The sequence below is a fragment of the Stenotrophomonas maltophilia group sp. msm1 genome (assembly GCF_032025805.1).
GTDB lineage: Bacteria > Pseudomonadota > Gammaproteobacteria > Xanthomonadales > Xanthomonadaceae > Stenotrophomonas > Stenotrophomonas hibiscicola.
Window position 1 is genome coordinate 1570723 of the sequence record NZ_JAVSKH010000001.1, and the last position, 113908, is coordinate 1684630.

Below are 113908 nucleotides of genomic sequence, written 5' to 3' on the forward strand. Positions count from 1 at the left end.
ACCATGGGTCATAAAGTTCATCCGATTGGTATCCGCCTCGGCATTTCCAAGGACTGGAACTCCAAGTGGTACGCCAACAAGGCCGAGTTCGCCGGTTACCTGGCAGCCGACCTGAAAGTGCGCGACATGCTGCGCAAGAAGCTGGCCCAGGCCGGCATCAGCAAGATCCTGATCGAGCGTCCGGCCAAGACCGCTCGCGTGACGATCCACACCGCCCGTCCGGGCGTGGTGATCGGCAAGCGCGGTGAGGACATCGAGAAGCTGCGCAAGGAAGTGAGCGAGATGATGGGCGTCCCGGCGCACATCAACGTCACCGAAGTGCGCAAGCCGGAACTGGACGCGCAGCTCGTTGCCGAGTCGATCGCCCAGCAGCTGGAGCGTCGCATCATGTTCCGCCGTGCAATGAAGCGCTCGGTCGGCAACGCGATGCGCCTGGGTGCCCTGGGCATCAAGGTCAACGTCGGTGGCCGCCTCAACGGTGCAGAAATCGCCCGTTCGGAGTGGTACCGCGAAGGCCGCGTGCCGCTGCACACCCTGCGTGCCGACATCGACTATGGCTTCGCTGAAGCCAAGACGACCTACGGCATCATCGGCATCAAGGTCTGGATCTACAAGGGCGAGGTCTTCGATTTCTCCCAGGTTGGCCAGGAAAAGCAGGACGACACTCCGTCGCGCAACGATCGTCACGATCGCGGCGACCGTGGTGACCGTCAGCGCCCGGCCCGTGAAGCGAGGTAACGACAATGTTGCAACCCAAGCGAACCAAGTACCGCAAGGTACACAAGGGCCGTAACGATGGCCTGAGCTGGAGCGCCAACGCTGTCAGCTTCGGCGAATACGGCCTGAAGGCAACCGCACACGGTCAGCTGACCGCGCGCCAGATCGAAGCGGCCCGCCGCTCGATCAGCCGCTACGTCAAGCGCGGCGGCAAGATGTGGATCCGCGTGTTCCCCGACAAGCCCATCACCAAGAAGCCCATCGAAGTCCGAATGGGTTCGGGTAAGGGTAACGTGGAATACTGGGTGGCCCAGATCCAGCCCGGCCGCATGATCTATGAAATCGAGGGTGTTTCCGAGGAAGTGGCTCGCGAGGCGTTCCGCCTGGCCGCCGCCAAGCTCTCGGTCACCACCACTTTCGTGACCCGTACGGTGCGCTGATGGATATCAAAACTCTCCGTGAAAAGTCGGCTGACGAACTCAAGGCCCACCTGATCGACCTGCGTAAGGAACAGTTCTCTGTCCGTATGCAGCAGGTCACCGGCCAGCTGCCGAAGACCCACGACATTCGCCGGGTCCGTCGCGAGATTGCTCGCGTCAAGACCCTGCTCGGCAGCACGAAGTAAGGATGGCCGCTATGAGCGACAATACTGAAAAGAAGACGCTGCGCACGGTCGAAGGCCGTGTCGTCAGCAACAAGATGGACAAGACGGTTACCGTCCTGGTTGAGCGTCAGGTCAAGCACGCGCTGTACGGCAAGTACATCAAGCGCTCGACCAAGCTGCACGCCCACGATGCCGACAACGCCTGCAAGGAAGGCGATGTCGTCCGCGTGACCGAGATTGCTCCGATGTCCAAGACCAAGAACTGGCGCGTGGTGGAAGTCATCACGCGTGCGGCTGAATAAGGAGTCTGAATCATGATCCAGATGCAGAGCTACCTTGACGTCGCGGACAATTCGGGTGCCAAGCAGGTGATGTGCTTCAAGGTGCTGGGTGGTTCCAAGCGCCGTTACGCCGGCATCGGCGACATCATCAAGGTCACCGTGAAGGATGCGATTCCGCGCGGCAAGGTCAAGAAGGGTGAAGTGTATGACGCCGTCGTGGTGCGTACCCGCAAGGGTGTGCGTCGCGCCGACGGTTCGCTGATCCGCTTCGACGGCAACGCGGCCGTCCTGCTGAACAACAAGCAGGAGCCGATCGGTACCCGTATCTTCGGGCCGGTGACCCGTGAACTTCGTTCGGAGAAGTTCATGAAGATCGTCTCGCTCGCTCCCGAAGTGCTGTGAGCGACAGGAGATAATCATGGCTAACCGTATCAAGAAGGGCGACCAGGTTGTCGTCAACGCTGGCAAGGACAAGGGCAAGCAGGGCGAAGTCGTCCGCGTCGACGGCGACCGTGTGGTCGTCGCCAACGTGAACATCGTCAAGCGCCACACCAAGCCGAACCCGCAGGCAGGTGTTGCCGGCGGCGTGGTCGAGCGCGAAGCTTCGATCCATATCTCCAACGTGAACGTGCTGAACCCGGCTTCGGGCAAGGGCGAACGCGTTGGCTTCAAGGTGCTGGAGGATGGACGCAAACTGCGTGTGTTCCGCTCCAGCGGTGAGGCGCTCGACGCCTGAGGAATGTGAAGATGACTTCCCGTCTCGAAAAGATCTACAAGGAAGAAGTGGTGCCGGCGCTGATGAAGCAGTTCGGCTACACCAATCCGATGGAAGTACCGAAGCTCGTCAAGGTCACCCTGAACATGGGTGTCGGCGAGGCTGCCACCAACAAGAAGATCCTGGAAAACGCCGTCGCGGACATGACCAAGATTTCCGGCCAGAAGCCGGTTGTCACCAAGTCGCGTATCTCGGTCGCGTCGTTCAAGATCCGTGATGGTTGGCCGATCGGCTGCAAGACCACGCTGCGTCGCCACAAGATGTACGAGTTCCTGGACCGCCTGATCAACATCTCGCTGCCGCGCGTGCGCGACTTCCGTGGTGTTTCCGGCCGTTCCTTCGACGGCCGCGGCAACTTCAACATGGGTGTGAAGGAACAGATCATCTTCCCGGAAATCGACTTCGACGCCGTCGACGCGATCCGCGGCATGGATATCGCCATCACCACCACTGCGAAGACCGATGCGGAAGCGAAGGCGCTGCTGGCAGCGTTCAAGTTCCCGTTCCGTAACTGATCTGTCGAGGAAACCGAAATGGCAAAGACCTCCATGGTCAACCGCGACATCAAGCGGGAAAAGCTGGCCAAGAAGTACGCTGAAAAGCGTGCGGCTCTGAAGAAGATCGTGTCCTCCGTGGACGCGACCTACGAAGAGAAGATCGAGGCCGCAACCAAGCTGGCCAAGCTGCCGCGCGATTCGTCGCCGAGCCGCCAGCGTAATCGTTGCGAGCTGTCGGGTCGTCCGCGTGGCGTCTACAGCAAGTTCGGCCTGGGCCGTAACAAGCTGCGTGAAGCCACCATGCGTGGCGACGTGCCGGGTCTGCGCAAGGCCAGCTGGTAACCCCAGCCGGCCCTGCGATCAGGAGCCCCTTCGGGGGTTCCTGAACCGGGCAGGGGAGGCATTCAGCTTTCCCGACGCAAAAAAACCGAGGAGCCCGGCGCAAGCCGGGCTCTTTTGGCGTATACTCCCGCGTCTTGCCCTGCGCAAACGGGGTCGTAGGAGTGGGCTTCCGGCCCGCTGAATCAAGGGACCTGGCCCGTTTCCAGGAGACAACAGATTTTCGCGAAAGCGGATATCGGTGCACTCAAAGGTACTCATATGAGCATGACTGATCCCATCGCCGACCTGCTGGTCCGCATCAAGAATGCGGCCGCGGTGGGCAAGCAGACGGTGAAAGCCCCGTCGTCCAAGATCAAGGTTGCGATCGCCCAGGTCCTGAAGGACGAGGGTTACATCGCCGACCTGCGCGTGACCCAGCTGGAAAACAACAAGTCCGAGCTGGAAATCGTGCTGAAGTATTTCGAAGGCAAGCCGGTCATCGCGACCCTGAAGCGCTTCTCGCGTTCGGGCCTGCGCCAGTACCGCGGCAAGAGCGAGCTGCCGAAGGTCATGAACGGCCTGGGTATCTCCATCATTTCCACCTCCAAGGGCATCATGACTGATGCGCAGGCGCGCCAGCTGGGCGTCGGCGGCGAAGTCCTGTGCTTCGTGGCCTAAGGCGAAAGGAGTAGAACTATGTCCCGCGTAGCCAAGAAGCCGATTACCCTGGGTAAGGTTGAACTGAACGTCCAGTCGGACAGCGTCACCGCCAAGGGCCCGAAGGGCACCCTGTCGCTGGCCAAGCCGGCCGGTATTGCCATCAACGTCGACAACGGCGTTGCCACCCTGAGCACCGAAAGCGCCGACCTGGTCGCACTGACCGGTACCGTGCGTGCGATCCTGTCCAACATGGTCAAGGGCGTGTCCGAAGGCTTCGAGCGCAAGCTGGAGCTGGTGGGCGTGGGTTACCGCGCTGCCATGCAGGGCAAGGACCTGAACCTGTCGCTGGGCTTCTCGCACCCGGTCGTGTTCGTGGCGCCGGAAGGCATCACGCTGTCGACCCCGACCCAGACCGAGATCCTGGTCCAGGGCGCTGACAAGCAGGTCGTCGGTGAAGTTGCCGCCAAGATCCGTGCGTTCCGCAAGCCGGAACCGTACAAGGGCAAGGGCGTGAAGTACTCCGACGAAGTCATCATCCGTAAGGAAGCCAAGAAGGCATAAGCGCGAGTCCCTCGCAAGAGCCCGCACATCCCTGTGCGGACTTCTCAGGGAAAAGCTCTTCCTTCAGCTTTCAAGGAATAATCAAAATGAACAAGAACATCGCCCGCCTGCGTCGCGCCAAGTCGACCCGTGCCCACATCCGTGAGCTCGGCGTCGCCCGCCTGTCGGTGCTGCGCACCGGCCAGCACCTGTACGCCCAGGTCTTCACCGCCGACGGCTCCAAGGTGCTGGCTGCTGCCAACACCACCCAGGCCGACGTCATCGAAGGCCTGAAGAACGGCAAGAACGCCGATGCTGCTGCCAAGGTTGGCCGCATCGTTGCCGAGCGCGCCAAGGCCGCCGGCATCGAGAAGGTTGCCTTCGATCGTTCGGGCTACCGCTACCACGGCCGCATCAAGGCCCTGGCAGAAGCCGCCCGCGAAGCCGGCCTGCAGTTCTAAGGGACAAGGGCAGGGGGCCATTGGCCTCCTGCCCACCTGCTCGCCAGCCTGAGTGAGGCTGGACGGCGCCGCTCTTCTGCAGCGGCCCACCGGAACAACGCGTCACGCCACAACCATAAGCGGCTTCGAGCCGTACATACCCAAACAACCAAGGAATCAACATGGCAGAAGAGCGTCAGCAGCGGGGTCGCGATCGCGACCGTAACCGCGAAGAGAAGATCGACGACGGCATGATCGAAAAGCTGGTCGCGGTCAACCGCGTCAGCAAGACCGTCAAGGGTGGCCGCCAGTTCACCTTCACCGCCCTGACCGTCGTCGGCGACGGCGAAGGCAAGGTCGGTTTCGGCTATGGCAAGGCCCGCGAAGTGCCGGTTGCCATCCAGAAGTCGATGGAACAGGCCCGCAAGAACCTGGTCAGCGTTGACCTGAACAACGGCACCCTGTGGCACACCATCAAGGATGGTCACGGCGCAGCCCGCGTGTTCATGCAGCCGGCTTCGGAAGGTACCGGCGTGATCGCCGGCGGTGCCATGCGCGCCGTGCTGGAAGCCGTTGGCGTGAAGAACGTGCTGGCCAAGGCCACCGGTTCGCGCAACCCGATCAACCTGGTGCGTGCCACCGTGAAGGGCCTGGCTGCTGCACAGTCGCCGGCTCGCATCGCGGCCAAGCGCGGCAAGAAGGTGGAGGAACTCAACCATGGCTAATGAGTCCAACAAGACTGTCAAGGTCCGCCTGGTGCGTGGCCTGCGTGGCACCCAGTCGCGTCACCGCCTGTCGGTGCGTGCGCTGGGCCTGAACAAGCTCAACGATGTGCGTGAACTGAAGGACAGCCCGCAGGTGCGCGGCCTGATCAACAAGGTTCAGTACCTCGTCCAGGTTGAGGAGTAATCGACCATGACTCTGCGTCTCAATGAACTGAGCCCGGCACCGGGCGCCCGCACCGAGCGTACCCGCGTCGGTCGCGGTATCGGCTCGGGCCTGGGCAAGACTGCCGGCCGCGGCCACAAGGGTTCGTTCGCCCGCAAGGGTGGCGGCAAGATCAAGGCTGGCTTCGAAGGCGGCCAGACCCCCATGCAGCGTCGTCTGCCGAAGATCGGCTTCCGTTCGCCGATCGCCAAGGACACCGCTGAAGTGCTGCTGTACGCACTGGACAAGCTGCCGGCCGGTGAGATCGACTTCGCCGCCCTGCGTGCTGCCAAGCTGGTTCCGAGCACTGCCAAGAAGGCCAAGGTCGTCGTCAAGGGCGAAGTGACCAAGGCGTTCACCCTGAAGGGTATTGCTGCCACGGCGGGTGCCAAGGCCGCGATCGAAGCTGCCGGCGGCAGCGTAACGGAGTAAGAAAATCATGGCGCAAGCTGGCATCGGTAACCTCGCGGGCGGAATGGGCAAGTTCACTGAACTTCGCCAACGTTTGCTGTTCGTCGTCGGGGCTTTGATCGTCTATCGCATCGGCTGCTACGTGCCGGTGCCGGGCGTCAATCCCGATGCCATGCTTGCCATGATGCAACAGCAGGGCGGCGGCATCGTGGACATGTTCAACATGTTCTCGGGCGGCGCCCTGCACCGTTTCAGCATCTTCGCGCTGAACGTGATGCCGTACATCTCGGCATCGATCGTGATGCAGCTGGCCGTGCACATCTTCCCCGCCCTGAAGGCGATGCAGAAGGAAGGTGAGTCCGGCCGCCGCAAGATCACCCAGTATTCGCGCATCGGCGCCGTGCTGCTGGCAGTGGTGCAGGGCGGTTCGATCGCACTGGCCCTGCAGGGCCAGGTCTCGCCGTCGGGCGCTCCGGTCGTGTATGCGCCGGGCATGGGCTTCGTGCTCACCGCCGTGGTCGCGCTGACCGCCGGCACCATGTTCCTGATGTGGGTCGGTGAGCAGGTCACCGAGCGCGGCATCGGCAACGGCGTGTCGCTGATCATCTTTGCCGGTATCGTCGCTGGCCTGCCGGGTGCGATCATCCACACCTTCGACGCCTACCGCGACGGCAACATCCAGTTCATCCAGCTGCTGCTGATCGCCATTGTCGTGCTCGCGTTCACCTTCTTCGTGGTGTTCGTCGAGCGTGGCCAGCGCCGGATCACGGTCAACTACGCACGCCGCCAGGGCGGTCGCAACGCGTACATGAACCAGACCTCGTTCCTGCCGCTGAAGCTCAACATGGCCGGCGTCATTCCGGCAATCTTCGCCTCGAGCCTGCTGGCCTTCCCGGCCACCCTGGCCATGTGGTCCGGCCAGGCGGCCAACCAGAGCAGCTTCGGCCAGGTCCTGCAGAAGGTCGCCAATGCCCTGGGCCCGGGCGAGCCGCTGCACATGATCGTGTTCGCTGCGCTGATCACCGGTTTCGCGTTCTTCTATACCGCGCTGGTGTTCAACTCCCAGGAAACCGCTGACAACCTGAAGAAGTCGGGCGCGCTGATTCCGGGCATCCGTCCGGGCAAGGCCACCGCCGATTACATCGACGGTGTACTGACCCGCCTGACCGCGGCCGGCTCGGCCTATCTGGTGATCGTCTGCCTGCTGCCGGAACTGATGCGCACGCAGCTGAACGCCTCGTTCTACTTCGGCGGTACTTCGCTGCTGATCGTGGTGGTCGTGGTGATGGACTTCATTGCCCAGGTGCAGGCGCACCTGATGTCCCACCAGTACGAGAGCCTGCTGAAGAAGGCCAACCTTAAGGGCGGCAACCGCGGCGGTTTTGCCCGCGGCTGATTGGCCTGTTATACTTTCGTCTTCCTGACGTGATGGTCCCTCCGCTTCGCGGACTCCGGCCACACAAACGAAGGGCGGCCCCCGCAGCGGTTCCGGGTGGGGGTGTGATGAGGTGGTCCCGCGCTGGAGTAGCGCGGGCGGCCCCGGGGGATACCCCGGGTCCAACCCCATCCGGCGCCGGAGCCTGGGCACACTCCCCAGGCCGGGTTCATGAAACCAGTGGTTTCACGGGCTTCCATGTAAACCGGAACCTTGTTAGTATCGCTAGTTCACTTTTTTGATCCATCCTGCCGGATTGGCGTGCCCGAGGCGCGCTGTCGGCCATCACTCAGCTGGAGAACCGCGTCATGGCGCGTATTGCAGGCGTCAACCTGCCAGCCCAGAAGCACGTCTGGGTCGGGTTGCAAAGCATTTACGGCATCGGCCGTACCCGTTCGAAGAAGGTCTGCGAAGTCGCAGGCGTTGCTTCGACCACCAAGATCCGCGATCTGTCGGAGCCGGAAATCGAGCGCCTGCGCGCCGAAGTCGGCAAGTACATCGTGGAAGGCGATCTGCGCCGTGAGATCGGCATCGCGATCAAGCGCCTGATGGACCTGGGCTGCTACCGCGGCCTGCGTCACCGTCGTGGCCTCCCGCTGCGTGGCCAGCGCACCCGTACCAACGCCCGCACCCGCAAGGGTCCGCGCAAGGCGATCAAGAAGTAAGGGACTGAGAAATGGCTAAGCCCGCTGCTAAGACCAAGAAGAAGATCAAGCGCGTCGTCACCGACGGCGTTGCCCACGTCCACGCTTCGTTCAACAACACCATCGTCACCATCACCGACCGTCAGGGCAATGCTCTGTCGTGGGCGACCTCCGGTGGCGCTGGCTTCCGCGGTTCGCGCAAGTCGACCCCGTTCGCTGCCCAGGTGGCTGCTGAAAAGGCCGGTCGTGCTGCGCTGGACTACGGCGTGAAGTCGCTGGAAGTCCGCATCAAGGGCCCGGGTCCGGGCCGTGAGTCGGCCGTGCGTTCGCTGAACAACGTCGGCTACAAGATCACCAACATCATCGACGTGACGCCCATCCCGCACAACGGGTGCCGTCCGCCGAAGAAGCGTCGCGTCTAAAGGGAGCGATAAGAAATGGCTCGTTATATCGGTCCTACCTGTAAGCTCGCCCGGCGCGAAGGCGCCGACCTGTCCCTGAAGAGCCCGGCGCGTGCGTTGGACTCCAAGTGCAAGCTGGAGCAGAAGCCCGGCCAGCACGGCGCCACTGCCCGCAAGGGCAAGCTGTCCGACTACGCCACCCAGCTGCGTGAAAAGCAGAAGGTCAAGCGTATCTACGGCCTGCTGGAGCGTCAGTTCCGCAACTACTACAAGAAGGCCTCGACCAAGAAGGGCAACACCGGCGAGAACCTGCTGCAGCTGCTGGAAACCCGCCTGGACAACGTCGTCTACCGCATGGGCTTCGCCGTGACCCGTCCGGCTGCTCGTCAGCTGGTGTCGCACCGCGGCGTCACCGTGAATGGCAAGTCGGTCAACCTGGCTTCGTACCAGGTCAAGGCTGGCGACGCCATCGCCCTGTCTGAAAAGGCTGCCAAGCAGCTGCGCGTCCAGGAAGCCCTGACCGTCGCCGCCCAGCATGACCTGAGCCCGTCGTGGGTTGAAGTGGATTCCGGCAAGTTCACCGGCATCTTCAAGGCCGTTCCGGATCGTTCGGATCTGCCTGCGGACATCAACGAAGCGCTGATCGTCGAGCTGTATTCGAAGTAATTCACATTGGAGAGCCCCCGGCGACGGCCGGGGGTTCACTAGGAGAACCCGCAACATGACGGTTACCGCCAACCAGGTTCTGCGTCCTCGCGGTCCGCAGATCGAACGCCTTACCGACACCCGTGCAAAGGTCGTTATCGAACCTTTGGAGCGGGGTTACGGGCATACGCTGGGCAACGCCCTGCGTCGCGTGCTGCTGTCGTCCATCCCGGGCTTCGCCATCACGGAAGTCGAAATCGACGGCGTGTTGCATGAGTACACCACGGTCGAAGGTCTGCAGGAGGACGTGCTCGAAGTCCTGCTGAACCTGAAGGACGTGGCCATCCGTATGCACTCCGGCGACAGCGCCACCCTGTCCCTGTCCAAGCAGGGCCCGGGCGTTGTCACCGCTGCCGACATCAAGGTCGACCACAATGTGGAGATCCTGAACGGCGACCATGTGATCTGCCACCTGACCAAGGACACGGCGATCAACATGCGTCTGAAGATCGAACGTGGTTTCGGCTACCAGCCGGCTGCCGCGCGTCGTCGTCCGGACGAAGAAACCCGTGCCATCGGCCGCCTGGTCCTGGATGCCTCGTTCTCGCCGGTCCGCCGCGTCGCCTATGCCGTGGAAGCGGCCCGCGTCGAACAGCGTACCGACCTGGACAAGCTGGTCATCGATATCGAGACCAACGGCACCATCGATGCCGAGGAAGCCGTGCGCACCGCCGCCGACATCCTCAGCGACCAGCTGTCGGTGTTCGGTGACTTCACCCACCGCGACCGCGGTGCGGCCAAGCCGGCCAACAACGGCGTGGATCCGGTGCTGCTGCGCCCGATCGACGATCTGGAGCTGACCGTGCGTTCGGCCAACTGCCTGAAGGCTGAAAGCATCTACTACATCGGCGATCTGATCCAGAAGACCGAAGTGGAGCTGCTGAAGACCCCGAACCTGGGCAAGAAGTCGCTCACCGAGATCAAGGAAGTGCTGGCTCAGCGCGGCCTGTCGCTCGGCATGAAGCTGGAGAACTGGCCGCCGGCCGGCGTCGCCAGCCACGGCATGCTGGGCTGATATCGGTAATGCCTGAAGGCTCCACCGTTCGCGGTGGAGCCTTCAACGCAACACAACACGCCACGACGAACCGCAGGTTCGCGGGCAGGCCGTCCAGGACGGAGGGCCAGGACCAACCGCAGTCCGCGCAGCAACGCCAGGATGGCGACAACGATCCGCACAGCCTCATCATTAACCAAGGAATATCACCATGCGTCACCAGAAGTCTGGCCGTAAGTTCAGCCGCACCAGCGCCCACCGCGAAGCGATGTTCAAGAACATGGCCGCCTCGCTGTTCAAGCACGAGCTGATCAAGACCACCCTGCCGAAGGCCAAGGAACTGCGCCGCGTTGCCGAGCCGCTGATCACCCTGGCCAAGGTCGACTCCGTCGCCAACCGCCGTCTGGCCTTCGCCCGCCTGCGCGACAACGAAGCGGTGGGCAACCTGTTCACCATCCTGGGCCCGCGCTACGCGAACCGTCCGGGCGGCTACCTGCGCCTGCTGAAGTGCGGTTTCCGCGCCGGCGACAACGCGCCGATGGCCTACGTCGAGCTGGTCGACCGTCCGGTCGTGGCCGAGGAAGTGGCCGAGTAATCGGACCGCTCCAACGCGACACAGCGAAAGCCCGGCCTCTGCCGGGCTTTTGCGTTCTGGTAGCGCCGGGCCATGCCCGGCGTTTCCGTATCCGCTACGCTCGCCGGGCATGGCCCGGCGCTACCTGCGGCACAATGCGACCCGCACCGTTCCGACAGGCGTCACCTGTGGCGGTTCGAATGGCGCGCGCTCTCGGTTACGCTTGGCGCCCTGATCCATTCGAGCGTTGACGATGAATCCACTGCGCTGGCCCTTCCGCGCCCAGTTCTTCCTGGGCTTCCTGATCTGCGCGGGCCTGCTCGGCTACGCGATCTTCCTGCAGCTCAAGATGGGCCTGGAGCCGTGTCCGCTGTGCATCTTCCAGCGGCTGGCCTTCGCCGCGCTGGGCCTGCTGTTCCTGATCGGTGCGCTGCACGGGCCGTCCAACCGCCCGGGACGCGCGACCTACGGGATTCTCGCCTTCATTGCCGCCGCGGTAGGCGTCGGCATTGCCGCGCGCCACGTCTACGTGCAGATGCTGCCGCCGGAGATGGGCGCGACCTGCGGCCCGCCGCTGAGCTTCCTGCGCGAGACCATGGGGCCGCTGGAAGTGTTCCGCACGGTGCTCACCGGTACCGGCAACTGCGGCAACATCGACTGGACCTTCCTGGGCCTGACCATGCCGATGTGGTCGGGCGTGTGGTTCGTGCTGCTGGCGCTGTGGGCGCTGGTGGTGTCGCTGCGCAGGGTCAAGCGCTGAACGCAGGGTAGTGCCGGCCGCTGGCCCACACCGTGGGAATACCGGCCAGCGGCCGGCGCTACCTCAGAAATCCTGCTGCAGGCTCAGGTAAGCACCTCGGCGCGGTCCCCACTGCGGGGCGAAGACGCCGACACCGCCACCGTCGCGCAGCTGGTAGCTGCGATCCAGTGCGTTGATCACGGCCAGTTGGACGTGCAACGGATGGCCGCTGTCGGCATTGAAGTCGTGCCCGGCGCTGAGGTTCACCTGCAGGTACGACGGCAGCTCGCCGCCGTTGGGTACGCCCTCGATGTCCGAACGCAGGCCGCTGCCGAACACGTAGTTGGCACCGATCCGGTTGTGTCCTGCAAAGGCGTAGCTGAAGCCACCCGATGAGGTCAGTTTCTGGTCGTGGTCGAGGTGGATCCAGTGGTCGGCCACATAGGCCAGCGCGTCCGGATCGAGGTTGTACTGGCTGGTGATCACCTGGGTGCCGATGGCCTTGTTGTACGCCGCGTTGAAGTAGGCGCTGAACGGGCCGTTGCTGTAGTCGGCACTGAACTCCAGCCCACGGATGTGGCCACGGCGATAGTTGAACGTCGAGTAGATGTAGGCGGCGCCGAACTGGCCTTCGTCCTGCAGGCGCGCAACGCGGCGATCGTAGGCGTCCAAGCCCAGGGTGAGGTGGTCGCCCACCTGCTGCGACACGCCGATGTCGTAGTAGTCGCTGCGTTCGGCCAGTGGCGTGTTGTTGCCGCCGCTGGGCTGCTGGTTGGTGGTGCCGTCGTATAGGGCGATATCGCTGCTGGCGATCAGCTCACTGGCCGGTGGCGTGAAGTAACGCGAATAGCCGGCATGCACGGTGGTGCTGTCGCTGGCAGTCCAGACCACTCCCACGCGGGGGCTGAGCTGGCCCTCGGTGTGGCCAAAGGCCTTGTAGCGATCTCCGCGCAGGCCGTAGTTGACGGTCCAGTCGTCGCCGATCTTCCATTCATCCTGCACGTACAGCGCCAGCGTGCTGGCATGGAAGGCACTGCGGTCAGGTATCAGCAGCGGTGTGGTGCTGGACTGCTGGCCGGCGTCATCGACCGGAAACACCCAGCTGCTGTTGCTGGCCCGCGCATTCTCGTAGTTGCCGTACAGGCCATAGCGCAGCGTGTGGTCGTTGCCCAGTGGGGTGGAGAAATCGGCCTGCAGCGTGTTGGCGCGGTTGCTGCGTTGCACCTGCGAGGCGACGCCACTGAACACCAGGTCGCCGACGACATCCGGATGGAATGCCACATCGCTGTAGCGCTGCCCGGCCGAGAGCTGATATGCGGTGCTGCCCAACGTGCCCTGCAGCACCAGCATGCCGAAGCGGGTGGCCTCGCGCTGGGTTTCATCCAGCTGGCTGGAGTCGAAGGTGGTGGTATCGAGGTAACCGAACTGCGGCGTCTGCCCGGGGTTGACCGGGATCTGGAAGCGATTGTTGGCAAAGCCGGCGAACACGCTCAGGCGGGTGTTCTCGTTGACGAGGTAGGTAAGGTCAGCGAACGCTTTGCCCTGGTGGGTGTCGTCGTGCAGCGGCTTGCGCGAGCGGGTCGGGTTCTCCAGGCCAACCTCGTTCTGGTCGTAGTTGCCAGTCAGGAACCAGCTCCAGCGCCCCTGGTTGCCCCACCACGAGGCGTTGGGATTGATCTTGCCGAACGAGCCTGCGGTCAGCCCGGCGCTGCCGCCGTTGCCGAGCTCGGCGCCGCTGCGGGTGGTGATGTCGACCACTGCAGCGGTGCGCTCGCCGAACTGCGCCGGCAGCGCGCCATCCATCAGGCGGATGCTCTTGATGGTGCGTGCATCCAGCGTCTGGCCGAAGCCCGAGATCGATTCGGGCAGCAGCACGCCGTTGATGCGGTACTGCAGATTGGCGTGGTCGCCACGCACGTGCACGCCGCCGTAGGAATCCTGGACCACGCCGGGCGCCTGCAGCAGCACCTGGCTGAGCGGCGCGGAGGCGCCCAGCGGCTGCTTCTGGATGTCCTCGGCGGTGATCTGGTACTGGCTGCTGCCGATGTCCGGCGACAGCGTGTTGCGGGCCTGGTCGAGCTGGGCGTGGACGGTGACCGCGTCGAGGTCCTTCACGGGAGCGGCGGCATCGGCGGCCACGGCGAGGGAAGGCAGGCTGGCCAGGGTCAGGTGGCCAATGGCGATGCCCTTTCCCCGGCGTTCAGTCATGTGCAGACGCCGTTCGGCCCTTTGCGACAGCGGTCGGCTCTGCGACCATGAACGTCCCCCACCTCCGGAAGCCTGCAATGAGCCTGTCCGCCGTTTCGCCTGTCCCCGATCCCGCCGCAGCCGCCACCGGCGCTGCCTGGTCGCCGGAGAGCTGGCGTGGCAAGACCGCGCTGCAGATGCCGACCTACCCGGACCCGGTGGCGCTGGACGCTGCCCTGCACGAGCTGAAGCGGCTGCCGCCGCTGGTCACCTCGTGGGAGATCCTGGCCCTGAAGCAGCAGTTGGCGGAGGCCCAGGAGGGCAAGCGCTTCCTGCTGCAGGGCGGCGACTGCGCCGAGAACTTCAGCGACTGCGAATCGGGCACCATCTCCAACCGCCTGAAGGTGCTGCTGCAGATGAGCCTGGTGCTGGTGCATGGGCTGCGCCAGCCGGTGATCCGCGTGGGTCGTTTCGCCGGCCAGTACGCCAAGCCGCGTTCGGCCGATACCGAGACGCGCGACGGTGTGACCCTGCCGAGCTACCGCGGCGATGTCATCAATGCGCCGGCCTTCACTGAAGCAGCGCGCCTGCCGGACCCGAAGCGGATGCTGCAGGCGCACGCGCATTCGGCGATGACGATGAACTTCGTACGGGCGCTGATCGATGGTGGTTTCGCCGACCTGCACCACCCCGAGTACTGGAACCTGGAATGGGTGAGCCATTCGCCGCTGGCCGCCGAGTACCAGAAGATGGTGGCCTCGATCGGCGATGCCGTGCATTTCATGGAGACGTTGGCCGGGGCCCGCGTGCACAACCTCAACCGCATCGACTTCTACACCTCGCATGAAGCGCTGCTGTTGCCGTACGAGCAGGCACTGACCCGCCAGGTGCCCCGCCAGCAGGGCTGGTTGAACCTGAGCACGCATTACCCGTGGATCGGCATGCGCACGGCTGCGCTGGATGGCGCGCACGTGGAATACCTGCGTGGCGTGCGCAATCCGATTGCGATCAAGGTGGGCCCGTCGGTGACGCCGGACCAGCTGCTGCGCCTGATCGATGTGCTCAACCCGCATGACGAGCCGGGCCGCCTGAGCTTCATCCACCGCATGGGTGCCGCGCAGATCGCCGAGAAACTGCCGCCGCTGCTGGACGCGGTCAAGCGTGATGGTCGCCGCGTGCTGTGGGTGTGCGATGCGATGCATGGCAATACCGAAAGCACCGCCAACGGTTTCAAGACACGTCGCTTCGACAACGTGCGTGGCGAGGTGGAGATGTCGTTCGACCTGCATGCGGCCGCCGGTACGCGCCTGGGCGGTGTGCATCTGGAACTGACCGGCGAGGACGTGACCGAGTGCATCGGCGGCGCGCGCGAACTGACCGAGCGCGACCTGGAGCGCGCGTATCGTTCAACGGTGGACCCGCGGTTGAACTACGAGCAGTCGCTGGAGATCGCGATGGCGATCGTACGCAAGCAGGAGCAAGTGCGGTAAGGGTTTTTCGGCAGGGCTTGCAGCCCTGCACCTGCTACGAGCCAGAGCAACGTCAACGTCAAAAGCGGGCTATCCGTGGGTTGGCGGGACGGTGTCGGAGTGCGGGGACGCCACAAGTACGTCCTTGTAGGCTTGGCAGCCGCATCCATGCGGCTGACACCCCGCACTCCGACACCGCCCCACCTTCGACAGGTTCAGGTCGCTATTGGTGGGTGCCGACCGTTGGTCGGCACATCTGTCAGATGTCGAATGAATCATCCACGCATGGCGTGGATCTACTGGTAACTGCGGCGATCGGCATGCGCGGCTGTTGGTAGGTGTCGACCGTTGGTCGACACGATTTTTCTTTCAGATAGCAGTATTCAAAATGGGCTCCGACCCCGTGCCGACCAACGGTCGGCACCCACCATCAGCAGCAGGTTCCGACAGATCGCAGAAAACTGTCGAAGGCGGGGTGGGTCCGGTTGCGGGGGCGTGAGCCGCATGGGCCCGAGGCATGCCTCGGGCGGGTTGGGCAGGACGCCCAACCCCGGTCTTGCCTTGTGCGCAGGACTGCGCACACGAGCAAGCGGCGACCGAGCTTACATGGGTGAGGGCGCTTTGCTTGCGAAGCACTGCTTCGCAAGCGCCCGAACGCACAGCCGCCAGCGGCTGGGCCGGGCCCCGGAGGGGGACTTGCAGCGCCCCCCGCGACCGGACCCATCCCGCCATCCCACAGGAAACCCGCTTCTGCTTCGGCTGTTGCTGTTGCTTCGGCTCGCAGCAGGTGCAGGGCTGCGAGCCCTGCCGATCAACACCCTCCTTACGAACGACTGACGTGACGCTCATGCGCCATGCGCGAGGCTGTCCGTTCACGCTTTCACGTGGAGGTGGCAAGAGTGCCTTGGGAGCACATGCAGGCCTATGCATGGCCATTGGGTTTGGCCGCATTGGTGGGTGGCATCGGCGCGTGGCTGATCCTGTGGATCTATCATCGGCTGAAAGGGCGTGATCGGCGGCGCGCGCGCATCGGGCGTGTGCTCGGGCTGCCAATGGCCACCGCATGGCCGCTGCTGCTGTTGATTCCCGCCCTGCAGGCCACGCCGCTGCAGGATCCGTTGCTGGGCCATCTGCAGCATGTGCTGCACATCGCGTTGACTGCCTGCTTCATCTGGTTGCTGGTACGTGCGGTGGCGGCGGGCGAGCGCGCAATCCTGCGCAGCCATCCCATTGATGTCTCCGACAATCTGGAAGCGCGCCGCATCCAGACCCAGACGCGCGTGCTCAGCCGGGTGCTGATGGGCGGCATCATCGTGCTGGGCGCATCGCTGGTGCTGCTGACGTTTCCGATGGTGCAGAAGATCGGTACCGCGCTGCTGGCCTCGGCTGGCCTGATCGGCCTGGTGGCCGGTATCGCGGCCAAGCCGGTGTTCGGCAACCTGATCGCCGGCCTGCAGATCGCGTTGACGCAGCCGATCCGCCTGGATGACGTGGTGATCGTGGAAGGCGAGTGGGGACGCATCGAGGAGATCGGAAGCAGTTACGTCGTGGTGCGTATCTGGGATGAGCGGCGGATGGTGGTGCCGTTGACCTGGTTCATCGAGAACCCGTTCCAGAACTGGACGCGGCGTAGTGCCGACCTGCTCGGCACAGCCTTCCTGTGGCTGGATTATCGTGCCCCGATTGCGGCGATCCGTGCTGAACTGGAGCGCATCTGCCGGGGCGAAGCGTTGTGGGATGGCCGAGTCTGCGTGACCCAGGTGACTGAAACCAGTGAGCGTGCAATCCAGGTCCGCCTGCTGGTCAGTGCGCGCAGCTCCGGCGACGCGTTCGACCTGCGTTGCCTGGTACGCGAGCGCATGCTCGATTTCCTCGCGCGTGAGCATCCGCAGTCGCTGCCGCAGGTGCGTGCGCGACTGCAGCATGCAGACGAGCTGGACATGCCGCGTGGTCCTCGTGCACGCACTGCAGATGTGCGTTCGCCGGGAGCTGAAGACGGTGAGGCGGCGATCGTGCCAGCGGAGCCCGACCAGCCGCTGTAGAGCCGAGCCATGCTCGGCTGCTTTCGATTTTCCGTTGAAGCCGAGCGTGGGCTCGGCTCTACAGAAACACGATCACGGCTCGCCGGCGTCGATCAGCGCGTCGGTATCGAAGTGCGGCGGGCGCCGTGCGCGCGTGCGCTGCTCGTAGGCGTAGGCCATCTCGATCAGCTTCGGCTCGCTCCAGGCGGTGCCCATGAACAGCAGGCCGACGGGAAGGCCGTTGATCTGGCCCATCGGCACAGTCAGGCTGGGATAGCCAGCCACGGCGGCAGCGCTGTAGCTCTCGCCGGGGAAATCGTCGCCTTCGCTGCGGATCGGCCACGCCACGCCGGTGGTGGGGGCCACCAGCGCATCAAGCTGGTGGGCGGCGAGGGCAGCGTCAATGCCTTCCGGGCCCGCCAACCGGCGTGCATCGCTGCGCGCGCGGATATAGGCCGGGTCGGCCAGGCCGGCGGTGGCGTCGGCCGCCACCAGCAGTTCCTGGCCGAACAGGCCCAGCTCCTGCTTGCTGTGCGCCTGGTTGAAGGCGATCAGTTCGGCCAGGCTGCGCAGCGGGGCGCGATGGGCGCTGAAGTAGCGCTCCAGCCCGGCCTTGAATTCGTACAGCAGCAGCGTGCGCTCGGCCTCGGCCCAAGCGCCCTGGTTGGGCAGCTCCACCGGCACCACCACGGCGCCGGCGCGACGCAGCTCGGTCGCCGCCTGTTCGATCAGTGGCGGCATGCCCCGGTACTTCAGCAGGGGTGTCTGCAGCAGTCCGATGCGCTTGCCGCGCAGGCCCTGGGGGTCCAGTCGCGCGGTGTAGTCGTAGACCGCGCGGCCGGGCATGGTCGCGGTGGCCGGGTCGGCATCATCGCGGCCGGCGATCGCGGTCAGCACGGCGGCAGCGTCGGCGACACTGCGCGCCATCGGACCGGCGGTGTCCTGGCTGAAGGAAATCGGGATGATGCCGTCGCGGCTGACCAGGCCTACCGTCGGCTTGAGGCCGACGATGCCATTGACCGCCGCCGGGCAGACGATGCTGCCGTCGGTTTCGGTACCGATTGCTGCGCTGGCGAGGTTGGCGGCCACGGCTACCGCGCTGCCGCTGCTGGAGCCACAGGGCGAATGGCTCAGCCGATAGGGATTGCGGGTCTGGCCGCCGCGCGCGCTCCAGCCGGAGATCGAATCATTGCCGCGGAAATTGGCCCATTCGCTGAGGTTGGTCTTGCCCAGCACGATGGCGCCGGCATCGCGCAGCCGACGCACCAGGTAGGCATCGTCCGGACGGAAGCTCTGCAGGGCCAGAGAGCCGGCACTGGTGGCCATCGGCGCGGCGTTGATGTTGTCCTTCAACAGCAGCGGGATGCCGTGCAGCGGGCCGCGCAGGTGGCCGCTACGGCGCTCGCGGTCGCGCGCGGCGGCTTCCTTCAGGGCATCGGAGTTGAGCTCGATCACCGCGCGCAGGCGCGGCCCGGCGCGGTCCAGGGCGGCGATGCGCTGCAGGTAGGCCTGGGTCAGGGTGGTGCTGTCCAGTTCACCGGCGGTCATCCGCGCCTGCAGGTCGGCAATATCGGTTTCGGCGTACGGGAACGGCACGTTGCGGCTCGCAGGTTCGGCCGCATGCGCGCTGGGCGTGGCCGGGCTGCAGCCAGCCGAAAGCAGCGCCGGCAGCGCGGCGAGCAGGCAGGTCAGCAGAGGCGGCAAGGACGGGCGCATGGGGCGGCTTGGTCGGCTCCAATCCCCAGTGTAGCGAGTGCTCAGCGGTGGCGCTTGCGCAGGTCGCGGGCGAGTACGTAGACCACGATCAGGTTGATGGCCAGGATCGTCCACGACGGCCAGCCGGGATGGCGGATGATCGCGAAGATGTCGAAGGGCAGGTACAGGGCAGCGGTCAGGCAACCCAGCCAGGAGGCCCAGGCCTTGGCCCGCCACAGGCCCCAGGCTTCGACCAGGTGCAGCAGTCCGTAACCGATCATCCCCGCCGCGGCCAGGTGGACCGCGTCGGGGCTGATCATGTGCAGCAGCGAGGGCAGGGTGCCGTGGTCCGGATCCAGGCTGAAACGCCGGATCAGGGCCATGATGCCGTGCCGCAGCGGCTGCGGTCCGAGCACTTCCAGCCCGGTGGCAGCCAACAGTGCCAGCATCGCCTTGCTCGCTTCGAGCAGGGCGATGACGTGCAGGCCCGGATGCCGGTGTGGATCCGGGTTGTAGCCGCTCTGGCTCACGGGGTGCTGGCTCAGCCGCCGCGCGAAGCCTTCTTGCGGTCGCTCTCGGTCAGGAACTTCTTGCGCAGGCGGATCTCCTTCGGGGTGATCTCGACCAGCTCGTCGTCTTCGATGAAGTCCAGGGCCTGTTCCAGCGAGTACTTGATCGCCGGGGTCAGCTGGATCGCATCATCCTTGCCCGAAGCGCGCATGTTGGTCAGCGGCTTGGTCTTGATCGCGTTGACGGTCAGGTCGTTGTCCTTGGAGTGGATGCCGACCAGCTGGCCTTCATACACGTTGTCACCTTCGGCGGCGAAGAGCTTGCCGCGTTCCTGCAGTGGGCCCAGCGAGTAGGCCGGGGTGACGCCCGGCGCATTGGCGATCATCACGCCGTTGATGCGCTTGGCAATCGCGCCCTGTTCCTTCGGGCCGTAGTGGTCGAACACATGGAACAGCAGGCCCGAACCCTGGGTCAGGGTCTTGAACTCGTTCTGGAAACCAATCAGGCCACGGGCCGGGATCTGGTATTCCAGGCGCACGCGGCCCTTGCCGTCCGATTCCATGTTCTTCAACTGGCCCTTGCGGGTGCCCAGCTTTTCCATCACGCCGCCCTGGTGGACTTCTTCGATGTCCACCACCAGCTGCTCGATCGGCTCCATCAGCTGGCCGTCGATTTCCTTGATGATCACTTCCGGGCGCGACACGGCCAGCTCGTAGCCTTCGCGGCGCATGTTCTCGATCAGCACCGACAGGTGCAGTTCGCCACGGCCGGAGACCAGGAACTTGTCGGCGTCTTCCAGCTGCTCGACCTTCAGGGCCACGTTGTGGACCTTTTCACGGTCCAGGCGGTCCTTGATCTGGCGGCTGGTCAGGAACTTGCCACCGGACAGGTCCTTGTTGCCTGCGAACGGCGAGTTGTTCACCTGGAAGGTCATCGAGATGGTCGGCTCGTCGACGGTCAGCGCCGGCAGGGCTTCCGGGAAGTCCGGTGCGCAGATGGTGTCGGAGATGGTCAGCTCCTGGATGCCGGAGATGGCCACGATGTCGCCGGCCTCGGCCGAATCCTGCTCGATGCGCTCCAGGCCCATGAAGCCCAGCACCTGCAGCACCTTGCCGTTGCGCTTCTTGCCTTCACGGTCGATGACCGCGACCTGCATGTTCTTCTTCAGGGTGCCGCGCTGGATGCGGCCGATGCCGATCACGCCCACGAAGTTGTTGTAGTCCAGCTGGCTGATGCGCATCTGGAACGGGCCTTCCGGGTCCACTTCCGGCTTCGGCGCGTGCTTCATGATCGCTTCGTACAGCGGGGTCATGTCGCCGTCGCGCACGGTGTCTTCCAGGCCGGCGTAGCCGTTCAGGCCCGAGGCGTAGACGATCGGGAAGTCCAGCTGCTCGTTGGTGGCACCGAGCTTGTCGAACAGGTCGAAGACCTGGTCGATCACCCACTCCGGACGGGCGCCCGGACGGTCGACCTTGTTGACCACGACGATCGGCTTGAAGCCCATCGCGAAGGCCTTCTGAGTAACGAAGCGGGTCTGCGGCATGGGACCGTCCATCGCATCGACCAGGATCAGCACGGTGTCGACCATCGACAGCACGCGCTCGACCTCACCGCCGAAGTCGGCGTGGCCGGGGGTGTCGACGATGTTGATCCGGTTCTTGATGCCGGTCTTCTTGTCTTCCCAGGTGATGGCGGTGTTCTTGGCCAGGATGGTGATGCCGCGTTCCTTTTCCTGGTCGTTGCTGTCCATCACGCGCTCGGCGAGGACGGTACGCTCGGACAGGGTGCCGGACTGCTTCAGCAGCTGGTCGACCAGGGTGGTCTTGCCATGGTCGACGTGGGCGACGATGGCGATGTTGCGAAGATTTTCGATGGACATACGAAAGGGGGCCAGTCGGCGCCGGATTTGGAAAAAGAAGTCCAACATTATACGTCGAACTTGACGATTCGCGAAAAGGTGGATTTCACGCCCGTCACGGGGCCCATTCAGCTGGGCCGCCACACGGCCGAGGCCGCCAGACCGTCGCGCGGGCCGCCGCCGGCGGCTGAAGCCCGGGTCTGCGCCCATGGTCGAAGCCGCCGCCGCCGCAAGGCAGGTGTAAACTAGGTGGCTAGACGCGTTCCCCTCTGCATCAAGGATCTTCATGTCCCTCATCGCCACTTTCGACACCACCCAGGGCCCGATCAAGGTCGAGCTGTTCGCCGACAAGGCGCCGCTGACCGTGGCCAACTTCGTGAACCTGGTCAAGCACGGCTTCTATGACGGCCTGATCTTCCATCGCGTGATCGCCGACTTCATGATCCAGGGCGGCTGCCCGCAGGGCCGTGGCACCGGCGGCCCGGGCTACAAGTTCGAAGACGAAAAGAATGGCGTGAAGCACGAGGTCGGCTCGCTGTCGATGGCCAACGCCGGCCCGAACACCAACGGCAGCCAGTTCTTCATCACCCACATCAAGACCGATTGGCTGGACGGCCGCCACACCGTCTTCGGCAAGGTCCTGGAAGGCCAGGCCATCGTCGATTCGGTCAAGCAGGGCGACGTGATCCATTCGATCACCCTGGAAGGCGACGTCGACGCCGTGCTGGCCGCCCAGGCCGACCGCGTCGCCGAGTGGAACAAGCACCTCGCCGCCTGATCCCCCTTCGAAACGGCCACCCACGGGTGGCCGTTTCCCTGTTCCCCGCCGCCCGCCAGGCCTGCGTGGCTCCGCCCGCGGCGTCCCATCAAACGCTTGCAAGCAAGAGGAAACCCCCATGAAAGCACCCGTTCGTGTTGCCGTGACCGGCGCCGCCGGCCAGATCGGTTATGCCCTGCTGTTCCGCATCGCCTCCGGCGAAATGCTGGGCAAGGACCAGCCGGTCATCCTGCAGCTGCTGGAACTGCCGGTCGACAAGGCCCAGGCCGCCCTGAAGGGCGTGATGATGGAGCTGGAAGACTGCGCCTTCCCGCTGCTGGCCGGCATGGTCGGCACCGATGACGCCGAAGTCGCGTTCAAGGACGCCGACATCGCCCTGCTGGTCGGCGCGCGTCCGCGCGGCCCGGGCATGGAGCGCAAGGACCTGCTGCTGGAAAACGCCAAGATCTTCACCGCCCAGGGCGCGGCGCTGAACAAGGTCGCCAGCCGTGACGTGAAGGTGCTGGTGGTCGGCAACCCGGCCAACACCAACGCCTACATCGCCATGAAGTCGGCCCCGGACCTGAAGCCGGAAAACTTCACCGCCATGCTGCGCCTGGACCACAACCGCGCGCTGAGCCAGCTGTCGGCCAAGCTCGGCAAGCCGGTCGGTGGCATGGAGAAGCTGGTGGTGTGGGGCAACCACAGCCCGACCATGTACCCGGACTACCGTTTCGCCACCGCCGATGGTGCGTCGATCGCCGATGCGATCAACGACCAGGAGTGGAACGCCAACACCTTCATCCCGACCGTCGGCAAGCGCGGCGCGGCGATCATCGAAGCCCGCGGCTCGTCCTCGGCTGCTTCGGCCGCCAACGCCGCCATCGACCACGTGCGTGACTGGGTGCTGGGCAGCAACGGCAAGTGGGTCACCATGGGCGTGCCGTCCGACGGTTCCTACGGCATTCCGGAAGGCGTGATCTTCGGTTTTGCCGTGACCACCGAGAACGGCAAGTACACCCTGGTCAAGGATCTGCCGATCGACGACTTCAGCCAGAAGTACATCGACAAGACCCTGGCCGAGCTGGAAGAAGAGCGCGCCGGCGTCGCCCACCTGCTGGGCTGATGCAGGCGGTACCGGCTCCGGACGGTACGTCTTCCATCAAGGTAGGTACCGACCGCTGGTTGGTACGCAGAAAGCGGGGAGGCTTCGGCTTCCCCGTTTTCATTTGGAATTCCTGGAACCGCATGATCCACCTGCACTACATCGATGACGCACTGCTGGTGGCCGAGAAGCCGGCTGGCCTGTTGTCCGTACCCGGCCGCAGCGCCGAGAACCAGGACTGCGTGGTCGCGTGCCTGCAGGCGCTGTATCCGGATGCGTTGACCGTGCACCGCCTGGACCAGGTGACTTCCGGCCTGCTGCTGCATGCGCGCGGCAAGGACATGCAGGCGGCGTTGTCGATGCAGTTCGAGCAGCGCCAGGTTGGCAAGCGGTATGAAGCGGTGGTGCAGGGGCTGCTCGAACGCGACACCGGCGAAGTGGACCTGCCGCTGATCGTGGACTGGCCGAACCGGCCGAAGCAGATGGTCGACCATGAGCGCGGCAAGCCGGCGCTGACACGCTGGCGCGTAATGGCGCGTGATGTTGAAGCGCGGCGCACGCGCGTGGCGTTGGAACCGATCACCGGCCGCAGCCATCAGCTGCGGTTGCACATGGCCAGTATTGGCCATCCGATTGTTGGCGACGTGCTGTATGACGCGGCACCGGCGCAGCGCGTGCATCTGCATGCGTGCAGCCTGCAGTTCACCCACCCGGTGACGGGCGAGGTGCTCGCGTTCGAGTCTGCGGCTCCGTTCTAGGGGTTCGGCAGGGCTTGCAGCCCTGCACCTGCTACGAACCGGAGCAACGCGAAAGGCCAAGGCGGCTCTGGTTTTCTACTTGTTGGGCGGGGCGGTGTGGGTTGGCAGGACACGCCGTAAACCCCCCTCCGGGGGCCGGCCCAGCCGCTGGCGGCTGTGCGTTCGGGCGCTTGCAAAGCAGTGCTTCGCAAGCAAAGCGCCCTCACCCATGGGGGCTCGATGGCGCCATCCATGGCGCCAACGGTCCTGCCAACCCACACCGCCCCGCCTTCGACAGATCTCCGGTGACGGATGGTCTATCCACGCTTTGCGTGGATCAAATCCATCGGAATCGAATATTTCGACAATTGATCGAAAAGGATCCACGCATGGCGTGGATCTACCGTGTCGACCAAGGTCGACACCCACCAGAGCAATACGCCGTTCCGACAGATGGCAGGAAACTGTCGAAGGCGGGGTGGGTCCGGTTGCGGGGGCGTGAGCGCCATGGATGGCGCGACCGAGCCTCCATGGACGGATTCACGGCGTCCCCCGCAACCGGACCCACCCAGCCAACCCTCAGGAAACCCGCTTCTGCTGTTGCTTCGGTTCTGCGGGTGCAGGGCTGCAAAGCCCTGCAGAACAAACCCACCCCCCTACCAAGGTAGGGCGGCCCGCGCGCCAGCGCCGGACTATCCTCGAACCCATGACTTCGTCTGGGAGGGCTGCGTCATGAACTACGAGGAAACCTACCGTCGCTCGATCGACGAGCCGGAGGCCTTCTGGGGCGAGGAAGCCAAGCGCATCCATTGGCAGAAACCGCCGCAGCAGGTGCTCGACTACAGCAATCCGCCGTTCCGGCGCTGGTTCGTCGGCGGCGAAACCAATCTCTGCTACAACGCCGTCGACCGCCACCTGGCCGAGCGCGCCGACCAGCTCGCACTGGTCGCCATCTCCACCGAAACCAACAGCACCCGCGAAATCACCTATCGCCAGCTGTATCGCGAAGTGAACGACTTCGCCGCCGTGCTCAGGCACCTCGGCGTCGGCCATGGTGACCGCGTGGTGATCTACATGCCGAACATGGCCGAAGCCGTGTTCGCGATGCTGGCCTGCGCGCGCATCGGTGCGGTGCATTCGGTGGTGTTCGGTGGCTTCGCCGCGCACAACCTGGCGCTGCGCATCGACGATGCCAAGCCGAAGCTGCTGATCGCCGCCGATGCCGGCATGCGCGGTGGCAAGCTGATTCCGTACAAGCCGATGGTTGACGCGGCCTGCGCCGAAGCGGCTTCGCCGCCACCGCATGTGCTGATCGTGTCGCGCGGACTGGATGCCGCCGAACCACGCGTGCCGGGCCGCGATGTGGAGTACGCCGCGCTGCGTGCGCAGATCGGTGAGGTCGACGTGCCGGTGCAGTGGCTGGAATCGAGCGAGCCGAGCTACCTGTTGTATACCTCGGGCACCACCGGCAAGCCGAAGGGCGTGCAGCGCGATGTCGGCGGCTACGCGGTGGCGATGGCACAGTCGATGGAAACCGTGTTCGACTGCAGGCCGGGGCAGGTGATGTTCTCCACTTCCGATGTCGGCTGGGCGGTAGGCCATTCCTACAATGTGTACGGCCCGCTGATCGGCGGCTGCACCTCGCTGCTGTACGAAGGGCTGCCGACCAACCCGGACCCGGGCATCTGGTGGGCGCTGTGCGAGCAGTACAACGTGCGCACGATGTTCTCGTCCCCCACTGCCATCCGCGTGCTGAAGAAGCACGATGCGGACTTCATCCATCGCCACGACCTGCGCGCGCTGAAATACCTGTTCCTGGCCGGCGAGCCGCTGGACGAACCGACCGCGCACTGGATCAGCGAAGCGCTCGGCAAGCCGATCATCGACAACTACTGGCAGACCGAGACCGGCTGGCCGGCGCTGACCCTGCTGCCGGGCCTGGAGATGAAGCCGGTGCGCTTCGGTTCGCCGGGCTTCCCCAACCTCGGCTACCGGATGAAGGTGATCGACGAGAACACCGGCGAGGAAGTCGCACCGGGGCAGAAGGGGGTGCTGGTGGTGTCGCCACCGTTGCCGCCGGGCTGCATGAGCACGGTGTGGAACGACGACAACCGTTTCCTGCAGAGCTACTTCAGCCACTTCAAGGAACTGCTGTACAGCTCGCTGGACTGGGCAATCCGCGACGACGATGGCTACACCTTCATCCTCGGCCGTACCGATGATGTGATCAACGTGGCCGGGCACCGGCTGGGCACGCGCGAGATCGAAGAGGCCATTTCGAGCCACCCGCGCGTGGCCGAGGCTGCCGTGATCGGGGTCAAGGACGAACTGAAGGGGCAGGTGCCGCTGGTGTTCGTCACCCTCAAGCAGGGCCTGGATGGCGAGGATCCGGCGCAAGTGGTGGCCGAGATGATGGCCACGGTGACCACCTCGCTCGGCGCAGTGGCCCGCCCGGCGCACGTGCACGTGGTCAACGCGCTGCCCAAGACCCGTTCGGGCAAGCTGCTGCGGCGCTCGTTGCAGGCGCTGGCCGAGCAGCGCGACCCGGGTGACCTGTCGACGCTGGACGACCCCGGCGCGCTGGAGGAGATCCGCCGGGCGCTGGGCCGCTGACCTGCTTCTGCAGGGCCGAGCCGATGCTCGGCTCCGCATGCCTTGCCAAAGCAGCCGAGCATGGGCTCGGCTCTACAGGGGAGGCCGTTGCTGCACCGCAGCTTCCTCCCTGCAATCGGTGCGCTAAGCTCGGTTGCAGGGGGGCGTGTCCGCGAGGGCCCGCCGGAGTGGCGCATCGAGGGAGGGGGAGGCAATGGCATTGCTGCACGCCAAGACGGCTGCTGGCCGTCAGGAAATCGAAGACCGTAGCCGGCGCCTGCCGGCGGCACTGCGTTCGATCCTGCTGATGGTCGATGGCCATCGCAACGACACCGAACTGCGTGGCCTGTTCGAAGGCCTGCGGGCACCACCGGACGCGCTGGAGCAATTGTCAGCACAGGGCCTGATCGAAGTGATCGGCGGAAGCGCAGAGGTGGCGCCGGCGCGCGGCATCAGCACCGGGCGCGAACAGGACCCGGCGCTGTACCAGCAGTTGTACGACGCGATGAGCGAGGCGGTGCGCCGCCACCTGGGCCTGAAGGGCTACTTCATGCAGTTGAAGATCGAACGCTGCACCGATGCGCTGGCGCTGGAGCGCTTGTGCCCGGAGTTGCTGGCGGCGGTGGGCAAGGCGCGCAGCCCGGCATTGGCGCAGCGCTGGTGGCAGGAAACCCAGGCGGCGGTGCTGAACGCTGGCAGTGAGGTCGTGCAGGCCTGAGCCACCGCGTAAAGTGATCGGTTCACTTCCCTACAAGGAGTCCCGCGTGCAGGACGACCACGACGACACCGACACCCCCGGCTGGGACGCGATCAATGCGGCGCTGGCGCCGCTGTATGCCGGGCAGGAGCCACGTCACTTCGGCACCGCGCTTCCGTACACGCTCGGTGGCCAGGATCCGCTCGATGGCATCAGCGTGTACTGGGCGGATGCGCCGGTACCCCACTGGCACTACGTGACCTACGGCTTCTCCGAGCTGTATGCCAAGGAGAGCAGTGATGCCGCCACCAGCGGCTATGGTTTCGAGCTGACGTTCCGTCTCGCCGCCGAAGCCGCTGAGAACGCCGACAGCACGCCGCCGGTGTGGCCGATGAACCTGCTGCAGAATCTGGCGCGTTATGTGTTCGCCAGCGGCAACGTGTTCGAGGATGGCCACCATCTGAATGCCAACGGCCCGATCGCGCTGGAGACCGACACGCGGCTGTGCCATCTGGCGTTCATTGCCGACCCGCAGTTGCCGGCACGCGACACCGCCAATGGCCACCTGCAGTTCCTGCAGCTGGTCGGGCTGACCGATGAGGAGATGGAAGCGGTCAAGCGCTGGTCCACGCGCGGCGTGCTGCAGGTACTGCAGCCGGCAATGCCACTGTGGATCAGCGACCTGCACCGCGGCAACCTGCTGGAGGACCAGGCGCTTGCCGCGCAGGTGCGGGAAGGCAGCGAGCGCGAGGGCTCCAGCACCGGCATGCTGTTCATCGAGACGTTGGACTGGCGGCAGGAGGCGGGCGTCACCACGCTGGTGCTCGGCGCCGGCCAGGTGGCCCGCGTGTGCGAGCTGCTGCCCTTGCGCCTGCGCCACGGCAGATCGCTGGAACTGGCCAGCCGCGACCGGCAGTGGGAATTCATCGCGAACCGGGGCGGTGAAGCGGCGGACGTATCCGCCGACAGCGCGCGCTGGTCACTGGACGAGGCGGGCCTGCAGGCCCTGGCAGGGGTGCGCGCCGAGCGCGGGGTTTACCCGGTGGCGGGGGCGCTGCGCATCGAAGTGGTGCCGACCTACCTGCGCGATGCCAAGGGGGAAGTGATCCGCCAGATCGGCTGATCGCGCGAATGATATCGAGGGGTCGGAGCCGCCGCTGCGCAGGCGGATCCGACCCGTCTGGTGGCCGGTGGGGTCAGATCCGTCCGCCACGCGAACGGCTCTGACCCCTGACCAAGGTCAGGTCAGGCCTTCGGCCTTCAGCGCGGCCTGCACGCCGGCATCGGCATCCATGCGTGCCTTGTAGGCGGCCAGATTGTCCAGGCCCGACAGGTCGACCTTGGTACCGGCGGCCCAGCGCAGGGTGATGTAGAAGTACGGGTCGGCGAAGCTGCGGAAGCCGGCCAGCCACGGCTTGTCGGCCAGCTGCCTGTCAGCGGTCTCGAACAGGCCACGCAGGCGCTTGTGCGCGGCGGCGCGGATCGCATCGAACTGGCTCTCGTCGGAGATGAACTTGCCCGGCGCGAACAGCGGCGAGAAGGCCGGGTGCACGTCGGAATTGACGAACGCCAGCCAGCGGGTGGCTTCGGCGCGCTGGCGCGGGCTGCCGTCACCGCCGAGGCCGGCCTGCGGGAAGCTGTCGGCGATATAGCCCATGATCGCGGCGTTCTGCAGCAGCACGAAGTCGCCGTCGACCAGCGCGGGCACCGCACCGGCCGGATTGATCTTGAGGAATTCCGGACCCTTCAGGGTGTCCTTGTTCAGCAGTTCAACCTCGAACGGCTGGCCGGTCCACTGCAGGGCGATGTGGTCGGCGGTGGAACAGGCACCGGGCTTGCTGTACAGCTTCATGGGAACTCCAGGTGATGCGGGCGGGAAACGCCCACTATCCCAGAGCCTGCCGGCAGGCGGCAACGCTGCCGCCGGCACGGATCGTTACGACTGCCGCGGCTTGAGGTTCTGCACCTTATAGAAGGTGTGATCGCCGATGGTGGCCACCTGGTAGGCATTGCGCCAGTTCGGGCTGGCGATGGACAGCGCGGCGAAGTGGCTGGCACCGGGCACGATCTCGCGGCGCTCGCCGGCCGGCAGCGCCCAGTTGCGCTCGGCGTCGAAAGCGACGTTCATCGCCTCGCTCCACGCCGCGTCATTGCCCAGCTGGGTGCCGGGGGAGACGATGGTCGGTGCGAACTGCTTGCGCGCGGTGACGACCTGGCACATCGAGTCGCCCCACAGGCCGCTGTCAAGGCGACGCAGGGCGACCTCGGCGACGGCCTGCTGGCCGCGCAGGGTCTGGTCGCGGGCTTCCAAGTAAACGGTGGTGCTCAGACACAGTGAATCAGCGGCCGGCTGCGGCAACAACTGCGACAGCCAGAGAATCCAGGCCAGTTTCATATAACTCCTTGCTCCGTATGGGCCGCACCTTCCGGTTCCGGCCGCGGGGGCGACAGGAGGCGGGGTACGACTTGGCGTCATGGGGAGGCGGCCATCGGGGCCGCCCCGTGGGCAGCCCCAAAAAGAATCGATCAGTACTGATCGGTGGGGCCACGCCGGCTCACCGGAAACTGGCTGGTGAGCGGAAAGATGGCGCAAGGTAGGGGGGCATAGCCGAACGCATCGTGAACCGCTCGGCTTGACATTCAGGTTCAACCGGGGTGACGGAAATCACATTCCGTCCCCCATTCAGGCGCTCATCAGAGCGCAGCGGCGACCCGGCTGCCCTGGTCGATGGCGCGTTTCGCATCGAGTTCGGCGGCCACGTCGGCACCGCCGATCAGCTGCGCGTTGATGCCGGCCGCCTGCAGTTCGGCCTGCAATGCGCGGTTCGGTTCCTGCCCGGCGCAGATCACCACATGGTCTACCGGCAGCAACTGTTCGCTGCCTTCCACGCGGATGCGCAGGCCTTGATCGTCCACGCCCAGGTACTCGACGCCACCGAGCATGCGCACGCCCTTGGCCTTCAGTGTGGCGCGGTGGATCCAACCGGTGGTCTTGCCCAGTCGCGCGCCGGGCTTGCCGGCGCTGCGCTGCAGCAGCCACAGGCGCCGCGGTGACGGCTCGACCTCGGGCCGGCCCAGCGAGCCGCGTGCCTCGAAGCTGGCGTCCACGCCCCATTCGGCCATCCAGCGCTGCGGGTCCAGCGACGGCGACTCGCCAGCGTGGCTGAGGAATTCGCCGACGTCGAAGCCGATGCCGCCGGCGCCGATGATCGCGGCAGTGGCGCCCACTTCGACGCGGCCCAGCAGTACGTCCAGATAACTGACCACCTTGGCGTGGTCGGCGCCGGGGAAGCTGACCTTGCGCGGGGTGATGCCGGTGGCCAGCACCACCTCGTCGAAGCCGGCCAGGCTGGACGCGTCGGCGCGGGTGTTCAGGCGCAGCTGCACGCCGGTTTCGGCCAGCTTGTGGCGGAAATAGCGCAGGGTTTCGTGGAACTCTTCCTTGCCGGGGATGCGCTTGGCCACGTTGAACTGGCCGCCGATCTCATCGTGGGCATCGAACAGGGTGACCTGGTGGCCACGCTGGGCCGCGACAGTGGCACAGGCCAGGCCGGCCGGGCCGGCACCGACCACGGCAACCTTCTTCGGCGCGGGGGTGGGGCGATAGACCAGTTCGGTCTCGTGCGCGGCGCGCGGATTGACCAGGCAGCTGGCCAGCTTGTTCTCGAACACGTGGTCCAGGCAGGCCTGGTTGCAGGCGATGCAGGTATTGATCGCTTCCGCGCGGCCTGCACGGGCCTTGTTGGGCCATTGCGGGTCGGCCAGCAGCGGACGTGCCAGCGACACCATGTCGGCGCCGCCGCCGGCGAGGATGCGTTCGGCGACGTCGGGCATGTTGATGCGGTTGGTCGCCACCAGCGGCAGCGTCACATGCGGTTTCAGTTTGGCGGTGACACCGGCGAAGGCCGCACGCGGCACCGAGGTGGCGATGGTCGGAATGCGCGCCTCGTGCCAACCGATGCCGGAATTGATGATCGTCGCGCCAGCCGCCTCGATGGCCTGCGCCTGCTGCACGATCTCGTCCCAGTTGCTGCCGTCGTCCACCAGGTCGACCAGCGACAGGCGGTAGATGATGATGAAGTCCGGGCCGCAGGCCTCGCGGATGCGGCGCACGATCTCCACTGCAAAGCGCATGCGTTGGTTGGCGTCGCCACCCCAGCGGTCGGAGCGCTTGTTGGTGCGCGGGGCAATGAACTCGTTGATGAGGTAGCCCTCCGAGCCCATCACCTCCACCCCGTCGTAGCCGGCCTCGCGGGCCAGCTTCGCGCTGCGCGCGTAGTCGGCGATATGCCGCTCGACGCCACTGGCCGACAGCGCGCGCGGGGTGAACGGGTTGATCGGCGCCTTCAGCTTCGACGGTGCCACCGACAGCGGGTGATAGGCATAGCGGCCGGCGTGCAGCAGCTGCAGGCAGATCTTCGCGCCGTGCTGGTGCGCGGCGGCGGTGAGCTGCCGGTGCGGGCGTACCTCCCAGGGCCAGGACAACTTGCCGCCAAAGGGCTTCAGCCAGCCCACCACGTTCGGTGCAAAGCCGCCGGTGACGATCAGGCCAACGCCGCCCTCGGCGCGTTCGGCGAAGTAGGCCGCCAACCTTGGGAAGTCGCGGGCGCGATCTTCCAGTCCGGTGTGCATCGAGCCCATCAGGACGCGGTTGCGCAGCTGGGTGAAGCCCAGATCCAGCGGGGCGAACAGATGGGGATAGGCGCTTTCGTTGGCTGGCGACATGGTCGATACGCTTGCGTACGGAAGCGCGAAGCGTGCCGCGAAATGGCGGCCGGGGCAAGGGCCGCTGGATCGCGCCTGCAGCGCTGCCCCCGAACTCGGGGGGCGGTAGTGCCGGCCGCTGGCCGGCATTCGGGTCAACTCAGGGCGATTGTGGTTGTCGGCCTGCGGTCGGCACGACCGGGCGGCGGCCGATCCCGAACCAGCCCAGGGTCACGCCGCACAGCGGGCCGATCAGCAGGGCGAAGGCGAGGGTGCCGAGGCCGACGTTGCCGCCCAGCCACCAGCCCAGCAGCAGCACGCTGCCTTCGATGAGGCTGCGCACCTTCCAGATCGCCCAGCCGGTGCGGGCATGCAGGCCGGTCATGAGGCCATCGCGTGGACCCGGGCCGAGGCGGGCGCCGATGTACAGGCCGGTGGCCAATGCCACCAGCAGCATGCCCGCGCAGAACATCGTCAGTTGCCAGCCAAGGCCGACGGCCGGCGGCAGCAGCCACAGCCCGAACTGCGCGGAGGGACCGATCAGCATCACGTTGAGCACGGTGCCGACGCCCGGCTTCTGCCGCAGCGGCCACCACAGCAGCAGCACCAGTGCGCCAATCAAATTGGTGGCCAGGCCAAACGAGAGCGGGGTCTGCGCGGCGATGCCCTGTGACAGCACATCCCACGGCGCCACGCCGATGGCGGCACGGATCATCAGCGAAGCACCAAAGCCGTACAGGAACAGGCCGGTGATCAGTTGCAGCAGGCGCAGGGGCAGGGCGGTGGGCACGGTGGGCTCGGGGGAGAGGAATCTGTTTCCACCGTAATCCCGATTCAGTCACTTAAATAGATACAGATGCCGACCAATCCGCCGCTACAGGCGGAATCTGTAGAGCCGAGCCCATGCTCGGCTGCTTTGCCTGGCACCACCAGCCGAGCATGGGCTCGGCTCTACATGACGCTTCAGTCGTCCCAGCCCACCAGTGCCAGCTTGCCCACCGTGCGTCCGCTGGCCAGGCGCTGATGCGCAATGTCCAGATTTGCCGCATTGATCGTGCCCAGTGACTCACTGAGCGTGCCGCGCAGCTGGCCAGCATCGATCATGCTGGCGGCGCGGCTGAGGATGCGGTGCTGTTCGATGCGGTCGGCGGTGGCAAAGCGCGAGCGCGCGAACATGAATTCCCAGTGGATGCCGATGCACTTGGCCTTGTAGGGATCGCCGATGCGCAGCGGGCCACGTGGCTCGACGATCAGCCCGACATGTCCCTGCGGCGCCAGCAGCTGGCCCAGCTCATCCCAGTACTGGTCGGTGTCGGCCAGGTTGAGTGCGACCTGCACCGCGTCGATGCCGAGCGCATTCAACTGGGCCTGGAGCGGCTGCCGGTGATCAATCACGTGCCGGGCACCCATCTGCCGGCACCAGTCGGCCGAGGCTTCGCGCGACGCAGTGGCGATCACCTCGAAACCCGCATGGCGGGCCAGCTGGATCGCCATCGAGCCGACGCCGCCCGCACCGCCGATCACCAGCAGGTTCTGGCCGGCGTGGCGGCAATCATCCAGCCGCAGGGGCATGCGCTCGAACAGCAGTTCCCAGGCAGTGAGCGTGGTCAGCGGCAGTGCCGCGGCCTCGGCGAAATCCAGCGTGGTGGGTTTGCGCGCGACCAGACGTTCGTCCACCCATTGGTACTGCGCGTTGCACCCCGGGCGGGTGACATCACCGGCGTAATAGACCTCATCACCGGACGCGAACAGGCTGGCCTCGTCGCCGATCGCCTCCACTACGCCGGCCGCGTCCCAGCCAAGGATGCGAGGTGCCTGGAGCGTGGCTGGATCCGTGCTGGCACGCTGCTTGCCGTCGACCGGGTTGACCGAAATCGCCTCGACCCGCACCAGCAGGTCGCGCCCCCGTGGAGGCAGCGGCGGAGGAAGGCGGATATCGCACAACGCGGGGGCGGACTCACGACTCAGGGCGACGGCTTTCATCACGGCTCCGGCTGGGTTCGTGGTTCCATCATAAGGTTCCTCACCTTTTCGCAGAGACGCTGAACTGCTCATCGCAGCGCGCTGCGCAATGTGTCGTTTCCAACGCCTAAACCCCGTCAAACCCTTGCAGCGTGAGGGTCTTGCGGATTTTCATCATCCTGTATAGGGTTTCAACGTCGGACCGATGGACGGTCGGGCGCAACACTTCACATGTTACGGGACTGTTAACATGGCCTTCACCCGCCTGAGCATAATGTTCGCGGCGGTGGCGTGCTGAATCGGCTGTCGTACATCGACGCACTTGTGCTGGCCCATGCCTCTACCGGTTTCATACCCCCGAAATAGGAGCTGTACTCAATGAACAAGAAGATCCTTACTGCCGCGCTGCTGGGCGGCCTGGCTTTCGCCCAGGCAGCTTCGGCGCAGGAGTTCGATGACCGCTGGTACCTGACCGGTTCGGCCGGCTTCAACTTCCAGGACAGCGACCGTCTGACCAATGATGCTCCGTTCGTGACCCTGGGCCTGGGCAAGTTCATCAGCCCGAACTGGTCGCTGGACGGTGAGCTGAACTATCAGAACCCGAACTTCGATTCGAACAAGGACCTGAACTGGTCGCAGTACGGCGTCTCGCTGGACCTGCGTCGCCACTTCATCAAGGAAGGCCGCGGCTGGAACCCGTACATCGTCGGTGGCCTGGGCTACCAGAAGTCGGAAGAAGAGTACCCGGCGCTGAATGCCAACGGTCCGCGCCAGCGTAAGGACGGCAACGTTGCCGCCAAGCTGGGCGTCGGCCTGCAGACCACCTTCGAAAAGCGCGTTGCTGTCCGCGCCGAAGTGGCTTACCGCGCTGACTTCGACGACCAGAGCGTTGCCGCTCCGAACGAAGACTGGTTCGGTGACGTGCTGGCTTCGGTCGGCGTCGTGATCCCGCTGGGCCCGGCTCCGGTCGCGGCTGCTCCGGCTCCGGCTCCGGTTGCCCCGAGCTGCGCCGATCTGGACGACGACGGTGACGGCGTCAACAACTGCGACGACAAGTGCCCGAACTCGCAGCCGGGTCAGACCATCGGTCCGGACGGTTGCCCGGTGCCGGTCTCCATCGACCTGAAGGGCGTCAACTTCGACTTCGACAAGTCGAACCTGCGTCCGGACGCCGTGGCGATCCTGAGCGAAGCCACCGAGATCCTGAAGCGTTACCCGGATCTGCGCGTTGAAGTTGCCGGTCACACCGACTCGAAGGGTACCGACGCTTACAACCAGAAGCTGTCGGAGCGTCGCGCCACCGCCGTGTACAACTACCTGACCAAGAACGGCGTTGACGCCGGTCGCCTGGTCGGCCCGATCGGCTACGGCGAGAGCCGTCCGATTGCTCCGAACACCAACCCGGATGGTTCGGACAACCCGGAAGGTCGCGCCAAGAACCGTCGTACCGAGCTGAACGTCCAGAACTAAGTTCTGACGCTCTGCCAGTAGGACACAGCAGGACCCGGCTTCGGCCGGGTCTTGTTGTTTCTGCGGCACTCAATCCAGGCATCTGGTGGTCTGCAAGTAACCGTTCGTCGGGTTTTTATCCTTAAAACCAATGAGTTGCCGTATTCATTGAAAGTGGCGCTTGAAAGCTGTCGCGGCATTGCTAAACTCGCCGCGTCCCTTCCTTTCCTGGATGCCCCTCATGCTGCGCTCTGCATCGGCCGCCTTCCTGGCGCTGGCCCTGGTTCCCGCCGCCCACGCTGCGGTCGATTGCTCGGTCAACACCAGCGCCTCGCCGCTGCCGTTGCCGGCCACGACCATCGCGCCGGTTGCCGACGAGCTGTACATCCGTGGCAACCAGCTGGGCATGCCGGCCGGTGTGCTGAGCAGCAACTACGATCCGTCGCAGTCGCTGGACCAGGTGCTGCAGCGCCTGCGCATCGACGGCTGCCAGAACATCGCCAAGGCCATCCCTAGCGCACCGGCGGTGAAGCCGAACGATCCGGCGGCCTACAAGCCGCAGACCGAATTCGACAACACGCCCTGGCGCTTCGACATGAGCCAGAACGGCAAGCGCATGACCGCCGAAGAGTTCGACGCCTGGATGAAGGCGCGCGGTGTGCGCGTGGTCAAGGCGCGTCCGGCCCCGGCCGCCACGCCGGCGGCGGCTGAAGCACCGGCTGAGACCAAGCCGGTCGACAAGAAATAAGCACCGCGGGGAGCAGAGGCTTGCGCACGCGCCGCCCACCTGCTGCCCCCGCTGCCCGCTCCCACGCACCGCGTGGGCGTGCGACTTCCGCTGCCGCTTCCGCCGGTGTCCGCCATGGCCTGGCGCGCGTACTGTCCAAGGCCGGCGTGTGCTCGCGCAGCGAGGCCGCGCGCTGGATTGCCGAAGGCCGCGTACGCGTGTCCGGCCGGATCGTGCGCGACCCGGAATTTCCGATTGGCCAGCCGGTGCCGCCGATCGAGGTCGATGGCCAGCCCATGGGCGCGCCACAGCGCCTGTACCTGATGCTCAACAAACCGCGCGGGGTAGTGACCACCGCGCAGGACGAGCGCGGCCGCGACACCGTCTACCGCTGTTTCGATGGCGCGGGGCTGCCGTGGATCGCGCCGGTCGGGCGCCTGGACAAGGCCAGTGAAGGGCTGTTGCTGTTCAGCAACGATCCGCAGTGGGCGGCGCGCCTGACCGACCCGCAGACCGGGCCGGACAAGACCTACCACGTGCAGGTTGATGGCCTGCCCGATGACGCCACGCTGGCGGCACTGCGGGCCGGCGTGGAGGACGAGGGCGAGTTCCTCGCCGCCCGTGCCGTGCGCGTACTGCGCAGTGGCGACAAGACCGCATGGCTGGAGGTGGTCCTCGACGAGGGCCGCAATCGCCATATCCGCCGCCTGTTGGCGGCCTTCGACCTGCAGGTGCTGCGCCTGGTCCGGGTCGCGATCGGCGGGCTGCAGCTCGGCGATCTCGGCAAGGGCCAGTGGCGGGTCCTGCAGGTCAGCGACCAGCAGCGGCTGGGGGCCGCTGCACCGGGCTGATCATCGCCCGTGGCCGGCGTTTGCCGGCCGCCGTTCCAGGCGTAGGGGGCGCCTGGCTGTCGAATATCCCGAACGGAGCCTGCCATGTACCACCTGACCCTCAATCAAACCCTGCGCTGCGCAGGCCTGCTTCTGCCGATGGTGCTGCTGAGCGCCTGTGGTGGCCACAAGAAGGTGGCCAAGGCGGAAACGCCGGCCGAGACCCCGGTGGTGGAAGTGAAGACCCCGGAGCTGGATGGTCGCGGCAGTTACCGCTTCCTGATGAGCAACGGCGACAAGAAGATGACCGCCGATGAGTTCGATGCCTGGATGAAGGCCAACGGTATCCGCGTAGCCAAGGGCAATGGCCAGGATGCCGCCGCCAAGCCGGTGGTGGTGGCCAGCAAGGACGAGCCGAAGGGCAAGAAGAAAAAGAAGTGACGCGCGTCGCGCGTCATTTCGGTAGCGCCGGGCCGTGCCCGGCGAGCGCATGGCGCGGCTTTCGGGAAATCGCCGGGCATGGCCCGGCGCTACCCCTGGGGATCCGACCCCGGTGCGGTCAGCCCTTGACCACGCCCAGTTCGACGCCGATGCGCGTGAATGCATCGATCGCGCGGTCCAGATGCTCGCGGCTGTGCGCGGCGCTGATCTGGGTGCGGATGCGCGCCTGGCCCTTGGGTACCACCGGGAAGAAGAAACCGATCGCGTAGATGCCTTCTTCGAGCAGGCGCTCGGCGAACTTCTGTGCCAGCGGCGCGTCGTACAGCATCACCGGGCTGATCGGATGTACGCCCGGCTTCACGTCGAAACCGGCCGCGGTCATTTTTTCGCGGAAGTAGGCGGTGTTCTCGGCCAGCGTGCTGCGCAGGTCGTCGGCGGCGGCCAGCATTTCGAATGCCTTGATGCCTGCGGCCACCACGTGCGGCGGCAGCGAGTTGGAGAACAGGTACGGGCGCGAGCGCTGGCGCAGCAGTTCGATCACCTCGGCGCTGGCGCAGGTGAAGCCGCCCAGTGCGCCACCCATGGCCTTGCCCAGAGTGCCGGTGATGATGTCGATCTTCTCCAGCACGCCCTTGACCTCGGCCGAGCCGCGGCCGGTGGCACCGAGGAAGCCGGTGGCGTGGCATTCATCGATGTGCACCAGGGCGTTGTACTTCTTTGCCAGCGCGGTGATCTCGTCCAGCGGCGCGATGAAGCCGTCCATCGAGAACACGCCGTCGGTGGTGATCAGCTTGGTCTTGCAGCCGGCGGCATCGGCGGCCTGCAGCTGGGCTTCCAGATCGGCCATGTCACAGTTGGCGTAGCGGAAGCGCTTGGCCTTGCACAGACGCACGCCGTCGATGATCGACGCATGGTTCAGTGCATCGGAAATGATCGCGTCGTTCTCGCCAAGCAGCGGCTCGAACAGGCCGCCGTTGGCATCGAAGCAGGCCGCGTACAGGATGGTGTCCTGCTTGCCGAAGAAGTCGGCGATCTGCTTTTCCAGCTGCTTGTGCAGGTCTTGCGTGCCGCAGATGAAGCGCACCGAGGCCATGCCGAAGCCGTGGGTATCGAGTGCGTCCTTGGCGGCCTGGATCAGGTCCGGATGGTCGGCCAGGCCCAGATAGTTGTTGGCACAGAAATTCAGCACCTTGCGGCCGTCGTCGAGGGTGATCTCGGCCGACTGCGGGCTGGTGATGATCCGCTCGGACTTGAACAGGCCCTGGGCGCGGATGGCGTCCAGTTCCTCGGCGTAGTGGCGGGTCAGGGCGGAGGAGGCGTCGGTCATGGCGTGGGCACGGCTCTGAACGGGAAACCGCCGATTCTACCGGGCATCGCCGCTTGCCAACCGGCCCGGGCGGGGCATCGCCACGGCCGGCACATGTTGCATCGCAATAGCAAACGGGTTAAAAATTCGTGAACCGGCGCTGTCCCGCTCCGGCCGCTCCCGCCTTCCGCGCCACGCCACCGCCCCCACCGGAGACGCTCATGAAGCACGCCCGTGCCTGCCTCGCCATTGCCGCTGCCTTGACCCTGGCTGCCCCGTTCGCGGCCAGTGCCCAGGAAAACGAATCGCCGTACAGCTGGAACGTCACCGCCGTTTCCGATTACCTGTTCCGTGGTGTGTCGCAGACCGACGAAAAGCCGACCCTGCAGGCCGGTTTCACCTACACCTCGCCGGTCGGCCTGTATGCCGGTGTCTGGGGTTCGGGCGTCGACTTCGGTCCGGGCGACCCGAGCACCGAGGTCGACTACCAGATCGGCTACGGCGTTGACGTCACGCCCCGCGTCAATTTCGACGCGCTGCTGAATCGCTACACCTACCTCGGTGCCAGCGAGCTGAACTACAACGAGCTGATCACCACCACCACGCTGGATGAGACCTACAAGCTGACGGTGGCCTACACCAACGATGTCTGGAACAGCAGCACCGATGGCTGGTACTTCGGCCTGGGCGGCAGCTGGGGCCTGCCGAAGGACTTCACCCTGAATGCCAACGTCGGCCGCAGCACCTTCGAGGACGGCATCGCCAAGGACTATACCGACTGGAACGTCGGCGTCGAACGCCAGTTCGGCCTGTTCAACGTCGGCCTCGGCTACTACGGCACCGACGGCAACGGCCGCGACAACTCCGGCAAGCTGGCCCACAGCCGGGTGATGCTGAGCGTGGCCGTCGGAAAGTAACGCCGCAGGCGTTACGGCAGGTGCCAGGCTTGCCTGGCACGCATTGCGAAAAAGGCGCCCATCGGGCGCCTTTTTAATTCCGGTGACGCCGGGCATGGCCCGGCGCTACCGTGGGGCGGATCAGTTCCAGCTCAATACCACTTTGCCGGCCTTGCCTTCTTCCATCAGGTCGAAGCCCTTCTGGAAATCGTCAATCGGCAGCTGGTGGGTCATCACCTTGCCGAGCGGGAAGCCGGACAGCACCAGCTGGGTCATCTTGTACCAGGTCTCGTACATCTTGCGGCCGTAGATGCCCTGCACGGTCAGGCCCTTGAAGATGATCTTGTCCCAGTCGCAGCCGGCGCCCTTGGGCATGATGCCCAGCATGGCGATCTTGCCGCCGTGGTACATGCAGTCGAGCATGTCATTGAAAGCGCGCGGGTTGCCGCTCATTTCCAGGCCCACGTCGAAGCCTTCCATGTGCAGTTCCTTCATCACGTCCTTCAGCGACTGGTTGGCCACGTTGACCACGCGGGTAGCGCCCATGTCGGCGGCCAGCTTCAGGCGGAAGTCGTTGACGTCGGTCACCACTACGTTACGCGCGCCGATGTGCTTGCAGATGCCGGCGGCGATGATGCCGATCGGGCCGGCACCGGTGATCAGCACGTCCTCCCCGATCACATCGAATTCCAGCGCACAGTGCGCGGCGTTGCCGTAAGGATCGAAGAACGCGGCCAGCTCCGACGGAATCTGGTCCGGGATCGGCCACAGGTTGCTGGCCGGCATCACCATGTATTCGGCGAACGCGCCGTTGACGTTGACGCCGATGCCGACGGTGTTCGGACACAGGTGCGGGCGGCCGCCCCGGCAGTTGCGGCAATGACCGCAGACGATGTGGCCTTCGGCCGAGACGCGCTGGCCGATCTCGTAGCCGGTCACGCCCGGGCCGATTTCGGCAATGCGGCCGACGAATTCATGGCCGATGGTCAGGCCCGGCTTGATCGTGCGCTGGCTCCACTCGTCCCACAGGTAGATGTGCAGGTCGGTACCGCAGATCGCGGTCTTCTCGAGCTTGATCAACACCTGGTTGGGGCCCGGAGTCGGCACCGGAACCTCTTCCATCCAGATGCCCTTGGCTGCTTCGCGCTTGACCAGGGCCTTCATCGTTTGCTGCGCCATCGGGGTGGAACTCATCAGGGGGAGAGCGCGGATTATAGGGTGCCGCGCGGATTTCCCATGTTGCGCTGCGGGTGCAGTGGTGGAACGAAAGGCGTGCGCCGGCGGGCGTTTCGAACGTACTGCGAACAGCGGCGCCTCCCTGATCCGGGAAAGGGGGCGTGGTCACCCTGGCCGGGACACGCAAAAGCCCATCCATGGTGCTCGATGGCGCCTTGCTCGTGCGCGCTATCCTGCGCACACGGCAAGACCGGGGTTGGGCGTCCTGCCCAACCCGCCAGTCGCATGCGCCCGGCCCATGGCGCCAACGGTCCCGTCCAGGGTGACCACGCCCCCTCTGGACGATTTCCGTGTGCGCGGCCGACGTGCGCGTGGCAGAGCAAGAAGCAGGCCCATGACTTCCGGGGTTCGGGCCGGGGCAGGGCGGCGGGCTACAATCGAGGGTTCCACTACCAAGGGCTGCTCCATGCGCTCGAACCTGCTTGCATTTTCCATCGTCGCCAGCCTCGGCCTGGCCCAGATCGCCCATGCCGCTGAAGGCATGTGGGTGCCGCAGCAACTGCCGGAAATCGCCGGCCCGCTGCAGAAGGCCGGCCTGAAGCTGTCCCCGCAGCAGCTGTCCAACCTGACCGGCGACCCGATGGGCGCGGTCGTCGCCCTCGGCGGCTGCACCGCCAGCTTGGTCTCGCCGCAGGGTCTGGTGGTCACCAACCACCATTGCGCGTATGGCGCCATCCAGCTGAATTCGACCGCGCAGAAGAACCTGATCAAGGACGGCTTCAACGCGCCGACCCTGAAGGACGAACTGAGCGCCGGCCCGAACGCCCGCGTGTTCGTGCTCGACCAGATCACCGACGTCACCGCCCAGGCCAAGGCCGCCATCGCCGCCGCCGGCAACGACCCGTTGGCCCGCAGCCGCGCGCTGGACGCCTTCGACAAGGCCCAGGTTGCCGCCTGTGAGGCCGATGCCGGTTTCCGCTGCCGCCTGTACAGCTTCTCCGGCGGCAACACCTACCGCCTGTTCCGCAACATGGAAATCAAGGATGTGCGCCTGGTCTACGCGCCCCCGGGCAGCGTCGGCAAGTTCGGCGGCGACGTCGACAACTGGATGTGGCCACGCCACACCGGCGATTTCTCGTTCTACCGCGCCTACGTCGGCAAGGACGGCAAGCCGGCCGCCTTCGCCGCCGACAACGTGCCGTACCAGCCCAAGCACTTCCTGAAGTTCGCCGACCAGCCGCTGGGCGCCGACGACTTCGTGATGGTGGCCGGCTACCCGGGCCGCACCAACCGCTACGCGCTGGCCGGTGAGTTCAACGAAACCGCCAGCTTCACCTACCCGACCATCGCCAAGCACTACAACGCGGTGCTGAAGCTGATCGCCGACGCCGGCAAGGCCGACGCCGACGTCAAGGTGAAGTACGCCGCCACCGCCGCCAGCATGAACAACGTGGCCAAGAACTACCTGGGCCAGCTGGAAGGCTTCAAGCGCATCGACGCCGCTGGCCAGAAGCAGGCTGAAGAAGCCGCCGTGCTGGCGTGGCTGAAGAAGCAGGGCGCTGCCGGCAAGCCGGCCCTGGCCGCACACGCGCAGCTGCTCAAGCATCTGGATACCAGCAAGGCCACCCGCGAACGCGACCTGTTCGTCGGCCAGTTCAACAACACCTCGGCCGTTGGCGCGGCGATCACCCTGTACCGCCTGTCGATCGAGCGCAGCAAGCCGGATGCCGAACGCGAAGCCGGTTACCAGGAACGCGACCTGACCACCATCGAAGGTGGCCTGAAGCAGATGGATCGTCGCTACGTGGCGACGATGGACCAGCAGCTGCAGGCCTACTGGCTGGAGCAGTACGTGGCCCTGCCGGCCGCGCAGCGCGACAATGACGTGCTGAACAAGTGGCTGGCCGGCAGCGATGCCGCTGCGGTAAAGTCGGTGGTGGCCAAGCTGTCGGGCACCGAGCTGGGCAGCCTGGATGCACGCCTGAAGTGGTTCAAGGCCGACCGTGCCGCGTTTGAAGCCAGCAGCGATCCGGCCATCCAGTACGCCGTGGCTGTCATGCCGGCACTGCTGAAGCAGGAAGAGCAGAAGAAGATCCGCGAAGGCGAATCGCTGACCGCGCGCCCGCTGTACCTGCAGGCCGTGGCCGACTACAAGAAGAGCCAGGGTGAGTTTGTCTACCCGGACGCCAACCTGTCGCTGCGCATCACCTTCGGCAACGTCATGGGCTATGGCAAGGACGGCGTGACGTACACCCCGTTCACCACCCTGGAAGGCGTGGCGGCGAAGGAGACCGGTGAAGATCCGTTCGATTCGCCGAAGGCGCTGCTCGATGCGGTCAAGGCCAAGCGTTACGGCGGCCTGGAAGACAAGCGCATCGGTTCGGTGCCGGTGAACTTCCTGTCCAACCTGGACATCACCGGCGGCAACTCGGGTTCGCCGGTGCTGGACGCCAACGGCAAGCTGGTCGGCCTGGCCTTCGATGGCAACTGGGAATCGGTCAGCTCCAACTGGGTGTTCGACCCGGTGATGACCCGCATGATCGCCGTCGACAGCCGCTACATGCAGTGGATCATGCAGGAAGTGGCGCCGGCGCCGCAGCTGCTGAAGGAACTGAACCTGGCGAAATAAACCGGTTGCCGTAGTGCCGGCCGCTGGCCGGCAAACACGACCCGATGGCCGGGAATTCCGAAACCCCGCGACCCACGTCGCGGGGTTTTTTCATGCCCGGCCCGGCCCGGTGCGCCGAACAGGTATCATCCCTGTTCCGCGTGCTTCACAGGATGTGAACGAAACGCGGAAACCTCCTCCCCCCAGGACCCCTTGCACGCATGCGCATCCTGCTTGCCCGCCACGGCGAAACGCCGTGGAACGCCGAAGGCCGCTACCAGGGCCAGATCGACATCCCGCTTTCGCCGATCGGCGAAGCCCAGGCCCAGGCCCTGGGTGCCCGCCTGGCCTCGGTGGACATCACCCGTGCCGTCGCCTCGCCGCTGTCGCGCGCGCAGCGGACCGCGCAGCTGGCGCTTGGCGCCGCCCGCGCCGACATGCTGCTGACCGAGCCGGAGCTGCAGGAAATCGCCCACGGTGAATGGGAAGGGTTGCTGGCCAGCGAGATCCACGAGAAGGATCCGTCGCGCCTGCAGGCCTGGCGCGAGGAGCCGGATACGGTGTTGATGCCCGGCGGCGAATCGCTGCGCCTGGTGCTGGAGCGCAGCTGGCGTGGCCTGGCCCGCGCCACCGAAGGCCTCGGCGAGCACGACACCCTGCTGGTGGTTGCGCACGATGCGGTCAACCGCGTGATCCTGTGCAAGGTGCTGGGCCTGCCGCTTTCCCGGCTGTGGACCTTCCGCCAGGCACCGACCACGCTCAACCTGCTCGAAGGCGCCGACCTGGACAGCCTGGAAGTGGTGCGCCTGAACGACTGCGCCCACCACACGCCGTTCTTCGGCGAAGCCAAGCACCGCGCCCTCTGATTCCCGAACCACCTGCTTCTGCTGGAACCCCTGCCGTGACGAACACCCCGACCACCCTGGCCGACTGGCTGGACTACATTGAACGCCAGCACCCGGCGACCATCGACATGGGCCTGGAGCGCGTGCGCGCCGTGGCCACCGCGATGGGCCTGGGGGTGCCGGGCAAGCGCACCATCGTGGTTGGTGGCACCAACGGCAAGGGCTCGACCGTCGCCTTCATCGAAGCCATTGCACGTGCCGCCGGCTGGAAGGTTGGCGCGTACACCTCGCCGCATCTGCTGCGCTACAACGAGCGCGTGCGCATCGACGGCCAGGACGTGGACGATGCGGCGCTGGTTGCTGCGTTCAACGCCGTCGAGGCCGCACGCGGCGAGACCACGCTGACCTATTTCGAGTACGGCACGCTGGCCGCGCTGCAGCTGTTCGCCGACGCCGGGCTGGACCTGGCGGTTCTGGAAGTGGGTCTGGGCGGTCGCCTGGATGCGGTCAACATCGTCGACGCCGATGTGGCCGTGATCACCACTGTGGACATCGACCATGCCGAATGGCTGGGCGAAGACCGCGAAGCAATCGGCACCGAGAAGGCCGGCATCATCCGTGGCTGGAAGCCGGTGATCCTGGGTGAGACCGACCCGCCGTCGAGCGTGCTCGCACGGGCCTACCTGGTGGGTGCCAACGCGATCCGCGGCGGCAGCGACTATTTCTACGAGCCGATCGATGCCCAGCGCTGGCGCTGGCGGGACGTTGGCCTGCGCATGGAACTGCCAACCCCGGCGCTGGCCGGGCCGATCCAGCTGGCCAATGCGGGTGCCGCCATTGCTGCGCTGCGCGCGCTGGACAAGCCGGTGCCGCGCGCGGCGTGGGCCGCTGGTATCGCGGCGGCGCGTATCCCGGGTCGGCTGCAGGCGTTCGAGCGAGATGGCGTGCAGATCCGCGTCGACGTCGGGCACAACCCGCAGGCGGCGGGCCAGCTGGCCCGTGCGCTGAAGGCCGAAGCGTCGGCCGGGCGCACCTTGGCGGTGTATGCCGCATTGCAGGACAAGGACGCGGTGGGTGTGGTGCAGGCATTGCAGGGCGTGGTTGGCGAGTGGACCCTTGCCGGCCTGGACGGCCCGCGCGGCCAGAGTGCCGCCCAGTTGCAGGCGCGCCTGGCCGAGACCGATGCTGGCAGCGCGCAGCTGGCCGCTTCGGTCGAGCAGGCGCTGGCGCAGGTACTGGACCGGGCCGAGCGCGGTGACCGCGTACTGGTGTTTGGCTCCTTCCATACCGCCGCCGCCGCGTTGCAGTGGCTGCAGCGCAACGCCTGAGCCACGTTCAGCCAATCCCGACGCCGTCCGGTCCGGCACCCGTATAATCGACCGCAACCTCCGGACAGTTGCCGCCTCACGTGGATACGCCTCTGAAACAGCGTCTGATTGGTGCCATCGTGCTGGTCGCACTGGCCGTGATTTTCCTGCCGATGCTGGTCAAGGGACCTGCACCGGACAGCGGTGTGGCCTCGGTGCCGATCGCCGCGCCGGACGCGCCGGCCGATGGCCAGTTCGAAACCCGTGAACTACCGCTGGTGGCTCCGGCCGGTGGTGCCACCGGCCTGCAGACCGGGCAGGCCAAGCCGCTGCAGGACGCCGCCACGCCGGCCACTCCGCCGACCGTGGACACCTCCCCGGCGGTTGCTGCCGGCAACTACGCCGTCACCTTCGGCGCCTACGGCAGCAAGGCCGACGCCGATGCCGTGATTGCCTACCTGCAGCGCTCGCAGCTGCCGGGCTTCGCAGAAGCGACCACCATCAACGGCCGTCAGGCATGGCGTGTGCGCGTGGGGCCGTACGCCGACCGTGCACAGGCCGAGGCCGCCCGCCTGCAGGCGGTGAAGATCCGTGCCGATGTGAAGGCCGAAGTGATCACCCTGGATGCCGCAGCGGACAGCAGCGCCCCGGTGGCAGCCACCCCGGCACCGGCTACGCCGAGCGCCAGTACCCCATCCGCCGCCACCGCGCCGTCGGCCAGCAGCAACCCGGTGCGCAGTGAAAGCCTGCCGCCGAGTACGCCGACTGCAACGACCACTCCGGCGGCCAAGCCCGAGCCGCCGAAGCCGGCGCCGAAGCCCGAAACCCCGAAGCCCGAGCCGAAGCCGGAGGCCACCGCGAGCAAGCCGGCAACGGCCCCGGCCACGCCGGCAGCACCGGCCGCCAGCGGCGTCGGCTTTGCCGTGCAGCTGGGCGCGTTCGGCCAGGCCAACGATGCCAACGCCCTGCGCGACAAGGTCCGCGCCGCCGGCTTCAGTGCTTTTGTCGAGCAGGTGCGCACCGAAAAGGGCACCCTGCATCGCGTCCGCGTCGGGCCGGTGGCCAACCGTGGCGATGCCGAGCAGCTGAAGGCGCAGGTCGCCGCCAAGGTCGGCGTCGCCGGCATGGTCCGGCCGCACCCATGACCCACGCGCAGCCGCGTTGCCAGCGCCGCCGAAGGAGCGGGGCGCCATGATCGACGTGGTGCTGCTGATCGTGATCGCCGCCTCCACCCTGCTGGGGATGCTGCGCGGCTTCGTCGGCATCGTCATTGGCACCCTGTCGTGGCTGCTGGCCGCGTGGGCGGCCTTCGCCTTCGGCAATGATGCCGCCCATTGGTGGGCTGCCCCGGCGGCCCCCGGTGGCGAACACTTCGTCGGCGGCTACCTGGGCGTCGGCATCGGCGTGATGATCGTGGTTGCGGTGATCGGCATGGTCATCAAGGCTCTGGTCCACCGCAGCATGCTGACCAGCCTGGACCGCCTGCTGGGCGGGGTGCTGGGGGCCGTGCGGGGCGGCCTGATCGCCGCGATCCTGCTGCTGCTGGGCAGTTTCACCCCGTTGACTGCCGAGCCCTCCTGGCAGCGCTCGGCGGTGCGGCCACTGCTGAATCCCACCGTTGCCTGGATGAACAGCAAGCTGCCGCACTGGGAGGTTCCCGGGGCCGATCTGCTGCCCAAGGCCTTGCCGACCGACGCGCTGTCCCCATCTGCATTGATGGAGTTGGGCAAGAACGCAGGCGCCGGGTTGGGAAAGCCGGGCGCGGCAGGCGATAATGGCATCCTCAACCAGGTAGTGGCAGGCAGCGGATGGCTGCGGCCTGCGAAAGCGGAACAGGGCGATTCCTACGATCCGGCGGAAGTGCGCCCGGATGCTCCTGCACTGCCGGACAGTATCGAGCCGGGCGATCCGGCCAACGTCGACCGCGTGCGCGGCGACCACCGCGGCCAGGTACGGCCACCTTCCTTGTAACTGGGCACAGCCCAGCGGAGACCTCGCATCATGTGTGGCATCGTCGGAATCGTCGGCAACCAGAACGTCGCCGGGCAGTTGTATGACGGCTTGACCGTCCTCCAGCACCGTGGCCAGGATGCGGCGGGCATCGCCACCGCCAGCGGCAGCCGCCTGCGCGTGCAGAAGGCCACCGGCCTGGTCCGCGATGTGTTCGATGCCCGCACCATGTCCACCCTGGAAGGCAGCGTGGGCATTGCCCACGTGCGCTACCCGACCGCCGGTTCGGAAGGCATGGACGAGGCGCAGCCGTTCTACGTCAATTCGCCGTACGGCATCGCGCTGGCCCACAACGGCAACCTGATCAACACCGAGGTGCTGCGCCAGCAGGTGTTCGAACAGGACCGCCGCAACGTCAACACCGATTCGGACAGCGAAGTGCTGCTGAACGTGTTCGCCTACGAACTGGAACAGCAGCGCCAGCTCAGCCCGGAAGCGGCCATCCGCGCGGTGGCCGGCGTGCACCGCCGTTGCAAGGGCGGCTATGCGGTGGTCAGCGTGGTGCTGGGCCTGGGCCTGGTCGCCTTCCGCGACCCGCATGGCATCCGTCCGCTGGTGCTGGGCAAGCGCAGCCATGCCGAGGGCGACGAGTACATCGTGGCGTCCGAGTCGGCCGCGCTGGACGTGCTGGGCTTCCAGCGCGTGCGCGACGTGCAGCCGGGCGAAGCGCTGGTGATCACCGCGCGTGGCGAGCTGTTCTCGGAGATCTGCGCCGAGCCGGCCGAGCACACCCCGTGCATCTTCGAATACGTGTACTTCGCGCGCCCGGACTCGATGATCGACAACGTCTCGGTGCACAAGGCGCGCATGCGCATGGGCATCAAGCTGGGCGAGAAGATCCTGCGCCTGCGCCCGGACCATGACATCGACACCATCATCCCGATCCCGGACACCTCGCGCGACGCGGCGCTGGAAATCTCCAACGTACTTGGGGTGAAGTACCGAGAAGGCTTCATCAAGAACCGCTACATCGGCCGTACCTTCATCATGCCGGGGCAGGGCGAACGCGTGAAGTCGGTGCGTCGCAAGCTCAACCCGATCCACCTTGAGTTCCGCAACCGCGTGGTGCTGCTGGTGGACGATTCGATCGTGCGTGGCACCACCAGCCAGCAGATCGTGCAGATGGCCCGTGACGCGGGCGCGCGCAAGGTCTATCTGGCCAGCGCCGCGCCGCCGGTGCGCTACCCGAACATCTACGGCATCGACATGCCGGCGGCCGAGGAACTGGTCGCGCACAACCGCACCGTGGAAGAGATCGAAGCCCACCTGGGCTGCGACTGGCTGATCTACCAGGACCTGGAAGACATGGAAGCGGCAGTGAGCGAAGGCAACCCGGCGCTGCGCAGCTTCGATTCGTCCTGCTTCAACGGCCACTACCCGACCGGCATTGAACCGGGCTACTTCGAGCGCATCCAGCAGCTGCGGTCGGACGACGCCAAGCACAAGCGCCGCGCCTGAGGACCAGGCGTGGTCGATGTACCCGACGTTGGTGGCGACCTGCTGCGCGCAGCGCAGCAGTGCCTGGCCGAAGCCGACCCGCTGCGCAAGGTTGCGCTGACCCAGGCGTATGCGGCCGCGTTCCGTGCCGGTCGCCTGAAGGTGGCGGCCGATGCGCCACCGCCGGAACCGATCCGCATGCCGGGCCGGCCAGCGCAGCTGATGCTGGTGCATCCGCGCGAAGTTCCGCGGCGCGGACTGGGTGGCGTGGAAGGTCGGGCTGCCTTCATCCACGCCATCGCCCATATCGAACTCAACGCGATCGACCTGGCCTGGGACGCGGTGTACCGCTTCCGTGGCCTGCCGTCGGCGTTTCATGCCGACTGGGTCAGCTGTGCCGACGACGAATCGCGGCATTTCATGCTGCTGCGCGAGCGCCTGCAGGTGCATGGCCACGACTACGCCGACTTCCCCGCGCACAACGGCCTGTGGGAAATGTGCGAAAAGACCGCGCACGATGGCCTGGCACGCATGGCGCTGGTGCCGCGCGTGCTGGAAGCGCGCGGCCTGGACGTGACGCCCGGCATGATCGAGAAACTGCGCAATGTCGGTGATGGCGAAACCGCCGATGTGCTGGAGGTGATCCTGCGTGAGGAAGTGGCGCATGTTGCCGCCGGTTCGCGCTGGTACCGCTGGTACTGCGACCGCGCCGGTGTCGAGCCGCGCGCACGTTTCAAGGAACTGCTTGTGGAGTATGCCGGCGGCTACCTGCACGGGCCGTTCAACATGGAAGCGCGCCTGCTGGCCGGGTTCGATGCGGATGAGCTGGCCAACCTTGTCGAGCAGGCCGGCTGAGAACAGGGGAGGTCCCCTTTTCTTATGCGTTCGGCAACACCACGCGCTTGCCATCCACGGTTGGCCGGTTGATATAGAACAAGCCAGGGCCTGGTCGATACGGCAGTTCGCTGACGCCGGCATCGGCGGCGTAGGTCAGTGCGGTGTCGCCCAGCGCATCGAAGTTCCAGTGCGCCGACTGCATCAGGTAGCGCCGACGCAGCAGCGCCTCCTGTGTCGCCGTCAGTGGCTGTCCGGCCACCAGGCGCCGTGCGATAGGCCGCAGGACGGACGGCAGTTCCCAACCGGGAACCTCGGCGGCATTTGCAGTCCATTGCACGCCGGCATCGATGGCCTGCTGCTGCATCACCTGCAGTGCGATCAGCTGGTAACGCCAGTCGATGGGCCGGCGCAGTACCACAGCGGCGGTCACATACAGCACCGGTGACAACAGCACGCTGCGGCTGCCGGCGCGTCGCTGCTGCTGCCACTGGTGCCAGACATCCACCCAGATTTCCTTCTCGTCCACGCCCAGCTGCTGTCGCCAGCGTTCGGCATCGGCCTGTGTTTCAGCATAGGCCGTGGTGGCCTGCAGCATCGCCAGTGGAGGAATCTGGTAGTCGGCAACCGCGGGGCGGCGCAGCAACTGCCGGCGCGGGCGACTGAGCAGCTTGGGCCCTTCGTCGAGCTGGTTGTAGCCGCCACCGATGTTGGCGTGCATGCCGGGCAGGGCAATCTCGGTGAACGGCGGCGCCACGCTGGTCAGTGCATAGTGCTGGCGATGTTCATCACGCGCGGTGAGCTGCACGACGTGGCGTGCGATGCCACTGCGCAGCGCCAGTTGCGGCTGTTCCTCGGCGCGGCCGCCATTGACCGCGACCACGGTGTCGAACAGCCCGATGAAGCGCAGCACCGGCGTGGCCGGGGCGAAGTTCGCAGTGCAGGACAGGCCGGCGGCCTGTAGCAGCTGGCGCCAGCGCACGCCGTTCCAGCCCTGCAGCTGGTTGGCGATGTCACGTGCGGCAGCAGCGCCGCGTGAATAACCGAACAGGTCCAGCTGCACGCCATGCAGCGGTCGCTGCCAGCGTGCGGATAGTCCCGACAGTGCGGCCGGAAGCAGCACCTGCAGCGCGCGCTGCACTTTCGCGCGCACACCACTGGCGCCGATGCCGAACGCCAGTCCGATCAGGTCGTCGTCGGCATCGTCGCGGGTGCCCACGCCTTCCACGTAGATCGACAGCGAAGGTGTGGCCATCGCATCGCGGCGGCTGTCCGGATACAGCTGCTGCAGGCGTGCGATGTTGGTCAGGCCGTTGTCGTAGCTGCTGGTCAGCCGGCTCTGGTAGGTCGAATCGTCATCCGCACGCAGCTGCGCCGGACGTGGCTGCGGAACCCGGGGGCGACCGCGTGCCAGGTTGTGTGCGTTGTTGCGGGTGCCATCAAAGAACAGGCCTATCCGCAGCAAGCCGACATCTTCGTCCGTGTCCTGCGATGGAGCCATGTGCATGTCCCGTCGTGGCTACGTCACGGTAGCGCGAAAGCGGTGTATTGGCGAAGTGTAGTGACGCTTTTGACCTTAATTAACGTAGATGCGGTGGATCACATTTCCTGATTTTCATCTCCGTCTTCTATTGAATTCACACGGCCCACGCAGGCCATATGGCCAAACCCGGCAAACCCGGGCGTGCTGCATCAACGCTGTTCACATCATTCAAGGAGCGACGCAATGTTGTCCAGATCGATTGGCAAAGCGGCAGGTGGCCTGGTATTGGGTTTGTCGGTGGCAGCGGCCGCGCAGGCGGCACCGTTGTTCGAGCCAGTGACGGTCATCAGCCGTGCATCGGCAAACAGTGAGCCCGCGCTGGGCAAGCTGCTGGCCACCCCGTCCACCGCGACGGTACAGGAAGTGCGTGTCGATGCAGCTGCCACCGCGCAGCCGCAGCTCGAGTTCGAACTGCTCGGCCGGCGCGTGCAGGCGGTGCGCAGCAAGGTGGAGGCGCTGCCCGATGGCGGCAGCATCTGGTACGGCCAGTTCCGCTCCCCTTCGGACAAGCTGACCGCTGCCACGTCCAATGGCCAGGACGATCCGGGCAATTCGCTGATCCTGGTGCGCTCGGGCGACACCATCACTGGGTCGATCCGCAAGGACGGCAAGCTCTATCGCCTGCGCCCGCTGGGCAACCGCCACGTGCTGGTGGAAGTGGACGAATCGCGGATGCCGGCCGACCATCCGGCCGACTACAACCAGCTGCCGAAAATCCCGATGGGCGCCAACGATCGCATCGGTACCGCACAGGCGTCGTCCGGCACCCCGGCCACCATCCGCGTGCTGGTGGTGGCGACCAATGCGGCCGTGGCGGCCTATGGCGGCAACATGCAGTCGCTGGTGCAGCTGGCCGTGGCCGAGTCCAACCAGGGGTATGTCAACAGCAACGTGGGCATCACCATGCAGCTGGCCCGCTACGAGACCACCAACTACACCGAATCGGGCAGCTTCGATACTGATCTGGCCCGCTTCCGTGGCACCAGCGACGGCTACATGGACAGCATCCACACCAGCCGGAACACCTACACGGCGGACGTGGGCGTGCTGCTGATCAACAACAGTGCGTACTGTGGCCTGGCCTCGGGCATAGGCTCGACGGCTTCCACCGCCTTCGCGGCGGTGTACTGGGATTGCGCGACAGGCTATTACTCGTTCGCGCACGAGATCGGCCACCTGCAGAGTGCACGGCATGATATCGCCACCGACCCGAGCACCTCGCCGTACGCCTATGGCCATGGTTATCGCTATGAGCCGTCCAGCGGCACCGGCTGGCGCACGATCATGGCCTACAACTGCACCCGCAGCTGCCCGCGCCTGAACTACTGGTCCAACCCGAACATCAGCTACAACGGCATCCCGATGGGCAACGCCAGTACCGCCGACAACCAGCGCGTGCTGGTCAATACCAAGGCCACCATCGCGGGCTTCCGCTGAGGCCAGGCTCCGGCCAGGGGCGGTGTCTGCCCGGGTGCGTGCACCTGCCCGGGTAGATGCCAACCCTGGTTGGCACCCTGCGATCCATCATTCGCGCGCGAGCGTATCCAGCGACCAGCCGCCGGCATCCACGCGCAGCACCGATCCCTGTTCGTACCAGTCGCCCAGTACGATGCGGGTGCAGGTGCGTCCACCGGCCTGCAGCGTGTGCACCGCCGGGCGATGGGTGTGGCCATGGATCATCGTATCCACGCCGTGGCGCACGAAGGTGGCATCGACTTCGGCCGGGGCCACGTCGGTGACGGTCTCGAACTGTGCGCGGTCACCCTGCTTCATTTCCGCCTGGCGTGCCTGGCTGGCATCACGCGCCTTCTGCGCGAAGGCGATGCGCGCGGCCAGCGGCTGCGACAGGAACTGCGCCTGGAATGCCGGGTCGCGCGTCTGCGCGCGGAACTGCTGGTAGGGAATGTCGTCGGTGCACAGCAGGTCGCCGTGCTGCAGCAGCACCGGGCGGCCGTACAGTTCGATCACGCAGGGGTCGGGCAGGATGCGCAGGCCGGCGCGGCGGGCATAGTCCTCGCCAAGCAGGAAATCGCGGTTGCCGCGGATGAAGTACACCGGCACGCCGCTGTCGAAGAGTGCCTTCAGTGCGTCGGCCACCGCATCGGCGGCGGGTGAGGGCGTGTCGTCGCCGATCCAGGCCTCGAACAGGTCGCCCAGGATGTACAGCGCATCGGCGCCGGGCGCCTGGTCGCGCAGGAAGCGCAGGAACAGGTCGGTGATCTCCGGACGGCTGGGGTCCAGATGCAGGTCGGAAATGAACAGCGTGGTCATGCCTGCATTCTAGGCCATCAACGATGACGGTAGCGCCGGGCCACGCGCGGCCGGTGCAGCGGCCATCACACCGGCAGCGGCAGCCAGGCCAGGCTGGCCGATGCCAGCAGGATGGCGATGCCGGTGGCGGCCAGTACATCGGACGGGTAGTGCAGGCCCAGTACCACCCGCGACAGCGCGACGCCGAAGGTGAAGGGAACCAGCAGCGGTGCCAGCCACGGGTAGTAGGCCAGCGCGACGATGGTGAACGACACCGCGTGCAGGGTGTGCCCGGAAGGGAAGCTGAACTCGTCCAGCGGCGCCACCCAGGCGCGGATGCGCAGATCGGCCGCATACGGGCGAGGGCGTCGGGTCCAGCGCTTGAGGCCCTTGTAGAGCAGCAGTGCGGCCAGCCCGGTGGCGGCCATGTGCACCGATGCACGCAGTCCGTCGAAGCCGTCCAGCAGCACCAGTGCGCCCATCAGCACGTACCAGAACACGCCATCGCCGAGCCGGCTGATGACCGAGAACAGCCGGCGCACACGGCGACGCCGGCAGTAGTGGTTGGCCCGGCGGCACAGCCGTGCTTCGCGGCCGGCCAGCAGCTCAAGCGGCGTAGTGCGCATGGCCGCTCCTCCGCGACTGGGCCAGCTCGGCCAGCAGCGCATCGAATTCGGCAACCACCTGCTGTGGATGCAGGCGCTTCATCGCACGCGCGGCGCTGCTGCCCAACTCGCGGCGCCGTGCATCATCGGCGGCCAGCTGCACGGCTGCCTCGATGAACTGCTCATCGTTTTCCACGGCCGCGCCGTTCTCGCCGTCACGCAGGTATTCGCGAGCCGCGCCATAGTCGAAAGCGACGGTGGCCAGGCCGCTGGCCATGCTTTCCAGGGTCACGTTGCCAAAGGTCTCGCTGCGGCTGGGGAACAGGAACAGATCGCCGCTGGCGAAATGCCGGGCCAGCGCATCGCCGCGCTGGATGCCGCAGAAGATGAAGTCGGGATTCTCATGGGCCAGCTTCTCGCGGGCCGGGCCATCACCCACCCATACGAAGCGGGCTTTGGGCCGGATCTGCTGCAGGCGCCGGAAGGCTCTCACCGCCAGGCCAAGGTTCTTTTCCGCGGCGATGCGGCCGACGTAGATCGCGACCAGGCCATTGCCGTCCACGCCCCATTCCTCGCGCAGCGCCGGGTCGCGCCGGCCGGGATCGAACTGCTGGCTGTCGACCGCGCGCGCCAGCTGGCGCACGCGGTCGAAGCCCTGTTCAACAAGGAACTGCTGCAGTTCGCGGGTGGGCACCAGGGTTGCATCGGCCTGATTGTGGAACCGGCGCATCCAGCGCATCGCCGCGGCCTGCAGCCAGGCCACGCCGTAGTCGGGCAGGTACTCGTCGAAGCGGGTGTGGAAGCCACTGGCGACCGGAATGCCAAGGCGGCGTGCGGTGCGCAGCGCCGACCAGCCCAGCGGGCCCTCGGTGGCAATGTAGACCGCATCGGGACGCTGCTGCTGCCAGTGGCGGTTGAGCCGGATCGGCGCAGGCAGGCCGAAGCGCAGGCCGGGGTAGCGCGGCAGTGCGGCGCCCGGAACCAGCAGCGTGCCTGGCGCCGAGTCCAGCGCTTCGCTGGTCTGGCGTGGCCGGATCAGGTCGATGTCATGGCCGGAAGTGCGCAGTCCCTGCTCCAGGCCCTGCACGGTGAGGGCAACGCCGTTCACTTCCGGCGGGTAGGTCTCGGTGACGATGGCATAGCGCATGGCGGGCCTCCGGGTTTCCGGCATGCTCGGGCCTGGCGATGTAGCGGATATGACCGCTTTGCGACCACGGGATGACGGCCGTCCGGTTGCCGTGGAGCCACGGCCCCGAAGGGCCGTGGCGGTGCCGCAGCAAGCGCGGCGGATCAGAAGCGCTGCTGGTATTTCATGTAGATGAAACGACCAATGTCGAAGCCACCGTAGTAGGAGAAATTGGCGCTCGGCTGGCTGTACATGACCGGACCCTGGCGGCCGAACACATTGTTGGCACCGATCGAGACGGTCGCATCCCATGGCAGGTTGTAGCGTGCCTGCACGTCGTGGAAGGTGACCGATCCGCGACGGTTGTAGTCACGGCTGCCGCTGAACCATGGTGCGCGCTGGTCGGGGTGCGAACACTCGTTCGGATACTCATCAACGCCCAGGCAGCGCTCCTTGACCGCAGAGAAGTAGCGCAGGCCCCAGGTCAGGCCGAGGTTGCCGCGTTCCCAGCCAAGCGATGCGTTGGAGCGCACGCGGAAGCCGATGCCACCGTCGGTGGCGATGCCATTGCTGGGAATCGGCGGTACATCCGCCTCGTTGGTGGTCCGTTGCTCCGCAGCGACCACATAGGTGGTCTTCCAGTCGGCGCTCAACGTGCCCCAGGAGGTTTCGATCTTGTGGCCGATCTCCAGGTCATAGCCTTCGGCCTGGCGGAAACCGCTGTTGCGGCTGCCATAGCTGAGCGTGTTGACGATGCCCAGCTCCGGGTCGCGGGTAAAGCTGCCGCAGCGCTCGGCGATGCCCAGTTCGTAGCAGTCGCGGAGGATGTCGTTGGGGTGGTCGGCGACAATGGTGTTGTCGATGCGGATCTTCCACCAGTCCAGCGCGATGTTCAGCCCTTCGGCAAACGTCGGGCTCCACACCAGGCCCAGGGTGCGGCTGGTAGAGGTTTCCGGCTTCAGGTCGGGATTGGAACCGTTGGTGAAGGGCAGCGGTGTCTGCCCGCTGCTGCCGGTGATCGGCTCATTGCCCTGGCCGAGCTGGCGGTAGCTGTCTGCATTGGCGATGTCGGCGGCGCAGCGTGCACGCACCTCCGGGCTGCTGGCGGCCGCGCCATACACCGTATCGCAGGGGTCACGGAAGCCGGTGGTGAAGGTCTGCGAACCCCCACCGTACAGATTCGCGATGGTCGGTGCACGGAAGCCCTGCGCCCAGGTGCCACGGACCAGCAGCTGGTCGATCGGCTTCCACGACACGCCGAACTTGCTGTTGAGGGTTCCGCCGAAGGTGGTGTAGTCCGAGTAGCGCGTTGCCGCGTCGAGGGTCAGCTGGCGTGCACCGGGGAGGTCGTGCAGCAACGGCACGCTCAGCTCCAGGTAGGCCTCGTCGACGCGGTAACCCCCTCCAGTGGGGCCCGCCGCCAGGTTGGTGGTGGCCCCGGTCTGGGCCAGCGCGTCGGGAATGAAGCGCCCCTCCTCGCGGCGGCTCTCCACGCCCAGGGCGAAGCCCAGTTCCCCCGCAGGCAGCGTGGCAAGGCCTCCACTGAGGCTGGCGAACAGGTTGCGGGTGGTGTTTCTGCCACGGGTGATTTCCTCGGGGAACAGCCAGTCCTGCAGTTCGCTGTTGCCGGTCAGGCCGTAAGGGTCATCCTGGCCATACGGCACCAGCGGATTCCAGGGCTTGCAGCCGGCAATCGGTGCCTCCGGTGTACCGCATTCCACCTTGCCGGTGGCCGGGTTGTAGAACGAAGGGCCGGTGGAATCGGCGACGCGCTGCTTGTGCAGGTTGCCGGTGGCACGCTGCTCCAGTTCGCTGCGGTTGTACTGGTAGCCGGCTTCCCAATCGAACTCGCGACCGACGAACTGGAAGCTGCCTTCAAACGCGGCCACACCCTGCCAGGTGGTCAGTTCGCTGATGCTGACCCGCGGAATCTCCCAGGTGCGGCGGTTCCAGTGCACGTCGCTTGGGTGTTCATAGCCGTGGTGGCTGCCGAACGGGTTGAACCAGCTGTCGGCGGACATCGGCGTGATGCCGGCCGCAGCGGACTGGAACGGATAGCCGGCGACCTGGCGCGTGGTGGTACGCCGGTTGTAGGCCAGCTGCGTACTGAAGCGGACCTGGTCGTTCATATCCATGCGTGCGTCGACAAAGAGCGAATCGCGCTTGATCGGTGTCTGCACGTGCATCTGCTCGTTGCTGTTGCTGACATCACCGGTGAACGGTGTGTTGTCACTGAGGTGGAAACTGTCCGGCCCGCCCGGCTGGCTGCCGCGGTCGAGGGAATAGCTGCAGCCACGGCTGCTGCTGCAGCCCGGGCCCTTGAAGCCGACGATGCGCCCCCACTGCCCGACCGTGGTCCAGCCATCGTCCGGATGACGATCGGTGTAGCTGTAGGCGCTGAAGCCGCGGTCCTTGGCCCATACGCCCTTCTCTTCGACATGCTCGGCGGCGACGCTGATCGAGGCGCGGTCGTTCGACCAGCCGGCAACCACGTCGTACTGGGTGCGCGCACCGTCACCTTCGCTGAACTGCCCGTGGTAGACGTTGGCCGCCACGCCCTGGACGTTGCGCCGGGTGATGATGTTGACCACGCCGGCCATCGCGTCGGAACCGTAGATGGCCGAAGCGCCGTCCTTCAGCACTTCCATGCGCTCCACGGCAGCGGCGGGAATGCTGGAAATGTCCTGGTAACCCGAAGTGGTCATGCCCAGGCGCTTGCCGTTGACCAGCACCAGCGTGCGCTGCGCCCCCAGCCCGCGCATGTCCACGTAGCTGCCGCCGGAGGCTTCGCCACTGCTGAGCGGGCTGGCGCGGCTGAGCGCGGGGCTGCCGGTCGCGGTCAGGTTCTGCAGGATGTCCGCGACGGAATTGAAGCCCTGCCGCTCGATGTCGGCGCGGCTGATGGTCAGCACCGGCTGTGCGGTTTCCAGGTCGACCTGGCGGATGCGCGAACCGGTGATCTCGATACGGTCCAGCGTGGTGGCTTCCGGTGCATGCTGGGCGAATGCGGGGGCGGCCAGTGCGGTGGTGGCCGTCATCGTCAGTGCACGACGGATCGCCAACCCCAGTTCGGGAATACGGATGGTCATGGGTCTCTCTCTCGGTCTTCGAAGTCTTCGGAACACAGCCAAGCGGGGCTGCGTAAATGCCACCGCAGTGGTGGACGTTCGAACCTAGTGAAGACGGGCGTGGAGACGTATGGGCAAACGACGAAAGCACCGTAGACAGTCGTGACGCTTCTGCACAAAGCAGAAGTAAATCAATCGATTGCTGCAAACAATGGCCGTGCGGCGGAAGCAGATCAGAGGACCGTGCCCCTGATTGAACGCATCAAGGTCAATGTGGAAAGCGACAGTCTGCGCGGAGGCAGAAAAAAACCACGGCCCCGAAGGGCCGTGGTCGTCGAGCTTCAACAGCGTGGATGGATCAGAAGCGCTGCTGGTACTTCATGTACATGAAACGACCGATGTCGTAGCCACCGTAGTAGGAGAACGACGAGTTCGGCTTGCTGTACATCACCGGCGCTTCCTTGCCGAACACATTGTTGGCACCCACCGACACGGTTGCATCCCACGGCAGGTTGTAGCGGAACTGCACGTCGTGGAAGGTCACCGCGCCCCGCTCGTTGTAGGCGGTCGGCGACTTCAGCCACGGGGCCAGGAAGGTCGGATCGGAGCATTCGTCGGCATACCGCGAGGCGTTGAGGCAGCGCTCCTTCACGCCGGAGTAGTAGCGTGCGGTCCAGCTGACGCCGAAGTCACCCACATCCCAGCCCAGCACCAGGTTCGAGCGCACGCGGAACGCAAGGCTGGTAGCGGTGCCGATGGTGTTGGCAACGCCGTTGATCGGCGTGATCGCATCGCGGACATCATTGGTGGAGCGGTAGACGTTCTTGCTCACATAGGTACTGGTCCAACCTGCGCTCAGCTTGCCGTAGCCGGTGTCGACGCGATAGCTGACATCCAGGTCGTAGCCCTCGGTCTCGGCGAAACCGGCATTGCGGTTGCCGAACTTCAGGCCGGTGACGATGCCGTTGGACGGATCGCGGGTGAAGCGGCTGCAGCGCGATTCGATGCCCTGCTCATAGCAATCCTTCAGGATCTGGTTGGGGCTGTCACCGACGATGGTGTTGTCGATGCGGATCTTCCACCAGTCCAGCGCCACGTTGAAGTTGCTGAGGAAGGTCGGGCTCCACACCAGGCCCAGCGTTTTGCTGGTCGAGGTCTCCGGAACCAGCAGCGGGTTGGAGCCGGACACGAACGGCGTCGGGGTGGCATCCTGCGCCGTGGTTACCGGCGTGTTGCCCTGCTTCAGCTGGCGGAAGTTGGCTGCATCGGCGATGTCACGTGCGCACCGTGCGCGGACTTCGGCACTGCCTTTGGCCGAGCCGAACACGGTGTCGCACGGGTCGCTGAACTGCGCGAAGGTTTCCGAACCACCACCGTACAGATCGTTGATGGTCGGTGCGCGGAAGCCCTCGGCCCAGGTACCACGGACCAGCAGCTGGTCGATCGGCTTCCACTTGAAGCCGAACTTGCTGTTGAGCGTGTTGCCGAAGGTGTTGTACTTGGAATAGCGGGTAGCGGCATTGAAGCTCAGCTCGCGTGCGCCGGGCAGGTCGGCCAGCACCGGCACATTGAGTTCCAGGTAGGCTTCCTTCACGTTGTAGCTGCCACCGGTCGGGCCAGCGGCCAGGTTGGTGGTGGCACCGGTCTGGGCGAGAGCGTCGGGGGTGTAGCGGCCATCTTCCTTTCGGCTTTCCACACCGAAGGCGAAGCCCAGGTCGCCGGCCGGCAGGGTCAGGATGCTGCCGGACAGATTGGCGAACGCGTTCTTGGTGGTGGTCCGGCCGGTGGTGTGCTCCGCCGGGAACAGCCAGGCCATCAGCTCTTCATTGCCGGTCAGTCCGTTCGGATCGTTTCTGCCGTAGGGCACCAGCGGGTTCCACGGCGTGCAGCCGCTGATCACCGCGCCCGGACGGCCACACATCACCTTGCCGGTGGCCGGATCCAGGAACGACGGGCCCACGGCGTCACGCACGCGCTTCTTGTGCAGGTTGCCGGTGGCGGTGGCGGTCAGCTCGTTGCGGTTGTACTGGTAGCCCACGTCCCAGTCGAAGTAGCGCTGGCCGATCTCGAAGCTGCCATCCAGCGACACTACCGCACGGTAGGTCTTCAGTTCGCTGGTGCTCACGCGCGGGATTTCCCAGGTGCGGCGGTTCCAGGCCACGTCGGTTGGCCTGGCATAGCCGTGCTGGGTGCCGAACGGGTTGAAGTAGCTGTCCTTGGACATCAGGCCGGTGGCGGTCGGGTCACCGGAGATGGACACCGAGCTGGACTGCAGCGGGTAGCCTGCAATCTGGCGCTCGGCCGAACGCTTGTTGTAGCCGAATTCGGTGCGCAGGTTGACCTGATCGGTGATCTTGAAGCGACCGTCCAAGTACACCGAATCACGCTTGAGCGGATACATGACGTGCATCTGTTCGTTGGCGTTGCTGACGTCGCCGGTGAACGGGGTTGCGTCGGTCAGGTGGTAGTTGGCCGGGTTGGTCGGGTCAGCGCCGCGGTTGAGCGAGTAGCCACACCCCTGGGTGGCGTTGGTGCAGCCCGGGCCGCCCTTCAGGCCGGTAACCTGGCCCCACTGGCTCAGCGTGGTCCAGTTGGAGGCGTCGTTCGGGTGGCGGTCGCTCACGCCGTACTTGCTGAACCAGCGGTCCTTTGCCCAGACGCTCTTTTCTTCGGAGTGCTCCAGTGCCAAGGTCAGCGACACGCGATCGTTGCTCCAGCCGCCGACCACATCGAAGCGGTCACGGGCACCGTCGCCTTCGCTGTACTGGCCGTGGTAGACATTGGCGGTCACGCCGTTGACGTTGGAGCGGGTAATGATGTTGATCACGCCCGCCATCGCGTCGGAACCGTAGATGGCCGAGGCGCCGTCCTTCAGCACTTCAATGCGCTCCACCGCAGACACCGGCAGCGAGGACACGTCCTGGTAGCCGGAGGTGCTGATGCCCAGACGCTTGCCATTGACCAGCACCAGGGTGCGCTGCGCGCCCAGGTTGCGCATGTCGATATAGGTGCCGCCGGTGTTCTCGCCAGCGCTCAGCGCGTTGGCACGGCTGATCGCCGGGCTGCCCATCGCGGTGACGTTCTGCAGGATGTCGGCCACCGAGCTGAAGCCCTGGCGCTCGATGTCCAGCCGGCTCAGTGCCAGGACCGGCTGAGCGGTCTCCACGTCCACCTGGCGGATGCGCGAGCCAGTGATCTCGATGCGATCCAGGATGGTCGGCGCGGCGGTGCCGCCACTCTGGGCGAACGCAGGCAGGGCGGCCAGCGCCGCCGTGGTTGCCAGGGCGTAGCGGATGGCCTGCCCCAGGGGGGTAGTACGTGAAGTCATGACGAGCTCTCTCTCTCTAAGGTCGTGCAGGGACGCCAAAAAAGGGCGTCGAAGAAATCGGCCGCCGACAAGCGGACCGATGACCCGATAGTAGTCTCGTTGGTTAAGTCTCTGTAAAGAGGATATGTCGGTTTGTACCAGCTTTCTTCATCAGATTTCACGAAAGCTCAACAAAAGCAGTCGCTTAGCGGTCACGCTGAATGCGCTTGCTCGACATGATCTGCTGCATCGCAGCAGATCTACGCGGGGCACGTGCGCGAACTGTAACGGTGTGTGACCTTCTCCCCTCGTGGGGGCGCGGCGCTCAGGCCACGAACGGCCGGAACTGGATGCCCAGCCCGGCGATGCCATCGGTCTCGCCGATCAGGTCCGCGCGCAGCAGCGGCCGGGCATCGATGAAGGCCTGCGGCACGATCAGCGACAGGCGGTTGTCGTCGGCGGTCAGTTCCAGTGCCGGCAGCGGATCGTCCTCATGGGCACGGTTGAGCAGCACCGCCAGGCGCAGCAGGGCGGCCAGCCGACGTGCGGTCAGCAGCAGGCGCTCGGGCAGGGCGTCGAAGGCGGTCTTGGTCACGCTGCGGCGGTGGCTGCGCACCAGCGCGGCCAGCATCTGCTGCTCCTGGCGCGAGAAGCCGGCGATATCCGAGTGCTCCAGCACATAGCTGCCGTGCACGTGGTAGCCGCTGTGCGCGATCATCAGGCCCAGCTCGTGCAGGCGCGCGGCCCAGCCGAGCATGCGCGCATCGTCGGCATCGAGCCTCCAGCGATCCTGCACCTGTTCCAGCAGCGATAGCGCGGTCTCCTGCACCCGCTCGGCCTGCACGGTATCGATGCCGTAGCGCTGGCTGAGTGCGGCCACCGATTCATCACGCAGGTCGTTCTCGCCGGCGCGGCCGACGATGTCATACAGGATGCCTTCGCGCATCGCGGCCTTGCTCACCAGCAGCTTCTGCAGGCCCAGCGCCTGGAACGCGGCTTCCAGTACCAGGATCCCGCCGGCGATGATCGGGCGGCGGTCGCTGGACAGCCCGGGCAGCTGGATGTCGTCGATCTTCTTCGCCTTCAGCAGTTCATCGCGCAGCTGCGGCAGGGCCTCGGCGGTGATCGCGCCCTTGCTCAGCTTCATCGTCGCGCAGATCTCGCTGATCGCCTTGTGCGTGCCTGAAGAACCCAGTGCTTCCTGCCAGCCCAGCGCGCGGTACTTGCTGGCGAAGGGCTGGAACTCACGGCCGATCTCGGCCAGCGCATCCTTCCAGCGCTTCTTGCTCAGCTTGCCGCCAGGGAAGAAACGCCGTGTGCTGGCGATGCAGCCGGCCTGCAGGCTTTCGCGCTCCAGGGTCTGCATGCCCATGCCGATGATGAATTCCGTGGAGCCGCCGCCGATATCGATCACCAGCCGGCGCTGGCCGGGCTTGGGTGGTTGCGCATGGGCCACGCCCAGGTAGATCAGGCGCGCCTCTTCGCGGCCGCTGACCACTTCGATGGCATGCCCGAGCGCGGTTTCGGCGGGAACCAGGAACGACTGCGGCGAGCGCAGCTGGCGCACGGTGTTGGTGGCCAGCGCACGCACCCGGTGCGGCGGCACATTGCGGATGCGCTGGCCGAAGCGGGCCAGGCATTCCAGGGCACGTTGGCGTGCAGCGGAAGAGAGACCACCCTTGCCATCCAGGCCATCGGCCATGCGCACCGTCTCGCGCAGGCGGTCGATCACCCGCAGCTGACCGAGCGTGTAGCGCGCGATGACCATGTGGAAACTGTTGGAGCCAAGGTCGATGGCGGCCAGCAGGTCGCCATCCTGCAATGCGGGCGGAGTCGTGGTGGTATGCGGCATGGACGAATGTTAGCCGAAGGGGCGGTGTGCTCGTCACCGCGCGGCCTTCACATTTTGGAAGGAGGCGTGCAGCACGATGGCAAGGGGTCAGATCCCGCTGTGGGAGGGTGCCGACCGTTGGTCGGCACTGATCGAATCCCGACCAGCGGTCGGGATCCACCGGGGCAGGACTACAGCCCCTGCATCAATGCCATCTGCGCGGAATGCGGCGCTTCGTCGTGCGCCGGCGCGCGCTTGTGGTAGATGCCGTCGGCATCCAGTTCCCAGGCGTTGAGATTGTCGTCCAGGTAGTTCTGCAGCACTTCGCGATAGACCCGCTTGGCCAGCTCCGGGTCGAGGATCGGGAAGCAGGTCTCGACCCGGCGCAGCAGGTTGCGCTCCAGCCAGTCGGCGCTGGCGCAGTACATTTCCGGAGCGCCGTCGTTGCCGAACCAGTAGACGCGGCTGTGTTCCAGGAAGCGGCCGACGATCGAGCGCACGCGGATGTTGTCCGAGATGCCCGGCACACCCGGGCGCAGGGTGCAGGCGCCGCGGATGATCAGGTCGATCTGCACGCCGGCCTGCGAGGCCGCGTACAGGGCGCGCACCACCTGCGGTTCGTTCAACGCGTTCATCTTGGCGATGATCCGCGCCGGGCGGCCGGCGGCGGCGATGCGCGTCTCGCGCTCGATGCGGCCGAGGATGCCGGTATGCAGAGTGAAGGGCGACTGCAGCAGGCGCTTGAGCTTCATCTTCGAGGCGAGGCCGGACAGCTGCTGGAACAGCAGGTGCACGTCGTTGCCGATGTCCGGGTCAGCCGTGATCAGGCTGATGTCGGTGTACGCGCGGGCGGTACCGCTGTGGTAGTTGCCGGTGCCCAGGTGTACATAGCGGCGCAGTTTGCGGCCTTCGCGGCGCACGATCAGCAGCATCTTGGCGTGGGTCTTGTAGCCGACCACGCCGTACACCACCTGCACGCCGGCCTCCTGCAGGCGATCGGCCAGGCCCAGGTTGGCTTCCTCGTCGAAGCGCGCGCGCAGTTCAACCACCACGGTCACGTCCTTGCCGTTGCGCGCGGCCTGGATCAGTGCATCGACGATCAGCGAATCCTTGCCGGTGCGGTACAGGGTCTGCTTGATCGCCAGCACGTTCGGATCGATCGCCGCCTGCCGGATCAGGTCCAGCACCGCGGTGAAGGCATCGAACGGATGGTGCAGCAGCAGGTCCTGGCGTGTCACTGTCTCGAAGATGCCGTCGCTGTCGCGCAGGGTGCGCGGGGTCATCGGCGGGTACTTCAGGTCCGGCTGCGCGATCAGGTCGTACAGCTGGATGATGCGGTTGAGGTTGACCGGGCCATCAATGCGGTAGACCGCGTTCTCGGTCAGGCCGAAATTCTGCAGCAGGGTGCGCACGATCTCACGCGGCATGTCGTGGGCGATCTCCAGGCGCACCGCCGGCCGGTAGCCGCGGTCCACCAGCTCGTCGCGCAGCGCCAGCGCCAGGTTTTCCACTTCCTCCTCATCCACCACCAGCTCGGAGTTGCGGGTAACGCGGAACTGGTAGGCGCCCTGGACTTCCATGCCCGGGAACAGCTCATCGACGAAGGTGGACAGCACCGACGACAGGAACACGAAATTCTGTGATCCGCCCAGCTTTTCCGGCAGCTGGATGATGCGCGGCAGTGAGCGCGGCGCACGCACGATGGCCAGGTGGCCGGCGCGGCCGAACGCGTCGGTGCCTTTGAGCACCACCACGATATTCAGCGACTTGTTGAGGATCTTCGGGAACGGATGCACCGGGTCCAGGCCCAGCGGCGACAGCACCGGCATGATCTCGTTGCGGAAATAGGCGCGCAGCCAGCGCCTCTGTCGATCGGTCCAGGAATGGCGGCCGAGCACGCCGATGCCGGCGTCCATCAGCGCCGGGCGCAGCGTCTCGTTCCAGCAGCGGTACTGCTGGTCCACCAGTTCGGCGGCGCGGTCATGAATGGCGCTGAGGATGGCCTGCGGGCTCATCCCGTCCGGTGCCGGCGGCAGGCCGAATTCCTGCGCGTGGCGCACGGCGGCGGCGCGGATCTCGAAGAACTCGTCGAGGTTGGTGCAGGAGATGCACATGAAGCGCAGGCGCTCCAGCAGCGGCACCTGCGGGTCCATCGCCTGGGCCAGCACGCGGAAGTTGAAATCCAGCTGCGACAGCTCACGGTTGATGTACAGCGCCGGGTCGCGCAACGGATCGTTGTCCGGGCTCACGGGGAGGGGGAGGGATCCGAGGCTGCTCATGGCGTCATTCTTCGATGGAGGTCAGGGGGGCGGACTCGCGCGGGCGCACGTGGTCGGCATCGAAATGGCAGGAGAACACCGAGCCCTTGCCGACTTCGCTTTCGATCTCCAGCCGTGCGTGGTGCAGGCCGAGGATGTGCTTGACGATCGACAGGCCCAGTCCGGTACCGCCACTCTCGCGTGAGCGGCTGCTGGAAACCCGGTAGAAGCGTTCGGTCAGGCGCGGCAGGTGCGTGGCGGGAATGCCGTAGCCGGAATCGCGCACGGCCAGCACGGCGCCGTCGCCCTCGCGGCGGAACTCCACCGCGATGCGGCCACCGGCCGGGGTGTAGCGCACCGCGTTGGTGACCAGGTTGGAGAAGGCGCTGTGCAGCTCCTTGGTCGAGCCCTGCAGGTCGACGCCGGCCAGATCGTCGATGCTGATCTGGTGGCGGCCCTGGCTGTGCGCTTCGGCCTCGCGGCGCAGGGTTGCCAGCATCGGCTGCATGGCCACGGTCTCTTCCTCGCTGTGTTCCTGCGATTCCAGGCGCGACAGCGTCAGCAGGTCTTCCACCAGCTGGGCCATGCGCTGGCTCTGCTTGCGCATTTCCTCCAGCATCGGTCCGGTTCCCGGGAAATCCTCCGGGTCCATCATGTCCAGGTAGCCGTGGACCACGGTGAGCGGCGTGCGCAGTTCGTGTGAAACATTGGCCACGAAGTCGCGGCGCACCTGTTCCAGGCGAAGCAGCTTGCTGACGTCACGCGCGATCAGCAGCCAGTAATCCGACGAATAGGGAATCAGGCGCAGGTTCAGGCGGATCGCCGGGTCGACCGGCGAGGGCACGTCCAGGATCGGCTCGGCGTTGCGGCCACCGGCCAGCCAGTGCGCCAGCGGCATTGGCTGCAGGCGTTCGACCAGGGCCTCGCCAAGGTCGCCGGGATGGTGCAGGCCGAGCAGGGCGGTAGCCGCTTCGTTGAACCACTGCACGCGCTGGCTGTTGCGGTCCAGCACCACCACCGCATCGGGAAGCGCGGCGGCAGCGGCGCGGTAGCTGCGCAGCATGTCCAGCAGGCGGCGCTTGCGTACGCGCATTTCCACCTGGTTGCGGTACAGCAGGCGGTCCAGCTCGTTCCAGACGCCGCTGCCTTCCTCGGCGGTGTCCCAGCGCTGGCGCGCGGTCAGCCGCCGCAGCACGCTGCGCAGCCGCCAGTAGTGCCAGGCCAGGGTGGCCAGCGCGCCCAGTGCGATGCACAGCCACAGATGCCCCGAGAGCCACCCCACCAGTCCGGCGAACAGCAGCACCGCGGCAACGGTGGCCAGGGTCTTCAACCAGGCAGAGCGGATGTGGCGGGGCATTGCGATCTCGTCGTTGAGGTGCGGCGGTTCACTGGGGTGAACCGAGGGTTATAGCAGAGTTGCCGGCGCCGGCACCCGCAGGTGCTTGGCGCCGGCACGACGAGACTCAGGTGGCAGTGGAGAAACGGTAGCCGGCGCCGCGCACGGTCTGCACCATGTTCTCGGCGTTGAACGGTTCCAGCGTCTTGCGCAGGCGGCGGATGTGCACGTCGATGGTGCGCTCCTCCACGTACACGCTGCCGCCCCACACATGGTCCAGCAGCTGGGCGCGGGTATAGACGCGCTCCGGGTGGGTCATGAAGAAGTGCAGCAGGCGGTATTCGGTCGGGCCGATCGGCACCGGCTGGTCATTGGCGAATACGCGATGCGCCGCGCCATCGATGCGGATCGGGCCGACCGCCACGCTGCCGTCCTCGTCGTCCTCGCGGGCGCGGCGCATCACCGCGCGGATGCGGGCCAGCAGTTCGCGCGCCGAGAACGGCTTGACCACATAGTCGTCGACGCCGGCTTCAAGGCCGCCAACGCGGTCGTTCTCTTCACCGCGCGCGGTCAGCATGATGATCGGCACTTCGCGGGTCAGCGTTTCCTTGCGCCAGCGACGGGCCAGGTCCAGGCCACTCGTACCGGGCAGCATCCAGTCCAGCAGGATCAGGTCGGGGACGCGGTCGGCGATCGCAGTCTGGGCCTCCCGGGCATCGCCGGCGTGGACCGGTTCGTAATCGCCCTTGCGAAGGGCGAAGGCGACCATTTCACGGATCGCGGGCTCGTCATCGACGATCAGGATGCGTTTCTGCACGAGGACACCGTAGGGCTCGGTTACTGGAGTGGTGCCAGTAGACTACGGTTTGATGACATGTTTGTGACTACCCGGCTTGGAACCGGCTGGGACTGCCATCGGCCGGTCATGCAGCGCTCAGCGCCGGTCCAGGTCCGGATCCTGCACACCCTGGCGGCGCAGCTCCAGCACGGTCGGGGTGATCGATTCGATGCGCGCGTCAACCCGCGCACGGCCGATGTAATCCAGTGCCGGGTTGCGCTTGAGCGCCTGCAACTGCAGCAGCGCCTGCTCCGGCCGTCCGCTGAGGAAGGCCGCCTCGGCATAGGCCTCGCTGGCACGCACGCTGTCGCCGGCCAGCTCGCTGGCGCGGGCATATCGCTGCTGGAAGACCGGATCGTTACCGCTTTGCGACAGCAGGGGCCGCAGCATGGCCTGCGCGCGCTGGCCGGCCTCACGGGTACCCTGTTCGTTCAGGATCTCGGCATAGGTCAGTGCCACCGGGCGGCTGTTCGGGTGCTGGCGCAGCAACTGCTCGAAGCGGCTGTTGGCCTGGGCGGCCTGGCCGGCCCGTGACTCCGCTTCGCCCAGCGCCAGTGCCAGCCACAGGTTGTCCGGCCGGGCCTGCAGCAGGCCGGCCAGGGTCTGCCGGGCCTGGATGGCGCCGGCGCGACCGCCGCGCATCACCGCCAGCGCCTGGCCATAGCGCTGGGCATCGTTGAGGCCGTCCTTCTGGCGCTTGGCCAGATCGGCGTACTCGCGTTCCAGCTCGGGCGTGGAGTCCGCGCTGAGCACGCGCAGGCGCTCGCGCGCCCAGTCGAAGTCGCCACTGGCGCCGCGGCTGAGCTGGCCCATCGGGATGCGCAGCACGTTGCTGGGCAGCAGCGGGTTGTTTCCGCGCAGCAGGGGCTCGGCCAGGCTGGGGTCGGCCGGGTCCACGCGCTCCCTGCGCTCGCCGCTGGGGGTGGTGGTGGTCAGCAGCACCGTGTCCTTCTTCATCTGCTCGGCGCGGGCCTTGGCCTCGCTGATGCGGGTGATGTTGACCGGGTGGGTGCGCAGGAACTCGGGCACGCTGTAGCCGCCTTCGTTGCCGCGCATCGCCGATGCCATCCGTTCGAAGAAGCCGGCCATGGCATCCACGTCGTAGCCGCTGCGCGACAGCGTGCGGATGCCGAGGCGGTCGGCCTCGGACTCGTTGGAACGGGTGTAGTTGATCTGCCGCTGCTGCATCAGGCCCATGCCGGAACTGATCGCGGCCATGGTCGCGTTGCCGGATGACGTGCTGTTGCTGGCCTGCGCGGCCACCACCGCCGCCAGCATGCCCAGCAGGATCGGGATCTGGTCGCGCTGGGCGCGCTCTACCCCGCGCAGCACGTGCTGCTGGGTAACGTGGGCGATTTCGTGGGACAGCACCGCGGCCACCTCGTCCTCGCGCTCGGCGGTCAGCACCAGGCCGGCATTGACCCCGATGTAGCCGCCGAGGGTGGCGAAGGCGTTGATCTGCCGGTCCTTCATCACGAAGAAGGTATAGGGCTGCCGTGGCTGGTCACTGTTGGAGCCGAGCCGGGTACCCATGGTCTGCAGCCAGTCGTTCACCAGCGGGTCGTCCAGCAGGTAGCCATAGTTGCGCAGCTCGCGCAGCATCATCGCGCCGTACTCGGCCTGGCGGGCCGGGGTCAGCAGCTCACCGGCCGAGGAGCCGATGTCGGGCAGCTTCTCCTGGGCCTGGGCCAGCGGCACGGCCAGGGCCAGGGTGACGGCGGTAGTCAGCAGCAGGGCTCGCAAGCAGGGGGTCCTCGGGCGGGGCGCGCCAAGCGTGGCAGGGCAGGGGGCAACCATTCGTTAATCCACAGTGTTGCGGCCGTGGCGTGGAAATTCCAGCGCACCGGTACCATATGTAGACCGTCGATCCATCGTGGAGTTTCCCGTGACAGCCCAGACCGCCGGCGGTGCCCCCGCCATCACCATCTATTCCACCGCCGTCTGCCCGTACTGCGTGGCCGCCAAGAACTTCCTGAAGAGCAAGGGCCAGCAGTGGACCGAGGTCCGCATCGACCTGGACCCGGCCGAGCGGGAGAAGATGGTGGCCAAGACCCGCCGTACCAGCGTGCCGCAGATCTTCGTCGGCGACGTCCATGTCGGCGGCTACGACGACATGATGGCCCTGCACCGTGAAGGCAAGCTCGAGCCGCTGCTGGCCGGGCAGGGCCAGGCATGAGCGCGGCCGACGACGGCAGCAAGGACCGCATCGCCGAGTTCACCGACTTCCGCAAGCGCATGAACGAACGCATCCTGGGCGAACCGAACCAGGTGGTGCGGCGCTTCTTCGCGCTGGACACGCAGACCTACCAGGCCGGCGCGCTGGACGTGAAGACCAAGGAACTGCTGGGCCTGGTGGCTTCGATGGTGCTGCGCTGCGACGACTGCATCAGCTACCACGTGGCCCAGTGCAAGGACGCCGGGGTGACCCGCGAAGAGTTCTTCGAGACCTTCTCGGTCGGCCTGGTGGTCGGCGGTTCCATCGTGATCCCGCACCTGCGCCGCGCGGTCGACTTCCTCGACCAGCTCGAAGGCGGCGCCGCCGCGCCAGCCGCGCACGAGCACTGAGGGGCGTGCTGGCCGCGGGCCGGCATCGCCTGAATCCGGCATGGCCGGGGTTGCCGGCCAGCGGCCGGCACTACCGGACCTGCAAGGGGGCCTTCCCCGCAATCCAACAGTCCAGGAGCCCCCTTGTTGTTCAAGGGGGCGCGCCGACAGGCGCAGGGTTAAGGCGGGATGCGCGGGCAATTCTGCCTGAGCCGGGGACTGGGACCATGGTCTATTTGGGACCTCGGCCCCGGCTCAGGCATAATTGCCGGTGAAACTTCCTTTGCGCCGGCGTTTCCGGGCACGTCCGGACGGCGTTTTTCCCCCTGTTCGGAACATCGATCAATGACGCAGAAAATTACGGTCATCCGCGGCGACGGCATTGGCCCGGAAATCATGGACGCCACCCTGTTCGTGCTCGACCAGCTCAAGACTGGCCTGGAGTACGAAGACGCTGACGCCGGCCTGGTGGCCCTGGAAAAGCACGGCGACCTGATGCCGGCGGTGACCCTGGAATCGATCGCGCGCAACAAGGTCGCGCTGAAGAGCCCGCTGACCACCCCGGTCGGTGGTGGCTTCACCTCGATCAACGTCAGCCTGCGCCGCCATTTCGATCTGTACGCCAACGTGCGTCCGGCCCACACCTTCCCGAACACCAAGTCGCGTTTCGACAACGTCGACCTGATCACCGTTCGTGAGAACACCGAAGGTGCCTACCTGGCCGAAGGCCAGGAAGTGTCTGCCGACGGCGAGACCGCGTTCTCCGGCACCCGCATCACCCGCAAGGGCTCCGAGCGCATCGTGCGCTACGCCTTCGAGCTGGCCAAGAGCACCGGCCGCAAGAAGGTCACCGCCGTGCACAAGGCCAACATCATCAAGTCGACCTCGGGCCTGTTCCTGAACGTCGCCCGTGAAGTGGCCGCGCAGTACCCGGACATCGAATTCCAGGAAATGATCGTCGACAACTGCTGCATGCAGCTGGTGATGCGTCCGGAACAGTTCGACGTGATCGTCACCACCAACCTGTTCGGCGACATCATCTCCGACCTGTGCGCCGGCCTGGTCGGCGGCCTGGGCCTGGCCCCGGGTGCCAACATCGGCAAGGACGCGGCGATCTTCGAAGCCGTGCACGGCACCGCGCCGGACATCGCCGGCCAGGGCAAGGCCAATCCGTGCGCGCTGCTGCTGGCAGCCGCGCAGATGCTGGACCACATTGGCCAGCCGGAAAACGCCGAACGCCTGCGCAAGGCCATCGTGGCGACCATGGAAGCCAAGGATTCGCTGACCGGCGACCTGGGCGGTACCGGTACCACCATGAGCTTTGCCCGGGCCATCGCCAGCCGCCTGTAAGCGGCTGGCATTCCGGCTGGAGATCGCCCTCGGGCGACGTCCAGTCGGGGCCGCGGAGCGTTGAAGACGGGCCGTCCTTGTACGGCCCGTCTACGTTTTCAATCGCGGGATTTGACCAACAGGATGTTTCCAGATGCCTGAGGCGGCCGTGTGGGTCGTGGCGGCCGTTGCCGTCTATGCCATCGGCGTGGCGATCTACGCCACCTTCTACTGGCCGTGGTCCCGTGCCCAGCGTGCGCTGCGCCGCTTGAGCAGGCATGGGGTGCCCCTCCGCAGCCTGCGGGAGAGCGAGGCGCGCATCCTGCGGTTGGTCGAATTTCCGGCAGGATTGCCTGTGTATCTGCTCGAAGGCAACTGTGCGGCATTCGTGATCAGGAGCAGGATCTCTCCGGCCCAGCATGTGCAGACGCTGGCCGGCGTCCCAGTGAAGTATCCGGCAGGCCTTGCACATGCCGTGCGTATGGGCAGCAATACCGCCGAAGTGGTGCTGGATCGTGACCACGCGATGATCGTGCGACTCAATGGGGTCAAGCTGGCCTGGTAGAGCTCGACACTACATGAGCCGTCTGTGCAAAAATCGCACAGATCATGTACCGATACGTGGCTGGTTGGTGCGCCATTCGCTCCGCATCCTGTGCCCACTTTCCACTGCACAGGAGTCGCTCCATGAATCTCACCGCCTTCGGCCTGGCCAGCCTGATCGGCATGGCCGCCACCACTCCGGTCGTCGCCGCCGAGCCGGCCCATCCCACCATCCGCCATATGGCGGGCGCGCCGGTCGCGGCCTCGCTGGATGCGGCGAAGACTGCGGTGTTGGTGATCGACTTCCAGAACGAGTACTTCGACGCCAGCGCCGCGCCGGGCTTCGCCGGTGGCCGCATGGTCATTCCCGATGGCGTGGCCGCACTGCGCCAGGCCAAGCGGGTGGTCGCGTTCGCCGATGCCCACGGCATCCGCGTGATCCACGTGCAGCATGTGTTGCCGGCCGGCGCACCGCTGTTCGCGCTGGGCAGCGTCAATGCCGACTTCCATCGCGACCTGCAGCCGCGCAAGGGCGAGACCGTGGTGCAGAAGGACAACGTCAGCGTGTTCGCTGGCAGCTCGGCCGCGGTGCTCGACACGGTGCTGAAGCATGCCGGTATCGACACCCTGATCGTCACCGGCCTGCAGACCCATGCCTGCGTCGCCGGTGCTGCGCGCGACGCGGCGGCGGCGCCGCGCGGCTACCGGGTGATCGTATCGTCCGATGCCAGCGCCAGCCGGGACCTGGACCTGGCCGGTGGCCAGCGCATCGATCATCGCGCGCTGCATGACGCCTCGCTGGCGCAGATCGAAGACGCGTTCGGGGATGTCATGAGTACCGACGCGATCCTGGCGTTGCCGGTGCGCAAGGCTGGCGACGGCGCTTGATAAGCTGGCGGGGCCCGCATGCCGTGGGCACCGCAACGTGGAGCCACTAGCCGATGGATCACTTCGCCGCCCTGCGTGCGCTGCGCGCCATCGTTGACGCGGGCAGTTTCACCGCGGCCGCTGAACGCCTGGGAACCACCCACTCGGCGATGTCACGGCAGCTGCGCCAGCTGGAAGAACATCTGCAGGTTCGCTTGCTCGATCGCAACAGCCGCCGGCTGTCATTGACCGAGGCCGGGCGCGACTACTATCGCGAGGCGGCAACGCTGCTGGACCGCCTGCAGGAGGCGGACGATCGTGCCCGCGCCGGGCAGGCGCAACCCCGTGGCAGGGTGCGGATCAGCGTGCCGCAGGTGGTGGCCAGCCAGGAGCTGCCGCATTGGTTGCCGTCCTTCCTGCAGCGCTACGCGCAGGTCGCGCTGGATCTGTCGGCCGATGATCAGCTCGTCGATGTCGTCGGTGGTGGCTTCGACCTGGCGCTGCGTATTGCAGCCTCGCTACCGGACAGCCAGCTGGTCGCGCGCGAACTGGCCAGCTGCTCGCGCATCCTGGTCGCTGCACCGTCCTACCTGGCGCGTCATGGCCTGCCGCGTCAGCCGTCGGACCTTGCGCAGCACGCGCTGCTGGGGTTCAGTCCTGCAGCGGCGATGTCGCCCTGGCAGCTGCAGGGGCCGCGCGGTGCCAGCGCGAGCATCGAGGCCGGGCAACGCCTGCGGGTGGATGCAACGCCGGCGCTGTATGCCGCCGCGCTGGCGGGCATGGGCATCAGCCTGTTCACCGCACTGACCGTGCAGGAAGACCTGCGCGCCGGTCGTTTGATCCGTGTGCTGCCCGCCTGGCACGCCGGGCAGCGGCGCTACTTCGCGCTGTATCCGCATGCGCGGGCGCTGGCGCCGAAAGTGCGCGCGCTGGTCGAGCACCTTGCGGCGCACTACGCTGCACAGGTGGGCGCGACTGGCTAGCCGGGAAATGCAGCGATGCGTAACAAAGAGAAAAGGGCGCCCAGAAGGCGCCCTTTGTCGTTTATGGCTCTATCCGGTTCAGCGCTGCTGGATCTTCGACAGCAGGCGCAGGAACTCCACATATAGCCAGACCAGGGTCACCATCAGGCCGAATGCGCCATACCACTCCATGTACTTCGGCGCGCGCTGGGCGACACCGGTCTCGATGAAGTCGAAGTCCAGCACCAGATTCAGCGCGGCCACGACCACCACGAACAGGCTGAAGGCGATGCCCAGCCAGCCGGAGTCATGGATCACCGGCACGTTGATGTTGAAGAAGCCCAGCACGAACGAGGCCAGGTAGAGCAGGGCGATGCCGCCAGTGGCCGCGATCACGCCCAGCTTGAAGTTCTCGGTGGCCTTGATCAGGCCGCTGCGGTACGCGAACAGCAGCGCGAACAGGGTGCCGAAGGTCAGCAGCACGGCCTGGAACACGATGCCGGGGAACTTGGCGTTGAACACGGCCGAGATGGCGCCGAGGAACAGGCCTTCCACCAGCGCGTACATCGGCGCGGTGACCGGCGACCATTCCTTCTTGAAGACGGTGATCAGCGCCAGCACGAGGCCGCCGATGGCGCCGCCCATGGCATACAGCTTGGCTCCGGCCATGACCTGGCCGTAGTCATCGATGGTCTGGTTCCAGGCGAAAGCGGCCGTCAGCACGGTCAACAGCAACAGGAAGCCGGTCTTGTTGACGGTGCCGTTGAGGGTCATTGCCTGGTCGGGGCTGGTCACCACCGAGCCGCTGGCGAGGTCGAGGAAGGTCGACTCGGAAAGAGCCGGATTGCCGCTGCGCATGCGTGTTCTCCGTGCGAATGAAAGGTCGGGACGGCCGTCCGGCCGATGTCTGCGAGCATAGCCGATGACCACGCATAGCGCCGTGGCGGTTTCATGGCTGGTCTCGCCTGCGTTGACAGCTCACGATGTGCTTGGCCACAATGAACGACTCCCCGGGCCTGGCCCGAGGGGATTGCAAGACCGGGGTATAGCGCAGTCTGGTAGCGCGCCTGCTTTGGGAGCAGGATGTCGGGGGTTCGAATCCCTCTACCCCGACCAATCCCACGTCACGTCGGATTGGACACCGTTCCGGTTCGGGCGCCCGTAGCTCAACTGGATAGAGCACCGGCCTTCTAAGCCGGCGGTTACAGGTTCGATTCCTGTCGGGCGCGCCATCGGCGAGTAACGGGATCGCATCGGCCGATGTGAAGAAGTGCTTGCAAAAGCGTAAAGACTCCACCAGAATATCGGACTCGCTTCGGCGGACCGGAACTTCGGTGACAGTCTCCAGGCAAAGGTTTCAAGTTCCGTCGCCAGCCGCATCGGCAGGAACAAGCGTTTCAGTGGTGGCTGTAGCTCAGTTGGTTAGAGTACCGGATTGTGATTCCGGTGGTCGGGGGTTCGAATCCCCTCAGCCACCCCACTGTTTCAACCGTGCCGGCGCAGCCGAAACGGTATTGCAATAAGAAGAATGCACGCTACAATGTGCGTCTGAGTTTCACGGGCCGTTAGCTCAGTTGGTAGAGCAGTTGACTCTTAATCAATAGGTCCAAGGTTCGAATCCTTGACGGCCCACCAAGACAGAAGCCACCTGGTGCGCCAGGTGGCTTTTTTCTTATAAGTGTGACTCCTTCATTTGGATGGATCACGCGTTGCAGGCCCCGCTCGGCGCGGATCTGCAACGGCAGCGGGATCGCAGTGCTGGTTTCAACGGCGTTGAAAAAAGTGCTTGCACCCACCGAGCGGATCGGGTCATAATTCGCGCCCCGATTTCGGGCTGTTAGCTCAGTTGGTAGAGCAGTTGACTCTTAATCAATAGGTCCAAGGTTCGAATCCTTGACAGCCCACCAGACGAAAGCCACTTGGTTCGCCAAGTGGCTTTTTTCTTGTCTGCGCGCCGGGTTGAGCGTGCGGATGCCTGCACGCCCGGTCGCACGTCATCCATGAATGGCGTGGATCTACTGAAGCGATGCTGAAATCAGGGGCATACGCGTCATCAGTGTTTTCAATGCTGTGCGCTGCTTCTCACCGCGTCGCGTCCTGTATCGCACCCAATGGATCTTCCGCGCCAGTGGCGCATGCAGAAGGAAGATGTTGATGGCTGATATCAATCGATTGCACCGCACGCTGTGGGTTCCCTTCGCGTTGCTGGCACTGGCGGCCTGCACGCCGGCCAACGATCCCGCGCAGACCGTCGAACGCGATGCTGGCACCGAGAGCGCTCCGGCGCGCCCGGTGGGTGAGGCCATGCAGATGCAGCCGGCTCAGCCCGCGGAAGGGGAGGCCCTGCCCGACGCGGTGGACGTGCAGCGCAATGCGGATGGTTCGGTGGACGTGCGCAAGGCCACGCCGGAGTCGGCGGCACTGCGGCGCACCGAAGACGGGGGCGTGGAGATCCGCAAGGTGGATCCTGCGGCCGAGTCGGGGTCCGATACGGCGCCGGCCAAGGCCAGGCCGCAGCAGTGAACCCTGCCACCCCGGATCAGCTTGCGCTCCCCGGGGTGGTCCAACGCGCGCGCCGCGCGATCGCCATGTTCAGTTTTGTGCAGGCCTTCCGATTCCTGCCATCGCCTGCGACAATGAACGCCTGAGCCGGCCACGCGAAAGTGGCGGAATTGGTAGACGCCCTGGATTTAGGTTCCAGTGCCGCAAGGCGTGGGGGTTCGAGTCCCCCCTTTCGCACCAGTGCCGGCCTGTCCCCGCCCTGATCGGGCCATCTGCGCCCCTTGACCGGCACGCGCTGGCAGTGCAGGCCGAATTGGGCGAAACTAAAGGGCTGCGGCAAGCAGGCGCGTCCCAGACGTCGCGTCCTTACAACCGTTTCATCCCAATCATCGAGCCGGGGGCGTGGGCCACCGGTGGCAGGAGTCAACATGCAAGCTTCGATCGAATCCACCGGCAACCTGGAACGCCGCCTGAGCTTCTCGCTGCCGGAAGAGCGTCTGCAGAGCCACATCGCCGGCCGCTTGGGCGAAATCGCCCGTACCACCCGCATCAAGGGGTTCCGTCCGGGCAAGGTGCCGGCCAAGGTGATCGAGCAGCGCTTCGGCGCGCAGGTCCGTGGCGAGGCGCTGGACGGCCTGCTGCGCGAAACCTTCGACGCGGCCGTGCGCGAGCACGACCTGCGCGTCGTCGGCAGCCCGCGCATCGACAAGGGCGACGAGGGTGAATTCTCCTTCGTGGCCACCGTGGAAGTGGTGCCGGACTTCGGCGACATCGACGTCAGCAAGCTGACCGTCGTGCGTCACACCGCCGAGATCACCGAAGCCGACATCGACCAGATGATCGAGAACCTGCAGAACCAGCGTCGTACCTGGGCCCCGGTCAGCCGTGGTGCACAGGAAGGCGACCTGGTCGCGGTGGAAACCTGGTCGCAGGCCGGCGAAGAGCGCCTGCCGGCCGAGGGTACCGAGAAGGGCTCGATCGTTCTCGGCCAGGGCATGATGTTCGACACCATCGAAAAGGGCCTGGTCGGCCTGGCCAAGGGCGAAGAGAAGACCCTGGACGTCGAGTTCCCGGCTGATTGGCGCGTGCCGGTGCTGGCCGGCAAGACCGTGCAGGTCACCGTCAAGGTTGCCGAAGTGTCCGAGCCGGTCGTGCCGGCGGTCGACGAAGCCTTCATCAAGAGCTTCGGCGTGAAGGGTGGCGACGTCGCGCAGTTCCGCAGCGACATCCGCGCCAACCTGGAGCGTGAGCTGAAGGGCGCGCTGATGAACCGCCTGCGCCGTGAAGTCGGCGAGCAGCTGATCGCGGCCTACTCGTCGGTCGAAATGCCGCCGCGCCTGGTCGAGAACGAAGCCCGCGCCATGCTGGCCCAGCAGGTCGAGCAGCTGCGCCGCAACGGCCAGAACGTCGGCGAGATCCCGGCCGATGCCCACGAAGGCTTCAAGGACGCTGCCGCCAAGCGCGTGCTGGTCGGCCTGCTGGTCGGTGAAGTGGCCCGCATCAACGACCTGCGCCTGGAAGCCAAGCGCCTGAACGAAACGATGCGTCTGATCGCTTCGACCTACGAAGAGCCGGAGCAGGTCATTGAGATGTACCGCAACGACCCCCAGCTGATGTCTGGCCTGCAGAACCGTGTGATGGAAGAGCAGGTGATCGACTGGATCGCCGAGCGTGCCCAGCACACCGAAGAGAAGCTCTCGTTCCAGGACGCGATCCGCCAGTAAGCCGGCGGATCACCGGATGCCCCGCGCCTTTGCCGGCGCGGGGTTGTTGCCCCCCAAGATAGGTACCTCACGTAATGGACAACCGAACCAAAGCCCTGAACCTGGTTCCGATGGTGGTCGAGCAGACCAGCCGCGGCGAGCGTGCCTACGACATCTATTCGCGCCTGTTGAAGGAGCGCCTGATCTTCCTCGTGGGCCCGATCGACGATCACATGGCCAACGTGGTGGTGGCGCAGTTGCTGTTCCTGGAATCGGAAAACCCGGAAAAGGACATCAACATCTACATCAACTCGCCGGGTGGCGTGGTCACCGCCGGCATGGCGATCTACGACACCATGCAGTACATCAAGCCGAATGTGAGCACCACCTGCATCGGCCAGGCCGCCTCCATGGGCGCCCTGCTGCTGGCCGCGGGCGAAGCCGGCAAGCGCTACGCGCTGCCGAACTCGCGCGTGATGATCCACCAGCCGCTGGGTGGCTACCAGGGGCAGGCCACCGACATCGACATCCATGCGCGAGAGATCCTGACCCTGCGTTCGCGCCTGAACGAGATCCTGGCCAAGCACACCGGCCAGTCGCTGGAGACGATCGCCCGCGACACCGAGCGCGACAACTTCAAGAGCGCCTTCGAGGCGCAGGCCTACGGTCTGGTCGACCAGGTCCTGGAGCGTCGTCCGGATGAGTCGATCCAGGCCGGTTGACCGGCCTTCACGGGGCCATGGAGGCCCCGTTCCTGCAGGGTCGGGCGGGACTGGTGTCCCCTCGGCCCTGTGCTATTCTCGAATCGAACCCCCGTTCAGCGGGTGGGGTAACTGGGTAAGCGAAGCATGAGCGAAGACCGCCAAGGTCGTTCCACGGACACCGGCAAGATCCTCTACTGCTCTTTCTGCGGCAAGAGCCAGCATGAAGTGCGCAAGCTGATTGCGGGTCCGAGCGTATTCATCTGCGATGAGTGCGTGGAGCTGTGCAACGACATCATCCGTGAGGAGCTTGAGGAGAAGGCGCAGTCGGCACGCAGTTCGCTGCCCAAGCCGCGCGAGATCCTCGAGGTCCTCGACCAGTACGTGATCGGCCAGAACCGCGCCAAGCGCACCCTGGCCGTGGCCGTCTACAACCACTACAAGCGCATCGAGAGCCGGCAGAAGAACGACGACGTCGAACTGGCGAAGTCGAACATCCTGCTGGTCGGCCCGACCGGTTCGGGCAAGACGCTGCTGGCCGAAACCCTGGCCCGCCTGCTCAACGTGCCGTTCACCATGGCCGACGCCACCACGCTGACCGAAGCCGGTTACGTGGGCGAGGATGTGGAGAACATCATCCAGAAGCTGCTGCAGAAGTGCGACTACGATGTCGAGAAGGCGCAGCAGGGCATCGTCTACATCGATGAAATCGACAAGATCTCGCGCAAGAGCGAGAACCCGTCGATCACCCGCGATGTATCCGGCGAAGGCGTGCAGCAGGCCCTGCTGAAGCTGATCGAAGGCACCGTGGCCAGCGTCCCGCCGCAGGGCGGCCGCAAGCATCCGCAGCAGGAATTCCTGCAGGTGGACACCAAGAACATCCTGTTCATCTGCGGCGGCGCGTTCGCCGGGCTGGACAAGGTCATCCAGGCCCGTTCCACCGACATCGGCAGCATCGGCTTCGGTGCCAAGGTGAAGAGCAGCGAGCGCAAGCAGGAAGTGGGCAAGGTGCTGGCTGAGGTCGAGCCGGAAGACCTGATCAAGTTCGGCCTGATTCCCGAGTTCGTCGGCCGCCTGCCGGTGGTCGCGACCCTGGAGGAGCTGGACGAGCCGGCCCTGATCAAGATCCTGACCGAGCCGAAGAACGCCATCACCAAGCAGTTCAAGAAGCTGTTCGAGATGGAGAATGTCGAGCTGGAGTTCCGTCCGGACGCGTTGTCGGCCATCGCCAGGAAGGCGCTCAAGCGCAAGACCGGCGCCCGTGGCCTGCGCACCATCGTCGAATCGGTCCTGCTGGACACCATGTATGACCTGCCGTCGCAGGAGAACGTCAGCAAGGTGGTGGTGGACGAATCGGTGATCGAGCACAAGTCCGAGCCGTACCTGATCTACCAGACCCCGGCGGCCCCTGAACAGAAGGCCGCAGGCGCCGAGTGATCCTTCCAGGTTGTTGATTGGAAAGGATTTTAAAGGAATGCCTTGCATCTGAAAGCCGATGGCCCCATAACGGGGCCATCGGCTTTTTTTGTCTCCGGAAGATGCCCTCCCGGAGGCGGTTTTCCCCCTTCCCTGGAGCCCCCATGGCCCGTTCCCCAAGTGAAACCCTCGACCTGCCGGTCCTGCCGCTGCGCGACGTAGTGGTGTTCCCGCACATGGTCATCCCGCTGTTCGTCGGCCGTGACAAGTCCATGCACGCGCTCGAACAGGCAATGGAGGCGGACAAGCGCATCCTGCTGCTGGCGCAGAAGTCGGCCGAAACCGACGACCCGCATGCGGCCGACCTCTACCAGGTCGGCACGCTGGCGCAGGTGCTGCAACTGCTGAAGCTGCCCGACGGCACCATCAAGGTGCTGGTCGAAGGCCTGTCGCGCGTGCAGGTCACCCACGTCGACGAGCGCAACGGCTCGCTGCACGGCCAGGCGGTGGAGATCGAGGCCACCGACGAGCGCGAAGCGCGCGAGGTCGAGGCCATCGCCCGCTCGCTGATGTCGCTGTTCGAGCAGTACGTGAAGACCAACCGCAAGCTGCCGCCGGAGCTGCTGCAGACGCTGTCGGGCATCGATGAGCCGGCGCGCCTGGCCGACACCATCGCTGCGCACATCAGCGTGCGCCTGGCCGACAAGCAGCGCCTGCTGGAAACGCTGGCCGTCGGTGACCGCCTGGAGATGCTGGTCGGCCTGGTCGACGGCGAGATCGACGTGCAGCAGATGGAGAAGCGCATCCGCGGCCGCGTGAAGTCGCAGATGGAGAAGAGCCAGCGCGAGTACTACCTTAACGAACAGATGAAGGCCATCCAGAAGGAACTGGGTGACCTGGACGACGCGCCGGGCGAGCTGGAAGAACTGGCCCGCAAGATTGCCGAGGCCGGCATGCCGAAGGCGGTTGAAGCGAAGGCGCGCAATGAACTGAACAAGCTCAAGCAGATGTCGCCGATGTCGGCTGAAGCCGCCGTCGTGCGCAACTACCTGGAGTGGCTGCTGGGCGTGCCGTGGAAGAAGCGCAGCAAGGTGCGCAAGGACCTGAAGGTGGCGCAGGACACCCTCGATGCCGATCACTACGGCCTGGAGAAGGTCAAGGAGCGCATCCTTGAATACCTGGCGGTGCAGTCGCGCGTGAAGCAGATGAAGGGCCCCATCCTGTGCCTGGTCGGGCCGCCGGGCGTGGGCAAGACCTCGCTGGGCCAGTCCATCGCCAAGGCCACCAACCGCAAGTTCGTGCGCATGTCGCTGGGCGGCGTGCGTGACGAGGCCGAGATCCGTGGCCACCGCCGTACCTACGTCGGTTCGATGCCCGGCCGCATCGTGCAGAACCTCAACAAGGTTGGCAGCAAGAACCCGCTGTTCGTGCTGGACGAGATCGACAAGATGTCGATGGACTTCCGTGGCGATCCGTCGTCGGCGCTGCTGGAGGTGCTCGACCCGGAGCAGAACAACGCGTTCAACGACCACTACCTGGAAGTGGACCTGGACCTGTCCGAAGTGATGTTCGTGGCCACCTCGAACTCGCTCAACATTCCCGGCCCGCTGCTGGACCGCATGGAAGTGATCCGCATCCCCGGCTACACCGAGGACGAGAAGCTCAACATCGCCACCCGTTACCTGGTGCCCAAGCAGGTCAAGGCCAACGGCCTGCAGCCGGAAGAACTGGAGATCGGCAGTGACGCCATCCAGGACATCGTGCGCTACTACACGCGCGAATCGGGCGTGCGCAACCTGGAACGCGAGATCGCCAAGATCTGCCGCAAGGTGGTGAAGGAGATCGCGCTGGCCGGCCCGCAGCCGGTGAAGGCGAAGAAGGGCGCGAAGAAGCCCAAGGCGCTGGTCAATGTGTCCAGCAAGAACCTGGACAAGTACCTGGGCGTGCGTCGCTTCGACTTCGGCCGTGCCGAGGAAGAGAACGAGATCGGCCTGGTCACCGGCCTGGCCTGGACCGAGGTCGGTGGCGATCTGCTGCAGATCGAATCGACACTGGTGCCGGGCAAGGGCCAGCTGATCCTGACCGGCCAGCTCGGCAACGTAATGAAGGAATCGGCGTCGGCCGCGCTGTCGGTGGTGCGTTCGCGCGCCGTGGGCTTCGGCATCGACAGCGACTTCCTGCAGAAGCACGACGTGCACCTGCACGTGCCCGATGGCGCTACGCCGAAGGACGGCCCGAGTGCCGGCGCGGCGATGGTCACCTCGCTGGTATCGATGCTGACCAAGGTGCCGGTGCGTGCCGACGTGGCGATGACCGGTGAGATCACCCTGCGTGGCCGTGTCACCGCCATCGGCGGCTTGAAGGAAAAGCTGCTGGCCGCATTGCGGGGCGGCATCCGCACGGTCATCATTCCGGAAGAGAACCGCAAGGACCTTGCAGACATTCCGGCAAACGTTACCCGCGATCTGCAGATCGTGCCGGTGAAGTACATAGAGGAAGTGCTGGACCTGGCGTTGGAGCGCCCGTTGGCACCGAAGAAGGCACGCAAGAGTGCGCAGCGTGTCACGGTGCGCAGCAAGGCCAAACCGAGTGGAAGTGCGCGCGTCAAGCATTGACGCGCACCGTCCAATGGCCCGAAACCCGCGTCGTTGCTGGCTTTCCAGCTTGCGTGGGGGTAGGGCCACTGGTATAAAAGCAGCACTCGCGAATGAGTGATCGCTGTCAGCGATGACTGAATCGGCGAACCGTTTCCACATGGCGGCCGCATGCAGAAGGCGTGCGGTTGCTTCCCTGTCGAATAAGCGGAACCCACCGCCAAAGGAGTTGTAGAGAATGAACAAGACCGAATTGATCGATGCCGTTGCTGAAGCTGCGGACCTGACCAAGGCCGAGTCCAGCCGCGCTGTCGATGCCGTCGTTGCTGCCATCACCAAGGCGCTGAAGGACGGCGATGCGGTCACCCTGGTTGGCTTCGGTACCTTCCAGGTCCGCGACCGTGCTGCCCGCACCGGCCGCAACCCGAAGACCGGCGACACCATCAAGATCGCTGCTTCGAAGAATCCGTCGTTCAAGGCTGGCAAGGCTCTGAAGGATGCTGTAAACTAAGCGGCTCGCTGGGGTGCTTAGCTCAGCGGTAGAGCGTCTCCTTTACACGGAGAGGGTCGGGGGTTCGAAACCCTCAGCACCCACCACAGCACCGCGGTAACGTTTGAGTGTGGAGCGGTAGTTCAGCTGGTTAGAATGCTGGCCTGTCACGCCGGAGGTCGCGGGTTCGAGTCCCGTCCGCTCCGCCATTCAACGAGGCCTCCGGCCAAAAGCTGGAGGCTTTGTTTTCTCCCAGGTCCAGGCCGATGGGAAAACAAAAAAGCAACAATGCGGAGCGGTAGTTCAGCTGGTTAGAATGCTGGCCTGTCACGCCGGAGGTCGCGGGTTCGAGTCCCGTCCGCTCCGCCACTACATCAAGGCCCCCGGCCTAAAGCTGGGGGCCTTGTCTTCTCCCCGGAAGGTTCGGGAAGAAGGCGAATAGGTTCTTGCAAGAACGGAGCGGTAGTTCAGCTGGTTAGAATGCTGGCCTGTCACGCCGGAGGTCGCGGGTTCGAGTCCCGTCCGCTCCGCCATTGCAGAGTCTTAAATCCCTGTGAAAAAACTTTGAAAAAAGTGTTCATCGGGCTGGGTTTCCAGGGAGTCTTTGGATATACTGGGCGCCTGCAAAGTTTCAGCGCGGAGCGGTAGTTCAGCTGGTTAGAATGCTGGCCTGTCACGCCGGAGGTCGCGGGTTCGAGTCCCGTCCGCTCCGCCAACTCTAAAAGCCCTCGGCGCAAGCCGGGGGTTTTTTCTTTAGCCCGTCGCAAAGTGATGCGCAGGCCGCGCCGCCGCTGCTTTTGGTCCCTGCGGCGAAGCGGGTTACACTGCCGGGCTCGCCAATCAGGCCTTGTGATTCCTCACCATGCTGCAGAAACTCCGCGACAAGACCTCAGGCTGGATCGTCACCGTGATCCTGGGGCTGCTGATGATTCCGTTCCTGTTCGTGATCGACAACAGTTACCTCGGTGGCGTTGGCGCTCAGAACGTGGCCAAGGTTTCCGCCCCGCCGACCTGGTGGCGTTCGGCACCGTCGTGGTGGCCGGTGCGCATGCTGTGGCAGCACCATGAGATCAGCGCGCAGGATTTCCGCACCCGTTTCGAGCAGGAGCGCATGCGTGAGCGCCAGCAGCAGGGCGAGAACTTCGACCCGCGCGCTTTCGAGAGCACCGAAAACAAGCTGGCCGTGCTCGACCAGCTGATCGATGAGCAGGTCGTGCGCCTGGTCGGTGAACAAGCCGGCGTTGTCATTGGCGATGGTGCGGTGCGCGAGTACATCGCCACCATCCCGGCCTTCCTCGATTCGAACGGCAAGTTCAACGAAAACAACTATCGCCTGGCCCTGGCCGGTGGCAATCCGCCGCGTACCCCGACCCAGTTCCAGGAACTGGTGCGCGAGAGCCTGCAGCAGTCGGTGATCCCGTCGGGCCTGCAGAATTCGGGCTTTGTCACCCAGGCCGAAACCGAGCGCCTGCTGAAGCTGCTGGGTGAAACCCGCGACGTCGAACTGGCCGCGCTGCCGGAAGTACCGGCTGACACCGCGCCGGTGACTGACGCGCAGATCAAGCAGTGGTACGACAGCCACGGCAAGGATTTCCGCCAGGCCGAGAGCGTCTCGCTGGAATACGTCGAGATCAACGGTGCGAACCTGCCGGCACCGACTCCGGCCGATGAAGCGACCCTGCGCAAGCGCTATGAAGAAGAAAAGGCGAAGTTCACCTCGCCGGAGCAGCGCCAGGCCTCGCACATCCTGATCACCGGTGACGGCGCCGAAGCCAAGGCGAACAAGATCGCTGCCGAAGCCAAGGCGGCCGGTGCCGACTTCGCTGCGCTGGCCAAGGCCAATTCGGAAGATCCGGGCTCCAAGGACCAGGGCGGTGACCTGGGCTGGGTCGAGCGCGGTGCGATGGTCAAGCCGTTCGAAGACGCACTGTTCGCTGCCAAGGCCGGTGACGTGATCGGCCCGGTCAAGACCGACTTCGGCTACCACATCATCAAGGTCGCCGCGGTGCGTGGCGGCGAAGGCAAGTCGTTCGAGGAAGTACGTGACACGCTGGCCGCCGAGCAGCTGAAGGCCGACGGCGAACGCGGCTTCAACGAGCTGGCCGGTCGTCTGGTGGATGCCATCAACAAGAGCCCGAGCGATCTGGCCGCTGCGGCCAAGGAAGTCAACCTGCCGCTGCAGACCCTGGGGCCGATCACCCGCGCAACCGCCAGTGGCATCGCCGCTGACCCGGCCGTGCTGCGTGCCGCCTTCTCTGAAGTGCTGGTGCAGGACGGCACTGCCAGCGACCCGATTGCGCTTGGCGGCGCGACCAACCACAGTGTGGTCATCCGAGTGGCCGCCCATACCCCGGAACAGGCCCTGCCGCTGGACAAGGCCCGCGAGCAGGTGATCGCCGCGATCCGCGCTGACCGCCAGCGCCAGGCCAGCGACAAGGCCGCCGACGCTGTGCTGGCCAAGCTGAAGGCGGGCGCCACCCTGCAGTCGCTGGCCGCAAGCGAGAAGCTGCAGCTGAGCCCGATGCCGGGCCTGCCGCGCAGCCAGCCGGTGCCGACCCCGGAAATCAACCGCGCCATCTTCAGCGCGCCTGTGCCGGCCGAAGGCAAGCCGAGCTACGGCAAAGTCGACGTCAACGGTCACGCGCTGCTGTTTGCAGTGAACAAGGTCAACCCGGGCGACATCAAGGAAGTGACCGCCGAGCAGCAGAAGCAGCTCAAGGAGCAGCTGAGCCAGATCGATGGCATGGCCGCAGCCAAGGCCTACGTGGATGCGATGCGCAAGAAGTTCATGATCCAGACCACCGAAGCGAACCTGTAAGCCTCGCGGCGAGCAGATCGAAGAAGGCCCGGCATTGCCGGGCCTTTTTTGTCTTCGCGTCGTTTGTGTCGCGCTTGCGCTTTGGCAGTGGTCGAGCTTGCTCGACTCCTTTTGTAGAGTCGAGCCGTGCTCGACTGCATCTGCTGCGCGCAGGCATGAAAAAGCCGAGCATGGGCTCGGCTCTACAGGAGGGCCTGGCTGGCGCGTCAGTCCTCGACGCGCAGCACCGCGCCCGGCTTCAGCACGCTGCTGCCACTCAGGCCGTTCAGTGACAGCAGCGCCTTCACCGGCATGCCATAGCGACGGGCGATGGTCCATGCCGACTCGCCATCGCGCACGGTGTGGCGGCGGCTGCGCGGGCGATCGGCAATCGCGGCGACGGTCTTGGCCGCCTGCGGCGTCGGTGTGGTCGTGGCAGCCGGTGCGGTGCTGGCCACCAGCGTGGTCGCGGTTTCCGTCACCGTCGCATTGGCGGCCGAGACCGGGGCCAGCACCCGGGTGGTTCCCGAGGCACGGTTGCCGGCGGCCAGGGCCGGGTTGAGGCGGGCGATCCTGGCAGGGTCCAGGGCGCGTTGTGCGGCCCACTGCTGGATGCTGGTGCCGGCCGGCAGGGTGTGGTCCTTCAGCACCGGCACGGTGCGGTCCAGCGAGGCCATCACGCCGGGCTGGTCTTCCACGTCCTCCAGCACGCAGGCCAGGGCATGCAGCTTCTCGACATAGGCATGGGTGACCGGTGACAGGCCGGGCAGCGCCGATGGCTTGGCGTTCTGCGCGTTCATGCCGGCCTTGCGCATGGACTGCAGGACCCGGTACTCGCCGGCGTTGTAGGCCATGGTGGCCAGGCGCCAGTCGCCGCCGAACATGCCGTGCAGGGTCTTCAGGTAACGTACCGCGGCCTGGGTGGAATCGACCGCCGACAGGCGGCCGTCGTAGCCGTTGGACATGGGCACCCGATGGTTGCGCGCGGTGGTGGCGATGAACTGCCACAGGCCCGTCGGACCGCTGCCATTGCGGGCATTGGGCCGATAGCCACTTTCCACGAACGGAATCAGTGCGAATTCGGTGGGCAGGTTGGCCTTGCGCAGCTCTTCGACCACGTAGCCGAACAGCACCAGCGCATCGTCATCCTGGTTGGCCAGGCGTGAGGGAGCATGGGCGAACTGCTTCTGCCAGCGCGGGCTGGTGGCCTCGGCATCGCAGCTGGGCTCGGCCAGGCCGTCGCGGAAGCTTGTGAAGATCTCCTGGCCGTTGCGTACCGAAGCGGCCGGCAGCGCCGATGGATCCAGCGGCAGCGCAGCGGCAGCGGTCAGGTTCTGGCTGATGCCTGCGCCCAGCGACTGCGCGCCCGCGGTTCCTGCCAGCCCCAGCGCAAGGCCCAGGGCCAGCGGCAGACTTCGGCGCATCATGCGCGGAAGCCGTCTTTCCAGTGCCGGAGACCGGCCATCACGTCGACGTCGTCCACGACGTCACGGCCCAGGTGCGCCGCCACCGACGCACGGATCGGCGCCGCGTGCACACGCAGGAAGGGATTGCAGTCGAATTCGCTGGCCAGGGTTACCGGCAGGGTGGAACGGTCATCGCGGCGCATGGCCAAAGCCTCCTCTTGGCGCTGCCACAGGGCAGCGTTGGCGGGGTCGACATGCCGCGCGAAGACGGCATTTGACACGGTGTACTCATGAGCGCAACAAAGCAGCAGTTGCGCGGGCAGGGCACCCAGCTTGCGCATCGACGCCAGCAGCTGGGACGGCGTACCTTCGAACAGGCGTCCACAGCCCAGGCTGAACAACGAATCTCCGCTGAAAAGATGTTCAGCAGTGTGAAACGCGATGTGGCTGCGGGTATGTCCGGGCACGGATAGTACGTGGAACGTCCGGCCCAGTGCCTGAACGCGTTCACCTTCACCGACGCGGTGGGTCGCAGTGGGAATGCGCTCCTCGACCGGCGCGATCACCCGGACGCCGGGAAAACGCGCCTGCAGCGCGGGCACGCCACCGATGTGGTCATCGTGATGATGGGTGAGCAGGATCGTGTCCACGCGCAGGCCCTGATCGGCCACCGCAAGCACCGGCGCGGCATCGCCGGGATCGATGACCACGGCGGCGCCATCGTCGTCGATCAACGTCCAGATGTAGTTGTCCGCAAATGCGGGCAGGGCAGTCAGTCGCATAGAATTGGACCATGCCCGCGCTGCAGAGCACCCGTCAAGCGAGCCAGACCCCGTGGTTCGACAGTGAACCGGCGGAATCCCTGCGCGTGCTGGAGCGGCAATTACTGCTGCCGCAGCTGTCAGTGCTGCCGGCACAACCCTGGTTGTGGATCGCGCCAAGCGCGTGCTGGCTTGATGATGCGCAGCTCGGCGGGCGTGGCCTGCGCCTGTTCCGGCAGGGGCAGGGCTATGCCGGTGATACCCGCTGCGCACTGCCGCTGCCGCTGGCCAACGAGAGTGTCAACGCGATCGTGCTGCAGCATGTGACCACCGGCGATGCCGACCAGCTGCTGGATGAGTGCGAGCGCGTGCTGATGCCGGGCGGCCACCTGTGGCTGAGCAGCCTCAACCCGTTCAGCCCCTACCGTACACATTGGCGCCAGCACGGACTGGTGGTGCGCACGCCGCAGCGGATTCGCCTGCTGCTCGGCCGCCACGGGCTGGAGTGCGACGATATGCGTTACATCGGCCCCCTCTGGCGCGGTGCCGGCAGCCGTCGCCCGGGCGGGTGGGCGCCACTGCGCGCGGCCTGCCTGTTCCATGCTGAAAAGCGCACGCTGGCCCTGCCCGGGCCGACACCGCTGCCGGTGCGCTGGCACGGCACCGTAGCCACCTGATTCTGGAGTTGTATTGAAAACCATCGAAATCCACACCGACGGTTCCTGCCTTGGCAATCCCGGCCCCGGCGGCTGGGCTGCACTGCTGCGCTACAAGGGCCATGAGCGTGAACTGAGCGGCGGCGAAGCGCACACCACCAACAACCGGATGGAGCTGATGGCCGCCATTTCCGGGTTGGAGACGCTGACCGAGCCGTGCAACATCGTGCTCTACACCGATTCGCAGTACGTGCGGCAGGGGCTGACCCAGTGGATGCCGGGCTGGATCCGCAAGAACTGGAAGACCGCCGGCGGTGAGCCGGTGAAGAACCGCGAGCTGTGGGAGCGCCTGCATGCGGCCACGCTGCGGCACCAGATCGACTGGCGCTGGGTGAAGGGCCACTCCGGCGATCCGGACAATGAGCGGGTGGATACCCTGGCCCGCAACGCGGCCATCCAGATCCGCGACGCCAGCCCGGTAAACTGAGCCCATGCGTCAGATCATCCTCGATACCGAAACCACCGGCCTGGAGTGGAAGAAGGGCAACCGCATCGTCGAAATCGGCTGCGTGGAGCTGTTCAAGCGCCGCCCGACCGGCAACAACTACCACCAGTACATCAAGCCGGACTGCGAGTTCGAACAGGGCGCGCAGGAAGTCACCGGCCTGACCCTGGAGTTTCTGGCTGACAAGCCGGACTTCGCGCAGATCGCCGATGAATTCCTTGCCTTCATCGATGGCGCCGAGCTGATCATCCACAACGCGGCGTTCGACCTGGGCTTCCTCGACAACGAACTGTCGTTGCTGGGCCCGCAGTACGGGAAGATCACCGATCGCTGCACGGTGATCGATACCCTGGTGATGGCGCGCGAGCGCTTCCCGGGCCAGCGCAATTCGCTGGATGCGCTGTGCAAGCGGCTGGGCGTGGACAATTCGCACCGTGCGCTGCATGGCGGCCTGCTCGATGCGCAGATCCTGGGTGACGTCTACATCGCGCTGACGTCGGGGCAGGAAGAGATCGGATTCGGCCTGGGGGATGACGATGGCGGTGGCGCCGGTGCGGCGCTGCAGGCCTTCGATACCAGCAAGCTGCTGCCGCGCCCGCGCGTAGTGGCCACGCCGTCGGAGCTGGAAGCGCATGCCGCGCGGCTGGAGCGGTTGCGCAAGAAGGCCGGCCACGCGCTGTGGGATGGCCCGAAGGTGGAAGAACCCGTCAGCGCGTAATACATCGAGGTAGTGCCGGCCGCTGGCCGGCATCTACGTGATACGGGGTTTCCCGGTGAGCCGGCCAGCGGCCGGCATTACCGCATCCACGCGTGGCGTGGATCTACCGGTCAATGGCAGCGCACCAGGATCACGCTGATGTTGTCGCGGCCACCGCCGTCGAGTGCGGCTGCGACCAGCGTGTCCACGCATTCCTGCGCGCTGGCATCTTCGTAGGCGAGGGTGCGGGCGATACTGCGGTCGTCCACCTCCTCGGTCAGGCCGTCACTGCACAGCAGCAGCTGCATTCCCGGGCGCAGTTCACCGCTGGTGGTGGCCACGTTCAGGTGTGCCGGATCGGTTACGCCCAGCGCCTGGGTAACCACGTTGCGATGCGGATGCGCACGCGCCTGTTCGGCGGTCAGGTTTCCCTGCGCGACCAGTTCCTGCACCACGCTGTGGTCCTGGCTGAGCTGTGCCAGCTGTCCATCGCGCCACAGGTAGGCGCGGCTGTCGCCGACCCAGGCCACTTCATAGCGGTTGCCCTGCACGCGCGCGGCGACCACGGTGGTGCCCATCGGCAGGCTGTCATTGCGACGGCGTGAGGTGCGGATGATCTCTTCGTCGGCGGTGCGGATGGCCTGGGCCAATGGCGCGCCACGGCGTATCTCGCGCACGATGGTTTCGCGTGCCAGCGCGCTGGCCACTTCACCGCAGGCGTGCCCGCCCATGCCATCGGCCACCAGCCACAGGGCCAGCTCGCTGTCACCGTAGTAGGTGTCCTCGTTGAGCTCGCGGCGCATGCCGGGGTGGGTGAGGTGTCCGAATTCGATCATGGGGGCTGGGGCAGGGTGTTGCTGGGGAGACAGGCATCATCGGGTGGCCGCACGCATCCGGCAAGGCATGCGCCCAGGAAATTTCCACTTCATGGGCCGGAATGACTTGTCGTCGGCCTCACTTCCTCGTATGATGCGCGTCCCCGGTCCGCCGGGGACCACCCGGAGAGGTGGCAGAGTGGTTGAATGTACCTGACTCGAAATCAGGCAGGCGTTTATAGCGCCTCGGGGGTTCGAATCCCCCCCTCTCCGCCAGATAAAGAAAAAGGGCTGCCGAAAGGCAGCCCTTTTTCTTTATCTGGCGCGGGACGCGACGCGCTCTGCGCGTCGCCCCAAACGTTGCTGCGCAACGTATGGGCCCCTCCCTTTGCCGGCCTCTCCCCGCCCCTGTCGGGGCAGCCCCTCAACAGAGGGGCTTGGTCCTCCAGATGCATCACGGGAGATCCGCGCGGTGCGTGGATGCGCGGCGGGCATCCCGCCGTAGTGACCCTGTACTGATCTGGCGCGGGACGCGACGCGCTCTGCGCGTCGCCCCACACGTCGCTGCGCAACGCGTGCGCCCCTCCCTTTGCCGGCCTCTCCCCGCCCCTGTCGGGGCAGCCCCTCAACAGAGGGGCTGGTTCCTCCAGATGGATCACGGGAGATCCGCGCGGTGCGTGGATGCTGTTCCTGCTGGCAGGCTCATCCACGCATGGCGTGGATCTACCCGGGATATCCGTGCGGACGCTGCGGGTTAACATGTACGCATCACCTGCTGGAGCTTTTCCCGATGACCGCTGAAATCCTCGTCCCCGTTTCCTTCGGCGAGCTGCTGGACAAGATCTCGATCCTGCAGATCAAGTCCGAACGCATCAGCGACGAGGGCAAGCTGGCCAATGTGCGCAAGGAGCTGTCGGCGCTGGAGCAGACCTGGATGGCACACCCGGCCGCGGTGAAGGACATCGCCAAGCTGCGTGCCGAGCTGAAGGCGGTCAACGAGCAGCTGTGGGACATCGAGGACGACATCCGCCTGAAGGAGAAGGTGCAGGCGTTCGACCAGGGCTTCATCGACCTGGCGCGCAGTGTCTACCTGCGCAACGACGAGCGCGCGCGCATCAAGAAGGCGATCAACCTGGCGCTGGGCTCGGCGTATGTGGAAGAGAAGTCCTACCAGGATTACGCGCAGCGCACGTAAACCCGGGCAGGTTGCCGATCACCCCAGGTGGTCGGCGACGTAGCGTTCGAACGCAGCGATACCGTCTTCCACGGTGATCAGTTCCATCACATCGTCGAATTCGATCTTGGTGCCCCACTTCAGGTCCGTCGCCTGCTTGGCCAGGTACTTGCGCGCGGCATCATCGTAGCGGTCCACGCAGTAGCGGCGGTCCGAGTACGGGCCACTGCGGTCCGGATTGCTGGCTGCATGCAGGCCCAGCACTTTGGCGCCCATCGCGTTGGCGATGTGCATCGGGCCCGAGTCCGGGGTCATCACCAGATTGGCGCGGGCCAGCAGGGCAGGCAGCTGCTTCAACGTGTCCTTGCCGACCAGGTCCAGTGCCGGCGTCTGCAGCTGCGCCTGGATCGCATCGGCCATGTGGCGCTCCAGTTCGCTGCGGCCACCGCACAGCACCACCCGCCAACCGCGCTGTGCGGCGTGGTTGGCCACCGCTGCATAGCGGTCCGCATACCAGTTGCGCCGCACGTGGCTGGAGCAGGGCGAGATCATCAGCACCGGGCGGCCATCGTCCTGCCACTGCGCGGCGGCCCACTCGAAAGCGGAGGGCGGCACGGCCAGATCCCAGCTGACTTCGGTCTGGCGCAGGCCCAGCGGTTCGCAGAAGCTGCCGATGGCATCCAGTACATGGATGCCGGGGCGGTCAGGAATGCGCTCGTTGATGAAGAGCCCGTGCAGGTCCTTGGAGCGGCTGCGGTCGTAGCCGATGCGGCGTTCGGCCGGAATGAAGGCTGACAGCAGGTTGGCGCGGAATGCGACCTGCATCTGCAGAAGCGCCTCGAAGCGCCCCGGTGGCAGTTGCCTGCGCAGTTCCTTGACCCCAGCCATGCCGCTCTTCTTGTCGTAGGCATGGAAGGTGACACCGGGCAGGCCGTCAAGCAGCTTGTGGCCAACCTTGTCGATGATCCAGTGGATCGGCGTGTCCGGGCGCGCAGCCTGCAGGGTGCGCACCAGGGGCACCACGTGGGTGACGTCGCCGAGTGCGGACAGGCGCAGGAGGCACAAGGAGGAGGACGCTGATGCCATGTGTTGTTAGACTCAATGAAATGGTCGCATTCGACGCCAATGAAGCGCTGACGCCATGCCGCGAGGGTCGCGGCATCGGGGCCATTCTGTTCGACCGCGAGCGGCTGCGGCAAGCCGACATCGGCCTGTTCTCGCCCCAGCACTGGGGCAGCAGGGCCCGGCCGGTGGGCGAGGGCGGCCGCGGCAGCGCCTGGTTCGTCGATGCGCCGTTCGGGGCCAGCGTGCTGCGGCACTACCTGCGGGGCGGCCTGGCCGCGAAGCTCAGCCACGACCAGTACCTGTGGCGCGGTTCGGACCGGACCCGCAGCTTCGCCGAATTCCGGCTGATGCGCGCGCTGCGCGAGAAGAAGCTGCCGGTGCCACGGCCGATCGCCGCGTTCTACATGCGCGAGGGCCTGCGCTACCGGGCCGCGATCCTGATGGAGCGGATCGAGGGCGTGCGCTCGCTGGCCGACCGCGCCCTGGTCGCCGGCCGGGGCGCGCCCTGGGAGGAGACGGGGCGGCTGATCGCCCGCTTCCATCGTGCCGGCCTGGACCATGCCGACCTCAACGCGCACAACATCCTGTTCGATGGCAACGGCCATGGCTGGCTGATCGACTTCGACCGTGGGGTGATCCGCATTCCGGCCACCGCCTGGCGCGAACGCAACCTCAAGCGCCTGCTGCGCTCGCTGATCAAGTTGCGCGGCGAGCGCAGCGTGGAAGATGTGCAGAAGGACTACGCGCGGCTGCGCCGTGCCTATGACATGGCCTGGAACCGGGGCACCTGATGGATTGGTCGTTGCGTTTCCTGGGCGTCGGCAATGCGTCGGCGGTCGAGCTGGGGTCGCCGATGTCGGTGATCGAGCGGGATGGGCGTCCGTGGCTGACCATTGATTGTGGTGGTGAAGGGCTGACCGCGTTCAAGGCGCACTACGGCCACATGCCGCAGGCGTTGTTCGTGACCCATGTGCACCTTGACCACGTGGCAGGCTTCGAACGGCTGTTCGTGGACACCTTCTTCAATGCGCAGCGGCGCGGCAAGGTGCGCCTGTATGTGCCGGCCACGGTGGTGCCGCTGCTGCACCAGCGCATCGGTGACTATCCGAACGTGCTGGCCGAGGGCGGTGCGAACTTCTGGGATGCCTTCCAGCTGATCGTGGTGGGCGATGCGTTCTGGCACGAGGGAGTGCGCCTGGAGGTGTTCCCAGTGCGCCACCACTGGCCGGAGACGGCCTATGGCCTGCGCCTGCAGGGCGCGCTGACCTGGAGCGGCGATACCCGGCCGATTCCGGAGATGCTGGCCCGCTTCGCCAATGACAACGAGCTGATCGCCCACGACTGCGGCCTGCACGGCAATCCGTCGCACACCGGCGTGGACGATCTGGAGCGTGAGTACAGCGCCGAGCTGCGGGCGCGGATGATGCTCTACCACTATGCCAGCGTGGCCGATGGCCAGGCGCTGGCGGCGCGGGGGCACCGTGTTGCGCAGCCGGGGCAGTGCGTGCCCCTGGCCAGCCCGACCGCGCCGCACGTACTGGCGCAGGATCCGGCGTGATCGACGTGGGCCAGCCTGCGGACGCAGCGTTGGCCGCCGAACTGGAGGCGCTGGAACGCGCGCTGCATGCGCCGCAGGTGCGGGGTGACCGCCAGGCCCTTTCGGCCCTGCTGGACGAGGATCTCAGCGAGATCGGCAGTTCCGGACAATGCTACGGTCGTGATGCCGCGTTGCTGGAGATCCCGTTGGAGCGCGCGCAGGTGCTGATTGAATCGGAACAGTACGCCGTGTGGTTGCTGGCCCGGGGCCTGGCCCAGGTGCGCTACCGCAGCCGCCATCACGTCGATGGCCAGGCGCAACGCTGGGTGCTGCGCAGTTCGCTGTGGCGTCGGCATGCGCAGGGGTGGCGCGTGGTGTTCCATCAGGGAACGCCGCAGGCCCGGTAGCGGTGGGCCATGCCCGGCGAGGGGCGCCAATCAAGATTGGCGGCTACCAGGGCCGTGGGGCGCCCGAAAAGGCGATGGCCCCGCCGGCTGACCTCGGCGCCCGCGTCGATCGATACCGTTGCTGCCTTCCGGCCCTGGCGGGATTTTCGACCTAGCGTCGCGAGGGGCCGACGGGGCCACCATAGAGACGTTGGCCGCCCAAGGGGCGGCCGGTGTTCACCGATCAGGGGAAGCAGCGCGCGACGCGCCGGAGACCACAGCCGGACTGCACATCGGCTGACCGATGGCAGACGGCAACTATAGCGCAGGCAGGTACATCGACGCCAGCTTCGTGCACTGAATCGGCTGTAACCCGCGTCTGCTGGCAAGGGCCCGGCGCGACCGGCGTTGCTACAATGCCGGCCAGGAGGAACGGCCTCCCCCACATCGGGAACCACTGACCAGGACGGCCTGGCCCTACCAAGAGGAGGGCTGTCATGGCCTGGATCTATCTGTTGTTCGCCGGCCTGCTGGAAATCGTCTGGGCCGTGTCCATGAAGCAGTCCGAAGACTTCACCAGGCTCACCCCCACCGTGGTCACGATCATCGGCATGATCGCCAGCTTCTGGCTGCTTGCAGTAGCCATGCGCAGCCTGCCGCTGGGCACTGCCTACACAATCTGGACCGGCATCGGCGCGGTTGGTGCATTCGTGGTCGGCATCGTGTTCCTGGGCGAGCAGGTCAGCCCGATGCGGATCGGTGCAGCGGTGCTGATCGTTTCCGGCCTGGTGCTGATGAAACTCTCGAGCAGCTGAATGATTTACTTAAGGCGGGGAAAGGAATCTCCGCTTTCGGCAGGTATATGCATTTTCGGCAAGACCATTTTGTCCGCCCGTTTTATTTGACGTACGTCATGAAAATAACGAGCGTGATTCACATGCCGCTGGCACCGACGGTCGCACAGTGCCGCCATTCGTCGGGCGAAACCGGGGAGTTTTCGCCTTGAGGGACACGCTGTCGTACCTGTCAACGGGTGCGACCGCGTGAAGATGTGAAGATTTTCAGGAGTTAATGCCCTCGAACCTTGTTCCCGCATCGGGAGCCGGGGTGGGCCGCATTGTCTCCAAAAAACCTGCCAGCTGTGCCATCCGGTCTTTTCATGGAGATTTACCGATGAACCGCATTTACCGTCTGGTTTTCAATCGTGCCCTTGGGGTAATGCAGGTTGCTTCGGAGATCGCCCGCAATCCCGGCGGAAGCGCGGCCAGCGCAGGGCGGGTGCCGCGATTGCGGGCGCACCAGCTGGCGGCGGCTTTGGCCGCCACACTGGCCAGCGGACCGGCATTCGCAGCGTGCACGGGCACCACAACCGTAAACTGCGACAGCAGCACCAACATCAACAACTACTCCAACGCGACCAACGGCCTCACGCTGAACATCGACGCGGGTGCATTGCTGCGTACGCCGCCGATCGTAGGTGGCGGCAACGCAGCAACGCTGACCGGCGACAACGTGACGGTCAACAACAATGGCACGATCGATCCGAGCTCGATCATCCTCGCCTCGCCCGGCCTGGTCATCGGCAATGCTTCTGCCAACAACAGCGCGATCGTCGTCAACAACAATGCCAGCGGGCAGATCAAGGGTGTCGTCAACATCGCAACGCTGCTGGGCTTCGGTGGACAGGCGCTGGTGGCACAGAATGTCAACGGCACCACCACCATCAACAACGCCGGCCTGATCAGCACGTCGTTGATCGGCGCAGGCAGCGTTTCCGACGCGACTACCGTGGTGACGTACGGTGGTGCGGCAGCCAATGTGACCAACACCGGCACCATCGACGGGCGTGTCGGTCTGGGCGCTTCTGGCGGTAATACGTTCCTCAATGCGGGGGCGGTCAGTGGCAGCGTTCACCTGGGTGATTCAACCGGCGGCAACACCTTCACCGCAGTGTCGGGTTCCAGCGTTGTGAGCGGCGGCGGCAGCGCTCTTGCAGGCGTGATTACCGGTGTCACCGGGGTGAAGGTTGCGGCTGCGGGATCGGTCGACGCCGGCACCGGCAGTGGTGCGGCCAACAACACGCTGGTGTTGCAGAACGTCGTCAGCGGTCCGGGGGCCGGCACCGGCGGAGCGGTGACCACGCTGGGCTGGAACCAGTACCTCAATTTCCAGAAGCTCACCGTCAACAGCGGCACCTGGAACCTGCAGGGTGCGTGGGCGGGTGCAGGTGCGACCACGCTCAATGATGGCTTGGTCAATTTCAACAATGCCGGTTCCTTCGGCACAGGGCTGTTCACCGCCAACGGCGGTGCCATCGCATCCTCCACGGCCGGTCTGAATCTGGCCAACGCTTTCAGCCTCGGTGGCAATCTATCCCTGGCCGGGACCAATGCGTTCGGCTTGAATGGCGTGCTTTCAGGTGCTGGCGGACTGACGGTCAACAACACCGGCATCGTTACTCTCGGCGGCGCAAACCTGTTCTCCGGTGGCGTCAACCTCAATGCCGGCGGCCTGCTGCTGGGCAATGCCGGTGCACTCGGCAGCGGCAATCTGACCGTCGGTGGCAGCGCCTCGCTGGACACGACGGCGGGCTTCAACCTGGGCAACAACCTGGTGGTCAATGGCGGGGGCTCGCTGAACCTGCTGGGCAGCAATGCGCTGACATTGAGTGGCTCGATTTCCGGTGCCGGCAACGTGACCAAGAACGGTGCGGGCACGCTGACCCTGAACGGTGCCAATTCGCTGAGCGGCAGCTTCAATCTGGCCGGCGGCGCGTTGGCCTTGGGCGCGGGCGGTAGCCTGTCGCCCACCGGCGCGATCACGCTGGGCGTCGGCACCAGCCTGGATCTTTCGGCGGCCGCCAACCAGACCATCGGTTCGCTGGCGGGCCTCGGCGGTTCGGTCAACCTAGGCAGCCACACGCTCACCCTCGCGGGGCTGGGCGATACCAGCTACAGCGGCACGTTCGCCGCAGGCACGGGTGGCCTGGTCAAGCTGGGCACCGGCGTGCAGACCTTGTCGGGCGTGAACAACCTCAGTGGCGGCGTGGCACTCAACGGCGGCGGCCTGCTGCTGGGCAATGCTGCTGCGGTGGGCAGCGGTGCGCTCAGTGTCGGCGGCGACGTGACGCTCGATGGAACCACGGGGGCGCTTGCACTGGGCAACGCGGTCAACCTCGGTTCGGGTGCCAGCCTCAATCTGCTCGGCAACCAGGCGTTGACGTTCAACGGCGTGATCGGTGGCACCGGCAGCCTGGTCAAGAGTGGTGCGACCACGCTGACGCTCAACGGTGCAAATACCTTTGGTGGTGGGCTGGCGCTCAATGCCGGTGGCTTGGTCCTGGGCAATGCCGGCGCGCTCGGAACCGGCGCGCTGAATGTCGGCGGTCCGACAACGCTCGATGCCAGCGCGGCGCTGAGCGTGGGCAACGGCATCAACCTCGGCGCAGGTGGCCTGCTGAATGTACTGGGCAGCAATGCATTGACGCTGGGCGGCGCCATCGGTGGCACCGGCAGCCTGGTCAAGAACGGTGCGGCCACGCTTACGCTGGGTGGCGCAAATACCTTCATCGGCGGCCTGGCGATCAATGCCGGCAAGGTTGCGGTGGGCAGCGGCGGAAGCCTGGCCGCCGGCGGTGCGGTCAGCCTGACCGGCGTTGGCGCGGACCTGGACATCTCGCTCGGCGGCAACCAGACCATCGGCGCGCTGTCCGGTATTGCCGGCAGCACGGTGACGCTGGGCAGCAGCACGCTCACCTTCGGTGATGCCACCAACCAGACCTTCGCCGGCGTGATCGGCGGCACCGGTGGGCTGATCAAGCAGGGTACCGGCGTGCAGACGCTGACTGGTGCCAATACCTTCAGCGGTGGGGTGAATCTTGCGGCCGGTGGGCTGGTGCTGGGCAACGCCGGTGCGCTGGGAAGCGGCGCGCTGACGGTCAGTGGCAACGGGTCGCTGGACGCCACGGCAGCGTTGAACCTGGGCAGTGCGATCAACCTCGGCGCGGCCCTGACCCTGCCGGGTAGCCAGAACCTGGCCCTGGCCGGCAACATCACGGGCACCGGCAGCCTGGTCAAGAACGGCGCCTCGACACTGACCTTGAACGGAACCAACACCTTCAGCGGTGGACTGAACGCAAACGCGGGCAGCCTGCTGCTGGGCAACAGCGGCGCGCTCGGTACGGGGACACTGGGCATCGGTGGCAACGTCTCGCTCGACGGCAGTGCGCCGCTGAACCTGAGCAACAACGTGGCACTGGGTGCAGGCGCCGCGTTGTCGCTGCCGGGTTCGCAGGCGATCACGCTGGGTGGGGTGGTGTCCGGTGCGGGCAGGCTGGTGAAGAACGGTGCCACCACCTTGACCCTCAATGGCGCCAACAGCTTCGGTGGGGGGCTGACCGTCAACGGCGGCGGCCTGCTGCTGGGCAATGCCGGCGCGCTGGGCGCCGGTGCATTGTCGGTGGGGGCCGATACCACGCTGGACAGTTCGGTGGCCCTGAATCTCGCCAACGACGTCAACCTCGGTGCAGGCGCGGTGCTGGATCTGCTGGGCAGCCAGGACGTGTCGCTGGGCGGTGTCATCAGCGGCACTGGCGGCCTGGTCAAGAACGGTGCGGCGACACTGGCGTTGAACGGAGCCAACACCTTCAGCGGGGGTGTTGGCCTCAACGCGGGCCTGCTGCAGCTGGGCAATGCGCAGGCATTGGGTACCGGCCAGCTGGACGTGGGCGGCAACGCTTCGCTGGATGCAGCATCGGCGCTCACCGTGACCAACAACATAGGCCTCGCCGCCGGCGCCAACCTCACGGTGCTGGGCAGCAATGACCTGACGCTCGCCGGCCCGGTATTCGGTGTTGGCGGGCTGATCAAGGACGGTACGGCGCGGCTGACGTTGTCTGGCGCCAATACCTACAACGGTGGCACGACCATCAACGCAGGCACGCTGGCGCTGGGAGCGGGCGGCGGTCTTGCCGCAACCGGTGCAGTGGATCTTGCGGGCGCCGGTGCGGCACTGGACATCTCCGCAGCGGGTGCAGCGCAGACCATCGGCGCACTGAACGGCGTGGCAGGCAGCCAGCTGCTGCTTGGCGCGCAGTCACTCACCTTCGGCGGTGCCGCCGATGGCAGTTTTGCCGGCGTGATCGACGGTACCGGTGGCCTGATCAAGACCGGTACGGGCGTGCAGACGCTGTCCGGCGCCAACACGTTCAGCGGTGGCCTTGCGCTCAACGCGGGCGGCCTGATTCTCGGCGACGCCAGTGCGCTCGGCACGGGTCCGCTGGGCATCGGTGGCACCACCACGCTGGACAGTACCGTGGCGCTGAACCTGGCCAACGCGGTGAACTTTGGTGCCGGTACGCAACTGACGCTGGGCGGCACCAATGATGTCACCCTCGGCGGCGTGGTGGCTGGCAACGGCAGCCTGGTCAAGAACGGTACGGGTCTGCTGACGCTCAACAACACCAACACGTTCGATGGCGGCCTGACCTTGAACGGCGGCAGCCTGGTGGTGGGCGCCAACGGGGCGCTGGGTTCCGGCACGCTGGCGGTGAACAACAGTGCTTCGCTGGATGCCGGCACCGCGGTGACGCTGGGCAACGCGGTGAACCTTGGCTCGGGCGTGGCGCTGACCGTAGCGGGCAGCAATGCGCTGACCCTGGGCGGCATCGTGTCCGGCAATGGCAGCCTGATCAAGAACGGCACCGCCACGCTGACACTGGACGACGCCAACACTTACAGCGGTGGCACCACCATCAACGCCGGCACGCTGGCGCTGGGCGTGGGGGGCAGTCTGGCTGCCGCTGGCGACCTCACGCTCGGTAATGCCGGCGCGGGCTTCGATATCTCCGGCGCGACCGGCAACCAGACCATCGGTGCGCTCAACGGCGTGCTCGGAACCACACTGGCGCTGGGGGGCAATTCGCTGACATTCGGCACCGCGACCAACGGGGCCTTCGATGGCGTGATCGGTGGTGGTGGCGGGCTGGTGAAGGTCGGCGCCGGGGTGCAGACCCTGTCCGGTGCCAATACCTTCGGCGGCGGCGTCTCGCTCGATGCCGGCGGCCTGGTGCTCGGCAATGATGCCGCGCTGGGTACCGGCGTGCTCACCGTCGGTGGGGCGACCACGCTGGATACCACCGCGCTGGCGACGCTGGCCAACAACGTGGTGCTCAACGCCGGGCTGACGGTGCTGGGCACCAGCGCGCTCACCCTCAACGGTGTGCTCTCCGGTGCCGGCAGCCTGACCAAGAACGGCACTGCGATGCTGACCTTGAACGGCGCCAACACCTACACCGGCGGTACCAACGTCAACGCCGGCACGCTGGCACTCGGCGCCGGGGCCAGCCTGGCCGCAAGCGGCACCGTCAATCTCGCCACCGGCGCCACGCTGGACCTGTCGGCCGGCAACGGCACGCAGGTGTTCGGCACGCTGGTTGGCAACGGCACGGTCAACCTGGGCGCCAACAACATCGAAGTGGGCAGCGCCGCCAACGGCACCTTCAGCGGTTCGATCGCCGGCACCGGTAGCCTGACCAAGGTCGGTAGCGGTATCGAGACACTGACCGGCACCAATACCTACACCGGCGGCACCACCATCAACGCCGGCACGCTGGCGATCGGTCTCGGCGGCAGTCTGTCCTCGTCCGGAGCGGTGAACGTCGCCGCCGCCGGCGCGGGCTTCGACATTTCGGGTTCCGGTGCCAACCAGACGATTGGTTCACTGTCTGGCGTGACCGGCTCCCTGGTCAGCCTCGGCGCCAACTCGCTGATCCTCGGCGGCGCCGACAGCAGCACCTTCGACGGTTCGATTTCCGGCACCGGTGCGCTGGTCAAGAACGGCGTGGGTATCCTCACCCTGGGCGGCGCCAACCTGTTCAGTGGTGGTCTGGCCTTGAACGGTGGCGGCCTGGTGGTCGGCAACAACAGCGCGCTGGGTACGGGGGCGCTGGACGTGGGGGCCGACGCGACGCTGGACAGCAGCCTGGCAGTCACCCTCGGCAACGTCATCAACCTCTCTGCCGGCAACAACCTCACCCTGCTCGGCAGCAATGGGCTGACCCTGGACGGCATCATCAGCGGTGCCGGTGGTCTGGTGAAGGACGGCGCAGCCACGGTGACCCTGACCGGTGCCAACACCTATTCCGGCGGCACCACCATCAACAACGGCACGCTGGCCATCGGTGCCGGAGGCAGCCTGGCGTCCACCGGCGCGGTGAATCTGGCCGGTGCCGGCACGCTGGACATCTCCGGCGGTGGCAGCCAGAGCATTGGTTCGCTGGCCGGCGTGGCCGGCAGCACAGTGGCGCTGGGCGGCAACACGCTGACCCTCGGCGGCGTCGCCGACAGCACCTACAACGGCGTGATCAGCGGCAGTGGCGGCCTGATCAAGAACGGCGCCGGCGTGCAGACGCTGAATGGTGCCAATGCCTTCAGCGGTGGCGTCACGCTCAACGCCGGTGGCCTGGTGGTCGGCAACAATTCCGCGCTTGGCACGGGTACGGTGACCGTGGGTGGCAATGCCTCGCTCGATTCCAACAGTGCGATCACGCTGGGCAACAACTTCGTTCTCAATGCCGGCCTGACCGTGCTGGGCAGCAACGATCTGACACTCAACGGCAATCTCAGCGGCACCGGGTTCCTCACCAAGGAGGGCCTGGCGACACTAACCTTGAACGGCACCAACACCTATTCCGGTGGCACCAACATCAACGCCGGTACGCTGGCGCTGGGCGCGGGCGCGAGCCTGCTTGCCAGTGGCACCGTCAACCTGGCCACCGGCGCGACCTTCGATCTGTCGGCCGGTGCGGGTACGCAGGTGTTCGGCACGCTGATCGGCAACGGTACGGTGAATCTGGGCGCGAACACGCTGACCATCGGCGATGCCAGCAACGGCACGTTCGGTGGTTCGATTGCCGGCACCGGCGGCCTGATCAAGGAAGGCACCGGCACCGAAACCCTGACCGGTACCAACACCTTCACTGGCGGCACCACCATCAATGCCGGCACGCTGGCGATCGGTGCCGGCGGCAGCCTGGCGGCGACCGGTGCGGTCACCCTCGCCAATGCGGGTACCGCGTTCGATATCTCCGCAGGCGGCAACCAGAGCATCGGCTCGCTGGCGGGCGTGGCGGGTTCGAGTGTGGCGCTGGGTGGCAACACGCTGACTCTCGGCGGCGTCGGCAACACCACGTTCGACGGCACCATCGGCGGCACGGGAGCGCTGATCAAGGACGGCGCTGGCGTGCAGACGCTGGGCGGTGCGAACACCTTCAGCGGCGGCGTCACCCTCAATGCCGGCGGGCTGGTGGTCGGCAACAATGCCGCGCTCGGTACGGGTGCGTTGAACGTGGCCGGGAACGGTTCGCTGGATGCCAACGCGGCGGTGACCCTGGCCAACAACGTTGCACTCGGCGCCGGTGCCACGCTTGATGTGCTGGGCAACAACGACCTGACGCTGGCCGGTGCGGTCTCCGGTGCAGGCGGCCTGACCAAGGACGGTGCGGCCACGCTGACCCTGGCCGGCGCCAGCAGCTACACCGGCACCACCACCATCAACAGCGGCACGCTGGCGGTGGGCGCGGGCGGCAGCCTGTCCGACGCCAGCACGGTGAACCTGGCCGGCACCGGTACGCTGGACATCAGTGCCGGTGGCAACCAGAGCATCGGTGGCCTGGCCGGTGTTACCGGCAGTACGGTGGCGCTGGGCGGTGCAACGCTGACCACCGGCGGCAACAACGCCAGCACCACGTTCGCCGGCGTGATCGGCGGCACCGGTGGCCTGGTGCAGAGTGGTACCGGCACGCTGACCCTGAGTGGTGACAACACCTACACCGGTGGCACCACCATCAACGGTGGCAGCACGCTGCAGATCGGCAACGGTGGCAGCACCGGCTCGGTGCTGGGCGACATCACCAACGACGGCAGCCTGGTCTACAACCTCGGCACCACGGCAACCGTGGGCGGTGTGGTCAGCGGCAGTGGCAGCCTGACCCAGGCCGGCAGCGGTACGCTGGTGCTGACCGGCAACAACACCTACACAGGCGGTACCACCATCAATGCCGGTGGCACATTGCAGGTGGGCAACGGCGGTGCAACCGGCGCGATCGTCGGTGACATCACCAACAACGGTGCGCTGGTATCCAACGTGGCCGGCAACACCACGCTGGGCGGCACCATCAGCGGCGCCGGTGGCCTGACCCAGGCCGGCAGCGGCACGCTGACTCTGACCGGCAACAACACCTATACCGGCGGCACCACCATCAATGCCGGTGGCACGCTGCAGGTGGGCAATGGCGGTGCGACCGGCGCGATCACCGGCAACGTTGCCAACAACGGCAGCCTGGTGTTCAACGTCGGTGGCAACACCACAGTCGATGGCGCGATCAGTGGCAGTGGCACGCTGATCCAGGCCGGCGCTGGCGTGTTGACCCTGGTTGGCAACAACACCTACACCGGCGGCACCACCATCAATGCCGGTGGCACGCTGCAGGTCGGCAACGGCGGGGCAACCGGCTCCATCGCTGGCGACATCACCAACGATGGCGCGTTGATCTCCAACGTGGGCGGCAACACCGCGCTGGGCGGCACCATCAGCGGCAGCGGCGGCCTGACCCAGGCCGGCAGCGGGACGTTGCTGCTGACCGGTACCAACACCTATACCGGCGGTACCACCATCAACGCCGGCGGTACGCTGCAGCTGGGCAACGGCGGTGCGACGGGCTCGATCGTCGGCGACGTCACCAACAATGGCACGCTGCTCTCCAATGTGGCGGGCAATACCACGCTGAATGGCACCATCAGTGGCAGTGGCGGCCTGACCCAGGCCGGCAGCGGCACGCTGACCCTGAACGGCAACAACACCTATACCGGCCAGACCACCATCAATGCCGGTGGCACCCTGCAGGTCGGCAATGGCGGTGCGACCGGTGCCATCGGCGGCAGCGTCGTCAACAACGGCAGCCTGGTGTTCAACGTGGGTGGCAACACCACCGTCGGCGGTGCCATCAGCGGCAGCGGCGGCCTGACCCAGGCCGGCACCGGCACCGTGGTCCTGACCGGTAACAACACCTATACCGGCGGCACCACCATCAACACCGGCGGCACGCTGCAGGTCGGCAACGGTGGCGCGAGCGGTGCGATCACCGGCAACGTTGCCAACAACGGCAGCCTGGTGTTCAACGTCGGCGGCAACACCACGGTGGGCGGCACCATCAGCGGCAACGGTGGCCTGACCCAGGCCGGCACCGGCACCGTGGTCCTGACCGGCAACAACACCTACACCGGCGGCACCACCATCAATGCCGGCGGCACCGTGCAGGTCGGCAATGGCGGCGCCAGCGGCTCGATCACCGGCAATATCACCAACAATGGTGGCCTGGTCATCAACACCGGCGGCACCACCACGCTGGGCGGCGCCATCAGCGGTGGTGGCAGCATCGTGCAGGCAGGCCCGGGCGGCCTGAACCTGGGCGGCAACAGCGGCGGCTTCAGCGGCACCGGCCAGGTCACCGGCGGTGGCCTGAATGTCACCGGCAACATCGGTGGCCAGTGGACCATCGGCAGCGGTACCACGCTGTCCGGTACCGGGACCATCGGTGGCACGGGTGGCGGCGTGACGGTGTCCAGCGGCGGCGTGCTGTCGCCGGGCAATGGTCCAGGCAACAGCGGCGGTGCGGGCAATGGCGCCGGCACCATTACGGTGGGCGGCAATCTGACCCTGTCGCCGGGCAGCACGCTGGGCATCGACCTGGGTGCCACCGGCAGCGACACGGTGCAGGTGGGCGGTAGTGCAAACGTGGGTGGCAGCACGGTGCGGGTGAACACCATTTCGCCGAGCACCAGCTACCAGCAGGGCCAGCAGTACACGGTGGTCAATGCAGGTGGTGGCCTGAGCGGGCAGTTCGCTTCGGCAACCTCGCCGTCGGCCTTCCTGACGATTACGCCGGTCTATACCGCCAACACCGCCAACCTGCAGATAGACGTGGCGCAGACCGCAGCATTCACCACCGCAGCGACGACGCGCAACCAGTACAACACTGCCGCAGCGCTGGACAGCCTGCCGCAGAGCGGCCCGGCGCTGGGCCTGTACAACACCCTGCTGATGTATGACGCGGGCACTGCGCGCGCGGCGTTCGACCAGCTTTCGGGTGAAGTGCATGCGGCCAGCCGCGCGGTGCTGCTGTACGACAACTACCTGGAGGAGGGTATCCGCCAGCGCCTGGGCAGTGAGCTGCCGACCGTGCGTGGTGAGCGGGCCTCGGCCTGGCTGGCCGGGAGTGGCAAGGTGTTCCGCCAGGACGGTGACGGCAACGGCGATGACATCCGCTCCAACCGCAATGCGCTGATGGCGGGCGTGGACTGGCAGCTGGGCGAGCACGTGGTGCTGGGTGCGGCCGCAGGCAACGAGCGGCTGGATACGCGCCTGTACGATCGCAGTTCGCGGGCCCGCCTGCGTGGCCACACGTTCGGCCTGTATGCACAGGGCCAGTGGAACAACGGTTTCGCGGTCGGTGGCAGCGTATCGCGCGGCGACTACCGCACGCGCACCACGCGTGAGGTGCCGCTGCTGGGCCAGACCCTGTACAGCCGCCAGGACTCGGATGTGACCATCGCGCAGGTGGAGGGCAGCTGGACCTGGTCCCATGGCAGGACCCAGCTGCAGCCGTACGTGCAGTTCACCAAGCACTGGGTCGACAGCGATCGCGCAGTGGAGCAGGGCGGCACTGCTGCGCTGGCGCTGGAAGGCGGCAAGGACACGCTCAATGTCAGCACCGTGGGCGTGCGTGGGCGCTGGGACGTGGGCAGCGGCGAGCGCTTCCCGGCACAGCTGACGGTCGGCCTCGGCTGGCAGCACGCCTCGGGTGACACCGATGTGGCCAGCCGCAATCGCTTCGCGGTGGGCGGCAATGCCTTCGATGTCTACAGTGCGGTGATGGCGCGCAATGCGCTGGTCAGCCAGCTGGGCGTGGCGGTCGGCCTCGGCCGCAACAGCCAGCTGTCGATGTTCGTGCAGGGCCAGCATGGCGATGGCCGCCGCGACGTGGGTGGGCAGATCAACCTTCGCGTGGGCTTCTGAGGGAAGTGCGGCGATGTTGGATCCAGGCTTGCGTGGATCCCGGGCGGGGCGGAGGGCTAGACCCTCCGCTCCATCTCCACGGCGTCGATCCCGGCGCCGTGGCCATTGGACACGATCCGCGTCACCTGGAAGCCCAGCCCGGCATAGAAGCCCTGGGTGTGCTGGCTGGTACTGAGCGTGATGCGCTTGATCGACGGATCCGCTTCGGCCTGGCGCAGGCGTGCCAGCGCCAGTTCGCGGCCCAGTCCCTGCCGGTGCAGCGCGCGCTGCACCATGCCCCAGCAGAAGCCGGCACTGCCGTCGCCGCGTCGCGACAGCCCGCCACAGGCCACGATGCTGCCATCGCGCTCGATCACCTGGAATGCACAGCCCATGGCCTGCTCGCGCAGGAAGCGTTCAAAGTCGCTGCGCTCTTCGGGCGCGAAATAGGTGGGCACGTTGCTGTCGAACATCGACAGGCAGGCGCTGGCGTCGGCGGGGCGGTAGAGGCGGAGGTTCATGGGAAATGCCATGGAGTTGCCCGGCTGCATTTCAACCGTCCAGACGTTGGGAGGGGGCTAAGCGTTCCAGGGTACATGGAGCGATGCCGATCCTTTTCCAGGTGACTTTTCCCCACTCGAATGACCGTGCTCGGGACGCAGGCGCCTGTACCAGGCGGGTGCGTCGTTCGCGGGCAATGGCGAGGCGCATGCGGCCGCGATGGCGTGCAGCGGGGCGCGGCGGCTTCCGGGCTATGCTTTCGACACATGGGACTGACCGCGCGGCAGGATCCGCCGGCCCCATTCGTCTTCCTGCCTGCAACGGAGCTGCCCAGTGACGCCCGACCCTTCTCTTTCCCGGACTGCCCAGCTCATGCGCGGTCTGCTGTTTGGCGCGGTGGGCCTGTTGAGCCTTGCCGTGGCCGCCCTCGAGGTGACGCATCGTCTTGAGTTCCTGGAGGTCGCGCAGGCCGTTGATGGCCAGGTCGAGCGCCTGAACGCCGGCGGATCGCATCCGCAGGTCGCGTTCACCACCGCGACCGGCCAACGCATCTCGTACCCGCAGGGCGGCATGATTTTCGGCTATGAGCCTGGGCAGCCGGTACGCGTGCTGTACGACCCGGCGCGACTGCGGCTGGAGCCGGTCCTGGATACGTTCGGTGCGTTGTGGGGAATGACGGTCGTGTGGGTGCTGCTGGGGCTGGCGTTCGTCGGCGCCTGCGTGCGGGGACTGCTCCGGCGCAGATGACTCGCGGCCGATCGCGCGCCGTCGGCGGGCGGGCCGTTGGACCGGCCACGGCGGCAGGGCCTGTTCAGTCCGGTAGTGCCTGCGGCGGTTCCCGACAGTCAAATGAAAAAGCCGCCCACTGGGCGGCTTCTTCATTTATCTGGCGGAGAGAGGGGGATTGTCGGGTGCATCCCTGCACCCGATCCCGATGCGCGTTGCGCCCCGGGACCAGCCTGCGGCTGTCCGGTTCTGCTCCTGCAGAACCGTCGAACCCCGGCGGGGCTTCTCACTACCCATCCCATCCGCCAGACAAACGCAAAAGGGCCACCCTGTGGGCGGCCCTTTTGCGTTTGTCTGGCGGAGAGAGGGGGAGGTACTGATCCGGAGACCTCTCTCCCTGACTGCTCGCAGATCGCAAACCGGACGTGTGTCCTGTGTTGTGTCCCGCCCATCATAGCCGCCCAAGACTGCGCAGTGTGCAGGTCCAACGATTTCCCCTGGAGATCGCGGGACGCAGTTGGAACACGGGCAGGGGCTGTCTTGATCGAGGATCCCGTCAAGCTGAATGCGCCTATCTTGCATTGGGCGCTGGAGGCCATATGATCAGCGGCATGAAGCACTTCTTTAGCCAGTTCACCATCGCCAAGCGCGGGCAGAAGGACACCTTCTACGAGGTCAACCGAGATGGTGCCCTTGTGCTTAACCGTGACGGGCTTCTCAAATCTGGCAGGATGAACCGCCAGCTTGATGCTGCACGCGATCTCCGTGACCTCAAGGTCGCCGCCGACAAGGGCCGCTCCTCGAAATGACGAGCCTAGCCCTGCTGGCCGTTCTATTGGCTGCGGGCTGGTATTTCTATCGGCAGTGGCGATACACGCGATTTGAAGCACTGCACCATCCGGGGCACCCCCAGTATTTCGGCGCTGCTCTCTGCTCGGTCTACTTGTTCGGCATCAGTGCCGGGCTGCATGCTTTGGCGGCGCGGCATTCCACCTACAGCTTGTATCTAGGCAAGCTCCAGGGAATGTTGCCCCTTCAGATGAGCGATAAGCAGTCGGCCGAAGGGCTGACCCTGCATCTGGCGATTACCCTCTGGTGCCTAGCCCTTGGGGCCGCGCTTCCCATCCTGCTCAACGATCCGTTGGTGCGAATCCGATCACTCGCGCAGTTGATTGCCTCGCGTCACGGCGCTATCGACGCCATCGAGAGCCTTGCTATCAAGTGCGAAGAGGATGGAACCTTGGTTGCGTTGACCTTGGACAACGGCAAGGTTTACGTCGGCCTGTTGGACGAGTTCACGGGCCCGAGGGTGGGGAAAGAGTGGGTAGGCATGACTCCCGTCGCGTCAGGCTACCGGGATGAGAAAGGGAAGCTCGTCTTCACTACCTACTACGACATCAAGCTGCCGGATGACGCGACCATGGAGATATTCCAAGTCATTGTGTCGATGAAGCAGATCATCTCCGCGCAGGCGTTCGATCTGGAGCTCTACAAACAGTTCCAGCAGCCAGAGGCTCACACTCAGGCCATGGCCGACAGGAAAGAGCTTGTGCCTCAGCGTTCTTCTTTAGCGGTGGACAATACCCGGCACGCCTTCTATTTAGGGCTGCCAATCTTCCTGCTTCTTTCGCCTTACGTGGGCTTGAAGTCCACCATTGGTGGACTGAGCATGGTCATTGCGGCAGGTCTGTCCTGCATCGCGGCTGAGAGGCTGCGACGACGGCAGGTGAAGCCTGGAGCGGACGTAGGCTCCACTGCCCTAGAAACTGATGAGGTGCATTTCGTTTAGTCGCCGCGCGCTCGATTTCCTCGAGGCACTGAATGGCACGCGAAGAATAGGGGCCCCAAGTGTCGCCGGCAATGCCTACGCGCTGTTAATCGTCCACCTTAGCGAGCCATTTGGAAATGAGCTGGTGAGAGGCGCTGTCTGGATCCCTCAAGATGGAGATGGTGTCCGTCATGGTGGTCTTCTCCCATTTTGCAGGGTGGGTGACAAGATCCGCGTAGTAGCCCAGCACTTCGACCTTTCGGAAGTGGCGAAACCACACCCCTAGCTCTTCTTTTGGAGCTCTGATGTAGTTGTACGGTCCTGTGACCCGGACTAGGGCGCAGGGATAATGGTGGGCAACGACCAAGATGACGTCTCCCACATCCATGCAGTGGGCGAAATCCCAGTAGTCTCGCTGGCTCTGGTCGATGTCTTGTTGCTTCACATCGGTCAGATCTCCGGGCGGCTCCGCGAAGTCCAATCCTACATACCCGAGGCCCAGCGATCGGGTGGTGTGGCAGACCGCTCGTGCGCTTTCCGAAGGATGCAGCTGCATGCGCCAAAACGTCATACAAAACCCTTTTCTAGCGTTTGGAGAGAAGGAAGGCATTGTTAGCCTTCCCTATCTTACTGAGCGATCCCGCTCGGCGCGAGACAACTCCCGGGCTGCTAGCCCGGGCCGCCGCAGCAACGCTGAAGGTATCGCATGCCTAACCATGCGTATCAATCAAGGCTGGGGAATCATCAGCTTTGAATACAGGACCAGCAGAAACATCGGCAGTCCACTGATGAGGGTCATGGCCCCGACAGCGCCCATCAGGGTGAGGATGGTCATGGCCCACCACTGCCACCAAGCGAACCCCTTATCCCGCGCCTGAGCCACTCGAGCTTCGGCCGGGTAGAGGCGTTCTACCCTTCGTGTTCCTCGCCGGGCCATAAACGGCCCGACAAGGAACCCAAAGGGTCCAGTAAGAAGCAGGGCACCCAAATACCACCAGAAGAACCGGTTCCGGGGCGTCATGAGCTTGCGCCGTGCGGTCACCGGCTGGTCAAGCAGAGGGGGAGGGGGCATGCTCATTTGGCGTAGGCCTTCCAAGTCCCGTCCTCTTTGACGTAGCGCAGGTTTTTGCTAACCGGGATAGGGACCTGACGCCCACCGATATCGATGGACACTTTCCCGGCCGTGTCGCAGCGATAGCCCGACATGTCCTGGGCTTCCATGCACCCGTCGAGCTTGAAGTCGTGGATGCTGGTGATCTGGCCCGCCCCGCTCTGGGTGAGAAGGGCCGCCAACGCCTTCTCGGCATCGCGATCAGATGGCGGTCCGCCGCAGGCAGTCAGTGCAAAAGCGGTCGCCAAGCCGGCGAAGGCAAGCTTCGGTGCTTTCATAGTCATTCCTTGGTTGCGAGGGAGGGGCGGCGGCGGGCCGCCCCGAACGGGGAGAGAAAGAGACGGCTTAGCGGTCTCGGTTGCCTTCCGGTTTGAAACCGGCGATCCACATGCGGCCGTCTTTGAACGGGGTCAGCATCCCCGAGGGGCCGGGGTGGAGATCTGCTGTCTGGATAAAGCCGCTGACCCAGGCAACCCGGAGCGCCACATCAACGGCCTTGTCCGAAACACCCGGGCGGCTGACGTTGACAACAAACGGCTGACTGGGCGGGTTGGGACCTGTGGACCGGCCGGCCCCAGTGTTCGGTTTACTTGCCGGCACCCGAACGCCATTGAGATTGTCGCGTCCCTTCCAGAGGGCTGCGGTGTTGAACTCTGCTGTGTCGCCAAGATCGTCCGTCACCGTCACCGGTGCATCTGCGCAGGTCCGGAAGGTCTCCGTGGTGGACGCGGAGGGGCTGGTCCAAATCCGAGCTTCGACCGTCCAACACGGCAGCGTTGTGCCCCACTCAAGGTAGGTCAAAGCGACCCGGGGCCAATCGAGCCGACCCTGCTGTGCGAGCTGGTGGTTGTCGCCCTTGAAAAGTCCCTGAATCTTTCCAGCCCCGGTGACCGGAGTGTAGATCGGCTGATTGCCAGGGGCTTGGCTTGCGGTGGCCCCGGTGGGCTTCACCCCAATCATCTGGCCGCCGGCATCCTTCAGACTCTTCCCCAACTGCCGGAAGAAGCCGGGCTGTTCCGCCTGCTGGGCGGACTGGTTGGCTTCCTGGGCTGATGCGATCTGGCTACTCAGCGACAGCGCGGCCGCCAGAGCGGCGGCCATCCTTGTGGTGTCCTTCATTAGGTGCCCCTGTAGACCGCCACGCCGGCGGCATTTACGATAATCGCAGATGTGCAATCGGGTTCCAACCGTCAGACTTGGGAGAAGTTCAGCTGTGGTGCAAGAACCCGGATGCCGCAACCCAAGACGCCAGCGACGGTCTATGGCAAGCGCCTGCGCAGCGCGCGGGTGGCCAAGGGCTGGACGCAAGCCCAGTTGGCGGAGCGGATTGGAATGGTCGACTCCGTCTCGGGAGCGACTCGGGTGAGCCGATACGAGACGGGCCAACACGACCCCGACCCGGCGACGTCTCAGGCGTTGGCTAAAGCATTGGGTCTGCCGGTGGCATATTTCCATGCCACCTCGGATACGCTGGCTGAAGTCATTCTGCTCGTGTCGAAGTTACCGGTCGCTAAGCAGAAGGAGGCGCTTCAGCGCCTTAAAGACATGGTCTCCAGAATGGACATTGGGCGCTGAGAAAGCCTCGCTCCGTTATGTAGCCACTGGCTTGCCTGTAGTGCGGGCCTCCGAAAAGCGAGTCGCTATTCGATCAATCCTTTCATGGCGGCGATGCAAGGCGCTCTCATACAGGCGTGGTGATTTGGCTAAAGTTCTCGAAGCCGTTGTCGATACCCTTCTGGATGGACCAACGGCTTCTGTAGATGATTTGCCGGCAGCCGGTTGGCTTTATGAAAACCCAGGAGGCGAAAAATGCACGACGCAGACAAGGACGAAGACGCCCAGAGCCAGGCTGACGGCAAGTCGAGTCCTATCCCACCTTTCGGGGACAGTTCCCAGGGGCACTTAGTGACAATCCTGGCTGGTGCACTAGGAAGTGGGGTTTGGGCAATCGGAAGCGAGGCAGCAAGGGTGCTGTTGACTGCCGTAGCTCAGTTCGAGTGCCATCAAGGCGACAGTTGGCACCTTGATCGGTCCTTGGTCTCGGGCGATACGGTGGAATCTCTTGTTCGCACGGGGAAAAGCAGGGCCATCGACGTCGCAAGGGCATGCGCGCTTGGAGCAGAGCTGCTGTGGCATGCTGACGCCTTCGAGAGGCATGCTGCATTCGTGCGAGAGCGCGAGGTGGAGCTGATTAGAATCCTTCTAGATTTCCTTGAGAGCAATGGAGAGGGTGAGCAAGTGCGCGCGCTCCATGAATCTTTGCTCGAGAGCTTCGCTGCGGCTTTCAAAGCCGAGTTAAACGCTTCGTTGC

101 protein-coding genes, 12 tRNA genes and 1 other RNA gene (1 of these 114 cut by a window edge) are annotated in these 113908 nt (G+C 65.8%); 81 read left to right on the forward strand and 33 right to left on the reverse strand.

Going from position 1 to position 113908, the window contains the following annotated elements:
- Positions 1-3: 3 nt before the first annotated feature.
- The 21 genes from rpsC (at position 4) to ROV95_RS07090 (ending at position 11686) form a co-directional block, all read left to right on the forward strand.
- The gene (rpsC, locus tag ROV95_RS06990) at positions 4-738 is read left to right on the forward strand and encodes a 30S ribosomal protein S3 (protein WP_005415414.1); all 735 of its coding nucleotides are present in this window, start codon (positions 4-6) and stop codon (positions 736-738) included.
- A gap of 5 nt (positions 739-743) precedes the next feature.
- A complete protein-coding gene (gene rplP, locus ROV95_RS06995) occupies positions 744-1157 on the forward strand; it encodes a 50S ribosomal protein L16 (protein WP_004154486.1) in 414 nt (137 codons plus the stop codon).
- The gene (gene rpmC / locus ROV95_RS07000; RefSeq protein WP_004154487.1) at positions 1157-1342 is read left to right on the forward strand and encodes a 50S ribosomal protein L29; all 186 of its coding nucleotides are present in this window, start codon (positions 1157-1159) and stop codon (positions 1340-1342) included. Before rplP ends, rpmC begins: the two co-directional genes overlap by 1 nt.
- A gap of 11 nt (positions 1343-1353) precedes the next feature.
- Positions 1354-1623, forward strand: a complete 270-nt coding sequence (rpsQ, locus tag ROV95_RS07005; protein ID WP_004154489.1) for a 30S ribosomal protein S17 — start codon at positions 1354-1356, stop codon at positions 1621-1623.
- A 12-nt stretch (positions 1624-1635) separates the two neighbouring features.
- Positions 1636-2004, forward strand: coding sequence for a 50S ribosomal protein L14 (gene rplN, locus ROV95_RS07010; protein ID WP_010483978.1), 369 nt, complete (start codon positions 1636-1638; stop codon positions 2002-2004).
- A 16-nt stretch (positions 2005-2020) separates the two neighbouring features.
- On the forward strand, positions 2021-2338 hold the full coding sequence (rplX, locus tag ROV95_RS07015) for a 50S ribosomal protein L24 (protein WP_004154490.1): 318 nt from the start codon (positions 2021-2023) through the stop codon (positions 2336-2338).
- Between the two features lie 11 nt (positions 2339-2349).
- Positions 2350-2892, forward strand: coding sequence for a 50S ribosomal protein L5 (rplE, locus tag ROV95_RS07020; protein WP_005415416.1), 543 nt, complete (start codon positions 2350-2352; stop codon positions 2890-2892).
- Positions 2893-2910: 18 nt separating this feature from the next.
- Positions 2911-3216 (forward strand): 30S ribosomal protein S14, encoded by a 306-nt coding sequence (rpsN, locus tag ROV95_RS07025; protein WP_019659577.1) that lies wholly within the window; start codon positions 2911-2913, stop codon positions 3214-3216.
- 258 nt (positions 3217-3474) lie between these two features.
- Positions 3475-3873 (forward strand): 30S ribosomal protein S8, encoded by a 399-nt coding sequence (gene rpsH / locus ROV95_RS07030; RefSeq protein ID WP_021204581.1) that lies wholly within the window; start codon positions 3475-3477, stop codon positions 3871-3873.
- 18 nt (positions 3874-3891) lie between these two features.
- Positions 3892-4416 (forward strand): 50S ribosomal protein L6, encoded by a 525-nt coding sequence (rplF, locus tag ROV95_RS07035; RefSeq protein ID WP_019659576.1) that lies wholly within the window; start codon positions 3892-3894, stop codon positions 4414-4416.
- Positions 4417-4496: 80 nt separating this feature from the next.
- Positions 4497-4856: a 50S ribosomal protein L18 gene (gene rplR, locus ROV95_RS07040; RefSeq protein ID WP_026346969.1), complete on the forward strand. Its 360-nt coding sequence runs from the start codon at positions 4497-4499 to the stop codon at positions 4854-4856.
- Between the two features lie 161 nt (positions 4857-5017).
- Positions 5018-5560: a 30S ribosomal protein S5 gene (gene rpsE, locus ROV95_RS07045; RefSeq protein WP_004154496.1), complete on the forward strand. Its 543-nt coding sequence runs from the start codon at positions 5018-5020 to the stop codon at positions 5558-5560.
- Positions 5553-5744, forward strand: coding sequence for a 50S ribosomal protein L30 (gene rpmD, locus ROV95_RS07050; RefSeq protein WP_005408214.1), 192 nt, complete (start codon positions 5553-5555; stop codon positions 5742-5744). The genes rpsE and rpmD overlap by 8 nt, the downstream gene beginning before the upstream one ends.
- A 6-nt stretch (positions 5745-5750) precedes the next feature.
- On the forward strand, positions 5751-6194 hold the full coding sequence (gene rplO, locus ROV95_RS07055) for a 50S ribosomal protein L15 (RefSeq protein WP_004154498.1): 444 nt from the start codon (positions 5751-5753) through the stop codon (positions 6192-6194).
- Positions 6195-6201: 7 nt separating this feature from the next.
- Positions 6202-7569, forward strand: a complete 1368-nt coding sequence (secY, locus tag ROV95_RS07060; protein WP_005408215.1) for a preprotein translocase subunit SecY — start codon at positions 6202-6204, stop codon at positions 7567-7569.
- A 347-nt stretch (positions 7570-7916) separates the two neighbouring features.
- Positions 7917-8273 (forward strand): 30S ribosomal protein S13, encoded by a 357-nt coding sequence (rpsM, locus tag ROV95_RS07065; protein ID WP_004154500.1) that lies wholly within the window; start codon positions 7917-7919, stop codon positions 8271-8273.
- 11 nt (positions 8274-8284) lie between these two features.
- Positions 8285-8674, forward strand: coding sequence for a 30S ribosomal protein S11 (gene rpsK, locus ROV95_RS07070; protein ID WP_004145443.1), 390 nt, complete (start codon positions 8285-8287; stop codon positions 8672-8674).
- 15 nt (positions 8675-8689) lie between these two features.
- On the forward strand, positions 8690-9319 hold the full coding sequence (gene rpsD / locus ROV95_RS07075) for a 30S ribosomal protein S4 (protein WP_004145446.1): 630 nt from the start codon (positions 8690-8692) through the stop codon (positions 9317-9319).
- Positions 9320-9374: 55 nt separating this feature from the next.
- Positions 9375-10373, forward strand: coding sequence for a DNA-directed RNA polymerase subunit alpha (gene rpoA, locus ROV95_RS07080; RefSeq protein ID WP_005408216.1), 999 nt, complete (start codon positions 9375-9377; stop codon positions 10371-10373).
- 190 nt (positions 10374-10563) lie between these two features.
- Complete coding sequence (rplQ, locus tag ROV95_RS07085) at positions 10564-10947, forward strand: 50S ribosomal protein L17 (RefSeq protein ID WP_005408217.1); 384 nt, start codon at positions 10564-10566, stop codon at positions 10945-10947.
- Between the two features lie 232 nt (positions 10948-11179).
- Complete coding sequence (locus ROV95_RS07090) at positions 11180-11686, forward strand: disulfide bond formation protein B (protein WP_058980348.1); 507 nt, start codon at positions 11180-11182, stop codon at positions 11684-11686.
- 63 nt (positions 11687-11749) lie between these two features.
- Here ROV95_RS07090 and ROV95_RS07095 read toward each other — a convergent pair whose 3' ends face one another.
- A complete protein-coding gene (locus tag ROV95_RS07095) occupies positions 11750-13873 on the reverse strand; it encodes a TonB-dependent receptor (RefSeq protein WP_312543679.1) in 2124 nt (707 codons plus the stop codon).
- Positions 13874-13950: 77 nt separating this feature from the next.
- On the opposite strand from ROV95_RS07095, the gene ROV95_RS07100 reads away from it, so the two are divergent.
- Positions 13951-15342, forward strand: a complete 1392-nt coding sequence (locus ROV95_RS07100; protein ID WP_155029004.1) for a 3-deoxy-7-phosphoheptulonate synthase class II — start codon at positions 13951-13953, stop codon at positions 15340-15342.
- 833 nt (positions 15343-16175) lie between these two features.
- Positions 16176-17363, forward strand: a complete 1188-nt coding sequence (locus ROV95_RS07105; RefSeq protein WP_195670299.1) for a mechanosensitive ion channel family protein — start codon at positions 16176-16178, stop codon at positions 17361-17363.
- 72 nt (positions 17364-17435) lie between these two features.
- On the opposite strand, the gene ROV95_RS07110 is transcribed toward ROV95_RS07105, so the two are convergent.
- Genes ROV95_RS07110 through typA form a run of 3 tightly spaced genes read right to left on the reverse strand, consistent with a single transcriptional unit; the run spans position 17436 to position 21426 of the window.
- Positions 17436-19058 carry an amidase gene (locus tag ROV95_RS07110; RefSeq protein ID WP_312543684.1) on the reverse strand — a complete coding sequence of 541 codons (1623 nt, stop codon included), beginning with the start codon at positions 19056-19058 and terminating at the stop codon, positions 17436-17438.
- A 41-nt stretch (positions 19059-19099) separates the two neighbouring features.
- Positions 19100-19567, reverse strand: coding sequence for a DUF2127 domain-containing protein (locus tag ROV95_RS07115; protein WP_019659569.1), 468 nt, complete (start codon positions 19565-19567; stop codon positions 19100-19102).
- Between the two features lie 11 nt (positions 19568-19578).
- Positions 19579-21426, reverse strand: coding sequence for a translational GTPase TypA (typA, locus tag ROV95_RS07120; RefSeq protein ID WP_026346967.1), 1848 nt, complete (start codon positions 21424-21426; stop codon positions 19579-19581).
- Between the two features lie 265 nt (positions 21427-21691).
- Here typA and ROV95_RS07125 point away from each other — a divergent pair, with 265 nt between their 5' ends.
- The 6 genes from ROV95_RS07125 (at position 21692) to ROV95_RS07150 (ending at position 28416) form a co-directional block, all read left to right on the forward strand.
- The gene (locus tag ROV95_RS07125; protein ID WP_005408225.1) at positions 21692-22183 is read left to right on the forward strand and encodes a peptidylprolyl isomerase; all 492 of its coding nucleotides are present in this window, start codon (positions 21692-21694) and stop codon (positions 22181-22183) included.
- A gap of 118 nt (positions 22184-22301) precedes the next feature.
- Entirely contained in the window at positions 22302-23288 is a 987-nt protein-coding gene (locus tag ROV95_RS07130) for a malate dehydrogenase (RefSeq protein WP_005415428.1), read from the forward strand.
- A 122-nt stretch (positions 23289-23410) separates the two neighbouring features.
- On the forward strand, positions 23411-24025 hold the full coding sequence (locus tag ROV95_RS07135; RefSeq protein WP_312543689.1) for an RluA family pseudouridine synthase: 615 nt from the start codon (positions 23411-23413) through the stop codon (positions 24023-24025).
- Between the two features lie 711 nt (positions 24026-24736).
- A complete protein-coding gene (gene prpE / locus ROV95_RS07140; protein WP_312543692.1) occupies positions 24737-26617 on the forward strand; it encodes a propionate--CoA ligase in 1881 nt (626 codons plus the stop codon).
- Positions 26618-26810: 193 nt separating this feature from the next.
- Positions 26811-27314, forward strand: coding sequence for a hypothetical protein (locus ROV95_RS07145; protein ID WP_014646066.1), 504 nt, complete (start codon positions 26811-26813; stop codon positions 27312-27314).
- Between the two features lie 46 nt (positions 27315-27360).
- On the forward strand, positions 27361-28416 hold the full coding sequence (locus ROV95_RS07150; RefSeq protein ID WP_312543698.1) for a suppressor of fused domain protein: 1056 nt from the start codon (positions 27361-27363) through the stop codon (positions 28414-28416).
- 117 nt (positions 28417-28533) lie between these two features.
- On the opposite strand, the gene ROV95_RS07155 is transcribed toward ROV95_RS07150, so the two are convergent.
- The 5 genes from ROV95_RS07155 to ROV95_RS07175 all read right to left on the reverse strand — a co-directional run bounded on the left by ROV95_RS07155 (position 28534) and on the right by ROV95_RS07175 (position 33980).
- Positions 28534-29145: a glutathione S-transferase N-terminal domain-containing protein gene (locus ROV95_RS07155; RefSeq protein WP_312543700.1), complete on the reverse strand. Its 612-nt coding sequence runs from the start codon at positions 29143-29145 to the stop codon at positions 28534-28536.
- A gap of 84 nt (positions 29146-29229) precedes the next feature.
- Positions 29230-29688: a cell wall hydrolase gene (locus ROV95_RS07160; protein WP_004154513.1), complete on the reverse strand. Its 459-nt coding sequence runs from the start codon at positions 29686-29688 to the stop codon at positions 29230-29232.
- Between the two features lie 299 nt (positions 29689-29987).
- Entirely contained in the window at positions 29988-32018 is a 2031-nt protein-coding gene (locus ROV95_RS07165; protein WP_312543702.1) for an NADPH-dependent 2,4-dienoyl-CoA reductase, read from the reverse strand.
- A 139-nt stretch (positions 32019-32157) separates the two neighbouring features.
- Positions 32158-32787: a hypothetical protein gene (locus ROV95_RS07170; protein WP_312543704.1), complete on the reverse strand. Its 630-nt coding sequence runs from the start codon at positions 32785-32787 to the stop codon at positions 32158-32160.
- 173 nt (positions 32788-32960) lie between these two features.
- Entirely contained in the window at positions 32961-33980 is a 1020-nt protein-coding gene (locus tag ROV95_RS07175) for a zinc-binding alcohol dehydrogenase family protein (RefSeq protein WP_312543707.1), read from the reverse strand.
- A gap of 357 nt (positions 33981-34337) precedes the next feature.
- Here ROV95_RS07175 and ROV95_RS07180 point away from each other — a divergent pair, with 357 nt between their 5' ends.
- The 4 genes from ROV95_RS07180 (at position 34338) to ROV95_RS07195 (ending at position 37406) form a co-directional block, all read left to right on the forward strand.
- On the forward strand, positions 34338-35429 hold the full coding sequence (locus ROV95_RS07180) for an OmpA family protein (protein WP_019659558.1): 1092 nt from the start codon (positions 34338-34340) through the stop codon (positions 35427-35429).
- Positions 35430-35649: 220 nt separating this feature from the next.
- Positions 35650-36156, forward strand: a complete 507-nt coding sequence (locus tag ROV95_RS07185; protein ID WP_014646073.1) for a hypothetical protein — start codon at positions 35650-35652, stop codon at positions 36154-36156.
- A gap of 20 nt (positions 36157-36176) precedes the next feature.
- Positions 36177-36986: a pseudouridine synthase gene (locus tag ROV95_RS07190; protein WP_019659557.1), complete on the forward strand. Its 810-nt coding sequence runs from the start codon at positions 36177-36179 to the stop codon at positions 36984-36986.
- Between the two features lie 84 nt (positions 36987-37070).
- Positions 37071-37406, forward strand: a complete 336-nt coding sequence (locus tag ROV95_RS07195) for a hypothetical protein (RefSeq protein ID WP_019659556.1) — start codon at positions 37071-37073, stop codon at positions 37404-37406.
- Positions 37407-37524: 118 nt separating this feature from the next.
- Here the strand turns inward: ROV95_RS07195 and kbl are convergent, their stop codons facing one another.
- Positions 37525-38733, reverse strand: coding sequence for a glycine C-acetyltransferase (gene kbl, locus ROV95_RS07200; protein ID WP_005415440.1), 1209 nt, complete (start codon positions 38731-38733; stop codon positions 37525-37527).
- Between the two features lie 200 nt (positions 38734-38933).
- Between kbl and ROV95_RS07205 the strand changes: the two genes are divergently transcribed.
- A complete protein-coding gene (locus tag ROV95_RS07205) occupies positions 38934-39629 on the forward strand; it encodes a TorF family putative porin (RefSeq protein ID WP_262213480.1) in 696 nt (231 codons plus the stop codon).
- A gap of 120 nt (positions 39630-39749) precedes the next feature.
- Here ROV95_RS07205 and tdh read toward each other — a convergent pair whose 3' ends face one another.
- Complete coding sequence (gene tdh, locus ROV95_RS07210; RefSeq protein WP_005415442.1) at positions 39750-40772, reverse strand: L-threonine 3-dehydrogenase; 1023 nt, start codon at positions 40770-40772, stop codon at positions 39750-39752.
- 478 nt (positions 40773-41250) lie between these two features.
- On the opposite strand from tdh, the gene ROV95_RS07215 reads away from it, so the two are divergent.
- From ROV95_RS07215 to ROV95_RS07245, 7 genes are all read left to right on the forward strand, one after another.
- A complete protein-coding gene (locus ROV95_RS07215; RefSeq protein WP_312543717.1) occupies positions 41251-43413 on the forward strand; it encodes a S46 family peptidase in 2163 nt (720 codons plus the stop codon).
- Between the two features lie 200 nt (positions 43414-43613).
- The gene (locus ROV95_RS07220; protein WP_005408242.1) at positions 43614-44258 is read left to right on the forward strand and encodes a histidine phosphatase family protein; all 645 of its coding nucleotides are present in this window, start codon (positions 43614-43616) and stop codon (positions 44256-44258) included.
- A gap of 35 nt (positions 44259-44293) precedes the next feature.
- Entirely contained in the window at positions 44294-45565 is a 1272-nt protein-coding gene (folC, locus tag ROV95_RS07225; RefSeq protein ID WP_312543719.1) for a bifunctional tetrahydrofolate synthase/dihydrofolate synthase, read from the forward strand.
- A gap of 80 nt (positions 45566-45645) precedes the next feature.
- Positions 45646-46689, forward strand: a complete 1044-nt coding sequence (locus ROV95_RS07230; RefSeq protein ID WP_021202992.1) for an SPOR domain-containing protein — start codon at positions 45646-45648, stop codon at positions 46687-46689.
- Between the two features lie 46 nt (positions 46690-46735).
- Complete coding sequence (locus ROV95_RS07235) at positions 46736-47515, forward strand: CvpA family protein (protein ID WP_019659549.1); 780 nt, start codon at positions 46736-46738, stop codon at positions 47513-47515.
- Positions 47516-47545: 30 nt separating this feature from the next.
- Positions 47546-49012, forward strand: a complete 1467-nt coding sequence (gene purF, locus ROV95_RS07240; protein ID WP_019659548.1) for an amidophosphoribosyltransferase — start codon at positions 47546-47548, stop codon at positions 49010-49012.
- A 9-nt stretch (positions 49013-49021) separates the two neighbouring features.
- Entirely contained in the window at positions 49022-49846 is an 825-nt protein-coding gene (locus ROV95_RS07245) for a ferritin-like domain-containing protein (RefSeq protein WP_111104135.1), read from the forward strand.
- 22 nt (positions 49847-49868) lie between these two features.
- Here the strand turns inward: ROV95_RS07245 and ROV95_RS07250 are convergent, their stop codons facing one another.
- Positions 49869-51326 carry a DUF2235 domain-containing protein gene (locus ROV95_RS07250; protein ID WP_312543725.1) on the reverse strand — a complete coding sequence of 486 codons (1458 nt, stop codon included), beginning with the start codon at positions 51324-51326 and terminating at the stop codon, positions 49869-49871.
- 225 nt (positions 51327-51551) lie between these two features.
- Here ROV95_RS07250 and ROV95_RS07255 point away from each other — a divergent pair, with 225 nt between their 5' ends.
- Positions 51552-52805 (forward strand): M12 family metallo-peptidase, encoded by a 1254-nt coding sequence (locus tag ROV95_RS07255; protein WP_019659545.1) that lies wholly within the window; start codon positions 51552-51554, stop codon positions 52803-52805.
- Between the two features lie 87 nt (positions 52806-52892).
- Here the strand turns inward: ROV95_RS07255 and lpxH are convergent, their stop codons facing one another.
- The 10 genes from lpxH to ROV95_RS07305 form a co-directional block, all read right to left on the reverse strand.
- A complete protein-coding gene (gene lpxH / locus ROV95_RS07260; protein WP_019659544.1) occupies positions 52893-53639 on the reverse strand; it encodes a UDP-2,3-diacylglucosamine diphosphatase in 747 nt (248 codons plus the stop codon).
- A gap of 65 nt (positions 53640-53704) precedes the next feature.
- Complete coding sequence (locus ROV95_RS07265) at positions 53705-54244, reverse strand: phosphatase PAP2 family protein (protein ID WP_010483928.1); 540 nt, start codon at positions 54242-54244, stop codon at positions 53705-53707.
- Positions 54225-55370 carry a glycosyltransferase family 1 protein gene (locus ROV95_RS07270; protein ID WP_312543727.1) on the reverse strand — a complete coding sequence of 382 codons (1146 nt, stop codon included), beginning with the start codon at positions 55368-55370 and terminating at the stop codon, positions 54225-54227. The genes ROV95_RS07265 and ROV95_RS07270 overlap by 20 nt, the downstream gene beginning before the upstream one ends.
- A 143-nt stretch (positions 55371-55513) precedes the next feature.
- Positions 55514-58438 carry a TonB-dependent receptor gene (locus tag ROV95_RS07275; protein WP_227844982.1) on the reverse strand — a complete coding sequence of 975 codons (2925 nt, stop codon included), beginning with the start codon at positions 58436-58438 and terminating at the stop codon, positions 55514-55516.
- Positions 58439-58775: 337 nt separating this feature from the next.
- Positions 58776-61745 carry a TonB-dependent receptor gene (locus ROV95_RS07280; protein ID WP_312543728.1) on the reverse strand — a complete coding sequence of 990 codons (2970 nt, stop codon included), beginning with the start codon at positions 61743-61745 and terminating at the stop codon, positions 58776-58778.
- A gap of 304 nt (positions 61746-62049) precedes the next feature.
- On the reverse strand, positions 62050-63576 hold the full coding sequence (gene ppx / locus ROV95_RS07285) for an exopolyphosphatase (protein ID WP_019659539.1): 1527 nt from the start codon (positions 63574-63576) through the stop codon (positions 62050-62052).
- Positions 63577-63746: 170 nt separating this feature from the next.
- Complete coding sequence (gene ppk1, locus ROV95_RS07290; RefSeq protein ID WP_019659538.1) at positions 63747-65834, reverse strand: polyphosphate kinase 1; 2088 nt, start codon at positions 65832-65834, stop codon at positions 63747-63749.
- A 4-nt stretch (positions 65835-65838) separates the two neighbouring features.
- The gene (gene phoR, locus ROV95_RS07295; protein WP_019659537.1) at positions 65839-67170 is read right to left on the reverse strand and encodes a phosphate regulon sensor histidine kinase PhoR; all 1332 of its coding nucleotides are present in this window, start codon (positions 67168-67170) and stop codon (positions 65839-65841) included.
- A gap of 106 nt (positions 67171-67276) precedes the next feature.
- Positions 67277-67966, reverse strand: coding sequence for a phosphate regulon transcriptional regulator PhoB (gene phoB, locus ROV95_RS07300; RefSeq protein ID WP_005408258.1), 690 nt, complete (start codon positions 67964-67966; stop codon positions 67277-67279).
- Positions 67967-68083: 117 nt separating this feature from the next.
- Positions 68084-69784 carry a M48 family metalloprotease gene (locus tag ROV95_RS07305; RefSeq protein ID WP_251103210.1) on the reverse strand — a complete coding sequence of 567 codons (1701 nt, stop codon included), beginning with the start codon at positions 69782-69784 and terminating at the stop codon, positions 68084-68086.
- A gap of 88 nt (positions 69785-69872) precedes the next feature.
- Between ROV95_RS07305 and grxC the strand changes: the two genes are divergently transcribed.
- From grxC to ROV95_RS07335, 6 genes are all read left to right on the forward strand, one after another.
- Positions 69873-70163 (forward strand): glutaredoxin 3, encoded by a 291-nt coding sequence (grxC, locus tag ROV95_RS07310; RefSeq protein WP_019659535.1) that lies wholly within the window; start codon positions 69873-69875, stop codon positions 70161-70163.
- Positions 70160-70552 carry a carboxymuconolactone decarboxylase family protein gene (locus ROV95_RS07315; protein ID WP_005408260.1) on the forward strand — a complete coding sequence of 131 codons (393 nt, stop codon included), beginning with the start codon at positions 70160-70162 and terminating at the stop codon, positions 70550-70552. The genes grxC and ROV95_RS07315 overlap by 4 nt, the downstream gene beginning before the upstream one ends.
- A 324-nt stretch (positions 70553-70876) precedes the next feature.
- On the forward strand, positions 70877-71881 hold the full coding sequence (locus tag ROV95_RS07320; RefSeq protein WP_058980324.1) for an isocitrate dehydrogenase: 1005 nt from the start codon (positions 70877-70879) through the stop codon (positions 71879-71881).
- A gap of 133 nt (positions 71882-72014) precedes the next feature.
- Complete coding sequence (locus ROV95_RS07325) at positions 72015-72425, forward strand: hypothetical protein (protein ID WP_312543739.1); 411 nt, start codon at positions 72015-72017, stop codon at positions 72423-72425.
- A gap of 122 nt (positions 72426-72547) precedes the next feature.
- A complete protein-coding gene (locus ROV95_RS07330) occupies positions 72548-73291 on the forward strand; it encodes a cysteine hydrolase (RefSeq protein ID WP_312543741.1) in 744 nt (247 codons plus the stop codon).
- Positions 73292-73344: 53 nt separating this feature from the next.
- Positions 73345-74253: a LysR family transcriptional regulator gene (locus ROV95_RS07335; protein ID WP_312543744.1), complete on the forward strand. Its 909-nt coding sequence runs from the start codon at positions 73345-73347 to the stop codon at positions 74251-74253.
- 78 nt (positions 74254-74331) lie between these two features.
- Here ROV95_RS07335 and ROV95_RS07340 read toward each other — a convergent pair whose 3' ends face one another.
- Positions 74332-75090 (reverse strand): Bax inhibitor-1/YccA family protein, encoded by a 759-nt coding sequence (locus tag ROV95_RS07340; protein WP_021202979.1) that lies wholly within the window; start codon positions 75088-75090, stop codon positions 74332-74334.
- A gap of 181 nt (positions 75091-75271) precedes the next feature.
- On the opposite strand from ROV95_RS07340, the gene ROV95_RS07345 reads away from it, so the two are divergent.
- The 18 genes from ROV95_RS07345 to ROV95_RS07430 all read left to right on the forward strand — a co-directional run bounded on the left by ROV95_RS07345 (position 75272) and on the right by ROV95_RS07430 (position 86456).
- Positions 75272-75348, forward strand: a tRNA-Pro gene (locus ROV95_RS07345).
- A gap of 39 nt (positions 75349-75387) precedes the next feature.
- A tRNA-Arg gene (locus ROV95_RS07350) sits at positions 75388-75464 on the forward strand.
- A 171-nt stretch (positions 75465-75635) separates the two neighbouring features.
- Positions 75636-75712: transfer RNA gene (locus tag ROV95_RS07355), tRNA-His, on the forward strand.
- A gap of 79 nt (positions 75713-75791) precedes the next feature.
- Positions 75792-75867 (forward strand) — tRNA-Lys (locus ROV95_RS07360).
- Between the two features lie 196 nt (positions 75868-76063).
- Positions 76064-76139: transfer RNA gene (locus ROV95_RS07365), tRNA-Lys, on the forward strand.
- Between the two features lie 247 nt (positions 76140-76386).
- A complete protein-coding gene (locus ROV95_RS07370) occupies positions 76387-76755 on the forward strand; it encodes a hypothetical protein (protein ID WP_019659530.1) in 369 nt (122 codons plus the stop codon).
- A gap of 134 nt (positions 76756-76889) precedes the next feature.
- Positions 76890-76974, forward strand: a tRNA-Leu gene (locus ROV95_RS07375).
- A gap of 188 nt (positions 76975-77162) precedes the next feature.
- A complete protein-coding gene (tig, locus tag ROV95_RS07380; protein WP_019659529.1) occupies positions 77163-78458 on the forward strand; it encodes a trigger factor in 1296 nt (431 codons plus the stop codon).
- A gap of 74 nt (positions 78459-78532) precedes the next feature.
- On the forward strand, positions 78533-79159 hold the full coding sequence (gene clpP / locus ROV95_RS07385; RefSeq protein WP_019659528.1) for an ATP-dependent Clp endopeptidase proteolytic subunit ClpP: 627 nt from the start codon (positions 78533-78535) through the stop codon (positions 79157-79159).
- 126 nt (positions 79160-79285) lie between these two features.
- A complete protein-coding gene (gene clpX, locus ROV95_RS07390; RefSeq protein WP_049466059.1) occupies positions 79286-80575 on the forward strand; it encodes an ATP-dependent Clp protease ATP-binding subunit ClpX in 1290 nt (429 codons plus the stop codon).
- Between the two features lie 143 nt (positions 80576-80718).
- On the forward strand, positions 80719-83169 hold the full coding sequence (gene lon / locus ROV95_RS07395; RefSeq protein ID WP_021202276.1) for an endopeptidase La: 2451 nt from the start codon (positions 80719-80721) through the stop codon (positions 83167-83169).
- A 217-nt stretch (positions 83170-83386) separates the two neighbouring features.
- Positions 83387-83659 (forward strand): HU family DNA-binding protein, encoded by a 273-nt coding sequence (locus ROV95_RS07400; protein WP_005408270.1) that lies wholly within the window; start codon positions 83387-83389, stop codon positions 83657-83659.
- An 11-nt stretch (positions 83660-83670) separates the two neighbouring features.
- Positions 83671-83745 (forward strand) — tRNA-Val (locus ROV95_RS07405).
- Positions 83746-83770: 25 nt separating this feature from the next.
- Positions 83771-83847 (forward strand) — tRNA-Asp (locus ROV95_RS07410).
- Positions 83848-83930: 83 nt separating this feature from the next.
- Positions 83931-84007, forward strand: a tRNA-Asp gene (locus ROV95_RS07415).
- An 87-nt stretch (positions 84008-84094) separates the two neighbouring features.
- Positions 84095-84171: transfer RNA gene (locus ROV95_RS07420), tRNA-Asp, on the forward strand.
- 105 nt (positions 84172-84276) lie between these two features.
- Positions 84277-84353 (forward strand) — tRNA-Asp (locus tag ROV95_RS07425).
- A gap of 147 nt (positions 84354-84500) precedes the next feature.
- Positions 84501-86456, forward strand: coding sequence for a peptidyl-prolyl cis-trans isomerase (locus ROV95_RS07430; RefSeq protein ID WP_021204523.1), 1956 nt, complete (start codon positions 84501-84503; stop codon positions 86454-86456).
- A 206-nt stretch (positions 86457-86662) separates the two neighbouring features.
- On the opposite strand, the gene ROV95_RS07435 is transcribed toward ROV95_RS07430, so the two are convergent.
- Both ROV95_RS07435 and gloB read right to left on the reverse strand, forming a co-directional pair.
- Positions 86663-87862 (reverse strand): lytic transglycosylase domain-containing protein, encoded by a 1200-nt coding sequence (locus ROV95_RS07435; RefSeq protein ID WP_019659524.1) that lies wholly within the window; start codon positions 87860-87862, stop codon positions 86663-86665.
- Positions 87859-88623: a hydroxyacylglutathione hydrolase gene (gene gloB / locus ROV95_RS07440; protein WP_021204521.1), complete on the reverse strand. Its 765-nt coding sequence runs from the start codon at positions 88621-88623 to the stop codon at positions 87859-87861. Before gloB ends, ROV95_RS07435 begins: the two co-directional genes overlap by 4 nt.
- Positions 88624-88634: 11 nt before the next feature.
- Here gloB and ROV95_RS07445 point away from each other — a divergent pair, with 11 nt between their 5' ends.
- Genes ROV95_RS07445 through dnaQ form a run of 3 tightly spaced genes read left to right on the forward strand, consistent with a single transcriptional unit; the run spans position 88635 to position 90481 of the window.
- Positions 88635-89279, forward strand: coding sequence for a hypothetical protein (locus ROV95_RS07445; RefSeq protein ID WP_019659522.1), 645 nt, complete (start codon positions 88635-88637; stop codon positions 89277-89279).
- Positions 89280-89292: 13 nt separating this feature from the next.
- The gene (gene rnhA / locus ROV95_RS07450; protein ID WP_019659521.1) at positions 89293-89745 is read left to right on the forward strand and encodes a ribonuclease HI; all 453 of its coding nucleotides are present in this window, start codon (positions 89293-89295) and stop codon (positions 89743-89745) included.
- 4 nt (positions 89746-89749) lie between these two features.
- Complete coding sequence (gene dnaQ, locus ROV95_RS07455) at positions 89750-90481, forward strand: DNA polymerase III subunit epsilon (protein WP_019659520.1); 732 nt, start codon at positions 89750-89752, stop codon at positions 90479-90481.
- Between the two features lie 110 nt (positions 90482-90591).
- Here the strand turns inward: dnaQ and ROV95_RS07460 are convergent, their stop codons facing one another.
- A complete protein-coding gene (locus ROV95_RS07460; protein WP_019659519.1) occupies positions 90592-91296 on the reverse strand; it encodes a PP2C family serine/threonine-protein phosphatase in 705 nt (234 codons plus the stop codon).
- Positions 91297-91460: 164 nt separating this feature from the next.
- Between ROV95_RS07460 and ROV95_RS07465 the strand changes: the two genes are divergently transcribed.
- Both ROV95_RS07465 and ROV95_RS07470 read left to right on the forward strand, forming a co-directional pair.
- Positions 91461-91551 (forward strand) — tRNA-Ser (locus ROV95_RS07465).
- A gap of 514 nt (positions 91552-92065) precedes the next feature.
- Positions 92066-92470 carry a DUF6165 family protein gene (locus ROV95_RS07470; RefSeq protein ID WP_019659518.1) on the forward strand — a complete coding sequence of 135 codons (405 nt, stop codon included), beginning with the start codon at positions 92066-92068 and terminating at the stop codon, positions 92468-92470.
- A gap of 18 nt (positions 92471-92488) precedes the next feature.
- On the opposite strand, the gene ROV95_RS07475 is transcribed toward ROV95_RS07470, so the two are convergent.
- Positions 92489-93535, reverse strand: a complete 1047-nt coding sequence (locus tag ROV95_RS07475; protein ID WP_111097840.1) for a glycosyltransferase family 9 protein — start codon at positions 93533-93535, stop codon at positions 92489-92491.
- A 20-nt stretch (positions 93536-93555) separates the two neighbouring features.
- Between ROV95_RS07475 and ROV95_RS07480 the strand changes: the two genes are divergently transcribed.
- Genes ROV95_RS07480 through ROV95_RS07490 form a run of 3 tightly spaced genes read left to right on the forward strand, consistent with a single transcriptional unit; the run spans position 93556 to position 95458 of the window.
- Positions 93556-94305 (forward strand): 3-deoxy-D-manno-octulosonic acid kinase, encoded by a 750-nt coding sequence (locus ROV95_RS07480; RefSeq protein ID WP_021204519.1) that lies wholly within the window; start codon positions 93556-93558, stop codon positions 94303-94305.
- Entirely contained in the window at positions 94305-95072 is a 768-nt protein-coding gene (locus ROV95_RS07485) for an MBL fold metallo-hydrolase (protein ID WP_134730203.1), read from the forward strand. The genes ROV95_RS07480 and ROV95_RS07485 overlap by 1 nt, the downstream gene beginning before the upstream one ends.
- Positions 95069-95458 (forward strand): DUF4440 domain-containing protein, encoded by a 390-nt coding sequence (locus ROV95_RS07490; RefSeq protein ID WP_312543756.1) that lies wholly within the window; start codon positions 95069-95071, stop codon positions 95456-95458. The genes ROV95_RS07485 and ROV95_RS07490 overlap by 4 nt, the downstream gene beginning before the upstream one ends.
- Positions 95459-95535: 77 nt before the next feature.
- Here the strand turns inward: ROV95_RS07490 and ffs are convergent.
- An RNA gene (gene ffs / locus ROV95_RS07495) (signal recognition particle sRNA small type) lies at positions 95536-95632 on the reverse strand.
- 302 nt (positions 95633-95934) lie between these two features.
- Here ffs and sugE point away from each other — a divergent pair.
- Entirely contained in the window at positions 95935-96252 is a 318-nt protein-coding gene (gene sugE, locus ROV95_RS07500; protein ID WP_312543758.1) for a quaternary ammonium compound efflux SMR transporter SugE, read from the forward strand.
- A 358-nt stretch (positions 96253-96610) separates the two neighbouring features.
- The gene (locus tag ROV95_RS07505) at positions 96611-107512 is read left to right on the forward strand and encodes an autotransporter-associated beta strand repeat-containing protein (protein WP_312543761.1); all 10902 of its coding nucleotides are present in this window, start codon (positions 96611-96613) and stop codon (positions 107510-107512) included.
- A 56-nt stretch (positions 107513-107568) separates the two neighbouring features.
- Here the strand turns inward: ROV95_RS07505 and ROV95_RS07510 are convergent, their stop codons facing one another.
- Positions 107569-108012: a GNAT family N-acetyltransferase gene (locus ROV95_RS07510; RefSeq protein ID WP_312543763.1), complete on the reverse strand. Its 444-nt coding sequence runs from the start codon at positions 108010-108012 to the stop codon at positions 107569-107571.
- A 352-nt stretch (positions 108013-108364) separates the two neighbouring features.
- Between ROV95_RS07510 and ROV95_RS07515 the strand changes: the two genes are divergently transcribed.
- The 3 genes from ROV95_RS07515 to ROV95_RS07525 all read left to right on the forward strand — a co-directional run bounded on the left by ROV95_RS07515 (position 108365) and on the right by ROV95_RS07525 (position 110507).
- Positions 108365-108739 carry a DUF3592 domain-containing protein gene (locus ROV95_RS07515; protein ID WP_021204514.1) on the forward strand — a complete coding sequence of 125 codons (375 nt, stop codon included), beginning with the start codon at positions 108365-108367 and terminating at the stop codon, positions 108737-108739.
- Positions 108740-109317: 578 nt separating this feature from the next.
- Positions 109318-109527 (forward strand): hypothetical protein, encoded by a 210-nt coding sequence (locus ROV95_RS07520; RefSeq protein WP_065183764.1) that lies wholly within the window; start codon positions 109318-109320, stop codon positions 109525-109527.
- On the forward strand, positions 109524-110507 hold the full coding sequence (locus ROV95_RS07525) for a hypothetical protein (protein ID WP_065183765.1): 984 nt from the start codon (positions 109524-109526) through the stop codon (positions 110505-110507). The genes ROV95_RS07520 and ROV95_RS07525 overlap by 4 nt, the downstream gene beginning before the upstream one ends.
- Before the next feature lie 85 nt (positions 110508-110592).
- Here ROV95_RS07525 and ROV95_RS07530 read toward each other — a convergent pair whose 3' ends face one another.
- From ROV95_RS07530 to ROV95_RS07545, 4 genes are all read right to left on the reverse strand, one after another.
- Complete coding sequence (locus ROV95_RS07530) at positions 110593-111042, reverse strand: hypothetical protein (protein ID WP_065183780.1); 450 nt, start codon at positions 111040-111042, stop codon at positions 110593-110595.
- Between the two features lie 171 nt (positions 111043-111213).
- Complete coding sequence (locus ROV95_RS07535; protein ID WP_065183766.1) at positions 111214-111558, reverse strand: hypothetical protein; 345 nt, start codon at positions 111556-111558, stop codon at positions 111214-111216.
- Positions 111559-111560: 2 nt separating this feature from the next.
- Entirely contained in the window at positions 111561-111875 is a 315-nt protein-coding gene (locus ROV95_RS07540) for a hypothetical protein (RefSeq protein ID WP_065183767.1), read from the reverse strand.
- A 67-nt stretch (positions 111876-111942) separates the two neighbouring features.
- Positions 111943-112716, reverse strand: coding sequence for a hypothetical protein (locus ROV95_RS07545; protein ID WP_065183768.1), 774 nt, complete (start codon positions 112714-112716; stop codon positions 111943-111945).
- 111 nt (positions 112717-112827) lie between these two features.
- Between ROV95_RS07545 and ROV95_RS07550 the strand changes: the two genes are divergently transcribed.
- Entirely contained in the window at positions 112828-113172 is a 345-nt protein-coding gene (locus ROV95_RS07550; protein ID WP_065183769.1) for a helix-turn-helix transcriptional regulator, read from the forward strand.
- Between the two features lie 234 nt (positions 113173-113406).
- Positions 113407-113908, forward strand: the 5' portion of a protein-coding gene (locus ROV95_RS07555; RefSeq protein WP_065183770.1) for a hypothetical protein. It continues 41 nt past the right edge of the window; only the first 502 of its 543 coding nucleotides appear in the window; it begins with the start codon at positions 113407-113409; the stop codon falls past the right edge of the window.

Coding starts and splice junctions, on each gene's coding strand:
- ROV95_RS07305 (WP_251103210.1), bottom strand. CDS start 69,784: ATGGTTGCCCCCTGCCCTGCCACGCTTGGCGCGCCCCGCCCGAGGACC.
- rpmC (WP_004154487.1), top strand. CDS start 1,157: ATGGATATCAAAACTCTCCGTGAAAAGTCGGCTGACGAACTCAAGGCC.
- rplO (WP_004154498.1), top strand. CDS start 5,751: ATGACTCTGCGTCTCAATGAACTGAGCCCGGCACCGGGCGCCCGCACC.
- ROV95_RS07320 (WP_058980324.1), top strand. CDS start 70,877: ATGACGCAGAAAATTACGGTCATCCGCGGCGACGGCATTGGCCCGGAA.
- ROV95_RS07180 (WP_019659558.1), top strand. CDS start 34,338: ATGAACAAGAAGATCCTTACTGCCGCGCTGCTGGGCGGCCTGGCTTTC.
- rplF (WP_019659576.1), top strand. CDS start 3,892: ATGTCCCGCGTAGCCAAGAAGCCGATTACCCTGGGTAAGGTTGAACTG.
- ROV95_RS07530 (WP_065183780.1), bottom strand. CDS start 111,042: ATGCAGCTGCATCCTTCGGAAAGCGCACGAGCGGTCTGCCACACCACC.
- ROV95_RS07165 (WP_312543702.1), bottom strand. CDS start 32,018: ATGTCGCCAGCCAACGAAAGCGCCTATCCCCATCTGTTCGCCCCGCTG.
- ROV95_RS07330 (WP_312543741.1), top strand. CDS start 72,548: ATGAATCTCACCGCCTTCGGCCTGGCCAGCCTGATCGGCATGGCCGCC.
- ROV95_RS07205 (WP_262213480.1), top strand. CDS start 38,934: ATGAAGCACGCCCGTGCCTGCCTCGCCATTGCCGCTGCCTTGACCCTG.
- ROV95_RS07480 (WP_021204519.1), top strand. CDS start 93,556: ATGGTCGCATTCGACGCCAATGAAGCGCTGACGCCATGCCGCGAGGGT.
- ROV95_RS07175 (WP_312543707.1), bottom strand. CDS start 33,980: ATGAAAGCCGTCGCCCTGAGTCGTGAGTCCGCCCCCGCGTTGTGCGAT.
- ROV95_RS07155 (WP_312543700.1), bottom strand. CDS start 29,145: ATGAAGCTGTACAGCAAGCCCGGTGCCTGTTCCACCGCCGACCACATC.
- ROV95_RS07160 (WP_004154513.1), bottom strand. CDS start 29,688: ATGAAACTGGCCTGGATTCTCTGGCTGTCGCAGTTGTTGCCGCAGCCG.
- ROV95_RS07100 (WP_155029004.1), top strand. CDS start 13,951: ATGAGCCTGTCCGCCGTTTCGCCTGTCCCCGATCCCGCCGCAGCCGCC.
- ROV95_RS07505 (WP_312543761.1), top strand. CDS start 96,611: ATGAACCGCATTTACCGTCTGGTTTTCAATCGTGCCCTTGGGGTAATG.
- rplP (WP_004154486.1), top strand. CDS start 744: ATGTTGCAACCCAAGCGAACCAAGTACCGCAAGGTACACAAGGGCCGT.
- ROV95_RS07485 (WP_134730203.1), top strand. CDS start 94,305: ATGGATTGGTCGTTGCGTTTCCTGGGCGTCGGCAATGCGTCGGCGGTC.
- ROV95_RS07235 (WP_019659549.1), top strand. CDS start 46,736: ATGATCGACGTGGTGCTGCTGATCGTGATCGCCGCCTCCACCCTGCTG.
- rplN (WP_010483978.1), top strand. CDS start 1,636: ATGATCCAGATGCAGAGCTACCTTGACGTCGCGGACAATTCGGGTGCC.
- ROV95_RS07280 (WP_312543728.1), bottom strand. CDS start 61,745: ATGACTTCACGTACTACCCCCCTGGGGCAGGCCATCCGCTACGCCCTG.
- ROV95_RS07255 (WP_019659545.1), top strand. CDS start 51,552: ATGTTGTCCAGATCGATTGGCAAAGCGGCAGGTGGCCTGGTATTGGGT.
- ROV95_RS07510 (WP_312543763.1), bottom strand. CDS start 108,012: ATGAACCTCCGCCTCTACCGCCCCGCCGACGCCAGCGCCTGCCTGTCG.
- gloB (WP_021204521.1), bottom strand. CDS start 88,623: ATGCGACTGACTGCCCTGCCCGCATTTGCGGACAACTACATCTGGACG.
- clpX (WP_049466059.1), top strand. CDS start 79,286: ATGAGCGAAGACCGCCAAGGTCGTTCCACGGACACCGGCAAGATCCTC.
- ROV95_RS07270 (WP_312543727.1), bottom strand. CDS start 55,370: ATGCGCTATGCCATCGTCACCGAGACCTACCCGCCGGAAGTGAACGGC.
- ROV95_RS07315 (WP_005408260.1), top strand. CDS start 70,160: ATGAGCGCGGCCGACGACGGCAGCAAGGACCGCATCGCCGAGTTCACC.
- ROV95_RS07470 (WP_019659518.1), top strand. CDS start 92,066: ATGACCGCTGAAATCCTCGTCCCCGTTTCCTTCGGCGAGCTGCTGGAC.
- rpsE (WP_004154496.1), top strand. CDS start 5,018: ATGGCAGAAGAGCGTCAGCAGCGGGGTCGCGATCGCGACCGTAACCGC.
- clpP (WP_019659528.1), top strand. CDS start 78,533: ATGGACAACCGAACCAAAGCCCTGAACCTGGTTCCGATGGTGGTCGAG.
- ROV95_RS07550 (WP_065183769.1), top strand. CDS start 112,828: ATGCCGCAACCCAAGACGCCAGCGACGGTCTATGGCAAGCGCCTGCGC.
- ROV95_RS07435 (WP_019659524.1), bottom strand. CDS start 87,862: ATGATGCGCCGAAGTCTGCCGCTGGCCCTGGGCCTTGCGCTGGGGCTG.
- ROV95_RS07525 (WP_065183765.1), top strand. CDS start 109,524: ATGACGAGCCTAGCCCTGCTGGCCGTTCTATTGGCTGCGGGCTGGTAT.
- rplQ (WP_005408217.1), top strand. CDS start 10,564: ATGCGTCACCAGAAGTCTGGCCGTAAGTTCAGCCGCACCAGCGCCCAC.
- rplX (WP_004154490.1), top strand. CDS start 2,021: ATGGCTAACCGTATCAAGAAGGGCGACCAGGTTGTCGTCAACGCTGGC.
- rpsD (WP_004145446.1), top strand. CDS start 8,690: ATGGCTCGTTATATCGGTCCTACCTGTAAGCTCGCCCGGCGCGAAGGC.
- ROV95_RS07185 (WP_014646073.1), top strand. CDS start 35,650: ATGCTGCGCTCTGCATCGGCCGCCTTCCTGGCGCTGGCCCTGGTTCCC.
- ROV95_RS07460 (WP_019659519.1), bottom strand. CDS start 91,296: ATGATCGAATTCGGACACCTCACCCACCCCGGCATGCGCCGCGAGCTC.
- rpsQ (WP_004154489.1), top strand. CDS start 1,354: ATGAGCGACAATACTGAAAAGAAGACGCTGCGCACGGTCGAAGGCCGT.
- ROV95_RS07430 (WP_021204523.1), top strand. CDS start 84,501: ATGCTGCAGAAACTCCGCGACAAGACCTCAGGCTGGATCGTCACCGTG.
- rplE (WP_005415416.1), top strand. CDS start 2,350: ATGACTTCCCGTCTCGAAAAGATCTACAAGGAAGAAGTGGTGCCGGCG.
- ROV95_RS07195 (WP_019659556.1), top strand. CDS start 37,071: ATGTACCACCTGACCCTCAATCAAACCCTGCGCTGCGCAGGCCTGCTT.
- rpsM (WP_004154500.1), top strand. CDS start 7,917: ATGGCGCGTATTGCAGGCGTCAACCTGCCAGCCCAGAAGCACGTCTGG.
- ROV95_RS07095 (WP_312543679.1), bottom strand. CDS start 13,873: ATGACTGAACGCCGGGGAAAGGGCATCGCCATTGGCCACCTGACCCTG.
- ppx (WP_019659539.1), bottom strand. CDS start 63,576: ATGCCGCATACCACCACGACTCCGCCCGCATTGCAGGATGGCGACCTG.
- ROV95_RS07335 (WP_312543744.1), top strand. CDS start 73,345: ATGGATCACTTCGCCGCCCTGCGTGCGCTGCGCGCCATCGTTGACGCG.
- ROV95_RS07125 (WP_005408225.1), top strand. CDS start 21,692: ATGTCCCTCATCGCCACTTTCGACACCACCCAGGGCCCGATCAAGGTC.
- rpsH (WP_021204581.1), top strand. CDS start 3,475: ATGAGCATGACTGATCCCATCGCCGACCTGCTGGTCCGCATCAAGAAT.
- ROV95_RS07090 (WP_058980348.1), top strand. CDS start 11,180: ATGAATCCACTGCGCTGGCCCTTCCGCGCCCAGTTCTTCCTGGGCTTC.
- lon (WP_021202276.1), top strand. CDS start 80,719: ATGGCCCGTTCCCCAAGTGAAACCCTCGACCTGCCGGTCCTGCCGCTG.
- ROV95_RS07110 (WP_312543684.1), bottom strand. CDS start 19,058: ATGCGCCCGTCCTTGCCGCCTCTGCTGACCTGCCTGCTCGCCGCGCTG.
- rpsC (WP_005415414.1), top strand. CDS start 4: ATGGGTCATAAAGTTCATCCGATTGGTATCCGCCTCGGCATTTCCAAG.
- ROV95_RS07340 (WP_021202979.1), bottom strand. CDS start 75,090: ATGCGCAGCGGCAATCCGGCTCTTTCCGAGTCGACCTTCCTCGACCTC.
- ROV95_RS07105 (WP_195670299.1), top strand. CDS start 16,176: ATGCGCGAGGCTGTCCGTTCACGCTTTCACGTGGAGGTGGCAAGAGTG.
- ROV95_RS07325 (WP_312543739.1), top strand. CDS start 72,015: ATGCCTGAGGCGGCCGTGTGGGTCGTGGCGGCCGTTGCCGTCTATGCC.
- typA (WP_026346967.1), bottom strand. CDS start 21,426: ATGTCCATCGAAAATCTTCGCAACATCGCCATCGTCGCCCACGTCGAC.
- rpsN (WP_019659577.1), top strand. CDS start 2,911: ATGGCAAAGACCTCCATGGTCAACCGCGACATCAAGCGGGAAAAGCTG.
- purF (WP_019659548.1), top strand. CDS start 47,546: ATGTGTGGCATCGTCGGAATCGTCGGCAACCAGAACGTCGCCGGGCAG.
- ROV95_RS07475 (WP_111097840.1), bottom strand. CDS start 93,535: ATGGCATCAGCGTCCTCCTCCTTGTGCCTCCTGCGCCTGTCCGCACTC.
- kbl (WP_005415440.1), bottom strand. CDS start 38,733: ATGACCGACGCCTCCTCCGCCCTGACCCGCCACTACGCCGAGGAACTG.
- ROV95_RS07400 (WP_005408270.1), top strand. CDS start 83,387: ATGAACAAGACCGAATTGATCGATGCCGTTGCTGAAGCTGCGGACCTG.
- ROV95_RS07275 (WP_227844982.1), bottom strand. CDS start 58,438: ATGACCATCCGTATTCCCGAACTGGGGTTGGCGATCCGTCGTGCACTG.
- ROV95_RS07215 (WP_312543717.1), top strand. CDS start 41,251: ATGCGCTCGAACCTGCTTGCATTTTCCATCGTCGCCAGCCTCGGCCTG.
- ROV95_RS07520 (WP_065183764.1), top strand. CDS start 109,318: ATGATCAGCGGCATGAAGCACTTCTTTAGCCAGTTCACCATCGCCAAG.
- lpxH (WP_019659544.1), bottom strand. CDS start 53,639: ATGACCACGCTGTTCATTTCCGACCTGCATCTGGACCCCAGCCGTCCG.
- ROV95_RS07445 (WP_019659522.1), top strand. CDS start 88,635: ATGCCCGCGCTGCAGAGCACCCGTCAAGCGAGCCAGACCCCGTGGTTC.
- ROV95_RS07265 (WP_010483928.1), bottom strand. CDS start 54,244: ATGCGCACTACGCCGCTTGAGCTGCTGGCCGGCCGCGAAGCACGGCTG.
- ppk1 (WP_019659538.1), bottom strand. CDS start 65,834: ATGAGCAGCCTCGGATCCCTCCCCCTCCCCGTGAGCCCGGACAACGAT.
- ROV95_RS07545 (WP_065183768.1), bottom strand. CDS start 112,716: ATGAAGGACACCACAAGGATGGCCGCCGCTCTGGCGGCCGCGCTGTCG.
- tig (WP_019659529.1), top strand. CDS start 77,163: ATGCAAGCTTCGATCGAATCCACCGGCAACCTGGAACGCCGCCTGAGC.
- ROV95_RS07515 (WP_021204514.1), top strand. CDS start 108,365: ATGCGCGGTCTGCTGTTTGGCGCGGTGGGCCTGTTGAGCCTTGCCGTG.
- secY (WP_005408215.1), top strand. CDS start 6,202: ATGGCGCAAGCTGGCATCGGTAACCTCGCGGGCGGAATGGGCAAGTTC.
- ROV95_RS07370 (WP_019659530.1), top strand. CDS start 76,387: ATGGCTGATATCAATCGATTGCACCGCACGCTGTGGGTTCCCTTCGCG.
- ROV95_RS07535 (WP_065183766.1), bottom strand. CDS start 111,558: ATGCCCCCTCCCCCTCTGCTTGACCAGCCGGTGACCGCACGGCGCAAG.
- ROV95_RS07145 (WP_014646066.1), top strand. CDS start 26,811: ATGGCATTGCTGCACGCCAAGACGGCTGCTGGCCGTCAGGAAATCGAA.
- rpsK (WP_004145443.1), top strand. CDS start 8,285: ATGGCTAAGCCCGCTGCTAAGACCAAGAAGAAGATCAAGCGCGTCGTC.
- phoR (WP_019659537.1), bottom strand. CDS start 67,170: ATGCCCCGCCACATCCGCTCTGCCTGGTTGAAGACCCTGGCCACCGTT.
- tdh (WP_005415442.1), bottom strand. CDS start 40,772: ATGAAGGCCCTGGTCAAGCGCGAAGCAGCCAAGGGCATCTGGATGGAA.
- ROV95_RS07250 (WP_312543725.1), bottom strand. CDS start 51,326: ATGGCTCCATCGCAGGACACGGACGAAGATGTCGGCTTGCTGCGGATA.
- ROV95_RS07135 (WP_312543689.1), top strand. CDS start 23,411: ATGATCCACCTGCACTACATCGATGACGCACTGCTGGTGGCCGAGAAG.
- ROV95_RS07220 (WP_005408242.1), top strand. CDS start 43,614: ATGCGCATCCTGCTTGCCCGCCACGGCGAAACGCCGTGGAACGCCGAA.
- ROV95_RS07130 (WP_005415428.1), top strand. CDS start 22,302: ATGAAAGCACCCGTTCGTGTTGCCGTGACCGGCGCCGCCGGCCAGATC.
- dnaQ (WP_019659520.1), top strand. CDS start 89,750: ATGCGTCAGATCATCCTCGATACCGAAACCACCGGCCTGGAGTGGAAG.
- rpoA (WP_005408216.1), top strand. CDS start 9,375: ATGACGGTTACCGCCAACCAGGTTCTGCGTCCTCGCGGTCCGCAGATC.
- rpmD (WP_005408214.1), top strand. CDS start 5,553: ATGGCTAATGAGTCCAACAAGACTGTCAAGGTCCGCCTGGTGCGTGGC.
- prpE (WP_312543692.1), top strand. CDS start 24,737: ATGAACTACGAGGAAACCTACCGTCGCTCGATCGACGAGCCGGAGGCC.
- sugE (WP_312543758.1), top strand. CDS start 95,935: ATGGCCTGGATCTATCTGTTGTTCGCCGGCCTGCTGGAAATCGTCTGG.
- ROV95_RS07540 (WP_065183767.1), bottom strand. CDS start 111,875: ATGAAAGCACCGAAGCTTGCCTTCGCCGGCTTGGCGACCGCTTTTGCA.